Source organism: Zavarzinella sp., from assembly GCA_041399155.1.
In the GTDB taxonomy this organism is placed as follows: Bacteria; Planctomycetota; Planctomycetia; order Gemmatales; family Gemmataceae; genus JAWKTI01.
In genome coordinates this window covers 1,211,102-1,326,444 of record JAWKTI010000001.1, presented here as the reverse complement: position 1 = coordinate 1,326,444, position 115,343 = coordinate 1,211,102, and the positions used below count along the sequence as shown (strand labels likewise).

Here is a 115,343-nt window from a genome sequence, read left to right as displayed (position 1 = left end):
TTCAGAAGTAGAATCGAAACGCGATGTATTGGTTGGGAATCGAACAATCCCCTGGATGGTGAGTGGGTTAGAGCAGGAATACTGGCAATTACACCAATCGTCTGGTTTTATTGACTGTTCACACGCACAATGGGTGAAACTTTCTGGCAGGGACGCTGCTGCCTTTTTACATAATCTCAGCACCAATGACATCATGGGTTTATCGGATCAACATTGGTGCACCACGTTTTTTTGCGATCATCGTGCCAAAACATTATTTTTCTGTGAAGTTTATAAGAAAATTTCTAAAGAAGGTTCGATATTTGAACTGAAGATTGATGCTCCTTACGCACCAGAACTGTTTGCACATCTGGACAAGCACCTGATTTCGGAAGTCGTCACTATCGAAATGTTGAATCCACCTCGAGCTGTTTTTCTCATTTGTGGTGCCACCGCGGGGGCATGGATTGAAGAAAATCTCGGAGTTCCGGCAGAACAATTGCCTCAGCGCCAGATAATTGAATCCAAAATCGCCGACATTCCGGTATCTCTATGCACTGATTCCCGGCTGGGCTTTCCAGGTATCGCGATTCATGTCAGCGAAGAGTTTGCAGGCCAGCTGATTCAGTTGTTTCGAGACAACTTTCTTCCGCAAATTGGGTTGAAGTGCTACGATACCTGTCGTCTGGAAGCAGGAATGCCTAAGTTAGGCAAGGATTTTGACAATAACAGATTTGTTATGGAAATTGGGCGAGCCCTCGAAAGCGTCAGTTATTCCAAAGGCTGCTATCTTGGACAAGAGCCGATCGTTATGTCTCGGGACCGCACGGGATTTGTGAACCGCTCCTGGGTATTAATGAAAGCAATCTCATCAATTGAAATCCAACCACAATCGGAAGTGATTTCTGAAGAACTGGCGCCAATCGGAATAGTGACTTCGACTGCCTGGTCACCAGGGCTCGATGGATGGATTGTCGGTGCTTACCTGCGCAGAGGATTCCAGAATGCTGGAACCAATGTAAAAATAAGGTCAGGAGATTCGGAAATTGAAGCGAGCGTTCTGGGCACTGTGGCAGGGAATAAACGAATAACAATGTGATCAATCATCATCCTGGCTTTTCTTACGTAGATACAACAAGAGACCGATTAAGCCTCCCAAGACTACTACCATGATAATGATCCACATCACGAAGTTCTCTTGAATCCACGTCAGCATTTCATTTCTCCAAAAGAGATTAAATTAAACAACTTTGTGCTACGCTGTACATTACAACTTAGCAAACGAGTCTTCCCTGTATTACAAACTACAGTCATTGGCAACAAGCGTCTATGGTATGTGGTGGAAAACTTGTTCTTTTGCAGATTTTCACAGAACAAACCCAAAAATGATCCCGTTTTCATCATATTTTTTTCTAATTTTGAAAAGAAAAAGCTTTAAGATGTATGCGTCTCAAGGAAACAAACTGGGCACAAAATCGCCCATTTCAATGGATGATTCAATCGAGATATTACGCACGCGATTTCTGTAAGTTACTTTCCGCTAGTTAGTTACATCGAACCAACTTACTACAACTGGATGATTATTTTGATCTTGATCGAGGGGTAAATCTCGTTTATTCTCGAAAAATGATGCGAACCGTAATTGTCATCGTCTTCACAATCGTATTATCTGGGTGCAGTACAGCACCAATCGCCAATGTACTGGATTGGGCAGCACCCGGGCCTGCGCGTCCCGATCCATTTCAACCGGGAACAAACGGGCCTGCACCGCCCAAAATCCCACCAGTACCCTTTCCAAATGAAAATGGACCTGAACCACCCCGCCCGGGTGCTGATTTTGTACCCAGCAGTAATGGAGGTAACAAAGATATCAGTGTGCCACCTCCGCTAAGTGATGACCCGCCAGGTCCGGTTCCAGGTTGGAATGATCGCAACAAACCGCCCCCGACCCGTTAATTTTTCCAGTCTTATCAGTAGAATTTCAATTTGTGTTGTTTCGACAAGTTTTTCTCTCCGAGATTTGAAAATGAAACTGCGTCAATTGTTGAGCACTTTTTGTGTTGCACTGCTTGGGCTGAGTTCTGTTTCTTGCAGCAAGAATTCAGATTCTGCCAAAATAAAAGTCGCGATTATCACCAACAATCCAGAAGATTTCTGGAACATTTGTGAAGAAGGCGCCAAAACAGCCGCAGCCAAAGAAGGCGTTGAACTGATTTTCCGCCGGCCAGAAAGAGCTGATGTTGGAATACAGCGTGATATGGTGAACGATCTTGTTAATCAGGGAGTTTCCGGCATCGCGGTGAGCGTGATTAATCCTGTGGAGCAAGCTGAAAGTTTGCGACTCGTGGCAGATAAAGTGAATTTACTTACCATGGATAACGATGCCCCCAAAAGCAATCGAAAATGTTATGTGGGAACCGATAATTATGAAGCTGGTAAAGCTGTTGGGCGTCTGGTGACTGAAATTATGCCCGAAGGAGGCACAGTTGCCATTTTCGTGGGAGAAATTGCCCAGGCAAATGCTCAAGAGCGATTTCAAGGAACTTTAGACGGGATTACTGGCAAGAAAGGAACAAAACCCACAGAGCTGGGCAAATACAAACTTTACAAGAACGAAGCAATTACTGATGGGTCCAAACCTGCAGAAGCCCTGAATAACGCCAATAATGCACTGGCTATCCTGGCTGAAACCGAAAAAAATATCTGTATGGTCGGATTGTGGGCGTACAACGCCCCAAAATGCCTCGAAGCCGCCAAATCAAAAGGTTTGCAGGGCAAGATTAAAATTGTCAGCTTTGATGAATACGAACCCACCCTCGAAGGAATTAATGAAGGTCTCATTTATGCCACTGTGGTGCAGGATCCGTATTACTTTGGCTACCGATCAGTTGAAATCCTTGCTGCATTGGCACGCGGGGATGAATCCAAGCTGGCAAATGGACCGGTAGCCCACCGAATTGTGATGAAAACCGCCAGTAAAGACCCTGTTACAGGTGAACAACGTCTCAGTGTAAAGGAATTCCAGGACGATTTTGCCAAAAAGCTTGGGAAAACCAAGTAAATCAGGAGGCACCGATCACTTCGATCACCGCAACCGTCACGTTATCGTCCGCACCGGCAGCCATGGCAACACTTAACATGTAATTGGCCATTTTTTCCACCGTCCACGCTTCTGAAAGGATCGCTTCGAGCACAGAATCGTTTACAACACCAGTCAATCCATCACTACATATTAACAGGCGATCTCCTGGCTGGGTGGTAAATTGATGAATGTCTGGAAAAATCGCCGGTCTACCGCCGATGGCCTGTTCCAACTCCGAACGTCTCGGATGGTTCAATGCTTCTTCAACAGTCAATTGACCATTGATCAGCATCCGGTTGACGCGAGTCTGATCGGTGGTAATTAAAGTCAGTTTCCCATTCCGATAGTGATAGACTCTGCTGTCACCCACATGTCCCACAACGGCGATTTCGTTGTCAAGAATTAACGCTTCAAGCGTACACCCCATACCTGCGGAACCAGTGCTGTTACCCGTTGCCAACACTTCCATGTTGGTGGCTTCAATCAACGAATAGAGCTTTGTTGCATATTGTTCCTGAACGTGTTTGCCAGTGGGGATCTTCGAATCGGGAGCCACTAGTTTTGCGGTATTATTCTCTGAAGCAACGCTCGCAGCCAGAATGTCTTCAGGATTTGTCTGTTGCTCAGCAGCTCTACTGGTAATTCCTAAATCACGGGCAAGTTCAGTGCGGATTTTATCAACGGTAATGCGTGCAGCAACTTCCCCACTTGCCATCCCTCCCATGCCATCCGCCAGTACGACAATCGCGCGCTCTCTTTGGGTTGCATGACGATGAACCTGCTCGATCATGACTCCCACTGCATCTTCGTTGCCGGAACGCACCGTGCCAATGTTCGTTGCGGTAGCTATCGCAAAATGATGTCGACAGACTTCTAGCTCGCAAGTTTGCAATGCTTCGAGCAACTCCGAAAAACCGGTGGGATCGATTGACTTTTGTGCTGGCGTGGGAAAACGCCGTGGAATGGTTGGAAACAGACATTTCGTCATGATCCGCATCCATTCCGGCATCGTCATGGCAGTAGCGTTCAGCAATGGAACAAAAGAATCTTCCTGAATCATTTCGTGGATCGCATCCAGACCACACGAGAGTCTAGCAAAAAGCATGCCAAAAGCATAAATTCCGGCTCGAAAATCAGCTAATTGTGGAGATTCCAACAATTCAGGAGCCAATTCGATGACTTTTGGTGGTTGATAGCCTTCTGGAATCGGTAAAGGCACCAATGAAGACAAATCCCACCAAATCAGGCGTCCTGCTTGATCAACCAGAAACATCTCTGGTCGGAGAAGTGGGCATAACACTCCGACGCCAGCAAATTGTTGCAAAGTCCGAACGATAGCCATTAACCAGCGAAATTTGGTTGACCATGGCGTTATTGGTGCTGCCCATGCACGATCAAGCGGAGTACCTTCAGGAATTTGCTGTAAGAGGTATTGTGCGTGTGGGGACGTGTGGTGTTGGTGAATTGGCAGGCACAATTCTTTACCAGCTGTTTCGACAATTGCCTTTTCCCACTCAATACTCGGCCATGGTACGGGCGGAAGAAAGGATTTTGTCACCATTAAGGTGGCATCGGAAACAACCAGTGACCGGGTAGGAGTGTGGGGTGCCTGTAAACTGGCCTCAATCTCTTCGGTAGCAGAAAAATGCCCTGCCTGTTCAACAAGCATTAAATAGTGGCGATTATCACTATCTTCAGCCGGTTTCGTCACCATTCGAGCGGTGTGCCCGTTACTGCCCAGGTATGTTGCAATGATATGGTTGGTGTTTCCAAATGAAATCAGTTGATTCTGTTCGAATGTTTGACCTGGAACAGGGGTTTTCTCAAAAAACTGCTTGAGAAAATTACCAAAACTGGTGCTGACGTTTGTCGGGAGTGGTTTCGCCATAAATGAAAAACGTTCTGACTTAAGTGATTTTACCTAAAGAACTTAACTCAATTTACCCAATTTTACTTCGAGTACAAGGGTACCCAGGGTAATCTGATCTCCCACATGTAAGGCAATGGAACTACCCTGGGGTAACATTTCGCCGTTCACCAATGTTCCATTTAAACTGTTCAAGTCTTCGATTCGCAAATCGTTCCCCCGCCGAATGATCAAGGCGTGTCGACGTGAAATTAATACCTCTCCTGGCGTTTCGAAACCACTCAAGTCGATGTCAAACTGACTTCCACGCAACCGACCCAGATGAGTTGGACCGTCTGTCAGTTTGAACTCATGCTGGATCGTTTGTGGGGACACCAGGACAAGTTGGAAGTCCGCCACTTTAACGGTGGAGGGTTCATCTTCGTAATACTTAGTTACTTCTGCAGTGTCTTCGATTAGCGTGGGGCTGATTTGCCACGGCACGACCATTTCTATTTCCGTTTGATCTGGTGTATTCCCACTCATTGGTTCTTTTCACGTATGTCCAAATCTTGTTACAGTACGATAGAACATGCCTGACGGTTTTTACAAAAAAGCTATGAGTTAGCAGGAACTATACCAAGATAACAATAATTTTCGCATGTCACATGAAAAAGCGGTCGGAATTGTCGTTCGTTGCACCGATTGGAGTGAAACCAGTCGGATTGTCACCCTTTGGACAAGAGAATTTGGGAAGATTCAGGCAATTGCAAAAGGTGGGCGAAGACTGAAATCTAATTTTGAAGTTGCACTTGACCTGCTGAACATTTGCAGTATCGTCCTGATCCGAAACAGTGTTGGCAGACTGGATATTCTTACTGAAGCCCGCGTAGAACATCGCTTTACGCCACTTCGATCAGATCTGAACGCACTGAATGCGGGGTATTACATTGCAGAACTGCTGGGCGATGGAACACAGGAAAATGATCCCCACCCTGGCCTGTTTGAACTGGCAGTGCATGCGTTGGAGCAATTGAGGCTGAAACCAGCATGGAAAAGCGTTGTGGCACTCTTCGAGGTTGGTTGGTTGCACGAAATCGGCTACCAGCCCTGCCTTGATTGTTGTGTTGCGTGCAGGAAGCCATACCCAGGCCGAGGGAAGGCGCTTTACACTGTTTCCGGGGGTGGGCTGGTATGCCGAGATTGTTCTGGCACTCAACGACAGAGAATGGTACTTGCTGAGACTACGTTGCAGCAGTTAGTAACGCTGAATGCTGGAACGGCGGTAGAGCCAGACCAGAATGTGAGAGAAATATTAAATTTGACCGTGACTGAGATTCTGGGGCGACCGTCACGAGTTTGCAAATATTTGCCGATGTGACTTCACGGTAGGTTTCGACAAGGAGGTTGGGGGAATGCAAGGGTCGATCAAGCGTTGGACGCGAAACATTTTCCTGATAGCACTTCCATGGTTTTCTGGGTGCCTGTCTGCAAGCCCGGATCTTGCCAGCAATAAAAAAACGCCTTTCTGGAAAGATGAAACGGAAAAAAGCCCCATCGTGCAGGCTGGCAATTCAGAACCTGTTGCCACTCCCAATGTGGATCCTAATGATCCCATTGTTCAGGCAGATGCCCTCTTTGAACAAAAAGCATACAGCGAAGCATTAAAGAAATATGAAGCTGTTGCAGAAGATACTCGCAATCGACCGGAAATCGCTGAAAAAGCGCGATATTTCCAAGGTGAGTGCCTGCGGCTCGATGGTTACTTGCCAGATGCTGCGGCCACCTACCACCGATTGCTGCAGGACTTCCCCAGTGGGATCTATCGCACACAGGCAATTGGCAGAATGTTCCAGATTGCTGATGTGTGGCTCGACGATACCCGCCAGGAACTATTGCCTGAAGAAGAACGCAAGCCTAAAAGCGTCTACGACCGGATTGTGCCAGTGAACTTCGAACGCAACAAGCCATTCGTGAATACGGAAGGTGAAGCACTGAAAACACTGGAGAATGCGTACTTTGGTGATCCCACCGGGCCATATGCCGATAAAGCACTCTTCATGCTGGGGCGGGTCAACTTTTTACGTGGGCGATATAAAGAATCTGCACAATTTTTCCAGCAATTAGTCGAAACCCACGATAAAAGCCCACTACGGGATCAGGCACTGGAAATGGCAATCGTCGCGCGAAGTAATACTTCGCAGGGTGCAACTTACGATTCCGAAGATGTTCAGGAAGCAATGCGGTTAATCACCACCGCACGAAACACCAGTCCGGAAATGAACCGCACCCGTGGGGAATTTCTCGACAAACAGGCACTCATGGTGCGTTACCAACAGGCAGAAAAAGATTTTCAGATGGGTGAATTCTACCGCCGAAGTGGCCATCCAGGTGCAGCCTGGTGGTATTACGAGCTCGTACAACGCACTTACCCGGGAATCAAACCATTCAGTGATTTAGCAGTCGAACGACAGGCGGAGTTGAAAAAAGAAGTTGAAGACATGAAAAATCCTTCACTTTTGGGGCGTAGCCGCAGATTCTGGAAAGAATACGTGCTGGGCGAAACGATTCCTTCTCTGGATCGCACTACTGTACCTGAATTGAAACATCTGGAAGCGAGCCCGGAATCTCAACAACCAGCAACTCCCACGCCAAGCCAGGTAGTACCGAAAGAGATTCTACCTCGCTAAGTTGTTATCAAATAAGAGTTTACGAAAATGTCATCCTTGCACAATCGACGCACGTTTCTGGGTACTACGCTGGGTTTTGCCACCACATTGGTGTGCGGGTGTGCCTCGGATGGGCAATGGTCGCTCCTGGGATACAGTACGCGACCAAATTTCGATCCCAGCATTCAGTCGGTTTATATTCCTGTGTTCAAAAATCGGGCATTTGTGACAGGTCCTTATCGTGACCTGGAAATGCATCTGACTCGATTCGTTGGCGACGAAATCGAAAAGAAAACGCCAATGAAAGTGATTAGCGATCCTGACCGGGCCGACACAGAACTACAAGGGACAATTGCGCTACTTCAAAAACAGATTCTCAACGTCACTCCATTTAATGAAGCTCGTGAAGTTCAGTTGGTGGTAAGTGTGGAAATTGTCTGGCACGACCTCCGACCCGGTCGTGAAGGCCAAATTCTGACTAATCCGAAAACCAAAGAAGACACTACTATGGGGAATGTGGTTTTCGATCCGAATCACCCACCCAAGGAACGTTTGCCCGATGTGCCGATCCCTGTGGTGATTACAGATACTGGTCGGATCCTGCCTGAAGTGGGTGAAACCACCGCAACGGGTGTTGACATGGTACTCAAGCGACTGGCAAAAAAAATTGTCAATGCGATGGAAGAAAGCTGGTAGATTTCATCTGGGATGATCAGTTCAAACCATAGCGGGCATTTTTACCCAATTGCTCTTCAATTCGTAATAATTGGTTATACTTCGCAATCCGGTCGGTGCGGCTTGCAGACCCGGTTTTGATCTGTCCGGAGTTCGTGGCTACTGCAATATCTGCGATAGTCACATCTTCCGTTTCCCCACTACGGTGGCTGATCACTGTGCTGAAATCGCTACGTTTTGCGAGTTCTATAGCATCGAGCGTTTCCGTCAACGAGCCAATCTGGTTCACTTTCACGAGAATGCTGTTGCCACATTTATTGCGAATGCCTTGTTCCAAACGTTGGACATTGGTAACGAACAGATCATCGCCCACCAACTGAATTTTATCTCCTAAAGCTACGGTGAGCTTTTTCCAGCCATCCCAATCATCTTCGGAAAGGCCATCTTCAATCGATTTGATGGGCCATTTGGCACACAACTGCTTCCAGATATCAATCATTTCATCGGAAGACACCACGCGGTCTGGCTGACTTTTGAAAAAACAGTAGCCTTCGTGGCCTTTCTTTTTCGCTTCTTCATACAATTCGGTGCAGGCAGCATCCATCGCAAAAACAATGTCCCCACCCAGTTTGTAGCCAGCTTTCTCAACTGCGGTGGCAATTACTTCCAGTGCATCATCGGCAGTTGCCAGGTCGGGCGCAAAGCCACCTTCATCACCAACTGCGGTGTTCAGCCCTTTGCTGTGCAGCACTTTTTTCAGGTGGTGGAAAACTTCTGCCCCCATCCGCAGCCCGTCGCGGAAAGTAGCCGCACCGACGGGCATGATCATAAATTCCTGAAAATCGATCGTATTATCGGCATGCTTCCCTCCGTTGATGATGTTCATCATCGGTACGGGAAGTAATTTGGCGTTGGTGCCACCCAGGTAACGATACAATGGGAGCCCTGCCACTGATGCAGCTGCGTGGGCAACAGCCATCGAAGTGCCCAGAATGGCATTCGCACCAATATTAGATTTATTTGGTGTGCCATCGGCCCGGATCATGGCAGAATCAATTCCCAATTGATCAAAAACATCAAATCCCTGGATCACTGGTGCGATGTGCTGCCCCACATTTTTGGCTGCGGTCAGGGTGCCTTTGCCGAGATAGCGATTTTTGTCGTCATCACGCAACTCTACAGCTTCGTGGGCACCCGTGCTGGCACCACTGGGAACAGCGGCACGCCCAATCGTGCCATCATTCAAAATCACTTCCACTTCCACCGTGGGATTCCCACGACTATCCAGGATTTCGCGTCCCTTCACTTGGTGAATCGTACTCATTCTGCTCACAAGAGGTTATATAAACAACTAAATATATAAGTTTAAGAGAATATTAAACTTATTGTTGAACGTTGTTGGGATATGTGGCAGGGAATCGGGATTCAAGCGATCAGAAAAAAAAGCGGTCCTGGTGGAGCAAAAAATGGTACAAGTACCACTTCTCTCAACACCAGAACCGCGACCGGACAGGTAAGTTCCTCGAGGGAGCACGTCGGGGGCCGTGCTGATTCCCTGTCAGCAGAACAACTTCCAAGTTAACAAACTATCTTGCGATCGATTGATAACAAAGAGTGAACATCCTGTCGGTTATTTTGGTACTGTTATTATTCGGTGAAATCGTGAGAAAACTGCAAATAAAGTCTTGCGTCGGACAAGTATCGCTTCAAATCCTGACCGATTAATGACTTCGGCGGGATCTTACCGAATGTGGGAATAATTCTTCCTGAATCAGGTTTCCCGATTCATCAAAAGGAAGATGCATTTTTTGTCCTGTAATTACCTGATTTGGGTGTTTCCCCACTTCTTCCAATAAAGCCTGCGAAACATAATAATCTGCAACTTCCAGAGAATTGGGAATGATTGCCATGCGAATTTTCTCCCAAATTGGTTGCCAGCAGGTTTCCAGACCGACCCGGATACCATCCTGATCAGTGGGGAATGAAAACGGCACTTTTGCACGCCAGAGAAAGCAGGCTGTCAACACGTTGGTACGTGTAATGTTCGGGTCAATTGCATCTGCCAGCCGTTTGCTGATCAGATCAGCAATGCCGCACCCCACGCCATTGCCATGACTTTCTGGAGAAAGGTCCAGGGCACAAATCCGCGTAATGTGGGGTGGTGCAAGGTCCAGATCGGGTGCAGTTTCCACCAGAAATCGCCCCACTACGTTAGGATCGATCCCCGAACCCGAATAATTTTTGCCAATTTCGCCAATCACGAGCAGATCCAATTGCTCAAAAGGCAATTTTCCGATCTGTTGATGAGCGATTTTTAATAATTCAGGCTCTCGGGTCAATAAATCGTCACGATCCACTACTTCCAGATGGTGGGTTTCTTCGTGGGCGTTTTCGATTATCCCCAGACCGCCGAAATATTTGGTTTTTTCAAGGATCACATTCATTGATTCAGGGATCATGTCCCGTAGTGCTGTCGCACCATAAAGATGGATCTGTGCCGCACCCGCACGTTTACCAAAACCAATAACTGCCATTTTCATTAAACCGGATTCGTATTTCCCACGGTAGTCTGTGTGGGGCTTGATGCGGGCAATCGTCACCACGCCATCAGCTTGTAAAGCATTGCGATCCCAGTATACCGGTGCGTCCCAACTGTTGGTACCGATCACATCGACGTCCATATCGGTCAGGATGGGCACTTGCATCGATTCTTCCGTGATACCATAGTCTGCCAGTAGCGTACGCTGGCCTTCCGGGGTTGCTCCACCGTGCGAGCCCATCGCAGCCACAAGAAATGGTTTGGCACCCATTTCCTGCAAGGTGATGATCGTGGCCCGGGTGATTCGGGCAATATTGGAGATTCCCCGTGAGCCAACGCCCACAGCGATCCGCATTCCAGGTTGAATACGTGCAAATGAACGTGATTTTTTCCACGCTTCGCTCACTGCGGCTTCTAGATCCGTTATCGTGGTGTGGGGGAGATTCTGGTGAATCTGGTGTATTTCGGGAAACATATTCGTACTCATTGCTTGTGCAGCGGAATGTTATCTGGAATTGTTATGGATTTTTCGCAAGGCGTTGCTGTGCAATCCGATTCCCTGCTGTCAACCAGAATTATGAAAATTCCTTCACAATACCAATGCCTGCCTGCCGCTGGTAGTGGAGAATGGCGAACACTGTACTTTCATGATAAGATACCGTCGATCGGTTGCTGACAGATGGCACGCGCACATTTGCGTACAATGCAATCGGTGGTAACGGTGGCTTTGCCAACAGGTTGACCAATCATATTACTTTTGATGGCAGCTTCCGGTCGAGTTTCAAGAGCAGGAGGATAAAAATGCAAACTCAGGAATTCCTTAACTTGAAATACGAGCATACTCGACAACCGGAATGTTTTGGCCGAACGATAATTGCATTTCCATTGCACGGAATGCCAGCTATTACCTTACTGAATCGGGTCAAAGATGTTTGGAGTACAGTAGCGTCATGGGGCACATGGCGAGATGAAGAACTTGGTGAATGGCCTACTGATGATGAATGTGAAAAGATGCTCCCTGATTGGTTTCGAGCTGATTCAAAATTCAGCCTTCAAGCATGGATTAGTGACCTCCATGACAGAGATTGGATTTGGTTGTCGGGAAGTGTCCTGAACGAATTTGTAAAGATTGATTTAGATTCACAATCCCTACCAATTTCAACATGGATGCTGGAAGCTGTAATCGAATCATCGGATGGAATAATCTTTTTTCAAGACAGTTGGATTTCTGACAATTTTGCTATTGCATTGGTAGCTCAATGCAATTGGCGTCAATAAAAACGCACCACTCAATTTATTGTGCTTTGATTTTTTTCGGCCCCAATGCCAATGATCGATGTATACATCGCAATTTTCGTTCCGTATTAAATTGCAGACGCTCTCTACCATCTTCGCCCATCATAAACGCACTGCTCGGACGACACAATGGGTACAGTGCCATATTCCGTATGGCGCAACCGATTTCCGAAGAAATCCTAATTGTAATCAATCCGCACCAGCAAGGTGCCACCATCGGTAGACGCTGTACCACCTTGCAAGTATTAATTCGGCTCAGAAGAGCATGGGTGTTTTTCTGCTGCTTCATTTCCGTAAAACAGAAACAAATTCACCCCTTTTCCATTAGGATGCCATGTTACGCAGATTTCTAGTGCTGATCGCCTTTTGTGGGCTGGCAACTGCTACCGTTCAAGCAAAAAATCGTCACGTAGTAGTGCTGTACGCCGATGATTGGCGATTTGATACGCTGGGTGTGGCTGGCAATCCCGTTGTAAAAACACCGCACCTTGATGAGTTGGCTGCAAAAGGTGTGCGATTTACCCATAATTGCACCACCACTGCTATCTGTGGGGTCAGCCGAGCAACTCTGTTGACCGGCCAATGGATGTCGCGTCATGGTTGCCGTGCATTTACTAAATTCAACACGCCATTTTCCGAAACCTATCCAGGGATACTTCGTGCCAATGGCTACCATGTGGGGCATGTGGGCAAATGGCACAACGGCCCATTCCCGGCAAAAGAGTACGACTTTGGCAAATCCTATGCTGGCAGACATTGGTACATGATTGATGGCAAAAAAATCCATGTTACGCAACGAAATGAACAGGATTCGCTGGAATTTCTCCAAAAACGCCCCGCTGATAAGCCATTTTGTCTGACGGTTGCCTTTTTTGCTACCCATGCGGAAGATCCCAATCCGGAACAGTTTCTACCACAACCGCAAAGCATGAAACTATACGAAGATGTGACGATACCTGTGCCCAAGAACGCAACGGAAGAGTCCTGGAAACGCCTGCCTCCGTTCTTCACCAACAAGAATGAAGGTCGCGTGCGTTGGGGCTGGCGCTTTGATACACCCGAAAAGTATCAGAAAATGATGAAGAACTATTATCGGCTAGCCACCGAAGTTGACGCCACGTGCGGCAAAATTATCGCAGAACTAAAAAAACAACAAATTTATGATGATACTCTCATTATTTTCACCACCGATAACGGTTACTACCACGCGGAACATGGTCTTGCTGATAAGTGGTACCCGCACCAGGAAAGCATTCGCGTGCCACTGATTATCGCCGATCCACGAGCGAATCAGACCAAACATGGCATCACAAGTGCGGAATTTACCTTAAGCGTAGACTTGGCACCCAGTATTCTGTCCTACGTGGGTTTTCCCGCACCGAAAACGATGCAGGGGACCGACATTGCACCGCTTTATCTTTCAGAAAAGCCTCCAGCTTGGCGGCAGGAATTCTTCTACGAACATGGCACCATCAGCAATAAAGACAGAATCCCGTCTTCTGAAGCACTGGTGCGAAAAGATTGGAAATACATGTATTGGCCAGAATTTGAATATGAACAATTGTTTGATCTTCAGAATGATCCAATGGAAGAAAGTGATATGGCCAAATCTCCACGTGCGGCCAAACAACTGGCAGAGATGCGGAAGCGATTTCAGGAATTAAAAGCCGCAGCAAAATAGATTACACATCATCAAATGAGATATTCTCATATGTAATTGCGATTCTGTGTTACGCAGCTTCCAGTTTCGGTGTGTGCCATTCCAACAACATGCGCCACGGAAAAACGTGCTGGACTTTGGCACCTTCCCAGCCCGCCTGGCGTGCGTAATGCAGTAATTCTTCTGAAGTGAAAGCACCTGCCACGGAAACGGGGCCATCGAAATGAACAATTCGCGACCGAGACAAAAATCTGGGAATAATTTTTGCTGCCCACCAGCCGCACACGCAACGACGCAAGTCGTTAATCAGTATGGCTTTGCGGGCGATCTCCCGAAATCGCTGCAGCACCACGTGTAGCTCTTCTTCTTCCAGGTGGTGAATAAACAACGATGAAATTACAATATCGTAATTTTGCAATATTCCATCATTGATAATATTATGTTGAAACCAGTGGATTCCCTTGGCACCCGGTTTTTTTGCAGCCATATCCAGTGCCGTCTGGCTAATGTCCGTGGCACTGAATTTGATAGGTATTCCCAGGCGTTCGCATTTATTCTTCAGGCGAATTACGACATCACCCCCACCAGTGGCAATGTCCAGCAGTGTAAGTTGATGCCCGGGATGAGACTGGGCTATTTGCTGGATTGGTTTAAAAAGGATACCGGAACTGTTGCTGAACCAGTTGATCCGACTCAACCCACGCAGTGCCTGGTGGTGGTTACCCACCGGCACCTGGGGATCATCCATTAATTCGGCAACTTGTCGTCTGCGATCTAATTTAAACATGAAAACCATTGTAGAGTTTTGTTCATGCAAATTCTCGCACGAAGATATTGGAATAGCTTGCAGAGGCCGTCTAAAAATAAAAGCACTCTAACATTTAGCCGATCAATCCGCCGATGACACTACCCTTGACCAACTCGCGTGGCTGGTTCAGGTGGTTGTAAACGATCGTTTCAGGCTCAATCCCCACACTGTGGTAAATTGTGGCTAGCAGATCGGTGGGATGAACAGGGTTTTCCAGTGGAGCAGAGCCAGTTTTATCCGATTTTCCATGGACATAACCACGTTTGATGCCTGCACCTGCGATGACTGCAGTGTAGCAGTATGGCCAGTGGTCGCGACCATCATCCTGATTCTGGTTTCCGCTGGTGCTGACACCACGCTGAGGACTGCGTCCGAATTCACCGACCGCAACAACCAGGGTTTCGCTCAGTAAGCCACGTTCATCAAGATCGTCAATTAACGCTGCGAGGCCAGTATCCAGCATGGGGGCAGCTTTGTTTTTCATTCGACCTGAGAGGCCCGCATGGACATCCCACGAGTGATTGTCCGAATTGGCAACTTTGGGCCAATTAATTTCCACCACGCGGGTACCCGCTTCTACAAGCCGACGGGCCAGCAGACAGCACTGACCAAACGTATTTTTGCCATACCGATTATGCATCGCAGCGTTTTCTTTGGTCAAATCAAAAGCATCGCGAGTTTTCCCGGAAAGCACCAAGCCAAGAGCCTTGCCGTAATACTCTTTCAATTCAAACTTTTCGGTGGCTTTTTCCAGTTCGGGCATCCCTTTAACAATGGTATCCCGCAACGTCGCACGACGATTCAAACGAATTTCGTTCACATCAGGTCGTAATTCCAGATCCTCGGTGCGGATACGGCTCATCTTGGCCATATCGTTATCGTCGCCTGCTGGATACAGCGTGTAGGGATCGTATGCTTTCCCTAAGAAACCGGCTGTCCCACCTTTCCCAACCACGTTCGATTCCTGCAGTGGGCGGGGCATCATCACAAATGGAAGCACCGGTTCGGTGGGTGGCTTCAAGCGAATGATATTGCAGCCAAAGTTGGGAAAATCCTTTGGTGTGGGTGGCTCTAATTGGCCAGAAGGTGAAACTTTGTCTGTAGTGTAGCCAGTCAGCATCTGATAGATCGCTGCAGTATGGTTAAACAGCCCGACAGGCGTGTAACTCATGGATCGAATCAAGCTGAAGCGTTCAGTAGATTTTGCCAGTGTTGGAAGCAGTTCGGTAAACTGCACACCTGGTGTTTTTGTTGCAATCGGCTTGAAAACACTTTTATTCTTTTCAGGAACGTTATCTTTGGGATCCCACAAATCCAGATGGCTTGGTCCACCTTGCAGGTAAACAAGAATGACACTTTTTGCTTTGCCAAAGCCGGGCCCACCTTCGGATACTTTTTCGTTTGCAACACTTTTTGCCCGAAAGAGATCGGCCAGAGTAAACCCGAGCAGGCCCGAGCCGCCAATACGTAGAAGATCGCGGCGAGTGGTTCCATCACAAGTATCTTTTCCAGTAAGCCCTGGTACAACAAGCATTGAATGTCCCCAAATTGATCATGTGGCAGGATAATTAATTACACTTTACCAGCAGTTATTCTGGAACGCAACAGAATTCTGAAAAGTGCCACCAGAATTCCACACAGTCGTACAACTATCGTATTGTATAGCCCCCATCCACGACTAGCACTTCTCCTGTAACGTAGCTAGCGGCTTCACTACACAGGAACAAGGCTGGACCCACTAATTCTGATGGTTGTCCCCACCGATTCAGTGCGGTCATTGCCGCAAATTGCTGCTTTTCAACATCAGAAAGTAACGACATCGGCATGTCGGTCAGAAATGGGCCAGGTGCGATACAATTCACCGTGACATTGTGGGCACCTAAATCGAGTGCGCTTGCCTGTGCAAGTCCGATTAATGCCCGCTTGGTAGCGGAGTAAGCATTGCGACGATCTTTGGAAATGATCCCCATGATTGACGAAATGTGCACCACCCTGCCCCACTTGCGGGAACACATATCTGGAACGACAGCTCGTGTCAGTGCCATGATGGAAGAAAGATTGACTTCCACGATTCTATCCCACACATCGTCCGTAATTTCATCGATTGCCTGGGGTTGATTCATACCCGCATTGTTAATCAGGATATCCACGCGGCCCATTCGAGTGACTACTTCTTTACCAAGTGCGGCAATCTGAGAGCGATCACTGACATCGGTCTGCACCCATTCGACACGACGACCAGTATCAGCTGCAATTTCTTTGGCAGCGGATTGCAACTCAGCCACATTTCTGCTGGCAATCAACAGATCGGCACCCACTCGTGCGAGCCCAAGAGCCATTTCCCGCCCGAGGCCTTTGTTGCCACCTGTCACAAGTGCCACCCGACCACTTAAATCGAACAGTTTTTCAATACTTGCGTGCATGTTTCATTCCCATGATTGAGAGAGGTATCTGTTCTAAAAAACTTATCAAAGTGCCGCACAGATACCAACTGTCAAACATCGGTGCTGTTTTGACCCCTAAAGCAGGGGGTTTACAGCCATATTTTCTGTCTGCAACACGTACGGCATTGTTTGGTGAAAAGTAGAATCCCACTCGCACCAATCTGCCTATTATTTGAGCATCTGTGCACAATAATTAGGCAGAATTTGGATATACTTTCTAGTGGTGGGATCGAAAAACGGTACAAAACATACCAATTTTGTACTTTCGCACACTATTTGCAAAGAGTCTGGTTAGCAAAAGTTTAATCTCTAGGCAGTGCGTGCTACAATGCATGGGATTGTGCTGTAGATTGTTGACCAGTTTGTTCAATGGAGTTTTATGTCGGAACCGTTGCTGCCAGAGATTGTTGGTTCCAGTCCGGCAATGCGGGAGGTGTACCGAATGACTCGCCTGGCTGCACCCAGCGATGCCAGCGTTCTGTTGATTGGTGAGACAGGTACTGGGAAAGAACTGATCGCGAAAGCAATTCACAAACGTAGCAAACGGTCCAGTGGACCATACATTCGGGTCAATTGCGGGGCACTGCACGAAAATCTTCTGGAAAGTGAACTGTTTGGCCATATCAAAGGGTCATTTACGGGGGCAATCGAGAACAAAACGGGTAGATTCGAAGCTGCCCACGGCGGGACTATTTTTCTTGACGAAATTAACAGTATGTCACCCAAACTACAGGTAAAACTGCTTCGGGTGCTCCAGGAACAGGAATTTGAACGGGTTGGTGACACGAAAACCATCGCAGTAAATGTTCGCGTGGTTGCCGCAACCAACGAATCACTGGAAGATGAGATCGATCGTGGGCGATTTCGCGAAGATTTGTATTATCGCTTGAATGTAATACCAATCATGCTGCCGCCTTTGCGGGAACGTCCGGAAGATATCGCCTTGCTTGCAGATTTTTTCTACCAGCGTTTTCTGGAATCAACCCCACGTGCAGAACAGCTACCTGCGGACATTATTCGTGCCCTGCAAGCCCACGATTGGCCGGGTAACGTGCGGGAACTTGAAAATACTATCGAACGAATTGTAGTGCTGTCTGCCGACAAAGCCCCATCGCTGGACATGCTCCAGTTGAACCGGCCAAAATATTCACTCCGCACCAGAAAATCCAGATCGGGGCAGGATGTGTCTTCACAAGTGAACATGCTGATCCAGACAGCACTTCAGTCAGCCGGTACTGAATCAAAGGATCTGTACACTACAGTGGTGCGGGAAGTGGAACGTCAATTGCTGGAACAAGTGATGAATGCCAGCGACCACGTCAAGGTAGTGGCGGCAGATCGTCTGGGAATCAATCGAAATACATTGCACAAAAAGCTGGAAGAATACGGATTAAACAAATCAAGCAAGCAGGAACCCACTGAAGATGCAGAATGACGAATATGAAAGAAATTATGCAATTATTCCAGTCATAACCACTTGATTCGTAAGCACTTACAACGATCCAACACTTTTTTCCAAAAAAAATGCCAACAAATCCCTGATCGATGTGTTAAATTGTATATTAGTGATTATGTGCCACTATTTCTTGTGTACATTCCTACATAACGGAGCAATAAATGAGTTTATTATTAATATCTGACTATCCTTGGGACTTTTGATACCATTGGACGGTCTTTTCCAGACCATCGTAGAACGAAACGTGGGGCTGGTAGCCAAGCTCCTGTATCGTATTGGAAATATCAGCCAGCGAGTAGCGTACATCCCCGGTCCTCGGGTCTAAGTGCTTTGGCTGCAGCGATTTACCCAAAATCTGGTTCAATGCCTGCACCAAATCCAGCACCGTGGTACTGTTACCCGTACCCACATTAAAGACTTTGCCTGAGACACCAGGTGCCGTGGCTGCTTTGGTTAAGGCTTGCACAGCATTGCCCACATATGTGAAATCGCGGGATTGCAATCCATCACCATGGATGCCAGGAGCTTCCCCGCGCGACATTTTGTCGATAAATATGGCAATGACGCCGGAATAGGGCGAATCAGAACGCTGACGTGGGCCAAAAATGTTGAAAAAACGCAACCGAACGGTTTCAATTCCATAAGTTGCGGCAAAAGCCTGCATGTAGTACTCACCTGCCAGTTTTGCTGCAGCATATGGAGACAGCGTGCATGGTAACTGGTTTTCCTGCTGACCGTTGGCGGATGAACTACCGCCATACATGCTGGAACTGGCTGCGTAAACCACGCGCTGAACTCCAGCAAGGCGTGCCTGGTCCAGTACCATTACCGTTCCCGTGGCACAAGCAGCATGACTCACCATGGGGGCCTCAACACTACGTGCCACTGATGCGAGTGCACCCAGGTGAAAGACATAACGCACTCCGTGCATCGACTGCTTCACAGCAGATTCATCAAGAATCGAACCATGAATCAGTTGGATGTGTTCACGCACGTGGAACAGATTTTCGGCAAGTCCCGTGCTGAGATCGTCCAGAATTCGAACAGTGGCCCCTTGCTGGAAAAGTACATCAACCAGGTGGGAGCCAATAAATCCGGCACCACCGGTCACTAAACAGATATCGCCTTTCACGAATGTTCCTCGTACGCAAACGGATAGTGTACGAATTAGTGGGAACAGCAAGAGTGGATTGCAGAAGACAGCGAGTGCCTTGTGATCAAGGTGAATCGGTTGATCGTATAGAATTTTACTGGTAAACGAGTCGCATCCCGCGTAAACTGGATGCGTTCAGCGAAGGTGGTACGATGTTGCGTTTTAACAGATTACTTGGAATCAGTTTGGTGTTGGCATGTGTTGCTACCACCAACAGTGCAGAAAAACCGGTCAGTTATTACAACGATGTCCGGCCGATATTTCAAATTCACTGTAACGGCTGCCACCAGCCTGCAAAGCAGGGTGGTAGTTATCTGATGACGAGCTACCAGCAATTGTTTGATTCTGGAGACAGCGATCAACCGGGCATTGTGAAAAAAGATCCATCGAAAAGTCTGTTGGTTCAACTGTTACATGGCGTGAAAGGTAGAGCCCGAATGCCCAAAGGCCAGGCAGAATTACCCAAAGAACAAATCGAACTGATTACCCGCTGGGTAGCAGAAGGTGCTCTAGACGATACCCCCGCTGCGGCAAAACAACAGCTGATTGATGCTGACCACCCACCTAAATATCAATCGCTGCCAGTGATCACATCATTGGCTTTTTCACCAGATGGAGAATTACTGGCTGTCGCCGGACACCATGAGGTGTTGTTGCACAAAGCCGACGGCAGCCAACTGGTGGGCCGATTAATTGGCCTGTCGGAACGAATCCAGGCAGTTGCTTTTTCACCAGATGGTAAATACCTCGCTGTTTCTGGCGGAGATCCAGGCAGATTCGGCGAAATCCAGATTTGGGATGTTGCGAAACGCCAATTGCGTTCTTCGATTCCAGTAGGTTACGACACTGTCTATGGTGTCAGCTGGTCTCCAGATAGTGCAATCGTCGCATGTGGCTGTGCAGACAATACCCTGAGGGCATTTACCGTTGCTGATGGTAAGCAGGTACTCTTTCAGGGAGCCCACTCCGATTGGGTTCTTGGCACCGAATTTTCGCAGACCGGGAAGCACCTGATATCGATCAGCCGTGATCAATCGGTGAAATTGACAGAAGTTCAGACGAATCGATTTATCGACAATGTCACCAGCATTACACCTGGTGCACTGACGGGGGGTCTGCTGGCAGTTCAGCTACGACCCACAATTCGTCCGGATTTACTGGAAACCATGAAGGCCGTTGCTCTTTTTGGTTCGCAGACAAGCCGAATCAATGTTCCTTTGATGGGAATAAGAGATCATCAATTCAAACAAAAGATGGCGGTTGTTCCAAACGACGCACCTGGTCAACCTGCACAGGTTTATGACGAAATTCTTGTTGCTGGCTCTGATGGAAAAGCACGTCTTTATAAGATCCATCGTGAAGTGAAACGGCAGATTGGTGACGATGCCAACAAAATCAGAGAATTTCCTGCGTTGAATGGCCGGATATATGCGCTGGCGTTTGACCCACATGGGCAATACTTTGCCGCTGGCAGTAGCCTGGATGGGAAAGGAGAAATCAAGGTATTTGACGTGCGAACTGGGCAGACGAAATCTACATTTGAAAACGTAATTTCGCCTGTTTACACCCTAAGCTACCACCCTAATGGAAAATCCGTCGCATCTGCTGGGTTTGACGGGCTCGTTCGACTGCACGATCCCATGACTGGAAAATTGCAAAAATCGTTTGTTCCAGTACCAAAATAATGTCTTGTAACGACGAAATCATCAAGCGGATAGCAAAGAGAAATTATGGATACAATCAATTTTCCATGTTCGAACTGTGGCAATTTGATGGCAGTGGGGATTGCTCTGATAGGCAAAAATGTCCGATGCCCCCACTGTAAATCTGTCGTGAAAGCGCATGATCCGAAAGCTTCACCACCTGTGGCCGATGAGGTATTGACACCAGAAACTGATGAAGAGTTACCAAAGTTCCAACAGCCCACCGAGTCAACGGAAAGCATTTTTTCAGAACAAAGTTCTGGTGATGACTTTTTTGCTGATGAGCCACTGAAACCAGTAGTGCCACAGACCGAAAACATTCGAGGAAATTACTCTCTGGACGATACTGAGAACCAGCAACTAAAATTGCCCCCAAACACAGAACAAACAACAGAATTTGTTGCCAACGAAGAGCCAGAATTAGCTATAGAACCGACAAATCCGTTTGAAGATTTTTCTGATTCTGTAGCGAATGAGCAACCTAATGAGGCCCCAAAGCCAATTTCTGCACCAGCCCCACAAATAGTGGAACAGGCAGCACCTGAGCAGCACTTTCCTGCCCAACCGCAGACCTTCGACCTTTTCGGGCAATCGGAACTGGCAGCACCCCGCATCGAAGCATTGGATGAACCGCCTTCAGATGATGTCGAAGAAGAGGAAGCCGGTTCCAATTACCAGGCACGCACCCAAAAAGCCACTAAGGCAAAACCGGAAAAATCAAAAGCGGGTTCGGGCGGGTCTTCCGCATTTACGTGGATTTTGCTTGCATATGGCCTCCTCATGACAGGTGCTGCTGGTTTTTTTGGCTACAGCTACTTTTTAACGGATTCTACTCCCCACCCATTCGAAAATATTCCCGATGTTTATGGGCAATATCAAAAAGCAGACCCCAAACAGACGTCACTAGATTGGTTACCGCTGGATCGAAGACCAGTGGCAGAGCTTTCTGTGCCAGAAAAATTACAGGTGACGTTAGGTAATGAACTGACGGTAGGAGATTTGAAAATCGTACCACAGAAGATTGTTCGAGATAAGCTGGTTTGCGTTACAGAGACGAAAAAGAATCGAAATGAACGACCAGTCCCACCTGAGACTATCATACTGCAGCTGAACATTCAAAATTTATCCAAAGACCTTGCTTTTCACCCAGATGACCCGGCTTTTAATCGTGCAAAAAAAGATTCGCAACCTACGCCATTAACCAGCCTTTGGCATGAAAAACGCTCCTTCTGTGGTACGTTTGACTGGCCACACGCACCATCAGTTATAAATGAATATGCGGTGGGATATGAAAGTCGGAAAGATCCCCTGAAACCTGGCGAAGAGGCCACGTACTACGTACATGTTGCTCCCAAAGAATCTGTTTTGAATTACCTGAAACCGAAACCAAAAGACACCCAGCTCATTTGGAAAATTCAACTTCGAAAAGGTAAACTGACCTACCAAGATGAAGGGAACCAGGATCGTTCTATCTGGGCCACCACTGTCATCGGCGTTAAGTTTCAACTTTCCGACATTCAGTAAATTTCCAAGCGATCCACTTCGAGAAAATCTATGCGTTACCTCTCAATCGTCCTGGCTTTCCTCGCAATTACTGTTTCCAGCCTTACTGGACAGGAAAAGCAACAACCGAATATCGTTCTGATTAACATCGACGATCTTGGTTATGCAGATATCGGGCCGTTTGGCTCTAAAAAGAATCGTACACCAGCGTTGGATACGATGGCGAAAGAAGGCTGCAAACTAACATCGTTTTATGCAGCACCTGTATGTTCGCCTTCGCGGGCATCACTGATCACCGGATGTTATCCGAAACGGGTGCTACCCATTCCCCATGTACTTTTTCCTGGCAATGCCGTGGGGCTCTCTTCAAAAGAAATTTCAGTTGCAAAGCTGCTGAAAAGCAGGGGATATAAAACAGCAATTGTGGGCAAATGGCATCTGGGAGATCAACCGGAATTCATGCCCCAGCAACACGGCTTTGATCAGTATTTCGGCCTGCCCTACTCTAACGATATGGGCCCTGCAGAAGATGGGATTAAAAGTGATCTCGGAAAGCCGTTACCGAAACCGAAAGGTGCTGGTCAGCCGCCACTGCCACTGTTGAAAGATGGCAAAGTAGTCAAGCGGGTACTTCCCGATGATCAGCAATCATTGGTAGAACTTTACACAACAGAAGCAGTAAAATTTATTACTGATAACAAGGCACAACCATTTTTTCTGTATCTGCCCCACAGTGCGGTGCATTTTCCGATTTATCCTGGCAAAAAATGGGCAGGCCGTTCCCCACACGGTATTTATGCGGACTGGGTAGAAGAAGTGGATTGGAGCGTGGGCACAGTATTGGATGCAATTAAACAGGCGGGAATATCGGAAAATACGCTTGTGATCTTCACAAGCGATAACGGTGGCACGCCGCGAGCGGAAAATACACCATTACGTGGTAATAAAGGCAGCACCTGGGAAGGTGGGATGCGAGTTCCCACGATTGCCTGGTGGCCAAAAACCATTCCTGCAGGCACTTCGACGAATGCCATTACTGGAATGATCGACCTGTTACCCACCTTTGTGGCTCTTTCTGGTGGGACGGTTCCAGAGAAAATTCAGATCGATGGTGTTGATTTATCAGGACTCCTGAAAGATCCGAAACAAGGTAAAATGGCACGCACCGTGCAGTATTATTACCGCGGACTGGAATTACAGGCGATCAGACAGGGTGATTGGAAATTGCATTTACCACAGACAGTGCAAAAAAAGAAAAATACTCCTGGGAAGGATGCACAATCACCGATGCGGCTTTACAATCTGGCATCTGATATCAGCGAACAAAATGATATCATTGCTGATCATCCTGAGATCGTAGAGAAGATGGAGGCACTGATAAAAGTAATCGACAAAGACCTTGGAGTGAAAGGGATTGGGCCAGGGGTGCGGGAACTGGGCAAAGTGGAAAACCCGCGACCAATCATTGATCTCAATGGGAAAATTCGTCCTGAATTTGATCCAGCAAAGCAGCCTCGGAATTGAGATAGCTTTGAAGATCACTGCAACTGACATTGCGTATCGTTGCCAGGAGATGATAGAAATCTTTGTTTAGTTGAACACCAGAAAATGCTGCGCGAAATCACTGTCCAGAATCTTGCGTTAATTGAAGATGTCCACATCGAACTGGAACCGGGGTTCTGCGCCTGGACAGGTGAAACGGGTGCAGGGAAGTCGTTGTTACTGGGTGCATTGGGATTACTCCTGGGTGATCGTGGGCGAATCGATCTGATTCGAAGTGGGGCTGAAGAACTGAAAGTAACTGGAGTTTTTGAACTACGACATCACCGTTTGCTGCAGGCAATTGAAACAATTCTCGAGGAAACTTTGCAACCTGCAGAGTTGATCATTACACGAAAAGTAAGCAAATGGGGTAACAGCAAAGCCTACCTCAATCATGAGCCAGTAACTTTAAACCTGCTCAAAAAAGTGGGTGAATTGCTGGTAGATGTCCATGGCCAACGAGAGCACCACTCATTACTGGAGCCCACCTACCAGATTCAGTTATTGGATTCGTACGGCAATTTGCAGGAACTTCGCCTGGAATACGACCGCACTGCAGTCATGGTGCGGGATTTTCGAAAACAGATCGAGCAACAAAAGCAAGTTCAAGCGAATTCAGAACGTGAATTACAACTGCTGAATTTCGAAAAAGAAGAACTGGAAGCAGCAGCAATTAAGCCCAGAGAACTGCCGCAACTGGAAAGCGAATACCAGACACTGGCGAATTCGCAAAGCATTCAGGAATACTGCCACGAATTGCAGGCGATTCTTTACGACGATGATGGATCAGTGGTAGAGCGGTTTGGTCAACTGGAAAAATCAGCCCACCCATGGCAACATTTTTCTGATGATTTTGCCGACATTGTTCAACAATTGCATGCTCTTGCACTTCAAACCCGATCTGTTGTTGAATTGGCAAGAGCTGTTGGCGATCGATCAGAGCCAAATCCTGAACGAATGGCTGAGATAGAAGTTCGAATGGAACTGATCAAACGACTGGAGATCAAGTATCGGCGGCCTGCAGATCAACTGCCAGGTTACTTGCTGCAAGTACAACAAAAACTGGATTCCTTTGAACGAGCGACCGCAGATTCAAAAGAAATCGTACAACGATTAGCGGTAGCATTTGCAGATTTAGTGAAGCAGGCAGACCTGTTACGCACGCAACGAATTGCGGTGGGCAAAAAACTGATCAAAGCAACTGAAAAATACCTGCAAACTCTTGGTATGCCACAGGCAAAACTTTCGTGTAGTTTTCACAAAATCGATCTGGGCACCAATCCACTTGCAGGTCCGATACCTTCTGGTGGTGCGGATCAGATGGATTTTCTTCTGGCAGCAAATCCGGGTGAAGAGGCCCGCCCTCTGCGAAAAATTGCCTCAGGTGGGGAGATGTCCCGCACGATGCTGGCATTGAAGACCGTGTTGGCAGAACATGACATGGTTGGGACACTCGTATTTGATGAAATTGACGCGAATGTCGGGGGTCGATTAGGGGATATTGTTGGCCAGCGACTCGCAGCTCTTGGAAAAAGTCATCAGGTGATCTGTGTAACCCACCTTCCCCAGGTAGCCGCATATGCAACACATCAGTGGGGCATTCGCAAAACTATCCACGGCAAGAAAACGATTACCACGATTACGCAATTACGGAAAACACAGGACAGAATCGAAGAACTGGCTAGTATGCTGCGAGGCGAAGCAAAATCGGCTTCGACGAAAAAAGAAGCGAAAGAAATGTTGTTGCAGGCACAACAATTGTCTGATTAACAGTACAAACAAAACAAATACTCATTTCTCCACAATTGGATGAAGGTCATGGAACGGATTAAAATACGCACAGAACAACGGAATCAGTTTGTCGAAATTACCCGTCAGGTCCAGGAATGTGCGGGGCGAAGTGGGGTTACCAACGGAATTTGCGTGGTTTATTCCTTGCATACTACGGCAGGGATCACCATCAACGAAAATGCCGATCCAGATGTTGTTCATGACATGCTGCTTTTTCTGAATCGGACGATTCCCCAGCATCAGCCAGGATTTCAACATGCGGAAGAAAACAGCGATTCCCACTTGAAGACAAGTTTTGTTGGTTCAAGTGCCACAATCATCGTTGACGATGGTATGTTGGAATTGGGTCGTTGGCAGGGGATTTACCTTTGTGAGTTCGATGGCCCTCGAACGAGAGAAGTTTTGGTACAAACAATTGGTGGTTATACGTAATCCTTCATCATCGTTGCTTTGGTAAAAATTCGATATTTCCAAACCAGAAGCCCCAGTATCAAAAAACCCAGCAGCGAAATCCAGCGGATCATACCTGCTTCAAAAATAACCGTTCCATTGAAAATGATGAATACCATGAAGATTTCAATGCGACAGTGCATCGTTTTATTGCGCAGAGCATAATTCCAGGGCCAGAATTGCCACCAGATTGCATCCACCAGCCATATCAACGAAAATGCGTAAGAGACAAATACTCCATGGCCGAAGCCACTTACTTCCTGAACGTGTTCCCACGCTGCTGTGTGTGACCAATCATGGATTTGATCGAATGCTACCAGAACGTGGTACAGAAAAGCACCTGCTCCGCAAAAATAGATTGCACGAGCCCAACCTTTCACTTGCAGCAATGAACAGCCAACCGCAATAAACCAGAGAATTACGGCAATTCTGGCGGTCTGACGTGTGTGGAAATCTGCGGAATTCTGGACTGGCCACCAGACTGGGGAAAAAGCAGAAATAATTTCCACCACCACGAGCGCGACGACGCAGAACACCAACTTGCTGAGAGAATTCCTTAACATAACACCATGAACCGGGACACTCTTTCTTTCATAAGGATACATGTTTGATGAACCGACGCACGCGAATAGTTGCGACATTGGGACCTGCTACCGATCGTCCAGATATGCTTCGAAAAATGCTGAAGGCGGGGGTTAATGTTGCCAGAATAAATTTTTCTCATGGCAGTGCGGCAGAACATCTGGCACGAATTGAGTTATTACGTTCCGTTTCAGCCAGCCTGGGACTTCATGTGGCTGTGTTAGCTGATTTGCCAGGCCCGAAACTTCGTGTATTGACTGAACAACCACTTGAGTTGATTGAAGGTGAGGAACTGGTGATCGATATTCGCGACCAGCCAGAATTATCCTACCTTCGCATTACGGAACCAGAAATATTACGCGAAACCCAAACTGGGCACCGTGTTTTGCTGGATGATGGTCGCCTGCAACTGGAAGTCACAGCAAACGATGGACAATTTGTTCGTAGTCGCATTATTGTCGGTGGGGTTTTGCTGCCCAATAAAGGGCTTAACCTTCCGGATACCAAATTAACCATCCCGGCACTGACGGATCGAGACCGGCAGGCACTGGCAATCGCAGCCCAGGCACAAGTAGACTGGTTGGCATTGTCGTTTGTAAGAAATGCAGCAGCAGCCTCGGAACTTCGTGAAGAAGCCGCATTGCATTCAATGAATGTACCGATTTTAGCCAAAATGGAGCGTCCTGAAGCAATTGAAAATGCTGCAGCAATTATTGCCGCATTCGATGGAATCATGGTGGCGCGTGGGGATCTTGGTGTAGAAATCCCTCTGGAACGAGTTCCCACCGTGCAAAAACAACTTATTTCACTGGCAAGAATTGCGGGCAAACCAGTGGTTACGGCTACAGACATGCTCGATTCGATGCGTGATAACCCTCGGCCTACCCGTGCGGAAGCAAGCGATGTGGCAAATGCCATTTACGATGGCACTGATGCAATTATGCTTTCTGGCGAAACCGCTGTGGGAAAACATCCCCATCTGGCTGTCGAGTGCATGTCCCAGATTGCCATCGAAGCTGAAAAACATTTGAAAGACGGCGGCGATCCCGTTGCAAGTTTGAAATTGCAGGACCATTCGATTGATGATCATGTCACAGAGCTCGTAGTGACTCTGGCAGAAAGAGTAAAGGCTGATGCGATCATTACCCCCACCCTCAGTGGGAGAACAGCCCGCTTGTTGGCACGGCATCGACCCAATTGCACCGTCATTGCACCTGCACCCAGTGAGCAGATCTTGCGACAAATGGCGATTGTTTGGGGCCTTGAACCAGTTCTCATGGATTATTGCCGTCGGATTGGCGATGACCGCATCAGTGGTGCAGTAGAATCTGCTTTTGAAGCGGGAAAAATTGAAGCTGGCCAACTGGTAGTTGTTCTTGCTGGCCACCCTGTCGAAGGAGGGGAATACGTCCCCACGATTCGATTAACCCGCGTCAATCAGCGCGGGCAGGCAATCGAGCCAGAAGTGATTCCAGATAATTAAGAATCTATCACTAATTAGAATCCACTCACACTCTTTTACTCCCAACTACGTTCTCGTAATCTGTGAGTACAAGATATTTCTGGTTCATTTCCAAAGAGGATTTTCCATGCCACTTTTCGATTATCGGTGCGATAGTTGTTCCCATCAATTCGAAGTTCTCGTTCGAAATTCAAACAGTTCCGAAGAGATTCATTGTGAAGAATGTGGGAGTGAACAAGTTCACCGCCTATTGAGTTTACCTGCAGCTCCATTACAAGCCACGACAGGTGGTTCCGGCGGTCCCTGTGGTCAAGGTCCCCCATGTGGGGCACCCTGGTGCCAAAGACCGGGTTGAAGACTAGTCAATAATGAGAATATTTTTTTGATGCACCCAACCAGTTTCATTCAAGTTCGTTCGAACTTGTACCCACTCCCCACGCTGGTGAATAAGGGACATTTCGGCACCAATTTGCAAGTTGCCCTCATTGATTTTTGGGAATTCATCCCCATTGCCAGTGCGAAGCGGAATTTCACTTTTTACCACGACAGCAGGTGGTTCCCAATAGGCTTTAGCACGAATGAAAATATACTCATGCAGCAATATGGCAATTAAGTAACATATTCCCAGTCCAACCCAGGCACCAAACAAGATGGGGTTGCGACGGTACCACCATCTCCAGACCAGAAAAGCCATCGTGATTGGAATAACAAACTGCAACCAGCGCAAGCGGGGATACCACATCTGAAATACAATGAGTATTTCTTCATTTTTAACGGTATTGTTGGTACCAAGTCTACTTCGATAAGAACACAGTGCGGCCCACAATTCAGCTGAAAGTGGAAATTTTCTCAGGCCAGATCGATAGGCCCGAATCGCTTCTGCAGGTTGATTGAGCATGCGGTGTGAATCGCCCCAACGAAGTGCTACGTGGGTACTAGGTTTTTTGGAGAAAATTTCCGCATAGAATTGTGCGGCAACCTGAAAATGACCTTTCGCAACACAAGTTTGATGAGCGTTTTCTAATCCTTTGACAAAATTATCATCTGCAACCTGCAATTTTTCGTCAGCAAATGAAAAATTGGGTATCACTAACAGGCAGAAAAGCAGCTGCACCACAAACTCGCCAGGAAATAAGTTCTTCTTTTCCATGGTAGAAAATCAGGCATCATCGAAATTAAAATCGATGATATTTACTGGGATCATCTTAATTTCGCGGTGAATTCCGGAACGCGCTGGATTGCGGAAGTGCACCGGGAATGCTGGTTCAGGATGCTCTACGGAAGGTGGAGGAATCGTTCCTGGTGCTGGCGCTATCGCCACACGATACCACCCGCTGACAATATTGTCATTATTTACAGATTCCAGGGAATAACTTCCGTCCTCATGGATCACACTCTTACACGAAGGTCCGTTGGTACCACGGTCAGGATCAGGTGAAAATATGATCATTCCTCCTGCAAGTGGTTCACCACGGAAGTAAACCTTACCTTTAACTGCTACGGGTTCGTTGCTTCCCGCCCCGCAACCAAGGAGTGGACAGAAGACTACCAATCCCAGCAAACGAAGGATTTTGGATACTATTATGGTCATTGCGTTAATTCTGGAAACGTAAGAAAACCAGAGTAAATCGGTAAATTAGGTAAATAAGCTTTATCCCGAACTGCGTAAGAATTACAAAAGCGGAAAAAACATTGCAAGGGTTCGGATTGACGGCATTCTAACGATGGGGTATTCAGGGTTGATTAGCACGATAACAGCGGCTGCGGTAAAGTTGGTCGTTGTTGCCCCGCTATTCGGGCGGGTACCCAATACCGAAACAATTAGGAGAATGCAGGTGAAACGGATTTTCACTCAATTTGCCATGATGGCTGTCGTTTGTGCCGGAGTTTTGGTTAGCACCCAGGTGGTGACCGCCCAGGAAACACGATCACAAAAGATTTACATCGTCAATATCCCCAAAATCTTAAAAGAGTATAACAGAGCGGGCAACCTTGGCTTACAAGTTACCAAGGTCCGAGAAAGTTATGTCGTAAAGATGAATCCTTTACGAGAAAAACTTGCCGAAAAGAATGCCGAGTTTCAGAAGACAGTTGACCCAGAAAAGAAAAAGCTGATGCAACAGGAAGCTGTCCAGATCCAACGGGAATTAGAAGACCTGGAACGTCGTGCTCAAGCAGAACTGGCTGAAAATTCAGACAAAGTGATTGTTCAGATCTATCTGGAAGTCAAAGGTGCGATTACCGATATTGCCAAAGCCAATGGCATCGACATGATTATTGGGTACCCCGCATCATCCAATCCAGCCGATGAAAATCGCCCGGAAATTGCCCGACTGATGCTTCAGACACCTGCAATGATTCCGTTTTATCATGACCGAATGGACCTGACCGACATGGTAATTACGTTTTTGAACAAAAAATATCCTGAAGCAAAACCGGAACTGCCGAAAGTGTCTACTCCCACACCGGGTGCTAGTGGCGGGAAATAATTTAGATCTTAGGTAATTTGGGTAAACTTTTAATTTGGGTAAAGTCGATAATTCTGCGAGACAATCGCCTTTTCCCTTGGTACGATGAAAAATAATAAGTGATGGCATCCCTGCAAGCAATATTGTCGGAACAATCAGCACCAAATGGTGTGATGCCATCCCTAAAATCAGGTCGACGCCAGCGAACTCTGCAATCAGTTGCAAAGGTTGTTGGCGTTGGTATGGTTACTGGCGTGCCAACAACTCTCAGTCTGCTGCCCGCCCCGGAGCATACAGGATTGTTGTTTCGCAGGTCTGACCTGCCTGGTTTACCCACCATCCAGGCGCGGGTTTCCTCTGTTCTGGACACCACGCGCCGAACAACACTGGGAGTTGGACAAACTCGCGTAACACTGGTTGAGCACGTTCTTGCAGCTTTGGCTGGCCTACAAGTGGATAACTGCATCATCGAACTGAATGCGGAAGAACCACCTGGCCTGGATGGCTCCTCTGAAGGTTACGTACACGCCTTGTTGCAGGCTGGGGTGTCTGAACAGCAGACATTCAAGCCGTTACTGGAGTTGAACCACCCCATATCGGTACAGCAAAATGGTGCTTCGCTTACCTTGTATCCTCGTCAGGGAAAAGGGTTGGCTATCAGTTATCTGTTGGATTATGGCGTAGACTCGCCTATTACCGCCCAGTCTCACACGGAAGTGCTTACACCGGAATCGTTTCAGAAAGATATCGCTCACTGTCGAACATTTGTTCTCGAACGAGAGGCATTAGAATTACAACGACAGGGAGTCGGCAGACATTTGAAAGCTTCGGAATTGCTGGTATTTGGCGAACAAGGTTTGATCGACAATACCCTGCGATTTCCAAATGAACCCGCACGGCACAAGATTCTCGACATCGTTGGGGATCTGTCGCTATGTGGATTTGATATTTCTGGTCATGTGGTTGCCTATCGATCCGGCCACCCCATGAACATTGAACTGGCGAAAGCCTTAACGCGGATCGTAGACCATTAACTGTCCGGGGAACTGGCCATCAAGGAAGATGCGTTCTTCAGGTACGCTGCCGGAGATACTCAACTTATGACACAGATTCGTATGGCCGTAATCGGTGTAGGTCACCTGGGCAAGGAACACGCCCGAGTACTTTCATCGATGCCGGATGTCAAACTGGTTGGCGTGGTGGATGTTGATATTCAGCACGCTCGTGTGATTGCCGAACGTTGTTCAAATAAGGAAAACAGCGTTCAGGCGTTTGATAATCACGAGCCTCTCCTCGATCAAGTTGATGCAGTATCAATTGCGGCACCAACACTTTACCACCACAAAATCGCACGCGCTTTTTTAAAGAGGTCGGTTCCGGTATTGGTGGAAAAGCCGATTACTACAACTTTGGCCCAGGCACAGGAACTGGTTGAAATTGCACGCGCAAACGATACCCCACTGCAGGTGGGGCATATTGAACGCTACAACCCAGCTTTTCTTGAACTGATCCGACGCCCCATCACGCCAAAGCTGATCGAAAGTGAGAGACACGGCCCTTTTACGGGTAGATCAACCGATATTGGTGTGGTTCTGGATCTGATGATCCACGACCTGGATCTGATCCTCTCTTTAGTGCGTAGCCCTGCCACAAACGTTTATGCGGCTGGTATATCCGTGTTTGGAGGCCACGAAGACATCGTCAATGCCCGGATTAGCTTTGCAAATGGTTGTATGGCCAACATTACTGCCAGCCGGGTCAGTCCAGTTCCAAAGCGAAAACTACGCATCTGGGCTCCTGAAGGTTATGCGGGGATCGATTTTGTCGAGAAACGGCTGAATCTTGTGCAGCCTTCAGACGAAGTTCGTCGGCATGGCTTGAGCAATCTTCATCTGGACCGTTCGCGTCGTGAACAGTTGAAAGCCGATGTCTTTGGCAAGCACATGGAACACCTGGAGCTTTTTTGCGAAGCTCCCCACGATCAATTGACAGCCGAACTGTCTGACTTCGTCGCGTGCGTACGTGAAAATCGTGAAACACGTGTGACTGGTCAGGATGGACTGGATGCCCTTTCGCTTGCGGATCGAATTCTGGCAAGTGTGCAACGCCACCCCTGGAATGGTGTCGAAGATGGCCCTGTTGGTCCAAAAGAAATGCCCGCACCCAAAGGCAAATTGTTCGAAAGTGAATACGAAGAAGGTCGGGAAGCAGCCTGATCCTTCTCGAAGACATACCCCTTTTTCTGACTTTTCTTGAATTACCTCTCATTTATTTTCAATCACTTTTCATCTTCCAGCATTAACTTCACTGTTGGTTGTTCATGCAAGCATCATAATGTAAGTACGTTCAAAAAATGAGAGAAAAATGATGATCGAACATTCATCATCATTACATCTGAAATACATCAAATCTACACCACACTCTTCTAGTTTTTATTTTGTAGTTACTATTAGGGAGTGCAATGAGATACGTTTGTAGTTTGATGTTGTTGAGCACATTTTTATTGATTGGCTGTGGCGAAAAAACACCTACCATGCCACAAACTTTAACAGAAGAACAGCTTCGCGAACAGGCTGAAGCAGAAAAAAGGGTTCAAAACGAAGAATCGAACCGTCCTCAGGAAAGTCCCACAAAATCACCCGAACAGCGAGCGAACGAAGAAGAGATGCTTCGAGATCGTCGCTAACTTTTCATTATTTTTTAGTTACTAGACAAAACAAGGATCTGAAATGAACAAGAGAAATGGTTTTACACTGATCGAATTATTGGTGGTAATTGCCATCATCGCCATTCTGATTGGCTTATTGCTGCCTGCCGTGCAAAAAGTGCGGGAAGCAGCCAACCGTACACAATGCCAGAATAACCTGAAACAGATTGGGATTGCTGGTCATGCATTTCACGATGCCAACAGCTATTTCCCCCATGCAGGTTCTGATGGCCCAAACATCACCTGTTGTAATGCGACCACCCGTGTTGGCTGGAGCTGGGCATATTACCTGCTGCCTTACATTGAACAACAGAACGTTTACGATAATCCCAGCGATTCAATCGTGGCCGCCACCCCGATCAAAACCTATTTCTGCCCGTCTCGTCGTAGGCCTACCGCTTATTCGGGTACCACACGAAATGACTACGCCGGTAACGGCGGTAGCACCTTTGGCAACATCGGACGCGATGGGATGATGGTGCGTCAATGGTCTAGTACAAGCACTTCCAACCCTGTTGACCTTGCAGTGAATCAGTTTCGCAGGATGGCCGATGTCATTGACGGCACTTCCAACACAATTTATGTTGGTGAAAAACAAGTCCACCCGACAACACTCGGTACTGCTGGTGGCGATAACGAACGTTACAACAACGCTGGCTGGGATGAGTGCGTTGTCCGCTTTGGCTCCACGGACTGGGCAGGGAATCAAGGTGGCCTGCAAGCAGACTCCTTGCACCCGAATTCTTCTGCTGCAACCTTCTGGTCACGCAGGTTTGGATCTTCTCACACGGGTGGTGCCAATTTCGCTTTTGCTGATGGCTCTGTACGATTTATCCGTGGCAGCATTAATCCCACCGAATTCTTCCGTGCGTGTGTCATCAACGATGGCCAAGTGCTGACGTTAGATTAATTAATTTTTCTTCATCTTCGGAAGCGGCTTGGTTATTTCTTCCGGCCGTGCATTGCGATATTGTTCAAGTTGCCCAGCTAACTGCATTTTGATCGCTTTTTCAGCTGTGGTTAACTCATTGTCTTTGATTGCATTCTGCTCCAGCGGATCGGATTTCAGCCTAAAAAGCCTACCATCCTGATAAACTTTGTAGTCTTTCGTGCCCACAAACTCTACCTGGGCATTCTTGCCACCGTTCCGTGCGTACCAACAGTACCACCAGGTGCGGTCTTTTCCCGGCTTTCCAATTAACTGGTGTGCAAAACTCATCCCGTCGAGGCCTTCAGGAACTTTCAGCCCGGCAATTTCCAACATCGTGGGAAAGAAGTCGCAACTACAAACAATCTGATCCTGAACTCCCGACGCGATAACGCCTGGCCAGGATACGACGCACGGCACATGTGTTCCAGCGGCTGTGCCTTTTCCTTTGCCACCTTGATAGGGCTTGCCATTGAACATTGTCGTTATTGTCGGGTGGGTACCATTATCACCAATGAAGATGATCAGCGTGTTTTTTTCTTTGCCAGTCTCTTTGATTGATTTCACCAGATTACCCACCAATTTGTCCATGTAGGAAACCATGTATGAAAAGTTTTTCACATTTCGATTAACACTTTCTCCCACCGCTTTTGGATCCCACTTAGGCGAATCGGGGGTGGGTTGAAAAGGGTCATGGGTCAGTACCATTGGGTAATAGAGCATAAATGGTTTGTCTTTACTCGATCGAACGAAATCGCAGGCAAATTTATTGATCAGATCAGGGCCGTACTCGCCATTAGAAAAATCCAGTGCTTTTCCATTCCATTCGAGACCTGGATTAGCGTAACGTGGCGGTCTGCGGGTGTGTTGCCAAAGATAGGACTCTTCAAAACCCAGTTTTTGTGGAAGATCCTTCCCCTGCCCTAATTGCCACTTACCCGCAATCGCCGTGCGATAGCCATTTTTCTGAAAGTGGTGTGCAAACGTTGTCGATTTCGGATCTAAGTAGCCAAACTGTCGATAGTTACGCACGTTCCACAATCCGGTCATCAATTGCACTCTGGTAGGAGTACATAACGGTTGCACATGGCAATTCGTGTACCTGTTGCCACTTTTTGCCAGTTGATCCAGGTTCGGTGTTCGGTATTCACCACCATTCACACCTAAACATTCATACCCCAAGTCATCAGCCATGATCAGCACAATGTTTGGCTTTTCTGCATTCAGTGCAGGGTGACAAAAAAATAAAAGTACCAGCAACAAGCGGATTGACATCAATCGTTCTCGGATGAAATATATAGGGACGAGTTTAACATGCTACAAGCAACTTCGCAACCAGCCAGGAAGTGGGGTTGTATTTTTTACCACTTCGATTTATTCCAGCGGTTGCTGAAACCCGCATGGAAGCGGTTCCGGATGTATCCAATCCTGTTGAAATCGTTGCTTGTTGTGCTGCTCCTTGGCAGCACCGGTTGCCTGTCGTGGTGGAAACGCACGACGAAACAGGCCCCGCTGCCACAGGTGGAATTGCCACAACCAAAGACTTCGCAGGACTTTACATCGAATCCTTCTGGCAGTATGGACAATCCCGTCGCCATGATTCCCCCACCACCTGCCATGGATATCCCACGGTGGGACAGTAGAGCAGCCACAACTATTGTCAAAGGATCATCTGAAGATCAGAATGGATACGAAATTCGTGCGAAAGAACCTGAAAAGGTAGTTCAAACAGGTTTTGATGCAGGCAAGGTCAACCCACTTCGTGAAGAGCCCAATACTGTTTCTGTGGGTAAGGAAGTGCACACTTTGGTACAGCGGGCATCAGTCAGACACGAAAAGCTGGAAGCATATGAGACAATTCTCACAAGAAGAGAAGTGGTGCATGGCGAATCCCGACCAGAAGAAGTCATTCAATACCGCTACAGACGGACTCCAAAAAGTATTGCCATGAAGTGGATCGGGCTGGAATATCAAGGGCGGGAGTTGCTATTTTCAGAAAGTCCCAACGCCCAGGTACACCTGATGACGGGCAGAGGCGAAGGCTTGTTGATCCCTGCTGGCAAAAAAACACGGCTATCGCCAGATGATCCCCGAATTCAAAAGAATGCCCGGTATGATTTTCGCTTCAGTGCACTCGGGCGGACAATTGCGACGATGCAGGCAAAACTGTCTCGCGAGAATGCAGATCCCCAGTGGCAACAGAAATATCGTTATATCGGACCTGTCAGCCGTGTGGAACAGCGTCAGGGGTTGGTGGGTGTTGAAGAGCTGATTTTTCCGGGTGAAGAGCCATTATTGCCGCAGGGTGGGAAACGAACAATTCTCTTTGATCAACTTCAAGGAAGTGATTCCATCGATTTTCCTGTGCTGATTTATGCAGTTGATCGCAATGGAAGGGAAGTCGAATACTACTGGTTTAAAAATGTAAAACCGAGAAAGTTTGGTGATGAAGATTTCGATCCCATAGGTTTGGGACGTTCGAAATAGATTTGATGAAAGCTATTCCGATCAAACAGCAAAAGAATTACTTGCAATTTTTAATCAAAAGAAGTGATAATAGCGACGACTGGATTTGAACCAGTGACCCGACGCTTATGAAGCGTCTGCTCTAACCCCTGAGCTACGTCGCCAAGAAATATTTTCATACAGCCAGATGCCGTAATTGACAAGTGCTAAACCGCAAAGGTTCGCCAGAAAACGGACCATCGCATCCTCAAATTATTGTACAGGTGTTTATGCAGGGCATTACCCGAGATCGTACCAAAAAATATGCTTTTGATTGGCGGGAACCACCAGAATTACACGTAGCGCCTGGTGAGAAATTCTTCATTGAAACGTGGGATGCCAGCGGGGGCTATTTTCAGAGCGAATCGGATTTGGCGATTCCTGGCTTGCGACCTGGTTTTGACCGCACCCCGCCACTGGTGAATCCTATTGCAGGTCCAGTCTTTGTGGAAGGAGTCTCGTCAGGTGAGAATATCGCAGTCACCATTCATTCCATTGAAGTGGGTGATTTTTCATGGGTTGCTGTGGGGCCTGGCCGAGGGCCGCTGGGTGATTCGCAGAAATTTCCAGATTGCTCGAAATCCTACACCACAAAAATATTTCGCCATCAGAAAGGGCCCAGCGGAACTTATTCCGATGGCAGCCTGCCATTCAGCCCCACTATTTCGTGGCCGATCACGCCGTTTGTAGGCACAATCGGCGTCGCACCTGATCGAGAAGTGACGACCAGCAACGATGGACAGGGAGAATGGGGCGGGAATCTCGATGTGCGGGATGTAGCTGCGGGAAATCGAATCATACTACCAGTATTTCATGCTGGTGCCCTGCTCTCTCTGGGAGATGTTCATGCCAGCCAGGGTGATACCGAGTTCACAGGAACTGCAGCAGAGACTAACTCCAGAGTCGTGCTCTCTATTGAGAAATATCCAGGAACACGAGTTCCATTTATGCGGTTAGAAAAAGAAGCATCGATCGTCGCTTTATTTGCTTACCGACCTTTGGAAATTGCTGTCGAAAAGGCAACCTTGTTTCTGATAGAATGGTTAGTAAAGGATTATGGGTTCAGACCAGTTGATGCTTATTGTCTGGTAAGTACTTGTCCGGATTTTCGGATCAATGTTTACCAGATGTGTCGGATCGGCAAACTGAATTACGTTGCAGGTGCGGAAATCCCTAAACGCTACCTGACTGCGTAAACCCACCCGGAAAGGACATTTCCAACTAAATTTGTGAAAATGTTACCCATTTTGTGACAAGTTCATTTGCAATGGCACCGTTTTCGCAAATAAAATAACTGTGAAGTTTATTTGAGGGAATTATGAAACGCATTTTATTTTCCTTACTGGTGCTGGTACTCACCTCGGCCAGTTCTGTTCGTGGCGATGACATCAATACGATTTCGATACCCACACCACCTCCCGCAGTTCTGAATCGTCTGCCAGAATCGATTTCTGATCTGAAAGCATTTCAGGACCAGACCAGGATTATTCTGAAAAAAGTAATTCCTGCAACTGTCTGCCTGCAAGTAGGATCGGGTAGTGGCAGTGGGGTAATTGTTTCCAAAGATGGTTTAATTTTGACCGCAGCCCACGTCACTGGAGAGCCGGGAAAGAACATCACCATTGTGATGCCGGACGGTAAACGAGTCAAAGGTGTGTCGCTGGGGATTAATCGAAAGATCGATAGTGGCATGGCAAAAATAACCACTCCTGGCGAGTGGCCATTTATTGAACTGGCCGATCCCGATACAGTGAAAGTGGGTCAGTGGTGTATCGCTACGGGCCATCCAGGTGGCTACAGCAAAGGTCGCTCCCCAGTGGTACGTGTTGGAAGAATTGGAACAGTGAATAAGTTTATCGTTCAGACCGATTGCACACTTGTTGGTGGCGATTCGGGCGGACCGCTGTTCAACATGGAAGGAAAAATTATTGGTATCCACAGCCGGATTGGTGGTGGTATTGTCAATAACATCCATGTGCCATGTGGAACATTCAAAGAAACCTGGGATGAACTGGTTGCCGGCGACGCCATTGGTGAAGCACTGGCATGGTTAGGTGTTCGCAGCGGTGATTCGAAAGATAAATGTCTCCTGGGTGCAATTACTCCAGAATCGCCCGCAGAAAAAGCAGGCTTAAAACAAGGTGATGTTGTTCTAAAATTCGATGGCGCTGCCGTGAAACTCTACGAAGACATGATTAACCTCCTGAAAAAGAAACGACCCGGGCAATCTGCTAAGTTTCTGGTGTTACGTGAAGGCAAAGAGATTGAACTTACTGCCAAATTAGTCAAGCGCCCGGAATAACGAGTCTTTAACAAGTACTTTTTCGAACTTATAAATCAGGAGAGCAACCATGAAAAAAATCATCCTCATGGTGCTGATGGCTGGTTGGACAACCGCCTTATTTGCACAGTCCGATGGCCCACCAATTACGGTCAAATCGAACGATAAATTCATCGACCTTTTTCGGACCGTCGTCAAAGATCCATCTGTTTCCGTTTATCGTCTGCAGGTTGATGACAAAAATGTTGCCCTGGCAACTGCGGTAACCAAAGATGGTTATCTGGTTACCAAAGCCAGCGAACTTGGCGATGCGGTTAAATTAAATGTGATATCTGCCAAAGGTGAAAAACTTACCGGCCTGGTTACTGCCAAAGATGAAATTTATGACTTAGCATTAATCAAAATCAAAGCAAAAGACATTGTTCCCATTCAATTTGCCAAAAGTGAAGTGGGCCTGGTAGGCAATTGGGTTGCAGCTGTCAGTAATGGCGATAAACCGGCTGGCGTGGGTGTCATCAGCGTTGCCACCAGAGATCTACCCCCACCTTATGGGATGCGACGGACACCTACTGCAAACAGTGGTTTTCTGGGAATTCAGCTTAATGTTGAGGCACCGAATGCTCAAATTTCGAGCGTTACTCCTGATTCTGCCGCCGCCAAAGCGGGATTATTAGCTAACGACGTGATTTTGAAAGTAGATGCCACAAAAATTACCAATGGTGAGAGCCTTATTAATACGCTGCTCGGCACCAAAGCAGGGCAAACCATCGAGTTGACCATCGAACGCGAAACCAAAGTGCTGGTGTTGAAAGCAACCTTGGGTGCTCGACCTAAAGAATTGCTGCCGAAAGGGAAAAGCCGGGGTGATATCCAAAATTCAATGGGTAGCAAACTGAGTGAACGTCGAAATGGCTTTCCAATCATTCTGCAACACGACATTGTGATTGCTCCCGAAGATTGTGGTGGTCCGTTGGTAGATCTCGATGGCAACGTACTTGGAATCAACATCGCACGTGCCGGCAGGACGGAATCGTATGCCATTCCTTCTGAAACAGTGCAGAAATTGTTGCCTGATATGATCAAATCGAGTCAAACCACCTACGTAAACGAGGCTGTGGCTGAAGCTCAGGCAGCGGTAAAGGCAGCAGAAAATGCATTAAAAGATGCCGAATCTGCCCGCACTGCAGCCATGGAGAAATTAAAATCTGCTCAGAACTCGCTGGAAGAAGCGATGAAATTGAAAGCCAGTTTACCTTCAGGTGAAAAACAACCTACAGAAGATGGCCCGACACCCCGTCTCGTTCCAAAGAAGTAGTCCCCACCTCAAATTAGTGACTGACTAACTGTTTCCAAATTCTGTTCCGGGTATTTCACATACAGAAGAAATAATCCTGTAGCTGGCGCTGTGGGGCCCGCTTTATTTCGGTCCATACTGATGACTATTTCTTCCATGGCGTTCACCGGCCAGAATTTTCTGCCAATTCGAATCAATGTTCCTGCAATGGCACGCACCATGTTATAGAGAAAGCCATCCGCTTCCACCTCGATATGTACAAGATTATTAACTCGTTCCACCGCCACGTCGATAATGGTGCGTACGCTGCTGGTACGATTAGGCCAATTCGTTTCAAAACAACGAAAATCGTGCGTGCCAAGGATCGCCTTTAATGCTTTTCTCATTAATTCAATATCAAGAACAGTACGCACGCGGGTGCAGTGATTGCGAGTAAATGGGTTGCGGATATCCCCATCCTGGATGACATATCGGTAACGCTTCGATACTGCATCCTTGATTGCGTGAAAACTCAACGGCACTTCAACACAATCCCATACAACCACATCGTCCGGCAAGTTAAACCGGAATACTTTTAAGACGACCTCAGGCAATAGTTTAAGGGATGTCTGAAAATGCGCCACTTGACCAAGGGCATGCACTCCTGCATCAGTTCGCCCGCTTCCTACCATGTGGGGGCGGTGGCCGAGTAATTTAGTTATCGCCGTTTCTAATTGATCCTGAACCGTTCGGTGATCTGGCTGTGACTGCCAACCATGAAAATCTGTGCCATCGTAGCTGATTGATAACTTGTATTTATGCATTGAAATCAGGCGATATCAGCCCACAAGGCCCATCTGAATGAGTTTTTTGGCAATCTGCACAGCATTGCTGGCAGCACCTTTCCGCAGATTATCGGCTACGATCCAGAGATTCAGTGCATTGGGATTGCCTGGGTCATGTCGCACCCGGCCCACAAATGTGGCATCACTTCCGGTTGCCAGAAGTGGTTGAGGAAATTCGCCCCGCCATTCATCCAACAGCACCACACCTGGGGCAGCAGCCAAAATTTCCTTCGCTTTTTCCGCTGAGACAGGAGTAGAAAATTCAACATTGGCAGAAATACTGTGGCTGATTTTCACCGGCACCCGCACGCAGGTAGGTGAGATTTTCAGTTCGGGTTGATTTAGGATCTTACAGGTTTCTGCGATGACCTTGTTTTCCTCTTCGGTATATCCATTGGCATCCAAAGTCCAATCCAAGGTAATCACATTGCCCGCTAATTGTGCTTTATGAGACGTGGGAGCCGGCACTGGCTGGTTTTGAGCCCATGGTTCCACTTGAGCTTCAAAATCAGCCAAACCTTTCGCACCTTTCCCGGAAGAAGACTGATAAGTAGAAACTACCACCCGTTGGATTGGAGCGATCGCTCGCAGCGGATTTAAGGCAACCGTCAGTGGAATTGCAACGCAGTTCGGGTTAGCAATAATTCGCTTTGGGATATTTGCGAGTTCGTGGGAGTTTACTTCAGGCACCACCAATGGCACCTGGGGATCCATGCGCCAGGCAGAAGAATTATCGACAACAATTGCGCCTGCGGCGGCAGCAACAGGGCTGAATTCTTTGCTGACCGAACTGGGGGTGCTGGAAAGTACCAGATTGACATCGCGAAACTTTTCTGGTGAAATCGGTTCGATATGATATGTTTTGCCATTCCATTCGATCGATTTACCTGCACTTCGAGCAGAAGCAAGAAATATGATCGATTCAAATGGAATCTGGTATTCCAGAATAACGGAACGTATCAGTTCACCCACTGCACCAGTTGCACCCACCACCGCCAATCGGACTGCCACGTGAAATCCTCTAATTTTGAAAACTAACCAATTTTTATAGAGAATAATTCTAAACGTGCGATGTTCAGGTGGGGGAACAAAATTTAGGGAATCCTGCGAAAATAAGTAATTCCCAGAGTAACAGTCACCATTGCTGCCTGTAATCCAATGACCAACGGAACGCTGAGAGTATCTGCAATCGGTGCAAACAGAAGATTCCCAACCGGTACACCGGCACTCATCACGGATGCCCACCAGCCCATCACCCTCCCACGGTGGTGCTGGTCAACGCTCAAATGAACGGCAGATTGTCCTGTTGAAAAAAACAGAATCATCCCGAATCCCAGAATCATACACCCGAAACAGGCGAGCACCATCGTTTTGGAAAAACAGAGCCAAAGCAGACCAAAAGCAACAAAAACCAAACCAATCTGCAGAATCTTTCGGCGGCGGGCCTCATTTCCGAAGGATGCAGTTACCAGTGCGGCAACAAGTGCCCCTACTCCGACGCAACTGAGTAGTTGAGAATACAGTTCCTGCCCACCCTGGAGCACACGGTCTGCATATGCGGGCAGTAATGCAAGAATCGGCCAGCCAGAAACAGCTACCAGGCCAGCAACTACAATCAACCACTTGATCTGGGTGGGGATGACACCGGCTGCGACAGGAAATTCACGGTTATCAACCAAAGGAGGTGCTTCATGAGAAAATCTCATTAATGAAATTGCAAGCAGTACCGCCAGATAACTGGCAAAATTGAAGACAAAACAGGCACTGAAACCGATAGTGGTGATCAGGATTCCCGCAATTGCAGGCCCCAGAGCACGCGAGGCATTGAACATCAGCGAATTGAGCGAGATGGCGTTAATCAGATCGTCGCGATGAACCAGACGTGGGACCAATGCCAGTCTGGTCGGTAAATCGACCGCTTGCGCAACCCCATGAATCAACATCGCCACCAGCATCATTTGGACAGTCAACAGATTTTGCAGGTAACAAATCAGTAACAACAATGCCACTGCGGCAAAAATGATCTGCGTAATCGCAATCACAAGGCGTTGAGGAAAGCGATCGGCAATTTTGCCACCCAGAACCCCAAATAGCACAGTGGGACCAATCTGGGCAATAATCAAGAAGCCGGACCATCGTGCAAGGTGGGTCTGTTCGTACGCCAGAGACATCAGAGCGGTCATCTGGGTCCACGAACCAATCAGCGACAGAGTTTGCCCAGCAAAATATAGACGATAATTCGAATGTTTGAACGATCGAAAGGTTCGCATGATGTTAACATAGGAAAGATGGCATCAGCCAATGTCAGTAAGGAACCAGAATGGTGACCCAGAACTGGGTAGCATTGTCAATCGACTGAAATGCGCGGGCAACATCCAGCTTCAGTGTGCCACGTTCCAGAAAACTGAAAAACTCGACATTAAATTGAAAACTGAGGCCTGCAGCATGGGCGACTGGCCCCATTGAATGACCATCGACATAAATGTCGCCAATATCGTAAAACGGTGCCACATAAATACTTTCGACACGCACCACATTGTCTACGATATTCCAGTTCAGTCGGGGCACCACTGGCAGTCGCACTTCTACACTGCCTAACCACATACTGCTGCCTTGCCGTTCCGAGTTGTCGTAACCGCGAAACAGGACATTCCCACCTAACGAAAAAAATCGCCCATTCTGAGGGAATGCTACGCCGCCAAAAACTTTTGCAGCGACTTTCACATCTTCCCACCAGGAAATACCATCAAATGGTGACACCACCACGTTTGCCTGACCCCACGCCAGTCCAGAAACACGATTTTCACCGAATAGCGGTAATCCCATCGCAACATTGCCATCAATGGAGTAGCCATCGTCGGGGTTCCAGTAGGGCATCAATGTTTCTTTGCGGTAATGCAGCCCCACTGTGGTCAATGGGTCCACCGCTACACCCGACATATTTGGATTCCGAGGTGGAGGAAGAAAATCGTTCTGATAAGCGGCATAAATATCGACAAACTCCCGTGGGTACAGGTAAAGACTGGATGTCTGTTCGATGTTTTGACGAAGCCACACAGCTGCACGATCCGGCCGAAATTCTTCACGAGCAAGAAATCTTGTTAAGGATTTTTCAGCAAAAAAGCCAATTTCACTTTTCGGCCAAGGCTGGTGGAGCAACTGGCCATCTACGCCAATTGCTAAATCACCAAAATTCGGGCGATAACCAGTATAGATTCCACCTTTGAACTCTTCCAGCTTATAGGCACTGCCACGCACCCCCACAACGGAAGAACGAGTAAACCAACTTTCGCCGTAGGGAGTGCCAAATAACCATGGACCGTAAATCAGATTCCATTTGTCATAATCATTTGTTAAAGCACTTTCATCAAGAAACGTTGTAATCGGCCGTGGGCGATTTGCAACGGGGGTGTGCCAGCGATTATTCACAGGATCGGCATCTGGCACAATGAGATCAGGATCCACCATGATCTGGGCCGGCTTTTGTGGCAGTTCCAACTCAATGCGAACCCGTTTCTTGTCCAGAAATTCAATACCAGGTTGCTTAACTTCTTCACCAACGACAGCTTGCCCGCTTCCATCAGAAAATGTTCGATACTGCTGGGGAATACGAATTGGCACTTTGAGGGGATATGTTTCGTCATCAAAACTAATTCCAAGAATCGTATCTTCCGTAATTTCAGCACGTTGCGACAATTCCACTGTCACTGTTACTGGTCCATTTTCCGGTTGATCTGCTGCCTGATTCACTTGAACCTGGTCGACCGCCCAGTCGGTAACACCGGCCGTAGTCAGCCATTCAGCGAAGAAATTCTTCCACGATCTTCCAGTGTATTCCTCGAGCTCTTTTTGGAACTGAGCAACTGTAATCGTCTGAAAGTAGTACTTTTTGTAAATCCGCCGCAACAATTCATTAAATGCCATTTTGCCGATTCGTTCTTCAATCATCATCATGATTTTTGAACCACGATCATAGACTGAGGCAAACAGCCCCACCACGTTGCCGTATTTTTCCATCTGCTGCACCGCAGGCTGCAACCCACCATTACGGTGGACGTTGTAAAACTGGGTATAACGGTAGTTTTCCCGTTTAATTCCTGGCAGAAAGAAGATTTCCTGTGGATAATTCAACAGTTCGTTGTTTTTCCCTTCGAGTTCATCAAGAAAGCGGTGCGCAAGAAAAGTCACCATCGCTTCATCCATGAATGTTTCCCGATAACCATCCGTACCGATGACGTTGTAGAACCACTGGTGGCAGGTTTCGTGAGAAATCAGGTATTGCACATACTTTTCTGCAAGCTTGGGCATGGTAAACACCCGCTCATCAATCATAATCAGACCACAGCACTCATTACCATTCCAGCCAAAAAAAGTTTCTGCAATGGTCAGTTCTGCATAGGGATAGGGACCGATCCAACGTGCATAAGCCTCCAGGGCTTTTGCCGCCTGACCAACCAATACATTTGCGTAATGTTCGTGTTCTGGGAATGCAAGGCACTTCACTACTACCTTTTTGCCTGCGTTGTCGGCTTCCGTGCGGAATTCCTGATAACGTGCGGAAGTCATGAAGGAAAAGTCGCGTGCTACCACCGGCCCAATCGAAACCAGCTTGCCATCAACTGTACTCACTTCGTTGGCGATCGAGCCAGTGCAAGCGACTTTTTCATTTTCTGGCAACTGAATTTGAACCGTGAATTCGCCCGCTTCGTTATAAAAAGGTTGGTGCCAAGGAATAAATGGCGTGGGGGCCCAACCACCTTCTTCCAGATATTTTGCTACGACTGGATGCCAGTTACTGAGATAGGTAACTCCATCCCATTGTCCCCAACGCCCTTTCTTCTGTGGCAATTCGATCTGATATTCTAACGACAAAATGACTGTCTGCCCATCGGGCAGTGGCTCATCCAGTGCCACCATGAGTGCAGTAGCGAGTTGCTCATTCCACTGGTGCTTTAGCTCTTTACGAGTGGTCTGATCGTCAACCACATTGATTCGTTCAACTTTGCTTAATTGGAATGCAGGCTCTTTGAAAATTGCTTCTTTGCCAGGCACCCGAACAATTTCCAGCAACCTACCAAACTGTCGATACGCCTCTTCCGATTTTGGTGGGGCAAAATGAGAATGCACATTGAAAACAATTTCAGAAAGTGGCTTTCCTGTGCGATTTGTCCATGAAACCTGTTGAGCAACGTAGGCGCGGTGCCCAGCAACGTCCAGGTTGATTGCCAACTGGTATTTTGGTAACCATTTGGGTGGTTGCAAATCCGCGCCTGAAATTGGCAACGTCGCAAATAAACAGACTATGCCAACGATTCGCATGCATCCACCTGAAGCTTCCCTCTGATAAAATCGGTAATAGCCGAAAAAATCATTACTGAAGAGGCCAATTAATTGGAAAATTCGTCCTAATTGGCAAAAATAGGTATACCAGTGAAGCGGAAACAGCTGCACGCAGACATTCTTTTGATTGTTTAACTATATTCCTCTACAAATGTCAGATTTTCTAACTACTCAGGGAACCGGTAAAATTCTCAAACCTCCCCCACTCGCTGAAAGAATGAAATGGCTCTCATCTTTGCGAAATTCACTCCTGCAAGAACACCACCAGCTTACAACGTGCATCGAACGCGAGTTGAATCGGCATCCCGTGGAAGTTCTGGCAACAGATATCCTTCCATCAATCGGTGCGATCCATTTTCTGGAGAAAAATGCTACGAAACTATTGCGGGATAAGAAGTTAGGTCGCGGCCCGCTTTGGTTGATGGGCACACGCACCACAATTTGCAGGCGACCGTGGGGAACAGTTGGCATCATTGGCACCTGGAATTACCCCATTTTTCTGAATCTGGTACCAATTCTTCAGGCACTGGTGGCAGGAAATCGAGTTCTGTGGAAACCTTCAGAACAGGCACCTGAAACCGCCAAAATGCTGATGGAATTTCTGTTGCAGGTGGGGATTTCAGAGCAAATGCTAACTATGTTTCCCGCGACAAGGGAAGCTGGGAAGACTTTGCTGGATCAAGAACTGGATTATCTGGTATTCACTGGTTCCCACCATGTGGGTAAATTAATTGCAAGGGAACTCGCACCTCGGCTCATCCCTTCCACTTTGGAATTATCGGGGTGCGATTGTCTGATCATCATGCCCGATGCCGACATCCCAATGGTTGTACAAGCAATTCGGTATAGCATGCTGCTCAATCACAGCCAGACCTGCATCGCCATCCGCAGGGTGCTGGTTCCCAGTAATCTGTTCGAACCGTTTCAGAAAGCAATTCAAGAAGAAATGCAAAATTTGCCAATATGTCATTTGCAAACGATGGAACAGGCTACAAAGATTAAAGATTTATTAGAGAATGCTCACACCCAAGGTGGGGAGATATTTCCTGGATACGTAGAATCAGACCCGCAAGAGGTACGTCCCAGCCTGATATTTCATGCCACACCAAAAATGCAGGTTTGTCAAGAACCTGCATTTGGCCCGGTGGCAGCGATCCTGAAATATGAACAACTTGAAGATATCCCCGGACTATTTCACGCAACCAGTTACAATTTAAGCACTTGCGTATTTTCTGCGCATCCGGAAGCTGAGAACAATCAAGCAATTGTGAGCCAATTGCAGACTGGAACAGTGATTTACAACGATGTCATCAATGCCACAGCCCACCCTGCGACACCATTTCCCGCTCGAGGTGCCAGTGGCTGGGGGGTGACCCAGGGTCCGGAAGGTCTGTTGGCCATGACTACTCCGCAAGTAACCGTGAAGGTAAAAGGAAAATTTCGCCCCCACTACGATCTTGATCGGTCCGAAGCCACTAGTATGATCCTAAATGGCATGTTGCAATGGAGTTACGCTCGTGGGCTATTTGCAAGAGTGCGTGGACTGGTGCGTCTCATTCGTGGCGTCTTACAAATGAAACCAAAGAAAAAATGACACAGAAGGGGAAAACCGCTACTTAAACACTTTGCAAATGTCATCCTGCTGCTGAACAGAACTATGAAAATTTTGGAAGTGATTCCGCTTGCCCTGCCTGAAATCCACCTGATCCGTTTCGCTCGATTCCGCGACCACCGTGGGTATTTCACGGAAAATATGAAGGCCAGCGATCTGGTTAATCAAGCCCCCCTCGAAATACTCCGCGGCTACCAGTTCCCACAAATTAATGAGAGTTTTTCACTGGCAGGCACCGTACGTGGGCTCCATTTTCAATGGAATCCATTTCAAGGGAAATTAGTTCGACCAATTTTTGGTCACTTGCTTGATTTTATTCTGGATATCAGACTCAATTCACCCAATTTCGGCAAAATCATCGGCTGTGATATGCCAAACAGTCCCGAACGAGATTATTCCGAGTGGATCTGGATTCCACCCGGATTTGCCCACGGTGCACTGTTTCCACAGGATTCGATGATCGAATATCTTTGTACCAGTGAATATAGTCCTGGGTGTGAAGGCTGCATCAGCCCACTTGCCAATGATCTTGATTGGACTTGGTGCGAGCCTGCGTTGCATTCGATTTATCAGGAAGTTTGCCACACTTCGGACAAACTGACGGAAAAAGACCGCAATGGCTGGACGTTGCAGCAATGGACCACGCAAAGCACTGCCCAGCAATTTACCTATCCGATGCCACCCACCACGTGTTAAGAGGTCTGGATGGATACTGATGTCGTTGTCGTTGGGGCGGGTATTGTAGGTCTGGCAACAGCTCTACACCTTTCCGTGGGTAATGGCTTGCAGGTTCATGTGATTGAAGCAGAACCACAAATCGCGCAGCACCAGACGGGACACAACAGCGGGGTAATTCATGCCGGGGTCTACTACAAACCTGGATCCGAAAAGGCATTGAATAGCGCCACGGGTCGGGAATTGATGTACCGATTCTGTCGTAACTTTGCCATTCCGCATGAACAATGTGGCAAACTGATTGTCGCCACCCATGAGCAGGAGCTTGCCGCACTGGAAATGCTTTATCAACGAACTCAGGCAAATGGTCTGAAACTGGTACGGCGCCTCAATCCGCAGCAAATTCTGGAAATTGAGCCATCTGTTTCAGGTATCGCTGGCCTCCACGTGGGGGAAACCGGAATTGTTGATTATCGTCTAGTAACAGATACTTTTGCAGATCTGATCAAGCAGAAAAACGGCTCTATTCAACTCAATACTACATTTATGGCCGCAGATAGCACCCCACTGGGTTTGCAGGTGGAAACTAACCGGGGAAAAATCTCTACGAAATATCTGGTAAACTGTGCGGGATTATTTTCTGATCGCGTGGCACAGAAATGTGGCGTGCAACCGGGCGTCCGGATCGTTCCATTTCGGGGCGAGTATTACGAACTAGCCCCCCGTGCACGTCACTTTGTGAAGAATTTGATTTACCCAGTGCCTGATCCCAAACTGCCCTTCCTGGGTGTGCATTTTACCCGGCGAATATCTGGAGAAATTGAAGCTGGACCAAATGCTGTGCTGGCTTTTGCCCGCAAAGGCTATCGCAAACAGAATTTCTCTGCCAGCGATATGTGGGATTTGCTGCGATATCGGGGATTCTGGAAAATGGCCGCAAAAAACTGGCACACAGGTATCCCAGAGTTAGTTCGATCATTCAGCCAGCGTTTGTTTGTCCGTGCCTTACAGAAACTTGTGCCTGCCGTTCGTTATCATGATATCATTCCCGCAGGTGCTGGTGTCCGCGCTCAGGCGGTCGATGATGAAGGAAAATTAATCGATGATTTTCGAATCATCAACGGCAAGAAGATGACCCACGTTCTGAATGCGCCATCTCCCGCAGCAACAGCATCGATCAGTATCGGTGCCACTATCGCAAAACAAGTATGCCGAGAAATGGGGTTATCATTTCAGGAATTGCCGATTTTGTAAATGTACCTGCTTTGTAGGCTAATTGGTAATCCCCTTGGTAATTCCCATAAAGACGTTTTCCAGATTCACATCTTCTTCTTTGAACATCTGTAACGTAAATTTTTCAGCGATCAATGCTGTGGGAATCTCAAACCCTTCCTTCACCCCTTCTTTCAGAATGGTTTTGATGATGGAACCATCTTTGATCAGTTCAACAGATTCTACAAATGCCATTCCAGAAATCACTTTCGCCGCTCGTTCGTTATTCTGGGCACCCACCGATATCAGGTAGATTAACTTGGGCCGCACCTGAGCAATAGCGCTTTCCACATCGCCATTGAACAGCAGTTTCCCACGTTCAATAATGCCGATTTTATTACAGATATCGGAAAGTTCCGGCAGAATATGGCTGGAAACCATGATGGTTTTCTTCATGTTCCGCAGTTCTTTCAGTAGTTCACGCATCTCGATCCGGGCACGTGGGTCCAGACCGCTCGCAGGCTCATCCAACAGCAACACCTGTGGTTCGTGCAGTAACACACGGGCCAATCCCAACCGTTGAGTCATCCCACGCGAAAGACTGGTAACCAGAGCGTCTTTTTTGTACCCAAGATCAACCAGATCCAGTACCTCATTCACCTTGGCGCGTCTGCCGGGCCCCTGGATGCGGTAAGCTGCCGCAAAAAACTCCAGATACTCCGTTACTTTCATATCATCGTAGACACCGAAGAAATCTGGCATGTACCCAATCGCTCGGCGGATCTCTTTCGAAGAATTGTAAATGGAATACCCACAAACAGTGGCTTCACCCCAACTGGGGTTCAGTAGCGTTGCCAGGATTCGCATCGTGGTGGTTTTGCCCGCACCGTTGGGACCAATAAAGCCATAGACATCTCCTGGTTCCAGACGCAAAGTCAATCGTTCCAGAGCAAACAAATCACCATATTTTTTTGTTAAGTCGTTGGTTTCAATCATTTGTGGTTACTCGGCCGTTTGTTGCGTTCGTGGTTGAATTGGAATAAACACACGAATGTACGTTTCCTGTCGAACTTCTGGTGGCTCTGCGACCACTCTCAATGCTCCATTCTGCATTTCGCGAAGTACCACTCGGGATGGTGCATCGGCAGAGAGCAAATTGTCGGTTTCCTGCAGCAGCTGATTTGGGATTCGCAGCACCAACACCGCCGATTCCTTGTGGTTCTTGCCGATCCGCCAGGATTGATCCAAATGTCGAAGATTGGCATTTCTGATCCGCTCTTCCCACTTGGAAGTCCTGCTTTTGGAAGCATCAGCAAACAATACCGACCAAAGCCGGTTGCTGGGGTCCATCGGGGTCACTTTTCGATTCAACAATCCATTGTCGTTGGGATTGGACCCCTGGCGTACTTTACTTGCTAATTCGGGATAACGATCAACCGAATTCAGCCATACTCTTACCTGGTTTGTCGAACTTCCATTAAGCACGATCTGTTGTGGGACCCCGAATGGTAACGAACTCAGATCGTAAACCACATCATTCCAGAGCAACGCAACTTCGGAATACTGATGAGTTGGTAAATTGCTGGTGATGCTACCTGCAATTACATTTGGATCCGCGGTATGGTGAAGATCTGCTGTGATGAGTGGTTTATTGCTGTCTATTCGGCCATTCCAGCGGCTTGTAAAGCCTTTTGTCGACCAGACCTGGATAGGCACATCGCGCAATTCATCCGCGTAAACTTTGGTGGAGGCTCCATTTTCTTGATAGTCGCCCACATGGTAGTAGTACTCATTGGCTAAGATACCGTTCCCAGCACCACTTCGGCTGGTCTGGGCAAACCAATTGATATTGGTACTCAGTTGTTGCTCGGTATCTGGTAATACCCACTGGAACTGGTTTGTCTGACCATTATTTGGCTCGGTGGTAATTGAATAATTATTTTTGACTGGACTGTAGAGTGTAAACCAGGTCTGGCCTTCAACTCGCTGATGAACCAGATCGATATCTACCAGATCGATCTTATTAATCCGAAGCTGATCACCTTTGTTGGTGCGGGCCACTAGATAAACAGTGGCGCTGATAACCACTACCAACAAAGGCATGGTAATCCAGGTGATCTCCATACGCTTGAATAATCGCCTCAGAATCAGATACTCAACAGGACCCATCAACAAAATGAACAGGAAAATCAGACCAGCTACCCAACTGAATGAAATCGTGGGAATCTTTTCGAAATAATCCAGATTGGTATTGAGTGAAGCAGCATCAAAATTAAAATTATCTGAGAAGGCACCAGATGTTTCCGCCACGTCAGGCATTAAGACACCGCCTTCCTGAACCACGTTCTCCCATACTTTCTGACGTTCAGATTCTTTGCAGGCAGTAAAGGCTTCTCCATCAAGATCAAAACCGATAACCGAAACTTTACCAGAGCCGAAACTTCCCTGATAGGCATACTTCTGGCTGCTATCGTTGAGCGAAACAATCAATGGCGAGACCAAAGCGCTCTTTTTTATACCAAGTTCAACAATGCCAAATTGCTTCCCAGGTGTCTGCAGGAAACCTTGTCGCTGAAAGCCAGTAGAGTTTTCCCAGTTCAACGAAAGCGTATTGACCATCTTTCTGGTGGTGGGATTGATCGTTACTGGTAACATCCCCACCAATTCAGGAATCTGAAACAACCTTTCCGGGTGGGAGCCAACGGAAAGGACTACTTTACCCCCACGTGCCACCCATTCGGCGAGTGCCTGTCGACGTAAAGTATGTTCAGGCAAGGCAATTTTCTGCCAGAAATCAGCATTACTGCCCGTACCAACTACCAACACGTCAAACGCATCGTAACCGAACCAGCGATCCGGAAGTTGCCCCACTTCGGTGAGTGAGGCAGTAGCCACCCAGCCATTGCGGGACCGGACTGTTTCCGTAGTACTTTCGCCAGAAGTCGGGAAAACAACATCCGCAGCACTGAAGCCAATGGTACCCACAATGTAACGGAAATTCGGCTGAGGGCTGGCAGAAATTTTCATGCCAGAGCCAAAATTGGTGCCACTATTTTTGCCCGTGACGCTTGCTGTAACACTGACTTGTTCTCCACCAGGCTTCAGGTAGGCCAGTCTGGTCAGCTCATTTGCTGAAATTACCTGCCCTTTCGTCATTGGTGGCAGCTCAATGGTGCCATAAGTTAATGCTTCCTCACCATCAATTGTTCCAACAGTGATCAGAATCGGCTCTTCCGTATCTCGCAGACAGGTGATGTCAACCGAGACGGGGGCCCATTGTCCAATACGAAAAACCATTCCTGTGGGAGAATTCCCTGATTGAAAGCCAATTCTCAGATTCGTTAACTGAACGCGTTCCCGAAACTGCCCCCAACTGATCTGTGGAGAAAGGCAGAAGAAAAAGAAGGCAGCGATTCCAATGAATAAACGAGTATTTATCAAGGTTTTTCTCCGGAACCACATACGCACGGAATTGTTTGGCAGGCTGGGCACCCTTGACCATATTTTGCAGTAATTGCAGCCTGCAGATCAACTTCGGCGATGTTTGCCAGAGTTGCCAGCCACGCAAACACATCTGCAAATTCGGCAGCAACAGATTCCCGTGGGTGGTTCCCACGCAAAGCTTCGGCGAGTTCGCCGATTTCTTCCATCAGCCACATGAATGTCCCACTAACCCCACGTGCATGGTCTTTGTGACCGAAGGTATCTTCAATTAACCGCTGAAATTCGACAATCTTCATGTAGGACTGTTCTGCAAAAACAGAATTTTATGGTGCTGTGCAGCAATTGGCCCAGAAAAGCTGCCTATTGCAAGTGAATCGTGAAACTACGTCTGAAACTGGCTATTAGTTCACACCGAAACCTGTGGTTGGACATGGGTTCTCGCCTGAAACGAATTGCTATTGCAAACTTTACAACTCTTTCGGTACAATCCTTTGGATAGGAAGTTGCCAAATGAATTGGTAACGTTTTCCGGACGGGAAGGAACCCAATGCCGGCAGCACTGCTACAACCATCAATCGATCTTCGCCCCGGCCAATCGCTGACTGTGGCCACCCCTCACGTTACGGTGGGGATCATCAACTACTGTCAATGGCGGCATGTGGGACAACTGTTGAACCAACTGGGTGCCTGCGAAGATGCGGAATTGCTGGTGTTGGATAATGCCTCCCCTCCACCAGATGAGAAAATCCTCATCGATATCGAGCCAACTAACGCCACAGTTTACCAAAGCAGCGTCAACGGTGGCTACGCCTGGGCTGCCAATCAGATCATTCAACGATCCAACAGTAACTGGGTGCTGCTGTTAAACCCAGACACAGAAGTTACGCCGGGATTTATCGATTCACTCGTTCAGTTATGCAAAGAATTGGAATCAGAATCGAATATTGGCATCGTTGGTCTGCAACTTCGGGATTTCGATGGCAAAGTGCAGCCATCTACAGGAAACTTTCCCACGCTTGGCAGTCTCATCTCACGAATGGTGCTGCCAAGGCATTTGCGTAAAGGAAATCGCATCAGCAGTGGCAATCGAACCCCTACCAACTGGGTTTCGGGGTGTGGGATGCTGATCCGCAAAGAATGTTGGCAATCAGTCGGCGGCTGCGATGATCGCTTTTTTCTGTATTACGAAGACACCGATTTCTGCAAACGTGCCAGCGAGTATGGGTGGGATATTTGCTATGAACCAGGACTGGCAGTATATCACCTGAAACCACTGCACCGTCGACCTGTTCCTCCACCTTTGCGTTTGATCGTGCGTCATGGCTTGATCCGATATGCCAGCAAACATTGGTGGGTGATCAGTTTCTGGATGCTGCTGGCCATTATCTGGGCAGAATCGACGGTACGTTATGTGCGAGCCAGCTTGAAATTTCAGCCACTAGCAGGCTATTTTCGTTTAATGGGAAAACTCACCAATCTGTTCTTTGTGGGTGATCAGCTCCAAATCGAACAGTTGATTAAAAAATCTTCATTAGAATTGGCTCAGTGTCCCGGTCGGGAGGATTGTTGAGTGGTTCCTCTCAGTGTGGTGATTCCCTCATATCGACGTGCCGATCTTTTGCAGGACTGCCTGGAAAGTGTCTGCTCTTACGCACCCCACGGAACTGAGATCATCGTTGTGGATGACGGCTCTAAAAATGGCATCATTTCCAGTGTTGCAAAGATGTTTGCGTCGGTTCAAGTTGTGCGTAACGCGGTCTCACTTGGATTTTGTGGTGCGGTGAATCGGGGCATTAGTGCAGCACAAGGCACAATTATCGAACTATTAAACGACGATACGATTGTCACCCCAGGGTGGGCTGATTCTGCTCTGTCAGAATTCACTGATCCTGCAATTGGCTGTGTCGCACCGCTTGTTTTGATTCGTGGGAACTCGAGGCAGGATCGAGTTCAGATCGACAGTGCTGGTGATCACTACCACCTGGGCGGTTTTGCTCGTAAGCGCTTTCATCGCAAGTTACTGAAAGAAAAGAACTTACAACGGGAAATTGTTTTTGGCGCCAGTGCATCATCTGCGTTTTACCGTGCGGATCTGTTACGTCTGGTGGGGGGATTTCCAGAGTTATTTCAGGCCTACTTTGAAGATGTTGATGTGTCGTGGCGAATTCGCAATGCTGGATGGAAAACGCTCTTTACCCCACACAGCGTGGTATGGCACCATGTCCATGGCAGTTATCAGGAACGCCCTGAACTGGTAGAACAACAATCGCGGAATGAAGAGCGAGTCTGGTGGCGCAATGTGCCGAACAAACGTCGCCATGCGTTGGCACACTTGATGACGCTGGCTGGAAAATCATTCCGACGATTGTCCGAAGGAAATTTCCGCCCGTTCCTGCGTGGCCGAATGCAGGCCTGGCGTGAATTGATCTGTAACACCAGTTTCGACAACTAATTCCCACAGCAATGTGGTAAACCATGTATTCTCCGCAAACCCGTTCCAATACTGCTCTTGCAATAATTCTGATTGCGTCGGTAACCATTATCCGCCTGCTTTACCTGTACCTCTGGTGCCCATACGACATGGCACCAGACGAGGCACATTATTGGGATTGGTCGCGTCATCTCGACTGGAGTTATTACAGCAAAGGACCCCTCATCGCCTGGATCATTCGTGCAGCCATCGAATTTTTTCAATTAGTAAATATCCAAACTGCCAGTTTGATGCCAGTTATCCGCACCCCTGCAGTGCTGTTGGGTGCGATGACCCTGTGGGGCATTTACCTGTTGGTAAGAAATACCACAAACGATGCCAGACTGGCTTTGATTGGTGTTGGTGTAAGCCTGACACTGCCACCATTTCACATGGCCTCAATTATCATGACCATCGATTCTCCCTACCTTTGCTGCTGGACCTGGGCAACTGTCTGTGGTTGGGATGCTGTGCAGACGGGTCGTTATCGATCCTACATTGGGGCTGGCATTTTTCTGTGCTTGGGAATTCTGGCGAAATACACAATGTTTTTGTGGTTGGTTTCGTTTGGAATATTTCTGATCCTTACTCCACAGTACCGTGGGATTCTTTTTTCGCGAAAATTATGGTTACTGGTTGCAATCGGCGGGCTCAGTGGGTTGCCAATTCTCTGGTGGAACAGCCAACACGATTGGGTTTCATTCAAACATGTAGCAGTTCAGGCCGCAGGAGATACGCAGAAAACAAAAACGAGTTTTCGCTGGTATGGCCCATTCGTTTATTTTGGCACCCAGATGGGCGTGATGCTGGTTTATTGGTTCGCCATGTGGTTGATTGGCATCTGGCGTGCAAGAACCGTGCACAGAAATTTGGTCAGCCAGCAATATCTGATCTGGCTATCCGTTCCAACATTTCTGGTATTTGGAATTGCCAGTTTCCGTTCGGCTGGGCAGGTGAATTGGCCCGCAGCCACCTACATATCGGGTATCGTGCTGGCTTTCATATCGTTGCCATACGTGCTGAATCTTTCTCCACGGTGGCTGAGGATACTGTTCCGAATCGATCTGTTACTGGTACTGGCATTAGGCGGCATTGGAAGCATTCTGTTATATAACACAAAACTCATACACCCCATCTTGATGCCTTGGGTGCCGGTAGATTCCGCAATAAACCCCACGCCCATCCGAAAGTTCGATCCTGCCTGCCGATTAAAGGGCTGGCATGGCCTTGCCCAGCAAGTAGATATCATTCGTGAGGATATTCTCACACAAACTGGGGAACCACCACTGATTGCTGGTACCAACTGGACCATTCCAGGCCAGTTGGGGATTTATTGTTCAGAACACCCCACGGTTTATAGCGTGGGGATTCCTTTTGGAGATCGGCATAGCCAGTACGATCATTGGATGCCAAATCCGATTGCCAATCCCGAACAATTCGCAGGAAAAACTTTCATTATTGTGGGCATTGGTGTACTGGAACCAATACTGAAAACAGCTTTTGATAGCGTTGAAAAGCCTGTCGTTTACGAATACATGGAATCGGGTCGTCGCGTGGTTGTCTGGCAGATTTACGTCTGTAAAGGTTATCGGCGCTTCCCAAAACTGAAATCCGACAAATACTAATTCATTAATTAGAATTAATTCATTTTTACTTCCTTCTTGTTTGCTTTGGTTAGTAACAGCACGAAAAAGTTGTTTGACCCTCGTCCAGTCGTCCATGATAATGAAAGTTCTTGTTTTGCCAGAGGTTCACCATGCTGCGTTTTATCGTCGTTACCACTTTCGTTAGTTTTGGGTGGTGTTTCAGCACATCAGCACAAGAACCAATGATCCGTGGGAAAACAATTTCCGAGTGGATAGTAGAGCTGAAAGAGGGAAAAACACCTAACCAGAGACTTGTTGCGGCGATCATTCTGGCACTGGACGAAAAGAAAGATGCCAAAGTATTAGAGGCTTTCCAGGTATCGCTTGCCAACGAAACAACACCTGTAGTTCGCCTGCGAGTGGTAGGATTAGTGAAAAACTTCAAGCAGGAACATATCCAGAAACTGGTCGCACCCTTAGCAGATACGATGCTTACAGACAAATCGCCTGAAGTTCGGGCAATGGCTGCTGAGGCATTAGGCAAAGGTGGGGAAAAAGCCCAGCCCGCGCTGCCTTCCTTAATCAAAGCACTTGATGATCCCGAAGCCAAAGTACGTGCGGCTGCTGCGACTTCTTTAGGTCAGGTGGGGGTCAGTGCGGTCAGTATTCTGCCAAACTTGAATGCTTTGTTGAAAGATAAAGATCCCACCGTTCGCCTGGCTGCTGCATTTACTCTGGGTCGACTTGGTAATGGAGCAATCCCATCCGTTGGCAATTTAGGTGAAGTCTTGCTAAACGATGCTGAGAAAAATGTGCGAAAAGAAGCAGCCCGTTCCATTATGCTGTTAGGTCGTATGGCAAACTCTGCAGTCCCCACACTTGCGAAGGCTTTGTTGAAGGATGAATCTGTGGAAGTCCGTACGCAGATTGTACTTGCGCTAGAAAAGATGGGTTCTGATGTACTGCCTGCGGTGCCGGCACTTTTGGAGACCATCGAGAAAGATGCTGATCGCACGGTACGTGCGTTTGCAGTGCATTCTCTCGCACGCAGTCTGGGAGCTGATTTGAATAATCACCTGGATTTTCTCGGAGAAAGGCTGGTAAAAGATACCGAAGGTGAAGTGCGGCTTGCGATCGTCTCTGAACTGGGTGCATTGGGTCCAGCAGCAGAATCCGCTTTGCCAGACATCCGCAAGGCAGAATCGGACCTTCAATTGAATGTTCGTGAGGCAGCAAAATTAGCCATTCGCAGGATCACCATGCCGATACCAAAAGAAGAACCAAAGCCGGATCCTGAAAAATGATGAAATAACTTTCACATTTTGTGGCAGGCACCAACCATTTCAGACCATGCATGATAACCCAGCGATGCAATACAATCAGGCAGATTGTGCACAAATGTTGAGCAGTGCTGGGGTTGGTAAAAATTCGATGTTCCCACCTGAACTGCGGATGCACCTGCCAAACCGTACTCCATAATATCGTCGATACTGGCTATTCCACCTACAGCAATAATCGGTATCACGTTCGCACGTGCGACTTCCCAAACCAACTTTAAAATGATTGGCTTGATTGCCGGACCACTTAACCCACCAGTTTTGTTGCCCAAAACTGGCTTTTTCTGCCGCCAGTTGATCGCCATTGCAGGAAAAGTATTCGCAATTGAAACCGCATCCGCACCACCATCCGCTACGGCACGGCTGATTTCAACAATGTTTGCCACCAAAGGGGATAACTTGGCAATGAGTGGGATCTCAGTCACTGCACGGCATTCTTCGACAATTGTCCTTGCCAGCAAAGGATTTACGGCAAAATCAATCCCCCCACTGACATTGGGACAGGAGAGGTTGAGCTCTAAGGCAGTAATCCCAGAATATCCTGATAGTCGCTTACACATCAGAACGAATTCATTTTGTGTTTTGCCAGCGATATTTACCACAATAGCAGTGGGGAGATTTAAAAGATAAGGCAGATGGTTCTCCAGAAAATACTCAAGGCCGTCGTTATCCAGCCCAATAGCGTTCAGCAGCCCACTCGGGGTTTCTAAAGTACGTGGAGGTGGGTTGCCAATCCGAGGTTCTACAGTAATTGTTTTGGGAATGATCCCGCCTAACTGCGAAAAATCGACCGTACCTTCCAGCTCTTTGGCATAACCAAATGTGCCGGAAGCTGTTAAAATGGGGTTGTTGAAGGCAATACGCCCCAGCCTGGTATCGAGAGCAATCATCATTGTTTTTCGCAGTGCCGACCGTGGGAACCTTCGGCGTGCCTCTTGGCTTCAGAAATGGTTATGGTAAGACAATTTTATGGCAGGAATAGATCTGAAGTCGTTGTGCATCATCGGGTGCTGGCTCGTTTTTGGTTCGAACCAGAACATATCTGCCCAGCCACCAGCACCTTTGCAAAAGCTCCAGCAATCAGTCAGGCAGATTGTAGAGAAATCTCAACCGGCAATCGCGACTGTCCTGGTTTCTCGTTCGAAAGCATATACCCGATATGACCAGGGACCTTCTACCGCCGAACCTGGAAAACTCGGCGGCTTTCAACTACCAGCAGATTTTGCCACAAAGTTAGAAATTGAAAAAAGATCGTTGATTAAACTGGATTTGTCCCACCCACTGAACATTCCAGAAAACTACGGTGGGGGTATTCTGCTGGATGATTCTGGCCTGGTACTGACTACCTACCACGTAATTGAAGGTGCGACAAGGTTATACGTCCAGTTCAGTGAGACAATCGGCGGTAGTTACGCAGATATTTACGCGGCAGACAAGCGAGCCGATCTGGCTGTGCTGAAACTGCTGCACCCGCCCAAAAATCTCCAGTCCATCAAGCTATCCAGTGCCACCGAATTTTCCAAAGGTGATCTGATTATTTCGCTCTGCTCCCCTGTCCGGCCCAATTTCCGCCAACTTGGGCCGGATGTCACGTGGGGAATCATTAGCAATCTGCGGAAACGCACCTCCGGACCGGTAGATGAAATTAAGCGAAATAAGCCGCTGGCTCAGTACGACACTCTCATTCAAACAGACTTCAGAACGAACACCACCTGTTCAGGTGGGGCAATTTTCGACCTGAACGGGAAACTGATTGCGATATCCACCGCCCAGCCAGGTGAACCGGTGGATTTCCAACCTTCTTATGCCATCCCACTGAACCGCAATACGAAACGCATTGTTGACGTGCTGTTACAGGGAAAAGAAGTGGAATACGGTTTTTTAGGTGTGTCAATAAACGTAGAAGACCGACGCCAGCAACTTCGAAATGGGATTCTGGTAAGTGATTGCCTGCCGAACACACCCGCTTATCGTGCAGGTATTCGAGGCGGGGAATGGATAACAACCATCGATCGCGAACCTATTCGAGATCATGACGATCTTTTTTTGAACATTGGCGCAGCCCTTGCTGGAAATGTGGTAACCATTGAAACCAGCACGATTCGGGGGACAAAGAGAACTGTCGAAGTACGCCTGACGAAAGCAGGCCACCGTGAGCCATTTATCGCCCAGAATCGTCCCCATCCGGTATTTGGGATGTTGATCGACTACGCCAGCATCCTGAACATTAATTCCAATTTACCAGAGGGAGTGGTGCTGAAAGAAGTTGTGCCCGACAGCCCTGCTGCAAAGAAATTCCAGGGACTGATGGAACAGCAACAGGTAGTGATCATCGAGGTCAATGGCAAATCAATCAAACAGCCCAGTGATTTCTATCAGGCATGCCGTGAACAGGAAAAATTAGAAATCACCATCATTTCTGCAACGAACAATTGGGCTGCAACGCGGCAAACCATATCATTGCCTTAAGATTAGTGACCACAATTGACTGCTGTAGTCAATTATTTATTTCGATTCTGGAATCTTCGGAAATCACAATGCTGCTTTGTCATAATGTTTATTTCAGTTTGCTGGAACGCAGTCCGGAGAACGTCGCTGCGCTGATTCAAGCCTGCGAGAAATATCTGACCATTCAACCGGGTATCGTTGCATTTTTCTGCGGTGGGTTGGATCATGATTTACGACGCGAAGTGAACGATCTTGATTTTGATGTGGCCTTGCACATCGTCTTTCTTGACCGTGCCGCACACGATGCCTACCAGGTTGACCCAACCCATAATCAGTTCATCAGCGAAAATAAAGCAACCTGGAAAAAAGTTAGAGTTTTTGATTCTCTGGTCCGACAAATGAAGCCTACAGCATCTTTAACCGTTGAATGAGAATTACCCATGGCAGGGCGACCGCATATGTTCGATATGATGATGATCCCACCCGGAACGAATATTCCTTCCGTGGTAAACATGATCGTGGAAATTCCGAAAGGCAAACGGAATAAGTTTGAACTGGATAAGAACACGGGAATGATCAAACTGGATCGTTATCTGTATTCATCTTCGGTTTATCCTGGTGATTACGGCTTTATCCCCCAGACACTTGCAGCCGATGGTGACCCATTGGACATTCTGGTGATGGTTAATGAACCCACCTTCAGCGGCTGCCTGATCGAAGCCCGTGTGGTGGGGATGTTTCGCATGAAAGATAAGGGTTTTGATGACTTTAAAGTGCTTGGGGTACCCAATGCTGACCCGCTTTTTGGTCACGTGAAAGTACTGGAAGATGTCCCACCTCACTTTCTGCGTGAAGTGGAGCACTTTTTTGGCACCTACAAGCAACTTGAAGGCGCCATTACTGAGTCTCTTGGTTGGGATGGTGCCGCTGAAGCAACACGCGAAGTTCGAAGCTCTGTCGAGCGTTTTCGCTCTTCACTGGGCAATGTCATCTCCTCAGAATAACGCCTGCTTTCTGCTGGATCACCCATTGCCTATCTGTTATGATGGTGAAGTGAGAACCCACCGAAATCAAGCATGAGATTTTCTTCATTTTACCTGTTATTTCTTGCCGGATCTGCAATCGGTGCTGATTCACCGTCATTCATCAATGAAGTAATGCCGGTACTCAGCCGTTCAGGTTGCAATATGGGTGCTTGCCACGGCAATCTGAATGGCAAAGGTGGGTTCAAATTATCACTGCGTGGTGAAGACTCGGCTTTTGATCACGAACGTCTGACGCGGGAACATTTCGGCCGACGAATTAACATCTTTCAACCGGAAACCAGCATTATTCTTCAAAAAGCAGTGGGGCTGATTGCTCACGAAGGTGGGCCTCGCTTTTCTGTAGAATCTCCTGAGTATCAGATTTTGGCCGACTGGATTCGACACGGTGCCACATTCGATTCAAAATCAGCACCGAAAATTGTGGCTTTGGATGTCCGTCCGCGGCTCATCATCAAGTTCGAAGCCGATCAGGAAATGCCTCAATTATTGGTCACAGGCAGGTTTTCTGATGGGACAGTACGCAATCTAACGCACCTGTGCAACTACGATCTTGCCGAAGAAGGGATTGTTGCAGTTGCTCAGGATGGGAAATTGCAGCGACTCTCTTTGGGAGAAACCACAATTGCTGTCCGCTTTCAACAGTTTCAGTTACCAATTGTTGTCGCCATTGCACCGAACCGTACGGATTATCAACCCCCTGCAGCAAATCCTCCCCACCCTATTGATGCCTTGATTCAGCAACAGCTCCACCTGAGACGGATCACGCCTGCTCCTTTGGCTGATGATGCCATTTTCTTACGTCGGAGTTATCTCGATTTACTGGGTATATTGCCAACACCATCTGAAGCAAAAGCTTTTCTGGAACAGAAGGATACGGAAAAACGCACCAAGTTAATCGATGAATTGCTGAAAAGACCGGAACTTGCCCACCATTGGGCACAAAAATGGTCTGATCTGTTACGGAACGAAGAAAAAGCGCTTGATGCCAAAGGGGTTAAAGTTTTTTACGAATGGATCCGTTCTCAGATTGCAGGCGATCAGCCTTTGAATGAGTTCGCTGCTGCTATCGTTTCAGCGCGGGGCAGCAGTTATCAGCGTCCAGAAACAAACCTGTACCGCTCACTTCGCGATCCCTACTCTCGTGCTGAAGCAGTAGCACAAGTATTTCTTGGAGTACGTATTGGCTGTGCCAAATGTCATAATCATCCATTTGATCAGTGGACTCAGCAGGATTACCACCAGTTTGCCGCTACTTTCAGTCAGATTGACTACCGAGTACTCTCGAATAATCGCAAAGATCAGCTTGATCAGCATGAATTTTCTGGCGAACAGCAGATTTTTGTCAATCTGAAATTATCGATGCCGAATCCAAAAGGTGGTTTAAGCCTTCAACCTCGGTTGCTGGGTGAAATGGAAGCACTTGCAGCAAACAGTGATTATCTGGGCCAATTGGGCAATTGGCTTTCTAATCCTCAGAATCAGTTTTTTGCCCGCGCCCAGGCCAACAGAATCTGGTACCATTTGTTCGGCAAAGGACTTGTTGAACCGAATGATGATTTTCGCGCATCGAACCCGCCAGTCAATGAACCCTTACTGAATTTTCTGGCCACAGAGTTTCGCAAACATCATTTTCGATTGAAACCAATCCTACGTCTAATCATGACATCAGATGCTTACCAGCGTCGCTCCAGTGAAGAAACGGAACATGCAGATGAGCGACATTTTTCTCGCATGATGGTGCGGCCATTTCAGGCAGAAGTTCTCCACGATGCGGTCGCCCAAATGCTCGGCACCAAACCTAAAATTGCTGGTTATCCGGTAGGTATGCGTGCAGGTGAGTTACCCGCCTTACCTGCGGTAGCGCGGGGTAAAACTGCTGATGCCAGCAGTCGATTCCTGAAAACCTTCGGGAAACCGGAGCGGCTTTTGACCTGTGATTGTGAACGGAATGATGACCCAGGGGTACTGCAATCTTTTCAATTGCTCAACGGTGATTTGCTGCAAAGCCTGCTGACCGAACCAGATAATCGCTTAGCAGGCTACTTACCTGTCAGCTCACCATCACAAATTGCCGCTTCTATTGAAGATCTTTACTGGTGGGGCTTCACCCGCAGGCCATCTCATGCAGAACTGAACAAGTTGGTTGACTATGTTCTACGCAGCACAGATCGACGGGCTGCATTTGAAGATATTGCCTGGAGTATGATCAACGCGAAAGAGTTTTTGTTAAAACGTTGAAAAGGGATCGAACATGCGCCATTTTCTGAATCGCCGAAGGCTATTGCAGGTTTCCTGTGCGTCAGTTGCGGGACTGGCAATACCTTCAATTGCCCAGAGTGCGTCGAAAATTGCAGCCGCCAAACATGTGATCTATCTGCATCAGTTTGGTGGGCCCAGTTCGCACGAAGCATTTGATATGAAACCCGATGCTCCCGAAGAGATACGAGGTAGTTTCAAGCCAATTGCCTCTCGTGTTCCCGGCATGCAGGTGTGCGAACTTCTTCCCGATGTCGCAAAAATTGCCCACCACCTGACGGTAATTCGATGCATGCAGCACCGGATGAAAAACCACAACTCAGCCACCTATTACAGTTTGACAGGTTTCCCTCCTCCTGTGGATGATATCAGGCTGCGCGATACCCTCGAACTATTCCCCGCCTTCGGAAGTGTGGTAGACCGTTTCGCGCCTGCCAGCAACGGTATGCCCACCTTTGTATCGTTTCCATATACCTTGCGGGACGGCTCGGTAACACCGGGACAGCACGCCAGTTTCCTGGGAAAGTCTCACAATCCCTTTTTCTTTACAAATGATCCAAATAGTGCCGAGTTTCGCCTGCCGGAACTGACACTGCCTGACAGTATTTCGCTCGAGCGACTGAATAATCGCAAGCAATTGGTGGACATGATTGATCGGCAAACGAATCTCATGGAACAGACTGCGATTGCTCGTGGGCTGGATGAGTCGTTTCACAAAGCACTGTCAATGTTGAGCACAAATAAGTTTCGACAAGCGTTCGACCTGAATGCTGAAAGTAAAAAGACTCGCGACCGCTATGGACGCACCACCTATGGCCAGAGTTGCCTGCTGGCCCGCCGACTCATTGAAGCGGGAGCCAAGTTTATCAATGTGTATCTCTCCAGTTCTATTGGTGGCACCAGAAACGGCTGGGATCAGCACGGGTTTCGAGGTCAACCAGCAGATCCGGTGCTGAAAGAATGGCTGCTGCCTATCACAAATCAAACTTTATCGGCATTGATCTCCGATCTACATGAACGTGGATTATTGAAAGATACCCTTGTGCTGTGGATGGGCGAATTCGGTCGTTCACCCAAGATCAACCCCGCTGCAGGTCGAGATCACTGGCCGCAATGCTATACCGCTGTCATGGCCGGAGGTGGCATTAAAGGGGGACATATATACGGCGCATCGGATAAAATTGGAGCATATCCTACAGTGGGGCAAGCAAGGCCTGAAGATATTTCTGCAACAATCTATCATCAGTTAGGGATTGATCCCGAAACGGAAATGCGGGACAGCCTGAATCGTCCCATCCCCATATCACGTGGCAATGTGATCAACGAACTGATCGCTTAATTCACACAGTAAACAGTTGGATTGTCCCACTGCCTCCTGCTGCCAGCAGACGACCATCACCAGGAGACCAGCTCAAGTGTGAAACCAACTCAGGAAAGGGCTGTTGTGCAACCAGCTTCCCCTGCTGGTGGGGGTACCACAAGCCAATGACACCCTGTTCATCCCCAGATGCCACTAATGGTGCGCGATACTGTGCTGCCAAGGCGGAAACCATTGATTGGTGGAGGTCACCCAAAACAGGATTTTTTCCGGCAGGGCCATCACCACTGCAGTCCCACATGACTACTTTATCCCCACCATCAGTGATGAGAAATTTACTATCCGGACTCCAGACGGTGCGGGTAACTTTGGTCATGTATCCAGTCATTTCCAGCGATTTGCCATCTTTCACAAACCAGAAATGCACACTGCTATCCTGTCCACCACCAGCCAATAGTTTGCCATCCGGCGACCAACCCAGCGACAAGATGGAATTGGCCCATGGGAAAGGTTTGCCTACAGGTTCCCCAGTGGGCGAGAAAAACAGAATCCCGCCATAACTGGCCATGGCGAGTTTCTTTGCACTGTAGGGCTCTACCACAACAGCAGATATCGTGGCTGGTGCATCATGTTCGATTATCAGTTTGCCATCCCGTTGCCAGAATTGCAGATATTTGCCTGAACTGGTGACCAGAATCTTCCCTTTCGCAGACCAGCACACCTGCGTGACCCAGCTCGATTTGGTTTTGAATTCCTGAACGAGTTCTCCAGTTTGGGTATTCCAGATTCGTGCTTTCCCATCCTGACCAGCACTTGCCAACAATGCCTCTGTGGGGTGCCATGCAAGGGCCATCGTACCAAACTGGTGCCCCGCCAACCGGTGCACTAGCTTGCCACGATTTACATCAAAGAGGCTGATCGGCCCGCTAACTTCCGCACAAGCAACCGATAAGCCATTCGCAGACCAGCAGGAATCGATAATATGATCGCTCAAGGTCGCCTCCCACCGCAGAGTGGGATTGGGCGAACCAGTTAGTTTTACCACGTATCACCTCACTTCATTATTTCAAATCGATACAAAAGCATGAATAGTTAATTTCAGTCAAGTCAACGATGAAATCCACCTTGCCCGCCCACCTGATCGAATTGCTGGACAACAGTTTGCATGGTCTCGAAAATCACGATCATTCGGGCGAACTTCGCCATTTCGCGAAAACGCTTTATCAGGCAGCATATCAGTTTCGCTTCCAATATCGTACTGCCGACGATAATCGGCTGGAACATGAACTCATCGTATTAGAGAATGCCATTCGCATCGGCCTGAAGGTGGGAGCGAATCTGGAATCCCCCACGCCACGAACGGTGGGCGATTTCCAGGTGCTGATCATCAGTGCGTTGTTACATGATTTACGCTTTATCCGCCGTATTACAGAGCAAGATCTCAGATACGTCAAAGAACACGGATCAGATTCCGAATATCAGAAGTTGGTTATGGAACGCTCGCAACAACGTCTCTCCCACATGCGTGGGAGTGCGGCTGATGCAAAAATCGTGCTGAAAACACTCGCATACCCATTAGAACAACAGGTCATTCGCCAAAGCATCGGCTACATCCACCTGCACGATTTGTGGAAAACAGGGGTGCCCTACCCCCTTGCCAGCGATGGCTTAGCTGTTTGTTTTTTTGAAGCGGATGCATTGTGGCCTCTTCACCCACATTACGGACCTTTGGCCGACCTTGAACGCCAGGGAATTCCCGCACCTGATTTCGACCAACTACGACAGCAAGCAATTGAAAACTACCACTTACAACTGTGTGCGGGCCGAAAATTGTTTGAGCACACTGCTGAACAATTCCAGGACGACAAAACAATCATCAGAACGTCAGAGGGCCAACGAATCCTGCGCGAATATTGCACATACTGGGGCATTATTTAACTTGACAGCTATATAACTAACAATCTATTAAATCACAAGTGCTTATTTTTCAAGAGTAAGCGAACAATTGCAAAAGCAGGTCGACTCACACTTTGCGCTACTCTGTGCTGTTGAAGTACGCTTTTTGAACCAGATTACTGCTGTGCTACCAATTCAAGTCAGATTCGGTGTACAAAGTAAAGCCTCTTTCCACCAACACGTTGGTGGCTGTTTCATGGTCGTCCACATGGATGGCCAGCGCAGTGCCTTCTTCCGGTCCCACACCAATCAGTAGTGGGTAAACATAGTGGATGCTCAACTCTCGGGAAAGCAACGCTTTGCAGATGGTTGCCAGCGGCTGACTGGTCGCGGGTAATTTCACCACCAGCAAATCGCTTTCGGTGAACATCATCCCTGCTTTTTCAAAAATTTCGATCGCACGTTCTGGATCACTCAGTACCAGGCGAATGATGGCACAATCTGCGGAGTCAACCACAGTCAGGGATACAATTTTAACCGTGGTGCTCTCAAAACGCCGCACCAGGTCCATCATTGCCCCAATGCGGTTGGCCATAAAAACATTAAATTGTCGGACGCTCGGCCAGTCTCGCCCACGGGCAACGTTCACGTCCGGACCGTAACTATCACCAAAACTCATGTATCGTTCTCATTCGCTTTCATGCATTTTCCTAGAAAGGGGCAATTCCATCAACTGCCAAATCAAAAGAATGCCACATTTTTTCAGAATCAACCACAAATGAACTTTTTAAAACGAATTACTGTCAGTCAGCTTTCTGACAATTCCAACAATGCGGGGTGGTATGATGGCGAATACAGAATTGAAACAGGTGGTCCTCTATCAGCACGGCATTGGTTGCTTCGTGCGACAAGCTGCTGTAACCGATGATCAGACATTACAACTCCCGTGCCGCACCGTTGATTTGTCCGATATTCTGAAATCGTTGACGGTGGTAGACTTTCACGGTGGGACAATTCGCGAGATTTCTTACGATTCCAGCCGACGTACCGAAGAGCTGTTAAACCAGTTTCCTTTCCATGTATCCCGTACCAATGCAATTAAAGAACTACTGCCCCAGCTCCAAGGCACGCGGATTCTCGTGATGCAAGCTGGCATGCCATCGGTGGACGGGATTTTACTGGGTGTTGATCAGAGTCAGGTACTTTCGGGCGAAAATAAAGTCAATGTTACTGAAATTTCACTACTGACCGATGATGGCTTGCTTCACCTGTATGACCTGCAAAGTTGCGAAATTTGCATCACAGATGCTGGTTTAAAGGAGAAACTGCAGCAATATCTTGGATTATTGGAGGCAGCCCGAAGCAAAGACACAGCCAGAATCTCAATTTTCGCCAGCGGCAGAGGGGATCGAAAACTGCAGATCAGTTACCAGATGGCGGCCCCCACCTGGAAAGCGACTTATCGCGTGCTGTTGCATCCAGTTAATCCCCCACTGCTGCAGGGGTGGGGAATCGTCGATAACACTTTTGATGAAAACTGGGACAATATTCAACTGACGCTTGTCTCCGGTTTACCAATTACTTTTACCCACGATCTGGTGACGCCTAGATACATTGAGCGGCCAGACATACCCGTTGAAAATTCAACTGGAATCAAACCACCCGTGCTGGAACAGGGCTTTGATCGGCAGTCCGTTGTAGGGAAGGCTCGGAAAATGGCTCGTGTAATTCTTGCCGGCCCTGGGGCTGCATCCCAAATGGATGAACTCACAGCAGAACTCACAGCAGAGAGTAGTGTCGAAGTCAATGTTGAGAACCAACAATCAGGAGATCTGTTTGAATATCAGATTGTCGATCCAGTGACGATTCCAAAGCACCAATCTGCGTTGGTGCCGATCCTGAAGCAATCATTTGATGGTGAATCGGTGCTGTTCTACCAAAAAAATGCTTCCAATAAACATCCCATGCGGTGCGTGCGTTTACACAACACCACCGGGTTCGATCTGGAAGGTGGGCCGATCACCATCTATCGGGAAGGCCAGTATGCAGGGGAGGCAATGCTACCTCGCATGAAGAAAAATGACAGTCGCCTGGTTGCCTACGCAGTAGAACTAGGGATCACGATCACCGATCAACTAGGCAGCACCAAAGATAAGATCCAACAGATACGCGTCAGACATGGGGTGATTCATGTTACCACCATCAATACTTCGCTGGTGAATTACACGATGCGTTGTCAAGCAGATGCAGAACAGAAAATGATTCTGGAACATCCCAAACCAGGTAAAAAATGGAAATTATCTGATCCGGCAGCCGCATTCGAAGAAACCGAAAATGCGTGGCGTTTTCAACTGACCACCCCTGCCCTGGGCGATTTCAGCTTCAGTGTGCAGTGTTATCAACCAGTTGTACAGCAATATCAGATTGCGAAACTCGACGAAAAACAAATCTGGTCCTGGCTTGGAACCAATGTGTGCGATGAAGACACAACTTCGAAATTGAAAGCCGTTTTCAAGCTTCGCTCTGAAATCGCCACATTCAATTTGGAAAAAAAACAAATCGAAGCTGAAAAAGAATCTATTGTTGCTCAACAGCAATGCCTGCGTGAAAACCTGAAAGTAGTGGGTGAAAAAGCATCCGAAAATGTCCTACGACAGCGATATATTTCTACACTGATGACCCAGGAAGATCGATTATTAGAAATTGCCCAGCAAACCATTGCATTTGATGCAAAAATCGCAGATCAGAATCAACGTCTCGAAAATTTAATGAATGACTTATCATTTTTCCATACCACGAATTAAGTAAATCGATTTCACTCACCAGATTCATCCAATAATCGTGCAGTGAAAGAAAAATTTCGTTACAATCTGGTCATTGACAACGATACCTGAGTGAATGAAGAATAACCCACCTGAAGTTGATTTTGCAGAATTGCTGCGGGCGAACCAGAGCCGTATTTATGGGTTCATCCACTCATTAGTGCGAAATCTGGACGATACGGACGATCTGTTCCAGCAGACTTCCGTCGTGCTTTGGAACAAATTTGCCCAGTATGATCCCACCCGCAGTTTTTTTGCCTGGGCTTGTGGGATTGCCCGCTTTGAAATTAATAATTTTTTAAGAAGTCGCAGTCGGCAGAAATTGTACTTCACAGACGACCTGAACCTGCTGTTGATGCAGATGGCAGATACGTTTACTGTGGCTGAAACAGATGCACGTCAGGACGCACTGCAATTTTGCATGCAAAAACTGCGTCATGGAGATCGGGAAATCATTCAGGAATGTTACAGCGGGGCAAAAAATATTCACTCCGCTGCAGAAAAGCGTGGCCGCTCGAAACACAGTATTCACAATAGTTTACGTCGGATTCGGCGGGCCCTGATGGAATGTATTGAACGTACCCTCGCCATGCAAACACGAACCGGGGGAAACGCATGAACGAACCGTTTGATTGGAAAGATCTGATCGATTTGTATCTGGATGATTCCATCAGTCCGGAACAGTTTAATTATCTTCAGAACGTACTGGCACATGACCTTGCGGCACGTGCCTGGTTTGTGCAGTACACCCAGATGGACTGGGATCTGACCATGCATGTTCGCAGTCAGGCGATGGCAGAGCGGGCTCTGGCACATTTGCCACAGCAACGCACCCCGGTAAAGAAAACACGCTGGTTTCGGATCGGCACCATCGTCGTCTGCCTGCTACTACTCGGATTATTACTGGGCAGGCAAATTGCAATATGGCAATATCGCGATACAGATAAAGAACAAGTGGCATGGCTTGTTAACGCACAGAACTGCCAATGGCAAGGTGGGGAACCACCTGCAGGTATTTTTGTGGTGGGTACCGAATTACAACTAGAAAGTGGGCTGGCGGAGATTCACTTTAAGTCCGGTGCCAATGTGATTCTCAATGGCCCTGCCCACCTGGTATTTGGGACGGGAAATTCCGCCACCTTACATCGCGGAAAATTAAGTGCCCAGGTGCCTCCATCCGCCCACGGCTTCACGATTTTTTCTCCACAAGGAGAAGTTATTGACCTGGGTACAGAGTTCGGCATCACCGTGGATGACCAGGGTGCTACTGCGGTTTATGTCTTTGAAGGAAAAATTAAAACTGGCAAGCCAGGCGGTTATCAGGAAATTCACCAACACGTGGGAGCTCGCCTGAACGATGGCACTACTACTGTGGATGAATCGTTGCTACTCAAGGATTCGCTGGTGCGGCAAATTCGGATTCCCAGCGTTAAAAAGCCCACGACCACACGCTTTGATTTTCGCACGTCGATTGCTGATTCGTTGCAGGATCGAACGGGAAATGGCATTGGTTTGACGCACCGTTTGCCGGGTACTGGTGAAAAATTACCCCAAAAAGATCCCAACTTATTGTTGAATCCGAAAACAGGCCTGGAACTGACGACGACGAAAAGCGATATCAACCATCAGGCGGGGATGCCCACCGGTGAATATTTTGGAATCCCATTGAAGGGACTGAATTTTCAACCCAACGATAATTTTGAGATTCTGGCAGAATTTCCAGACATTCCCGCCCTCCCCCGCGTGGGTCAATTTGGACTGTACGCAGGCACCCGTAGTGATTGTGTGATAAGAGGTGGTCTGATTCGACGCTCCAACGGCGAATATACCCAGAATCTGGTGAACAACTTTGGTGGAAAAGATGAGAATTCCAACTTCATCGGAGTTTCTGCACCGGGTGATTCCACAAGGATGATTTTGCGACGGATTCATGGAAAATACAGCATGACTGTTGAAAACTTAACTACGGGCAATGCTACCACCTTAAGCATTAAGCATCCAGACTTTCTGGATAATACTACCGATTTACATGTGGGCATCTTTGGGGCAAATACCCAAAGTGATCAGCCCAAATTAGTTACCATTCGCCTGGTTCAGGTTACTGTCTGGGCAGAAACCGAATCCCAACTGGAAGGAAAATGAATAAAAACTCATTAATTGCCGCTCTCTTGTGGTGCGGAATGCTCACCCCATTGTTAGGGGTGCGTCTGGCACCCGCACAAGAGGAACCGTTCACAGAAGAAGCGATCCGTTTCTTTACGAAAGAAGTGCAGCCAATTCTGCAAAAGCATTGCTACCAGTGCCATGGCGAAAAACAAAGCAAAAGTAATTTTTCGCTGATGAAGCGCCAGGCAATTTTAAAAGGTGGAGACTACGGCAAAGGCGTCGATCTGGAAAAACCAGAAAACAGCCTGCTGCTGAATGCGATTCACTGGAAAGATGGCCTGGAAATGCCGCCTGCAGGAAAAATGAAGCCCACAGAAATTGAAACTCTCACCAAATGGGTGAAAGCTGGGCTGCCCATGGTGGATGGCAAAGTGGCTGAAGACCACAGCAAAGTTCAGGGGGGAGTCGTTACAGATGAGGCCCGCAAATACTGGGCTTTTCAGCCTGTGAAAGAACCAGCAATTCCGATGGTTTCCAAACCAGATTGGGTTAAAAACCCGATTGATGCGTTTATTCTGGCAAAACTGGATCAGAAAGGAATCGCACCAAACCAACCTGCCGAACGGTTAGCTTTGGTGCGTCGAGCTTATTATGATCTGATCGGCTTGCCACCTACGCCAGAACAGGTTGAGGCTTTTCTGGCAGATCAGTCCGAAAATTCTTTTGAAAAACTCATTGACCAGTTGTTGGATTCCCACCACTACGGCGAAAAGTGGGCCCGTCATTGGCTCGATGTGGTTCGATTTGCCGAGACCAACGGATACGAACGCGACAGTGACAAACCATTTGCCTGGCGCTATCGCGATTACGTCATTGATTCGTTTAACCAGGATGTGCCTTACAATCAGTTTATTCTTGAGCAGTTAGCAGGCGATGAATTACCAAATCGCACTGCACGTTCGATTGTTGCGACTGGCTACTACCGTTTAGGAATCTGGGATGATGAGCCTGCTGATCGGTTGTTAGCGCGCTATGACGAACTGGATGACTGGGTAGCCACCACTTCACAGGCTTTTCTCGGCCTGACGATGAATTGTGCCCGCTGTCATGAACATAAGATCGATCCGTTCCCACATGCGGACTACTACAAGCTGGTAGCGTTCTTTCAGGATATTAAACGGTACGATCATAATAAAGACCCGAGAAATGCAGGTACTTTTGCAGATATTACCCCACCTGGAGATGAACAAACGAAAGCCGAAGCTGCCCGAAAACGCCAGATTGAAATCGTGGAACTGGAAAAGAAAATTCTGCCATTGGCTGAAAAAGCAATCAAAAAGATGTCTGCTGCTGACCAACGTGCCAGTGAAGGAGCTGAGCGGCCAGCCATTATTCGAAAAGTCCCCATGTTCCTCGATCCGGAAGATCGGCGGGTGTATACTACTTTACGTCGACGGGTGGCTGAACTCGAAAAAGCACCTACCGAAGGTCAGCAGTTAGCTTTGGCTGTCAACAATAGCAATCTGAATCCCCCCACAACTCACGTGTTGTTGCGTGGCAGCCCGCAGGCTCCCGCAGATATGGTGGAACCAGGTTTTCCAGCAATTCTTGCGAACGAACTGCCGAAGATTCCGAAGCCCGTAGAAGGTGCGAAGTCCAGCGGCAGACGGCTGGTGCTGGCTAAATGGATCGCCTCAAAAGATAACGTTCTGACAGCACGAGTATTTGTCAACCGTTTGTGGCAGCACCATTTTGGTCGTGGTCTGGTGGCCAGCACCAATGATTTTGGACGATTTGGAACTGGTTGCAGTCATCCGGAATTGCTGGACTGGTTAGCAAGCGACTTCATGAAAGGCGACTGGAAAATCAAGCGGATGCACAAACTGCTGATGTTGTCCAGCACTTACCAGCAGTCTGCAGTAGCACAGGCAGCAGCATTGAAAGCTGATCCTGCGAATGAACTATTTGGCAGATTTTCCATGCGTCGCCTGACTGCAGAAGAAGTTCGAGATTCGATCCTGCATGTTAGTGGGCAGCTCAACTTACAGGCAGGTGGACCAAGTGTGTACCCGAAAATCCCACGAGAAGTCCTGGCTGGCCAATCGGTGCCAGGTGCCGGCTGGCACACTTCATCCAAAGAACAGGGTAATCGACGCAGTGTCTATGTCTTTGTCAAACGTTCGCTGCAAGTACCAATTTTGATCCAGCACGATCAGGCGGATACCGACAGTAGCTGCCCGGTGCGGTATGTCACGACAGTGCCTACTCAGGCACTTGGGATGCTCAACGGCGAATTTACTCGTGAAGCTGCGGAACAACTTGCAAACCGAATTGCTGCAAGTCATAAAACTGTGGACGAGCAAATTCAGATGATTATCCAACTGACAACATGTCGCAAACCATCCAAAGAAGAAGTTCAGAAGGATCGCAATTTCATCGAGCACCTGCAAAAAGCATTTTCGCTGAACAGCGAAGCAGCGCTGGTGCAATATTGTCTGTTGGCACTGAACACCAATGAATTTATTTACGTGGATTAATTATCAAAAACTGCCCCACGGAGAATCGATATGAAAAAGAAGCAATTTTGTGGTCGAACCAGACGTGAATTCGTCTGGGAAGCGGGTGCCGGTTTTGGTTCTGTCGCCCTGGCAGGCTTAATGGGCAACGAAGCCACCGCCAAAGAAGCGTATCAATCGCCTTTAGCAGCGAAGAAACCAATGTTTCATGCGAAAGCGAAAAGTGTAATCTTTTTGTTTATGTACGGTGGCCCCAGCCATGTGGATACCTTTGATTACAAGCCGAAACTTTACCCACTCGATGGAAAGACTATTGAAGTAAAAACCTTCGGACGTGGGGGGCACCGCAACCAGGGGCGGGTGGTTGGCCCAAAATGGAAGTTCAAACAATATGGCCAGACAGGAAAATGGGTCAGTGATCTGTTCCCACATGTTGCTACATGCGTAGATGATATTTCCTTTATCCACAGCATGTACGCAGACTCCCCCATTCATGGTTCTGCCATGCTCATGATGAACAGTGGGAGAATCCTCAGTGGTAATCCCTGTCTCGGATCGTGGGTGAATTATGGATTAGGAACGGAAAATCAGAACCTGCCCGGCTTTGTAGTCATGCTCGACAACAAAGGTGGGCCGATCAGTGGCCCAAAAAACTGGTCGAGTGGCTACATGCCTGCCACTTACCAGGGCACCGTACTGCGTGCCACTGAAAACCCCATTCTGGACCTGAAACCCTCATCCAACATCCCACCAGCCGCCCAAAGGGCGTTGCTGGATCGATTGCGGGAGAAAAATGAAGCCCACTTGCAGTCGGGACGTGCCGATAACAGCGAACTTCAAGCACGAATAGCCAGTTACGAACTAGCTTACAATATGCAGAAATCCGCTCCGGAAGTGGTCGATTTTTCGAAGGAAACGAAAGAAACGCTTGACTTATATGGCATTGATGGCAGCCGCACGGAAGATTTTGGGCGAAAATGCCTGCTTGCCCGCCGTCTCGTGGAACGTGGGGTCCGATTTGTCCAGATTTACTCTGGTGGGGCCCACAATGATGATAACTGGGATGCCCACTCCGACATGGTGGAAAATCACACGAAGCATGCCGGTAATACTGATAAGGCAATTGCTGGTCTTCTGAAAGATTTGAAGCGAACGGGTATGTTGGACAGCACACTCGTGGTATGGGGTGGGGAATTTGGCCGTCAACCCACTGCAGAATACGCCAAAGGAACTGGTAGAGACCACAATGCCTATGGCTTTACCATGTGGATGGCAGGTGGTGGGATTAAACCAGGTGTTTCTGTGGGAGAAACCGACGAACTGGGCAGTGCCGCCATCAGCGAACGCACTCATGTGAAGCAGCTTCATGCCACCATTCTCCACCAGATGGGTCTCGATCCGAACAAATTAAGCTATTTCTATGGTGGACTCGATCAAAAACTGGTCGGCGTCGAAGGTGCTGAGCCAATCAAAAAGTTAATATGAGCAAATTTTCATAATCCCCCTGCTCTCCCACTGTTTATTGAACATCAAGCCAGCCACGAATCATCAATCAATCACAATTTCCAGCTTTGCAAGACTTCTTTGCCAACCCATGCCTCAGTTCAACACGAACGGAATATAATTGATTTTGATAGTGTCTTTTTCGCCCGCATGATCCGTAAGTGAAGTAATGTCCGATAATTTCGATCAATTCAACCCACAAACTGCCGAAGAATTTTGTCAGCGGGGTGTCGCCAGAATGGAATCCCAGTCCTGGAAAGATGCCATTGATGACTTTACTGAGGCAATCAAACTGAAACCGGACGTGGCAGCCGGCTACCGCCTGCGTGCGATTGCATTTGTAGAACACGGGTCTGTCCCACGGGCGATTGCCGATCTGGATATGGCAGTCCGTCTCAAACCAGATGATGTGGATGCACTTTACGACCGAGCCCAGTTTTTTCTACGACAAAAACAATATTCCGAGGCGATTGCTGACTGCAACCGTGCGATATCGCTTGATGAGGGACGTGGAGACCTCTTTGCATTGCGTGGCCGCGTACACGAATCACGCGGTGCATGTGAATTGGCAGATCTCGATTTCAGCAAAGCTATCCAGCTTAATCCGGAAGGTGAGTTCCAATATCGCGTCTGGCGTGGTGATGTCCGGATGAAGAAGGATGATGTAATTGATGCTGTGGACGATTACACTCAGGCAATTGCCATCCGACCTGACGAAACTTACCCATGGATGCGGCGCGCGACTGCCAACTGGCTATTAGGGCAATACCAGCAAGCCTTGAACGATTTCAGCACCGGAATCGAAAAAGACCCCGAATCAGTGAAACTGCACAACGGCCGTGGGCTGGTGTATCAATCGATGAAAGATTACTCATCAGCTTTGGCCGATTTTCAGATTTCCTATCGCCTGCAACCGGAAAATGGCTCCACCCAGGAGTATCTTGCGGAATGTTATTGGCACCTCGGGCAACATGCAGAAGCGTTTCAGGCGATTGATCGAGCGATTGAAATACACGGAAATTCTGCCCACCTTTTCAATATCCGTGCAACTTTTCACTATTACATGCACGATTATGCCAAAGCAGTGCGGGACCACACTGCCGCCTTGAAGTGTGACCCGAATAGTGCTGTGACTTTCAACTATCTGGGCTGGATCTGGAGTACCGTGCCTGATCGGGTATTTCGCAACGGGCGACGTGCGGTGGAATGTGCCACACGTGCGTGCGAATTGACGGAGTTTCTTACTGCCACTTACCTGGACACACTGGCCGCAGCCAATGCAGAAATCGGTAATTTCGTAGAAGCTGAAAAATGGGCAGAGCGTGCCGTGGAATTAGCTGAAAAACCGGAAGAACGGACGTTATACAAGCAACATGCTGACCTGTTTTTTGAACGGCACCCACTACGGGTAACTCCAGAATTTCATTCCTGAATCACCATATAAAAACATTACAATATTGCAATCTTTCAATTGAGAATAATTTTAGGATTAATGAGTATTATCGATTGGATTCAACGACAGCTCCCACCGGTGCTGTTCCGGACAGAAGTTCTGTTATCCATTGGAATTGGAAGCTTTCTTTTCGCCATGATCAGCCTGTTTCTGGTGGGCTGGCTATTGGTGCGGATTCCTGCGGATTACTTTGTTTCCAAAGACACGGATAAAACCCAAACATACTCATGGCGATTCATTCTGTTGGCGATCATCAAAAATATTGCTGGTACCATTTTGATCTTGTTGGGAATCCTACTTTCGTTGCCTGGTGTACCGGGCCAGGGAATCCTTACTATTTTAATAGGGATTACATTAATGAGTTTTCGCGGGAAACGCCGCATGCAACTTTGGATTCTCCGCAGACGGGGCGTTGTCAGCACGATTAACCGTTTACGGCATCGTTCTGGAAGACAACCATTAATCCTGCCTGAACCTGCTCAATCATCCTCTGCGTCATAGAATAGTATTTTGAAGATTTCCTGGTTAGACAATGCAGACGATATTTGAAGGTCGATGTCTGGTGTTGGGTGATAACGTTGATACGGACCAGATCATCCCGGCAGAATTCCTTACATACAATCCGGCGATTCCTGAAGAATACCGCATGTTCGGCAAATTCGCCCTTTCCGGTGTGCCATCTGCACAAATGGGACTGCCAAAAGGACATACACCTTTCCATACAGCAGATGAGTACATTTCTGATTTTCAGATTATTGTCGCTGGAAAAAACTTTGGCTGCGGGTCTTCTCGCGAACACGCACCGATTGCGTTAGCCGCAGCGGGGATTTCGCTGGTGATTGCTGAGTTTTACGCACGGATTTTATACCGCAACAGTGTTAACGGTGGGTATCTGGTTCCTTGTGAATCAACCACTCGATTGATTGATCAGATTTGCACAGGCGACCAGCTTCAGGTCGATCTGGAACAAAATCTGGTGACAAATCTGACCACCAAAGATACCTGGTCTTTGCAGCCGCTTGGCGATGTGGTGCCGATTATTGAAGCGGGTGGAATTTTTGAATACGCACGCCGCGTCGGGATGTTAAAGTAATCGACCGAAGTCCTTTGCAAATGCAAACTTATCCCGAAAACCGCCTGCGACTTCTCCAGGATTCAAAGCCCGATCAGTTGCTGATCCACGAAATTTACCGCAGCATCCAGGGAGAATCTCATTACGCTGGTTGGCCGTGCGTGTTTGTGCGTACCAGTGTCTGTGGTCAACGCTGTACGTGGTGCGATACCCCCCACGCCTTTACCCAGGGTGAGTGGATTCCCATCGCAGATATTATTACGAAAGTGGCCAGTTTTCAGACCCGATTGGTGGAACTGACCGGTGGGGAACCACTTCTGCAGCACGGAACTATTGAATTAATGTCAGAATTGTGCAGACTGGATTACAAAGTATTACTGGAAACAGGTGGTGCAGAATCTCTGGAACATGTTCCACCTGGGGTTCATGTGATCATGGATTTGAAATGCCCAGATAGTGGGGAAGCCGAACGTAACTACTGGCCGAATCTGGACTTACTGAAAAAGACCGACGAAATTAAGTTTGTTATTGCCAGTGTGGAAGACTTCACCTGGACAATCAAACAAATAACAGAAAATAATCTGCATACCCGCTTTCAAGTCCTGGTAAGTGCAGTATTTGGCAAAGTTACCCTTGCAGATCTCGCCACGTGGGTGTTAGACAGCGGCTTGCCAATTCGGATGCAGTTACAGATGCATAAGTTTATCTGGGACCCCCAGGCACGTGGGGTGTGAACGCTCAAACTTCGTTAACATTCAAGCAGCAGTTTGATTTTTTCGGCTGGAGTGATGCTTTTGTGAAAAATGGCAGTACCTGCCACAAAAACTGTCGCACCCGCGTCGAAACATTGCCGAATGGAACGGGTATCGATCCCGCCATCCACTTCCAGTTCACATGTTGGATTAGAATCCGCAATTAATTTCGACAATTTTTCTAACCGTGGGATACTTTCCGGAATGAATGCCTGCCCACCAAAACCAGGCCAGACAGTCATGCATAGTGCCAGATCGAGGTGTGCTAAAAATGGTTCCAGTACGGAAACATCGGTTCCCGGATTGATGGCCATGCCCACTTTCAAGCCACGTTCGCGGATTTTTTCAATCAATGATCGTGGGTCCTGCACCACTTCCTGGTGAAAAATAATAGTATCTGAACCAGCTTTAGCAAACAACTCCAGAAATTTCTCCGGTTCTGTAACCATCAAATGAACTTCCAGAGGTTTTTGAGTGACCGGACGAAGAGCATCCACCACCAACGGCCCCATGCTGAGGTTCGGCACAAAATGGCCATCCATCACATCCACATGGATACGGCCACAGCCTGCCTGGTCTACCGCCTGCACATGATCACCAAGGTAGGCAAAATCTGCCGCAAGTATTGAAGGAGCAAGTTGTTCGACAAGAATTGGTTTCAACAGAACATCTCCAAAAACTTAGACCATGCCCCACAGTCTGCGCAAGGCCCATTCACCTACCAGAATTGCTGTGAAAATTACCAGCACTAACGGTAGGAACCATTTTTGTTGATCGCGCCGCCAGTCGGGATACGATTTGGGCTTCGGTGTTGCGACCGTGGGAGGATTCGCAATCAAAGTTTCGAGAAAATTGCTCAATCGATCGGCACGCCGCACTGCATCCAGAGCTGACCCATTGGCAGAATTTTCCAGTTTTAGCAGAAAATCAGGATTGGCAGCAGGTCGAATCAACTCGTCTGAAATATCCGGATAAACCACATAGCGGGCAGAGCCATCATCCGCAATTTTTTCACCTTTGGGATCCAGACCTTCGCCCCACGCCACCACCGTGAATTCACCAACATCTTGTACTTTTAACTGCACTTTTCCCCCACCTCGTGGGTCGGGATCTGGTTTCTGAGCTGCATCACGATTGGCATTCTCACCAGGCTTTAATATTTGGAAACGAAAATCAGGGTTTTTGATCTCATCCCCCTGTTTGTCTTTCAAACTGATGCGAATAATTTGCTGCCCACCTTGAACAATTCGTCGGTATTCTGGTCGCACCAGCAGGTTCCCTTCCAATTCGTCCTGGTGGGCCAGCCAGAGGACAGTCTGCTTCCAGAATCGTTCGTGTAGTTCCGCGGGACGTTTGCGTTGTTGCGGATCTGGGCCAGGTTGAGTCCAGTAATACGTATCTGATGCACCAAAGGCGAGTACCCGCCCATTGTTACCAATTTCCTGGCTGACCAGCAGTGGGGCACCATTCGTTGCGTTATTGGCGCGGATCAGCACCTTGCCACCTGCTTTGACCTGACCCAAATCAGAATACCCCCGCAGTTTCAGGTATTCCGTATTAAGAAGTTCCCACGAAGTGCGGTTTTTTTGCCCATCCAGTTCCAGACGAGTGATATATTCCATCCAGCCATCTTCCGTAGGATAAACAGCGGTGGTTTCAGAAATCAGTGCGGGTGCGAATGCCGGCAGAATCACAGGCAGGATTTCAGCAATGGGGGTGGATTTCCAGCCATTTGCACCGGGAATGCCTGCGGTTCCGGCGAAACTGTATGCCCCACCGGTCATCATGAATCCAAGCCCTTTTTCCAGCACCATTTCCTTCAATTCGTTCAGAATGGTGGGACGGACGGCTGTAAGCATTTCCGGTGCCACATCACCGATAATCACCACATCATAATTCTGGGATTGAATATCAAAGGCAGTATTTTCCTGTATTGTGCCTTGGGCTGTCGTTGAACGAATCGCTTCCACGTAATCGATCCGAGTGTCAGAAGCTAGCGCTCGTCGAATATGCTTTAATTCCCACCCGCTTTTGGCAATCACCAAAACCCGAACGCCTTCTTTGGTAACGGTCAAAAACGTATCGATTCGATCATTCTGGTCTGTAACCTGGTTAAGTGGCGGATCCACCAGTTCAAGGCTGACTTTCACTTCCCCAGGCTTTTCTGGTGCCTTGGTTGTGAACTCGATTTCATTATCGACCGCATTCGGCAGAGGAAATTCTTCAGTTGCTTTGATTTCTCCATCAATCAGCATGCGGACTTTGATCTTGGAGCCCTCAAACCCCTGGGCATTAATTTTACCTTTAATCTTCAACTCAGATTTAATGGGGACTGGTGAAGGATCCGGACTAATTGAAGTCAGGGCAACATCTTTTTCTTTCGATGTCGTGCTGGATTGTCCCACAGCGAAGGTGTATATTGGGCAGCCAATTCCGCGCCATCGTAATGCTTCCTGTAATGCAGGCTTTGTACCATTATCTGCACCATCGCTCAGCACAATCATCCCACGCAACAGTGGTTCTGATTGGTGCTTGATGTATAGCTGATCCAGCATTGTCGCAAAATCAGTTGCTTTGCCATTCGGTACCACCTGGGCATCATACGTGCCGGTGTTGGGGCTGAAATCCTTGTTGAAATGGTAAACGTAGACGGTTACCTGCTGATCATTTTTCAATTGATTGAATAGTTCTTCCGATTTACTGAGGGCTTGTTGAACGGTTTCCCATCGAGTCGAGTTGGGTTCGTCCTTGATGGTCATACTTTCTGAAGAATCGAGCACAACAATCAAGGTGGAGGGCAATTTGGGAATTTCAGTGATTGAGGCGGCAGGCCTTAACGCAACAAGAATTGCCACCACAAGTGCCATTAACCTTAGGGTGACCAGCATTGTGATTCGTCGAGGCGTCGATTGTCCGGAACCTCGGTAAGTCCAGATGGTGAGGCCGACCAGAATGGCAGCAACAACACCCAAGCCAATGTAGCCATACTGATCCGCTTCAGTAAAAGGTCGCCACGCGGGATTAGTTGCAATCTTCCAGACGGTGGTTGGCTCCATTATTTCCCCCCACCTTCTGCCGTTCGCTTGCGATAAAAGCGATTCGAAAGAAAGTTTTCAAATGCCAGAAACAGCAACAAAGCAATCATCAGCAGCGGGAACAGTTCAATCGGCTGGCTGACTTTGCCGCGAAGAGAATCGTCGAGGGATAATTCCCGATCTGCAGAAACCAGCGATTCCTCACCCATGATTTCGGTAATTAATCCAGACTCCAGTCTCTCCAGATTCGTTTCGTTGGGAGGAATATTAATGCTGAATCCCTCGCGAAATTTGCGATCTTCCGATTCGACTCGAAAGTGGCCCTGATAACCCGTACGATCTGGAGACAATCGAAAATAGGGATCGCTGGAAGATTTGCGAAAGACTGCCGCAGTCGTATCAACACCTGGGCCTGAAAGGTAATATGCCTGATCTGTGCCATCAGTTGGCCAGGGCAGAAGGACATTCTGGCCACCGTAAAAGTTAAAACTGCGGTCCTGCTGATCTCCCAACATCGAACTTACCGTTTCGTTCACCAGCACCAGATAAAACCAACTGGTGGCGTAGTTGTGGGGTGCATCACTGCCAATACCCATCGGGGTAGTAAACTGAATGAGTGTCCCGCGTGGGCCGATTGTTCTTTCAAGAATGGCGGGTGATCTCAAGTCAGGCATCGCCGCATCATTGTAAGTAACAATTACTCGATCAGGATTAGGTGCATTCAACTTCCAATAACCCCGTGTTGCGGGTGGTAAGTTATCAAAAAAATCTGAAGTTTCTTTCACTTTTCGAAATAGTGTCAGCATCGGACGTTGGGGGCTCATCGCTGCCCAGGCCCAGGAGATTGCTGGTTGATCCACAGCAATCTGTTCCCAGAAATCGTATCGCGCTGCCAGAACTTCCATTGCTGCATCGGTGCGGTAGTTGATCGGATTCATGGTGCTGTTACCTGGTACCAGAATCACTTGCCCACCATTATTCAGATAGCCGTTTAAGTTTCTCCAAAGCTCGTCGGTGGGGGCATCCAACGCCATTAATGTCACAAGTTCGTAACTTGCCAGATTTACGTTGCCAGTGGCAAATTCAGCCGTGGTAGCCACCTCAGCCTGGTACCAGCCCAGCGATTCCAGTGCGGTAATCCAGGCAAAGGCTTGTGCACGGCGAACGTCGCCCACGGCAAGGGAGCCTGTCAATAACTGGTGGACGGGATCATCAATCAGCACCAGAATCTTTCGGGCCTCCCGCACACGAAAGGAAATAAACCTTTCGTTATCGCTGTTGAGGGCATCTGATGTCACCAAAGAAACACCCGCTTCGTGCAGTCCAGGTGGAAGGTCGCGTGCCACGAAGGATAATGTCGTGGAACCACCCGCATCCAGAGTTATGGGCAACCGCTGCAGTTCGTTACCATCGACAACAAACTTCACAATATTATTAACTGGTTGTCCTGTCGACTGAAGCACCACATCGATAACTGCTGGTTGGTTTGTAGACAGAAGCTGCGGCTGCATATGAAAACTACTGATCTGACAATTGACTGGTTTTTCAACCCCCACATCGATCCAGAGGTGAAAAATGTCCGGTTGTTTAGCCTTGGCCTTCAAATCGAGCAGGGTTTGCTTTTGTTCGTTATCCCATGCAGATCTGGTTGTGTCGGAAAAGACTGCTAGTAAGCGGGGAAGGTTTTCTGTTTGCGAATCTGCTTTCAGTGATGTTTTACTGTAAAAGAGATAGGCTGATTCCAATGATTGGCTGATGGTCCGGCTATTTGCTGTGGTGCGTTTGATCGCACGAATCCGATCTCGGGCATCCTCGACCGTGTTGCTCCAGGTGGGCTCCACTCGATCCGCACTGTCAATCACAGCAACTTTGCTGCCTGCAGGGACATCATCCAGCAATTCAAGTGCTCGTCCACGCGCTTCGTCCAGACAGGTCCAGGGTCCGTCTGCCGGTTCTTCGAGCATTTTTAATTGGTTCTGTCGCTGTTCCGTCAGGCCAGTTCGTTCGGAAAGCACGTATCCCATGCTGGCACTGGTGTCGATGACGATAACGATTGCTGCAGGTTGACTGCCGCGTAGATTAAACCCCTTGCTGACAATTTTAGGTTGAAACAAAGAAAGACAGATTAATGCGATCAAACCGATACGCAGTAACAGCAAAAGCAAATGTCGCAATCGGATTTTTCGCTGATTGATTCGCTGTTTTTGCTTCAGGAATCGGAATGCAGGAAACAGGAGGCGTTTTGGTTCCTGCTTCATGATTAAATGGAGCAGAACTGGAACGCCAACCAACGCTGCTCCAGTTAACAAAATCGGCAATCCCGTGATGGCAAACAGCATTCAGGATCAGTCACATTACCTGGAGTTGGGAAACCTGCACCGCCAGTGTCATTCTATGCCTGGGTGCGGAATTGTTCCAATGGGCTGGGGTAACTATCTGGGTAATTACTGAAAAATGGGGCACGAACAGAGAAACAAGCAATTAGTATTCGCCGTCTGGGATACCATCGGCAATGGTGCCCAGCTTTTGCCAGGTGATCTGGGTGATCCCGTTCGAGATGAAACGAACAGAACCATCACCCATCAGCACGTTAACGCCACCCGTGTGCCGGCTGCGAGCAAAATTCCAGCGACCAGCTAATCCTCCAGCAAAACCATTTTCACATGGCAATCTTGGAGTGGTAGTCGATTTGCATGAATATACGCGGTCTGGCACGGCTGTGTTCGGAACCTGGAATGACGAAAAGCCAAAAGCGCCGTGAGGTGCTCCACCCCAGACACCACCTAATTCGCCCCATGCACCAACACCATTCGCGCGAACGACCCCTTCTGATGCTGCCAAGCAGTTCGACAGGCCGTCCGTCACACCAGAAAATGGCATGCGAGAATCAACGAAAAACATACCACCTGCATTTACATTGTTGCCAGTATCTACTTGGCTAGGAACACCGTTTGTCCAAAGAACTCCACCTGCGGAAACGCCATAATTGGCTTGAAACGCAACGGTTCCACCATTGGCACCACGTCCGGGTGCACCACCGTCCGATGGACAGGTAAAGGTGGGAGATCACGGTGTTGGAAATCACATTGTTCATCTGATGGATGTATTCTGTACCATCTGCCTGATAAAGGTTGTACAGGTTTTCCTGTTCCATGTAAGGCAAAATTTGTTGGAACCAACATTCGCGACGATGATCAAAACCTGTGGCCGTGGTTGTACTGCGACGTGAATAAGGTCCTGTTTCCGCAACCCAGCCTGATGGCAATCTTCCGTACACTCCTTCATGGTTGTGGAACGCGGTACCTAGTTGCTTCAAGTTGTTACTGCATTTCGAGCGATTGGCTGCTTCACGTACTTTTTGTACAGCAGGCAACAGCAAACCAATCAGAATTGCGATGATGGCAATCACCACCAACAATTCAATTAATGTAAATCCTTTCCGACGCTGACTCATGTAGTTTCCCCTAATTCTTCTCAGTGATCTTTACTGAATAATTCCGGACGACATAAGACTATACTGCAGACTTCGTACCAATTAGACATTTATCATCGTTTACTAATGAAAATAGACAAAAATTTGTTAAGAATTGGTTCGCAACTATCCATTAGCGACAAAAAACAGGCACGAGTGCCTATTTTTTAAGCAATTGAAGCAGCGATAAGTGACAAAAATTCCACATATACACTGCGATAACAGTGCATGTGCTTCATAAAATGTACAGTGCGGGAGGAAAATAAGCGAAAATGTGCTTTAGCTGGCAGCAGGAACGGCTCGTTCATCCATCACATTGACGCGACGGCTATTCTGATCGAACATTACAAACCCATCGGTCAGTGCAAACAGGGTGTCGTCTTTGGCTCGCTTCACGTTCTTCCCCGGGTGGAATTTAGTTCCGCATTGACGAACAATGATGCTTCCTGCAGTGACAAACTCACCACCGTAAGCCTTAATACCTCGTCGCTGTGCGTTTGAATCGCGACCGTTTTTCGAAGACCCCTGACCTTTCTTATGTGCCATTGAGCAAGCTCCCAATTAATAATTGAACAGTGTAGTATACATACAGTTGTCTGTTCGTCGACTACTTTTTACCAAATTACTTACCAGCTTTCAAATCGAACTGCTGTGCCTGGATAATGCGTCCATCAACATCATCCTGCACCAGAACAATTGCTTTCAGGTTCACCAGATCCATTGGGCGATCTGGATTAGGAAACGGCCTGCTAAAATTGGTCAGATAATCTTCCAGTTCGGTTTTAATTTCGCTGATTTTGCCAGTGAAATCACCATTGAAAGTATCGCCAGTAACGGACTTTCCTTCGACTCCACCAAGTGCTGCACGCACCACTTGATGGTGGAAGCGAAGTTGATTGCCACCGACGTACCGGATCGATTCTTCTACAACCAACACGCGGATTTTCAGTTCTTTGCTCAGTCCTTTCAACCCTTTGATGTTCACATTTACAGCAATGTCATCGCCTTTCAGGCTGGAAGTTCCGGTAATCTCTACCGTGGTGCTTTCTTCCAGAATTTCATCAATGACTTCTTTGTACTGGTTGAACTTACCTTGAGATTGGGCCATACCACCACCACCAGCCGCAGCAATTCGACCATTGAAGATCGTAGTGGGGGTACCACGCACGCCTTGTGGGAAGAGTTTGCGGTAGTATGCCCAGCGACCTTCGCTGGTGGGGTTAGTTAACGGATCAGGTCCAGGGATATGCATGTGGTACTGAATCAGAACCAGATCCTGGTGTTTGTATGCCTTTTCCAACGCATCAAAACCAACGTCTGCTGCAACGCACGGCGGGCATTGTGCACCCGTGAACAGCTCCATTACTGCTACTTTGTTGGCATCTTTTGCCTGACGACCAGCATACATTGCAGGTTTAAATGGGGGTACTTTTTCCTTGTACTCATCATCCAGTTTCTTTTCAATGGCCACTAGTTTATCTGTAGTCTTGGCAGCATCCGCTTTTTTACCGGCTGCAGTTTGTGCTTTCGCCAATGACTTGTACAGACGAGCCTGAACATTCAGATCGTCTTTGTCTGTCAGTTCTGCTGCAGCCGTAGTTAATAATCCCAGCGCAGCTTCTTCGTAGCCTTTCATCCCCACCACTTTTTCAGCAATGGTGGCCTGGTATCGTTTTGAAAATACGGAACCATACGATTTCGCATCAGCCAAAAGCAAGTTCATCCAACTGGTAACATCCTGGATCGAAGCTTTGCTGGTAGGCGCCAACGTCAGCAATTCGTCTGCTGCGATGGCAGCGTACGGAGAATCAGCATGTTTTGCAATCGTTTCGGTGAGGAATTTGCTTCCTTCGCTTTTTTGCTTTTGTTGAGCATCTGCAAGATCTTTGGTAGCTTTCTCTTTTTCTTCTTCTGTGGTTGCAGTGCGTTGTGCCTGCAGTGCACGTACAACATCTGAGGCGAGCTTTCGGTACTCTGCATATTCCTTGGGTGGTTCTGGCGGTGTGACACGAGCTTCCACTTTATCTGACATCGTGGCTTTTAAGAAACCTTTGAAAGACAAGCGGTCATCTCCGAAGAACCCTTTCACTTCATTGGGGCTTTTCGGATTTACTATGCCATCAAAGCGAATTGTCAGACCTTGACCTTTGAGCACGATCGAAATGTCTTGATCTTTCACGGTGAAGCTATCGAATGTCGCTGGAAAGCCCACACGGGAATCCACTACTTCTGCGGTTGTTTTGCCATCTTTGGTGGTAGTTTTGATCACGCAAACTGCGTTCAGATTCAATGGGCTGGCACCATAAGAAAGTTGCCAATTCCCATCAGGTAATGTTGCATCTGCGGCTGAAAGGCAACTTGCCCCAATTACCGCGATGAAGGTCGCATAAATACGACTTCTCATGAAGATTCTCCCAGTTGAGGTAAACACTAGTGACGAAGTAAGGATTATTTGCTAACTGACGTTTTCCAAGACTCACCGATTCAATTTCAGCAAAAACAACCACTTCCATGGGCTTGGCTGCAAATCAAACCTAACAAATGAGTAAAATATAATACTTGGATGCGCAGAGTGAAATTTTGCTCTAATTTTTGTTTTTGTGCAAACGAACTGTTGACAGCGCGCTTGATATGATATTATGTTCATTGTGTACATAATTTTACTTAATTGGAGTGGCAAAATCGATTTTATTGCTGTAAACCGGACAAAAAGAATCTCTTGCCTAAGTTAAAACCAATGCAAAATTGCTTTCAATTGACCAAAGTGGTGAAGATGTACCGATTCATTCCGTTCAGCTTATTTCTGTGGGGGCTTGCTTTACCCATTTCGTTTGGACAGGATAAACAGGCCGATTCCCGCCTTCTGCGATTCCCCACGATCCACCAGGATACGGTGGTTTTCATGCAGGCTGGTAACCTGTATTCGGTGTCTGCCAATGGTGGTGTCGCAAGACAACTGACCAGTCATGAAGGGTACGAAATGTTCCCTCGGTTTTCCCCAGATGGCAAGTGGCTTGCGTTCACTGGACAATACGATGGTAACACCGAAGTGTATGTAATGCCCGCTGAAGGGGGCACGCCAAAACGCCTGACATTCTCTGCCACATTGGGACGAGATGATATCGCCGACCGGATGGGCCCAAATAACATCGTTATCGGTTGGAAAAACAATAGTAAGGAGATCGTGTTTCGATCTCGCATGACCTCGTTCAACGATTTCATTGGCCAGTTGTACACGGTTAGTCTGGAAGGAGGCCTGCCAAAGCAACTCCCACTGCCACGTGGGGGATTCGCCAGTTTCTCGGCAGACGATACCAAGATGGTTTACAACCGCGTCTTTCGCGAATTCCGCACATGGAAACGCTATCGCGGCGGGATGGCAGATGAAGTCTGGCTGCACGATTTCAAAGCAAAAACGACAGTGCAATTAACGGATCATCCTGCCCAGGACATCATTCCGATGTGGCACGAGCAAAAGGTTTACTTCATTTCGGATCGCGAAGAAAAAAACAAACGCTTTAACCTATACAGTTACGATTTAAGCACCAAACAAACTAAACAACTGACTCAGTTCCAGGAATTTGATATCAAATTCCCTTCCTTGGGAGCTGGGGGAATTGTTTTTGAAAATGGCGGCTGGATCTACAAGTTCGATCTGAAAACAGAACAAGCTACAAAGATTTCGATTCGCATTATCAACGATGGTGGGCTGGCGCGTGGCGGATTGCTGGATGTTTCCGGTGAAGTCAACAGTTTTGAGATTTCTCCCGATGGTAAGCGTGCGTTGTTCTCTGCCCACGGTGAGCTATTTACGGTGCCAAGTGGCCCTGGTCGCACGCGGGCACTTTCACAGACTTCCGGCGTCCACGAACGGAACCCGAAATGGTCCCCGGATGGAAAAACAATCGCCTACATTTCTGATGCTTCAGGTGAAGATGAGATTTATCTGGTGCCCCATGATGGGTCCTCAACGCCCACCCAACTGACCACAAATGCAGACACTTACAAGTACGAACTTTATTGGTCGCCCGATGGCACCAAGGTAGCCTGGTCGGATAAAAAACTTCGCCTGCAATATGTGGATGTGAAGACAAAGCAGGTCACCGTGGTGCACCAGGCCAAGGCGTGGGAAATCCGCGACTACACATGGTCTCCCGATTCTAAATGGATTGCCTTTGCCCAGGAAGAAGAGAAAACCATGTCCAAGGTTTATCTGTATGCACTGGACACCAAAAAGCTGATTGAAGCCACCGATGGCTGGTTCGCTTCAAGTAATCCCTGTTTCAGTCGCGATGGAAAATTCCTGTTTTTCAGTTCTGCCCGCGATTTCAACCCGATTTATAGTGCCACTGAATGGAACCACGCTTATGCAGACATGGAAAAAATCTATGTGATTCCATTGGCAAAAGCCACGCCTAATCCTTTGAAGCCACTGACGGATGAAGAGCGTGCTGTAGAAGCAAAACCTGATACTCCTGTTACCGTCGTGGTAGATGAAAATGGTTTGCAGCAACGCACATTGGTGTTGCCGGTGGCATCTGCCAATTACAGTAATCTGCAGTTCGCTGGGGATATGCTCTTTTACAATCGTGGTGGATTGAAGGCACCCGGTGGCTTTTTTGCATTCGATATGAAGAGCCGCAAAGAACTTTCTCTCGGCAAATCTGCGGGGTACGAGATTTCTGCCGATGGCAAAAAGATGCTGGTTTCCCGCGATGGTAAGTATGGCATTATTGACCTTCCGAAGGGGAATATCGAGTTTTCCCCACTCTCCCTTACTGGGATGAAGGTCAAGATCAATCGACTGGACGAGTGGAAGCAGATTTACCACGAGTGCTGGCGGCAGATGCGTGACTTTTTCTATGATCCCGGGATGCACGGTGTAGATTGGCTGGCAGTCAGGAAAAAGTATGAAGTGATGTTGCCATATATCCAGCACCGCAACGATTTAACCTACTTAATTGGTGAAATGATCAGCGAACTGAACGTGGGCCATGCCTACGTTGGTGGTGGTCAGGTGCCCACTGTAGAACGAATCAAGATGGGTCTTCTGGGTGCACAATTATCCCAGGATAAATCGGGCTACTACAAGATTGACAAAATTATGCCGGGTGCTGCGTGGGATAAAAAGTTGCGGTCCCCACTCGCAGAACCAGGTGTGGATATTTCTGCAGGCCAATACATTGTTCAGGTCAACGGTACACCCACCAACGAAGTAAGCAATATCTACGAATTGCTGATCAATACTGCGGAGACACCCGTAACTCTGCACATCAACGATACTCCGGTGATCAAAGGTGCACGCACCGTTGTGGTGACACCAATTGCCGATGAGGCAGCACTCTATTACCACGAGTGGGTGCAGGGTAACATCAAGAAAGTAAATGAAGCATCGAAGGGCGAAATCGGCTACATTCATGTGCCTGACATGCTGGCAAATGGTTTGAATGAGTTCATGAAGCACTATTACCCACAGTTGGGCAAAAAAGCCCTGCTCATCGACATGCGTGGTAATGGCGGTGGCAACGTTTCGCCAATGCTGATTGAGAGGCTTCGTCGCCAGATTGCCATGGTGGGCATGTCTCGAAATACAGTCCCACAGATTAATCCTGAAGGCACCTTTTATGGTCCGATGGCTTGTTTGCTGAATGAATTCAGCCGCTTCCGATGGTGATTTATTCCCATACCGCTTCAAACACCACAAACTGGGGACACTCATTGGTAAGCGATCCTGGGGCGGTGTTGTTGGGATCCGAGGGACGTTACCATTGATTGATGGTGGCACATTAAACCGACCAGAATTCAGCCGTGTCGATGTGGCTGGCAAAGAATGGATTATTGAAGGTTACGGCGTTGATCCTGATATCGTGCAGGATAACGATCCAGCAAAAGAATTTTCAGGCACCGATGAGCAACTTCTGAAGGGTGTGGAAGTACTTCTTGAAAAACTAAAGACCGAACGCAAAGACCTGCCGAAGTTGCCTCCATTCCCCAAACGATAAATTTTCTCTTGCACTTGCCCATGCCCCTTGTTGTAACATTTGAAGGAAAAGCGCATGAAACCTCTCCATTCTGCACTGCTGTTACTTCTTTTATCCTTTGGTGTAGTTGCCCAGGAGCCTGCACGTCCCAACGTTCTGGTTTTTCTGGTAGATGACTTAGGCCAGCGCGACCTTGGGTGCTACGGCAGCACATTTTACGAAACGCCCAACATCGACCGCCTGGCAAAAAGCGGCATGCTCTTTTCAGATGCTTACGCGGCATGCCCTGTATGTTCTCCCACAAGAGCCAGTTTGATGACTGGTTTGTGGCCCCAGCGCACCGGGATTACCGATTATATCAATTCAGGTGGTGGAAATCAGCCGAAGCAATGGAATCGCAACACTGTTCTGTTGCCTGCACCCTATAACGATCGCTTGTCCTTAGATAGCCCTACGTTAGCAAAGGTGCTGAAGCGAACTGGTTACGCCACATTTTTTGCGGGCAAATGGCATCTGGGGCCAGAAGGATTTTGGCCAGAAAATCAGGGATTCGATGTGAATCAAGGTGGTGTTGATCGTGGTGGACCATACGGCGGGAAGAAATACTTTTCCCCGTATGGAAACCCAAGATTGACTGATGGCCCGGAAGGAGAACATCTGCCGGACCGTCTGGCAACAGAAACGAACAAATTTATTGAGCAACACGCGAAAAAACCGTTCTTCGCCTATTTATCCTTTTATTCTGTTCATACACCGTTGATGGCCCGCGATGATTTGCGGCAGAAGTATGAACTGAAAAGAAAACAGATGCAGCTCCAGCCAAGGTGGGGACGGGACCAGTTTCGCGATGTGCGACTGGTGCAGGAACACGCGATATATGCCGCGATGGTAGAAGCAATGGATGCAGCTGTGGGGAAAGTGCTGACAAAACTGGAAGAATTGAAACTCACAGACAATACTTTGATTCTGTTTACAAGTGATAATGGTGGATTATCGACCAGTGAAGGTTGGCCTACCTCCAATGTACCGTGGCGTGCTGGGAAAGGCTGGTTGTATGAAGGTGGCATTCGTGAACCACTGATTATCAGTTGGCCTGGCAAGATACAGAAAAAATCGACATCGGCATTTCCGGTCAGTAGCCCCGATGTGATGCCTACCATTCTTGAAGCTACGGGTGCCAAGCCACTGGAAAAACAGGTATTGGATGGTGTCAGTCTCTTGCCACTGTTTTCTGGAAAAGAATTGACCAGTCGACCAATCTTTTGGCATTACCCCCACTACGGCAACCAGGGTGGAGCGCCTGGAGCAGCCATTCGACAGGATCAGTGGAAATTGATCGAGTGGTTCGAAGATCGACGCACTGAATTGTACGATTTGCAGAATGATCCCAGTGAAACGATCAATCTGGCTAACAAGCATCCTGATATTGCAGCGGATCTGCAGAAGAAATTACATCAGTGGCAGTTACAGGTTGATGCCAAATTGCCCACAATCAATCCGAAGTACGATTTGGCGAAACAGAATGGACGGATTGCATATCGAAAATGATGGTTCTATTGTTGTGGCTGGCTAGAAATTACGGTTATCAGGAGGCATATCGAATTAAGGAATCTGACAATGCGTGACGATCTGGTGGTGGCTATCACAGGTGCCAGTGGCAGTATTTATGGTATCCGTTTACTGGAAGTGCTGTTGAATGCTGGCAAAACGGTTCATCTGGTGCTTAGCCCCGCAGCCACGGAAGTAATTGATCGAGAAGTGGGTCTGAAGATCAATTTAAAGGCATTTGATGTGCAGACAATTTTTAAGCACTTGAAGATTGATGTGGATTCCAGCAGATTACAATACCACCATTTTCAGAACTTTCAGGCAGGGATTGCCAGTGGATCTTTTTTGACAGGTGGGATGGTGATCGCCCCGTGCAGTATGGGTACCGTTGCTGCGGTGGCACATGGTATTTCTCAAAACCTGATCCATCGTTCCGCGGATGTGCATTTGAAAGAACGCCGGAAGCTGATCGTTGTTCCCAGAGAAACCCCCTTGGGCCTGGTGCAATTAAAAAATATGACGTCACTTGCCGAGGCAGGTGCGATCCTGATGCCTGCCATGCCAGGTTTTTACACCCTGCCTCGCACGATTGATGATCTGGTTAACTTTGTAGTCGGTAGAATATGCGATCAGTTGGAAGTTCCGCACCAATTATTGAATCGCTGGGGTACAGCAAGCGAAATTGAGCATGAATAACACACCACGACAGGAAGTGCTGGAGATATTTTCCGCTGCAGTTGCCCGCGTTCAGCCGTACCAGTTGGTAACAGAGTTTCTTAAACACGATTTATCTTTTCAGCAGAAGCTGGCAAAATCAAAAAGAGTTCTGGTTGTAGGTGGGGGAAAAGCAGGTGTCGGGATGGCTCATGCCACCGCTGATTTCTTTGCGGATAAACATATTGAATGTATCGGTATTGTGAACATACCAGGCAATTTGGCAACCAGATCTGGCAATATCATTCTGCATCCGGGTCGCCCAGAAGGGAGCAATTTCCCCACTGCTGCTGGTGTGGCTGGCGCAGAGCAGATGATCCAGTTATTTCAAGATGCCCAACCAGGGGATCTGGGTATCTGTCTGCTTTCAGGTGGTGGTTCTGCATTGTTGCCCGCACCCCACGGTGCCACACTGGAACAGAAGCTGCAACTTACAAAAGCATTGCAACAATCTGGCTGCACCATTCAGGAAATGAATGCAGTACGCAAGCACTTTTCCAGGATCAAAGGGGGAAGACTTGCCCAGGCATTTCGAGGGGACATTTTTTTCAGTCTGGTAATTTCGGACGTGGTGGGTGACCCTCTCGATGTGATTGCTTCCGGTCCCACTGCTGCGGATAATACCACATTTGCAGATGCAATTGCTGTAATCAAACGTTACCGATTGTGGGAATTGTTGCCTCCTGACATGCAGGAACATCTCCGAGCAGGAGAGCAAGGGAAAATCCCTGAAACCCTCAAGACAGACCCACCAGATGGTTTACATAAGATCCTGGGGAGTAATCACTTTGCACTCGGTGCTGCTGCCATGAAGGCGGAAGTGATGGGTTATCGTGTGCTGAATCTGGGTTCGTATTTTGAAGGCGAAGCAGAACATGTTGCACGTACGGTCGCCGCAGTGGTGAAAAGTGTGCTGAAACATGTGGTGCCGGTTGCCCCACCGTGTTGCATTCTGTTTGGGGGCGAGACAACGGTTACTTTGCCTCCAAATCATGGCAAAGGTGGGCGAAATCAGGAATTGTGCCTTCACCTGCTATCGCATTTCAACAATGAAGAATGGCATCGGTTGACGATCCTGTGCGCGGGTACGGATGGCGAAGATGGCCCCACAGATGCAGCGGGTGCGGTTGCAGATCTCACTGTTTTTCAGACTGCACACCAGTTACATCTAAAGATCAATCAATTCCAAGCTGAGCATGATGCTTACCACTTTTGGGAACAAACCGAAGGTTTAGTAAAAACCGGTTTAACAGGCACTAATGTGATGGATATTGGAGTGGTGCTGATACAGGCTTAATCGTTATTTTTCATTTTTTCGAAGCAGTAAACAACGACCAGCTATTTGATTTGCGGAAATACTGTTCTACGCCATTGCGTACTTCTGTGACTTTGATCGGGTGGGGCTTGCCAGTGAATGAAATCTCACGGACAGCTGCAATCGACATCTGGCCTTCCTCCACAACAAAAATTGCTCTTTTGTCGTCTTTTTCCATCGCCTGAGTGGCGTATTCATAGCCACCCATGATTTCCGATTTGCCATTGTTTCCCGTATAAAACCACGTTCCTTTCCCTTCGCTTTTAGTTCCCAGAATCCACATCGTGCCACCATCGTTCCGTACCAGTGATCCCTGATCCTCACCTTCCGCATTCAAATGTCTCGCCCAGAGTGACTGATTTTTCCCTATGCGAATTTTGCAGGGACAATCGGTGACAAAAATATCCCCTTTGCCACTTCCAACAATGGTCGCACCGCAACTTTCTACCACCATCGTGGATTTTTTAGAACGATTTTCCAGAGTTGGTGGCAGACCACCAAATGAGTCCAGGTGCTGGAATTTGACAATCGGAGCAGATTCATCAACTATCCATTTGCCTCCCAGCACTCGCCCAAAACCAAGTCCAATAATGTGCCTTACGGAACCGTGAACACGGATTTCACCTTTCACGGTAAACCAGTTCGGTTCTGGTCCCACAGCACCGCGGAGGTATACTACTGTTTGCTGGTTCTGTGCTGCAGAATCGATTGCTTTCTGGATTGCTGCTGTGTCATCTTCACGATCTGAATTGTTCGCACCAAAATCATTGGCACATACCCAATTTTTCGGATTCGTTTCCCACGCGAAGATTGGTTCCGCTTTGATTGGCAAGTTCAATGAATGATCATCACTGTCTGCAAACAGTTTTGTAATCCCGTGGGATGAGTATTCTTTCACTATTTTGCCTGACACATTACCTGCGGAAGTGCTGCTTTCGATTGCCTGTTGATAGCCAGATTGTTCGATGTTTCTGGCGAACAGGATTCCACGATTGCGAATGGCTGCCTCTTGGGAATTGGTGGTTGCAAATTTACCATTGATGATGGACACCACTCCCGACCACCAATGCCAGTCGTTGGGATAATCGACAAACAGTGCCTGAGGTGTGTTGATTACTTCCAGATCTTCAATGGCCATCACATTGGCCACCACTGTAATACCTGTTTTTCTGCAATTTGAAATGCGGATTCTGGAAAGTGTCTGACCATACATCCAGGCCGAAGCAATTCCTACATCAAAGCCGTCGATGGTGACATCCTGAATCAGATTGGGACCGCTTTCTCCTACAAATGAGGCGTTAATACCATTTTTGCCAGTACCAATGATTTTTACATTCTGAATCATGCCTGTATTGGTGGCCATATAGCGGATGCCATCGGTCTGTGGGTTGTTGCCCACGTCGATGGTCAAGTTTCTGATGTTCCGCATGAACCAATTGGCAGAAGTTTTCCCTTCATCGGTGGGGTGAGTGCGAATCACCGAAGTGCAGTTTTTGGCACCATCGATCAGGCGGATTATCACACCGTCGCGGCTTTCGCCATACATCCACGGCCCCAAACCGGAACCATTCTGGTTCCGATTAACCACGAGAGTTTGGGAAATTCGATACGTGCCATCGGGCAAATACAGAATCCGAGTACCTTTACCCGCACGTGTGCAAGTCTGGTCGAGGGCATTTTGCAGTGCGGCGGTGTCGTCTGTGATTCCATCCCTTTCGCACCCAGATCCCGCACATTGACAACTGATTGATCCGCAGGAAATACCACCCTGGGATATTCGTGGGGCTTGGCGGATAAATTTGTCAGCCATGTCAATGTCAGTAGTGCAGAAATTTTCCACATGGTTTTGTGCTCCAGAAGTACTTCAATTGCAATGCCATTTCTAGGTAGAAAGCGCACAATAAAATTGGAAATTGAAAATTATTCTTGTTCTTCAAAAGGGTCTGACTTGGGAATTTGAAATTCTTTCGAGCTGTATTGACCTTGAAACGACGTGAGTTCTGAATCTGAATAAACCTTAATCTTTTCAAGCATTTTATCGTACATTTTCTGCCGTGAGGTGATCACACGGCCTTTCGGATTCACCTTGACGGGTGCCCGATAGCAATAGAAATAACCGGTTTTGTCCCCAGCATCATACGATGTATTGTCGATAGGAACTGTTTTTTCCAACCCACTGACTTCCTGCAGGTGGTAGCCGCTGACAATGACCCGCCGAACGACACCTTTTGGTGCTACGATCTCCCACTTCACTGAATCGTAGGCTGAAAGTACCAGAATGATTGGTGCTTTGGAATCCTGAATTTTGACGATTACTTTTTTGCTGTCTCGATCAAGCGAGCTATAGACCCCAATTCCATGAACTTGTGGGGGGAGTTTTTTTACAGGTATTTTTGGTGCTGCTGTGGAATATCCAGTCGCCACCAGGAGCACAGGAATGATCCATTTCATCGGTCGCTCTCATATTTATTCATAATTTATCGTGCGTGTCCGTTATTTTGACAACACACAGTTAGTGTTATAATAGTGCATTATCTGAACCTACCTACCTCACTCTCCGATGAAAAAATTGCTCTACGCTGCGGTGCCCACCATCTTAATTACAAATTGCTTATATAGCCAAGAGATTACTGATGCTCAGCGAAAGTATCTGGTAACTTTGGTGACCAAAATGCAGGGTACTGTGGAGATTGTTGAAGATGAACATTCCCCTGCGTCAGTGGCAGTGACTTTTGACAAATTGAACGATCTGCAACTGTCACAACTGAAGAAATCCCCTGCCCTATATTCGTTAACGGTGAACGATGCTTCGATGATTTCTGATCGTGCCATGCCTTACCTGGCAACCTGCACCGAATTGGTCAAACTGAAATTACACGCAGCAAAATTAACCAGCAACAGCATGCCACAGATCGCCAAATTAACAAAATTGCGTTACTTGTATCTGGCAGAAAGTAAAATCAGCGATCTTGGTGTCAGCCATTTGAAGTCGCTGGAAAATCTGGAAGAAATTGATCTTACGAGCACCCTGATTACCGATAAAGCAGGCCCCTTTCTAGCAGAATTCCCAGCCTTAAAGACAATTTCTGTGAACACGACTGCTTTTGGCGACCGTGGGGTGGGTGCTTTGCAAACCCTGAAAAAGCTTGAAAAATTGAACGCTATCAACACGCGGGTTACCAACGATGGGGCGCAGGCACTGGAAAAAGAAGTTCCCACTGTGCGCATTAGGCGTTAATTCTTGCTTGCCAAATCATTTCACTTCCGCACACTGAATGGTGGAAGTGTCTGCACAACTGGTGTTGGCCATAGTCTTCAAAACTATTGAAGGGTCTGAATAAGGCTCTTTGTGGGTTCGATTCCCATCCACTTCCGTGTTATAAATTACATCAAATTTATATAATTTAAATCAAATATAACTGATCAGCTTTGTATTTTTCTGAAAATAATTACACAAAAATTCAAAAAATAGGGAACAAAAATTCACTTATTGCGTCATTAATATGTACTGAACAATCACCGCACCTGGCGTGCTGGTTGATTCTTCCTTTTTGGTATTGTTACCAGAAATTGGTGGTCTTTTGCTAACCATCACTTTCCTCCTTTCTAAAATTTCTGTCATTACAAAAGGTGGGTAGCACGGAATGACTTCAAGTGAACAAAAACGAGTGGAATTACTGGGAACTTTTCAGCATGCAATCCAGTTTGCCTGCCAGCAGGCAAATCGAATCCTGGAACAGTATCCCGGTTATACCCCCATGTATACTGTGGGTGGGCGTTGGAATCTGGAGGGGGAACGCTGGACCCATTGGTGCGAAGGATTTTTTCCAGGCATCCTCTGGCTGCTTTACAAGCAAACCCAGGATGAACGCTGGCGAAAGCCTGCCGAAGACCTGTCTGCTGCCTTGCTCCCCAGACGTTTCGACAGAAAGGTGCATGATTTAGGATTTCTGTTTTTTTCAACATATGCTCGTTGGCAACGCCTTGACCCCACACACGACAAACGGCAAGTGCTGATCGATGCGGGTAGAACGATGGCACTTCGTCGTGAAAAAGGCGGGTATTTGCAATCGTTTGTCGCACCACAATCGCTTTTTATCGACATCATGATGAACATCGGCATTGTGATGTGGGCTGCACGTGAGACAAATGATTCCGTATTGCATGAGATCGCGTTAGAACATTGTCGCACCACAGCACGAACTATCGTTCGTCCTGATGGCAGTACCGCCCACGAGGGGATTTTTGATCTGGATTCTGGACTTTTTCTGGAAGAAACCACCCACCAGGGGTATGGTGCGAAATCAGCCTGGACCCGTGGGCTGGCATGGTCGCTTTACGGTTTCACCGCAGCACATCGGCTGACAGGTCAGGCAGAGTTTTTGATTGTTGCACAGAAATGTGCTGATTACTACCTGAAGCGTGCCGCATCAACCGCCATGGTTCCGTGGTGGGACTTTGACATTCCCGAGGATGGCCCACGAATCTGGGATAGTTCCGCAGGTGCGATTGCCGCAAGTGGTCTGCTGGATCTTGCAGAGGCAATTACCAACCCACAAGATCAGGAGCGATACCGTGAAGCTGCCTACGTAGCATTAGAAACTTTATGTGAACCTGAATTCCTGGCTTATCAGGACCCTGCGTGGGAAGGAATTTTAAAGCACGGTGTCTACCACTACCACAAAGGCCTGGGTGTGGATGAATCGGTTGCCTGGGGCGAACACTTTTTTGTCGAAGCACTGGTGAAAGCAATCGCTGGTAAATCTGATGCGGCCTGGTGATTTGCAAACAAAGGCTTTGAATTGTTGCCTGAACGGTTTTGGTAGTTCTTACAATAGCGTTATTGGTTGCCCGTTTTCTGCTTTGGAGCGATTATTTATGAAGAGTTTTCGGTCTTATTTTGTATTACCGATTCTACTTGCCACTGCTGCAGTGGCAGCGGCCCAGGATCAGCCGAAGAAGTACACCACTGTCGAAGGGATTACTGAATATCGTATGAGCAATGGCTTGCGGGTACTGTTGGTGCCAGATGCATCCCGCCCGCTCGTAACGGTAAACTTAACCATCTTCTGTGGTAGCCGGCATGAAGGTTATGGCGAAACCGGTATGGCCCACTTGTTAGAGCATATGGTTTTCAAAGGAACCCCCACGTTTCCCGATGTGCCCAAAGCACTTCGGGATCATGGTGCCAAGTTTAATGGCACCACCTGGGTTGATCGCACCAACTATTACGAAACGATGCCTTCCAGCGATGAAAACCTGGAGTTCGGTATTCGTCTGGAAGCAGATCGCATGATCAACAGTTACATCAAGCGGGAAGATCTGCTATCTGAAATGACGGTAGTTCGAAACGAGTTTGAACGTGGCGAAAACGATCCCAACAACATTCTCAGCCAGCGAATGATGGCCACCGCCTATGAGTGGCACAATTATGGTAAATCAACAATTGGCAACCGCTCGGACATCGAGCGGGTTCCAGTCGATAATCTGCGTGAGTTTTACAAGCGATTTTATCAACCAGACAACGCCATGCTGGTAATTGCCGGTAAGTACGATGAAGCGAAAGCACTGGGCTATGTTCAAAAGTATTTCGGTGCGATCAAAAAGCCCACACGCAAATTGAACAATACTTACACAGAAGAGCCAGCACAGGATGGCGAGCGCCTGGTTACCCTACGTCGCGTAGGTACTACAGGTGCTCTTGGCGTGATTTATCACATTCCTGCGGGATCACATGAAGAATTCCCAGCAGTAGCAATTATGGAAGATTGTCTTACGAATGCACCTTCGGGCCGTTTGTACAAGGCATTGGTTGAAACCAAAAAAGTAAGTTCTTTGTCTGGAACGGCCTTCCCATGGCACGATCCCGGTGTGATAGAAATTAATGCCAAAGTTGACAAAGCGGAAGATATTGCACCTGCAAAAGAGGTGATGCTGACCACTTTGGAAAATCTGATCGAGAAGCCAATTACCGAAGAAGAAGTCACTCGTTCCAAGCAACGCTTTGCGAATTTTAATGAACGGCTCCTTGCATCCAGCGACGACTTTGCAATTCAACTCAGCGAGTGGGCATCTGCAGGTGATTGGCGCCTGTTTTTTGTCTATCGAGATCGCATTGAAAAAGTGACTGCTGCCCAGGTGAATGAAGCTGCCAAAAAATATCTGGTTCGTACCAACCGCACTGTGGGGGAATATTTACCTGCGAAAAAAGCTGAGCGAGCCGCAATCCCCACAGCAACCGAAGTAGCCAAAATTGTTGAAGGCTATCAGGGTCGAAAGGCTGTTGCATCGGGCGAAGTATTTGACCCAACACCGGAGAATATTGAACAACGCACCGTTCGAGGAAACTTAGGCGGGATCAAAACTGTTTACCTCACCAAAAAAACTCGTGGGGAAGTTGCAGAAATCACCCTGAATCTGCGATTTGGCAATGCCCAATCACTCAACGGTAAAAACATGGCTGCGGATATGCTGGGCAACATGATGTCACGTGGCACCAGGAAGCGTACTCGGCAGGAATTCAATGATGAACTGAATAAACTCAGTGCCAGCGCACGGTTTTCCAGCCAGCTTGGTGTGTTATCGGTGCGTGTCAAAGCCAAGCGGGAAAACATCCCCGCTGTGTTAAAATTGGTTGGCGAAGCACTCCGTGAGCCAGCATTCAAGAAAGAAGAGTTCGATCTCTTAAAGCTAAGTTCTTTGGAATCTACTAAATCTCAATTAACAGATCCAGGTCGCCTGGCATTCACTCAATTGATGAAGGAATTGATGCCCTATCCCAAAGACGATGTGCGTTACATCCCCACCTTGGCGGAAACCGTAGAAAGGATTGAAGCCACCACACTGGATCAGGTGGTAGATCTTTATGAGAAGCAACTCAGTGGCATGTATGGCGAACTGGCAGCCGTTGGTGATTTCGATGCGAAAGAACTAGAAGCAAGTTTGAAACCGTATCTGGAAAACTGGAAGACGGAAGTGACCTTTGCACGCATTCCACGCGAGGCGAAAACGGTAGAGAAAGGGAAGTTAATTACCATCGAAACCCCCGATAAAGAAAATGCCTTTTACTTCGCAGGGATTGGCTTTGCGAAGAAGGATTCGGATGAAGATTACCCCGCCATGGTGGTTGGTAACTATCTGTTTGGAGCCGCACCATTGGCATCTCGATTGAGCAACCGAGTGCGTGGGGAAGAGGGTTTGTCATACGGTATTCAATCAATGTACGTTGCCGATACGATTGACGAGCGGGCATTTTTCCAGATCTTTGCCATTACCAATCCCAAGAATATTTCAAAAGTGAATCAGGCAATATCTGAAGAAATTAACAAGGTGCGCAAGGATGGATTAAGTCTGGAAGAATTGAATGCGGGTAAAAAAGCCTACATTGATCAGATGAAAGTAGAGCGTTCCGATGACAGTTCTCTTTCCAGTAAATTGGCATCTTATTTGTATACAGGGCGTACTTTTGAGCACGATGCCAAGTTAACAAACAAGATCAACCAACTGGAGATCGACCAGGTGAACAAAGCGTTGAATGAAGTTGTTGATCCGAAGAAACTAATCATCATCAATTCTGGTGACTTCCAGAAGAAGTAATAGATTTCACCCGGACGATCAAAGCCCCATTGCATTGACGACAAGGACTAAGTTAATGGGGGCATTGAATAAGAAAGTGCTGCACAAATTGCACGGTGAACTGCTTACTTAACTTCGAGTAATTCAACTTCGAAAATCAAGGTGGCGTTTGGTGGAATGGCACCAGGAACACCGTTTTTGCCGTAAGCCAGATCCGGTGGGATGGTCAATTTTCGCTTGCCACCCACTTTCATTCCTTTCACGCCCTGATCCCAGCCCTTGATCACTCGGCCAGCACCAAGTGGGAAACTGAAAGGCGATTTGCGGTCGAGGCTGCTGTCAAATTTCTTGCCATTGGTCAAGGTGCCCGTGTAGTGGACTACAACAGTCTTGCCAGTTTCAGCTTCTTTCCCTTCGCCCACTTTCAGGTCTTCAATTTTCAGTTCGGTAACCGCGCCTTCTTCTTTTTTCTCTTCAAATGGCATTTCAATACTCGTTGGTTTGAACCAGTTTTCCTTGGCCTCTGGGATTTCTTGTTTGGCAGTGGGCAACGAGGCAACTTTGTCACCCGCACTCAAATTGTACCCAACAATTCCCAAAGCACTCAGGCTGCACACTATTAGTGCACCTTGTAAAATCATACGCATTATAGACCTCTTGGTTAGTGTCACTGCTGAAAGATACCGCTTTCTACGGCATTTCTTACGTTGTTTTCAGCTCTACTGTTCACCGATATTCTATACAAAGTATCCCGAAAGTGCTTCTTTTGGCAACCGTCGTTCGTTTTTGAGGTAACATCATCTAATCTGACTCGCAACCCAAATCAAAACAATAGCCAGCATGATTCCTGCCCGGATTGTCCAGCCTATGGTTCGCACCCAATTAGTGCGTAATAATCGCCAATGATCCTTCTCAGACCAGTGTTTCCTTAACCGTTCATGAAGAGGGATCTGGACAAAAAACGTCGCACTCCAAATCAGGAAAAGTGTCAACAGGGCTGCCATCAAAAGGCTTCGAGTGAGCATTTTCTGTTGAACAAATAAGAGCGAAATCGACCCCACGGCTTCAGCCAGCATGAGAGGTGCTACCAACCATGTGGTGCGTTGTTGGTGCTGTTCTTCAAAAATTGGAAATCTGCCTGGTTCGATCATCCGAAACAACGGGTAATGTACCAACTGGACAAACCAGATTACCCCTGCCATCATCCAGGTGGCTGCTGCAGTGATTAATGCCAGTATTCCGAAAGTCATTTGAATTTAAGATTCCTTGTTTTCAGCTTGTTCACTGTTTCGCAACAACGAAAGTCGGGTTTGTTCATGGCGATAACGAAACATCGCAGCCATTTTTCTTCGCACGAGCCAGCCAAAAAGAAAATCACTCAATTGGCCCAGTGGCAACGCATAAGTTACTTCATCTCTCAGAATGCTTTCGGATCTGCTCAACTCAATCATTCGGTGACGATGATGCCAGTAAGCAAACGGACCTGTTACCTGCTGATCCACAAATTCGTGCGGTGGATCATAACTGATATGTTCTGCAACCCAGCGCAGGCGGAAGGGACCTATCTTTTGCTCCAGGATTGCTGTAGAACCCGGCAAGAGCGATGCGGGTGCGGAAACCACCTTCACTTTTTCCCAGGGTGGGATCAAGTTGGCCAGCATTTCTGGCTGATGCAGTTCAAATAACTGTTCACGTGTCCCGGGCATGGGACTTTCCCAGACAAACTTTCGAATGGATGCTGGGTCGGGAGGGGTTGCCCAGGCTGCTTTCCAAATAATCAGACTAAAGGGAATCCACCAGATGAGATCGTTGGTGATGATGTTTAGTCCGAATTCGACAGGAAAACCACCCTGAAATATTGAAAAGGCAAAGCCAATCGGGCCGAATATCTTCCCAAGCAATCCCACCAACACGATTGGCCAGTGCCGAAAAGGATTGCCTGCAGCAATCAGATAGCCGATCCCATACACACCGACGATCATGCCCACGCACTGCCAGATTTGTGGGTAACGCATCCTTTCAGCACCCGCAACATCAAAGAAGAAATGTGGAAAAAGGACCGTAAAAGCCCCCCAAACCAGATTGTAAACACCTGCAAATTGCAGAGTTCGTCTGGCCCATTTCGGTATCACTGTGGTGGGCAACTCTTCAACTTGCAACATTCTCACACTCCACTCTTAATCGATGGAGTATTAATAATCGCTGCAAGAAACGGAAACCCAGTAATTACTTGTTATCCTGCAAAACTTGGGTAACAAAATCAAAAAATCGTAATCTGTACCCAATTTCTGATCAACAGGTAGTGTTTTTATTTCTTTGGAATCGCAGGTACCAATGCATCTAACTGTGCATCAAAAAATGCGTCGCTTGAACCATCGGTATTGTTAATCTGCACGGCGATAATGTTTTTTCCTTTTACAAACACATTTTCAGGCACATTGACCGTGCGGTTCCAGTATTCCGGTTCGTGATCTTCGTTGTCTTCATCGACTTTCTTGCCATTGATCCATACCACTGCCGAATTATCAGAAGCAACCTTCAGTTCAAATTTAACTCCCGGTTTTAAGATTTTATCATCCAGCTCAAATGTTCTTCGGATAAAGAATGGCTTGCCCGTAATGGTTATGTTGGTGCCTTTCTTTGCAGCAATCGCATCTTCTCCATAGCCCAGGGGTGCTTTGGCAGCCTTCCAGTTATTGTCCTTAAAATCAAGTTTCATCCAATCGGTTCCTTTTACCTCAGCTGCGTCGATATATCGCCAACCATCAGAGCTGGCAGCAATGGTTCCCACACCTAAAGGAGGTGGTGGTGGGCCAAGGTCGCGCGTAGTTACTGAAAGTGCCAGGTTTTCAGTAACAAATCCAGCATCAGTGGGGTCATCTTCAATCAGTCGAACTCGAACAGAAGCAGTACGCACCACTTCTTTCATGCCCACAGTGGCCTTACCTCGCACCTGAATGGGAAAGTGCTGGTTATTTCGACTTTCAGGGATTTTGAGTGAAACGAAAACACTGTTTTCGCCGGGATTGATCATACCTGGAGTTACAGTGATGTCGTTGGGCAATCCTGTAATCGATATTGCAACGGGACTTTCGAAACTGTCCTGACGTTGAATGCTGACAAGGATCCCACCTTCTCCAGGCTTGGAAAAGAGTGTGGGGCTTTCCACAGTCAGGCTGAAATCGGGCATTGGGGGACGAATGACCAATCGGTATTGAAACTTTGGCGAATTGCATCGACGTGGTATTAAATCACTTACTTTCAGAATATATTCCCCACTTTCCGGTGGGACAAATTCCACCACTGGGTCGGTGCGATCTGCCAGATTGTCTGGATTTTGTGCCAGAATCTTGCCTGCTTTGTCCTGCACAGCCAGAACAAGATCCCCTTTACTTCCCAATGCACGACAGTTGCTTTCGATGATCAACTTCTTATCTTTTTCTGCCTGAAAGCGGAAGTAATCGACATCGCCTCGGCTTGGAAATCTTCCATGCAATACTGTGGGAACGGTAATCGGCATTGCTTCAGCGGCGGTATCATTTGGTTCATTTTCGTTGATGTTCGGCAGGTCACTGGCGAATAACGTTGCATTTCCCACGGTTGCGGGTTGATCCAGACGAAATGCGACGATCTTTTCTGATTGAGCAGGTACCTGCCAGGGTTGGCGAACCACTGAGATAGCGGTGTCGGCAGTGTTCGCTGCTGCGGGATTTTTTAATCCTACTTCCAGGTCTGTTTGTTTGCCACGCTGGCCACCTGCGGGATAAACATAATCAATAATGGCTTTTTTAGTTACTGTAATTCGGTAATTTCTGCCAGCTTTTTCACCCGCACCTAGTGTCCATACCTGGGCGTAGTACGTGCCATCTGCAGCTGCGGTGAAATCGGCGTAAGGATCGCCACGGTAATAGGTTGTGCCAAGTGACAACGGCTTACCATCTTTATCAATCACTGCGACTGCCATCACATCTGCTACGCCGAAAATTCGGGATTGCAGCATCACAAACTGTCGATCCCCTTTCTTTGCGGTAAATTGATATGTATCCACATCCTTGGAATCATTCACATTTCCGTTGACACCACCTTCCAGTGGGATGGGGTTTGCTTTGTCAAGAGCATCGTTCGGTTCTACCTCCAGTGCTTCTTCCACGTTCCCCACAGCCAAAAAACGTGGGGCACTGGCACCACGCTCGGCAAACAATCGCCATTCATACAACCCACTGGGAACATTAGCGGCAACATTGATTTCCGCTTTTACCGTGGTGGTAGATGCAGCTTCTGGCAGTATTTTGGCCGTAATTCCAGGATGTTCGCACCAGAAGCCGGTGGCACCATCCAATCGAGAACCACCAATTTCCGCTTTCACCACCGAACCGGATTTTACGCTGGCAGGAAAAATCCCGTTCACGGAAGTGGTCACAATTTCTTTCTTGGCGGTCTCTTTCCCTTTCATCTGTGGGCGTACAGTGGGGGTAAACTGAACCAGGATCACCAGTAGCAGAGTGAGTGTAATCAATCGACCGCACCAACGCCATTGGTTGATGGATCGGTGAACTGACCTGCCTGAGATCGAATAAAGGCTGTTTGTTTCTTGTAGTTCCATGAATGTGGTACTCCCAAGGTTGTAAGTAACCGCACCATTGTAAACGGTTAGTTCAGGAAATGCCAGGCAAGAGATGTTCTTCTATCTTTGGTGGCCAGGCAAAGTTCTGCTTCATCGAATCAATTGATTCGCCAATAATTGGAATTTCTTCGGCTTTGATTCTGCCAAGCTTTTTGAATGCTCCGAGTGCCAGTGAAGGCAATCTTTCCGGTGGTAACCCCATCAACCGGCAGCAGGTCGCATCAACTGCAACCAGGTCCAGACCCATAATCATTGCACCAAGTGCCTTTGCTTCACCTGCCAGCGGGCCATCACCTTCCATACCCACAATACCATCAACAATGGCCATGTGGGGTGTCTGTGTCAGGGCAATGTCAATAATGCTGTTGGCAATCCCACGCCAATGAAGTTCGTTTTTCGGCCAGCCATAACAAATGCCCGGTAATGTACCAAACAGGTTCTTCAATGACAGTGTTGCACCTGCCCAATGGTGCGTTTTTAACTTGGGAAGAGAGATAAATACATCTGCGGTGTGTATCGTTTTGGTAAGAAACAAATATTCCAGGCCAGTAGTACGTCCCAGGTTGACCACCTTGACAGGTTCATCGTGGTTCAGGTCTACAAATCGAACTTTTTCTTCCCGCAGTACCGCACCCAGTCCACTTTCTTCCACCAGAAATTCCACATTTCGCCAGTGCCCCGGCCCTTCAGCCACGATAATTTCTGCTGCACCTTCCTGCTTGCACATCTGGATGACTGCCCGCACAAAGTTCGGGTGGGTGTTAATCACCTGTGCTTTGCGAAACTCTACCAGGTTTGGCTTCAGTACAACTCGCTTCCCCTGCAAGGGAAGGTGCTGGCGAAAATGGCCAAACTGTGCCACCAGCTTTGCCGTAAGATCTTCGCTGTAATCGTTGGCACGTTGAATCGAAACATCACTGCAAGCAGGCAACTGTTTCAGTGCTGCTAATCCATTCAACATAAAGCCGCGGAACTTTGATTTGATCCGTTGTCCAAGACCCATTTTCGGTGGGGGCTGTTTTTCTGCGGGTGGCAGTGTGACATTATCCAGTGGATAAGCCTGCCGTTCAAGCGACGTCAGTTCAAATACATTCTGCCGATCACAATTCAGCCCCAGCCAGGTAATGGCATGTCTGGGGATACTGACAGGTCGGCCATCTGCAGTTTGTTGCGTATAGGACTGACGTAGTTGCTCATCAATTCGATTCAGTGCCTGTGGAATGAAATCAAATTCCCGGTAACAATCCAATGCGATTTTGGCCCAGCCAAGGTGCTCCAGGTCAGTCGCACCCTTGGTGGCTTCTATCAGGTATTTCAAGGCCGATTCCACCATTGGGTGCTGATAGCCTTGCAAAGCCAGGAGCATCATTGCAGTGGGACCGGGGATTGGTTCGGTCATTTTGCCCAGAATCTGGCGATTTCCGTAATTGATACCTCCATCCGGAAATGCTCGATCCAGCAACAATCGTATCCCTTCTAGAACACGGAGATCCTGACCGTAGCCCGCTTTTCTTAACGCAAACACTGCCCAGGCGGTAGGTTCTGCCCAGGAAAAAGTACCTAACGCCCAGGGCCAGCCCACTTTCTGTGGGTCAATATCCATCATGCTGGCCACTTCCGGGTCCGCTGGAATGACTTGCCCACGGATAAACAACAATCGATTGATGATTGGAAGTAACTGTTCCATCGACGAATGTAATGCTGCTTTCGTCAGCAGCACCAGCGACGTAGGCCAAGTAGCTGCGGGTCGGCCACGTTGTAGAAGGTAAGTGCCTTTCCCATCGCTGTTCGCATCCAGTGCGGCAATTGCCCGATGAACTCTTTCCTGCTCATTGCCAACTGCTGCCAGAACTAATGTGGCAAAACAGGTTGGTTCGAAATGAATCTGTTGTCCGGGAATATAGCCCCAGCCACCTGTGGGCAATTCCGCTTTTCGAATCGTATCCAACGGTAAGTTCTTATCCATCGTTTCGTCCTTTATTTTTAATACTTCTGGCTCAACCTACCTGGCTTGGTGGCACCGCACCAAGGCCTATACCATCCAACACGCTGGTATCCATTGTGCCGCTGGTAATGTGAAATATCCCAGGGAATTTCTCCAGCCATGGCTTGTTGGCTGCTGGCACAAACTGACGTGAATTCGCTTCAATTGCGGAAACTGCCGGAATGTGGGCGGCGATGCTTGCAGAATGAATTAATGATGCTCCAGGGCAGGTTAAGTCCTGCACGCACAGAAACATATTGTATTTTTTCGCTGCTGCAGCCATCAGTAACGACTGTGATTGTCCTTTGCAGGCTTTTAAAGCGACGCCTGTATAACCCATTTCGCGCGCCAGCAGCAGCGTTTCCAGGTCAAGCAACGATTCATCAATGACGACCGGTTTCCGCTTGGCTGCAGCGTGCATAGTATTGCCACGATCGTTATGCAGATCCCGTCGTGTGGGCTGTTCTACGTACTGAACCCTGTCGTAAGCCAGCGGTGCCACTTGAACCAGTTGATCCATTAATGAAATCAAATATTCCACATTTTCGCACCGCTCATTAAAATCGAGCGAATAAAACCAGCTAGAGATCCCACGTGCAGATTGTGCAATCGTGGCAACGCGATCAATCGCCACGATTCGTTGGAGATCCCAGTTCAGGTCGTCTCCATTCAGCTTAATTTTCAAGTGGGCTAAACCATCTCTGGGAATCCATTCTGCAAGCGTTTCTGGCAATCCATCGCCCACGGGCGCCACTACATCGCCCTGTTCCAGCGGATCTAATGCACCTACCAGGTGGTAGAGAGGCATTTGAGGCTTTGCTTTCGTGGTGACATACTGCTCAATATATTCTCCCTGAAAATCTTCCCCAAGGTATTGGCCCAGGTCCGCAGTCATCCAGTTGGATGAATAAGTAGAAAAACAATTTTTCTGGTAGCACTTCCCATAGGCATCGTGCAGTGCCGCATCGAATGGGCTGGCACACACCAGGGTGCATAACCTTGGAATTGGTTCGGCCAATTGATGAGTCACGGAATAGGCCAGTGCGACTTCAAAAAACTGGTGTTCCAAAGCCATCGTGATTTCGACAGGATGACCATATTCTGAATGCTGTGCATAGATCGTGGCAAGTTTTTCTACCAATCCCTGCATTGCCTGAAGTGTCTGTTCTGCAGACAGCACTTTGCTGGGAAACGACCAGATGTTTCCCAAAGGCATCGAACCAAACCCTTTGGAACGCACCCCACTGCGATTTTCCGTGGTACACTCAACATCGAGAATTGTAACGCGATCTGATGCCACCCCACCGAACTTGATTGGTGTGCGGTACAGATAGGTGGCAAAAGAATAGTGCACGTCGACAATACGGACATCAGTATTTTTCATCTTCTCGCCTCTGTTTGCGTTCTTTTTACGAATCGCCCCCCACATGAAGAGTTGTGGGTAGCAAAAGTATGGGACAGCCACAAGGATCCCACAATCTAGTACACTACTATAACGTAGTATGATGTAAAAAGTTTCACATATTTTCCAAATGGTGGAAAAAAGTCGGAAATGGCTGATAACGAAACCGTTCTATAACTATGCAATTATTGATTGGCTGCTGATTTCGTTTTTGTTCACACCATGCCTGTGATACACTGCAATTGAATGTATTTTCTTGGGGAAAAGCATGCTGAAATTCAGATTCGTCATTTTCTGCGCGATTATTTTCGCACCAGCAACAGGATTTGCCGAGGGCCCACCTGCATGGAAAGAAGCTGCCCAACGTGGGTTAAAGCTGGGCACACGAGGTGCAGACAGTTATCCACAATTCCGGTCGTGCTTTTCCTGCCACCACCAGACTCTTTCGATCATGATGCTTTCTGAAGCCGACGAGGCGGGGATTACCTTTTCCAAAAAAACACTGAAAGAACAGGCAGAAATTACCCGCAAGCATTTCAGCAATTTAGCTGAACTGAATAAACAATCCAAAAAACTGGGTGGGCACAATTCCACATTGGTTTACGGCATCTGGACGTTTTGGATGTTGGAAGAGCCTGACAGCCCCACTACGGCAGAAATGGTAAAATATTTGTTACAGCACCAATCGTCGCAGGGTCATTGGACTGTTCCAACGGGAAGACCACCCATCCAGGAATCCGCGTTGGCTGCCACCACGATGGCGGTGTACGGTATCACGCTGTACCAAACGACAGAACAAGAGGCGCATGCTAAAAAAGCCATCGTAAAAGCCCGCACCTGGATTGAGAAAGCACCTCTGAAAACCAATGAAGACTATGTCTGGCGACTATGGGATTACGTGCACAATACCGACGATGAAAAAGGTTTGAACGATCTGCAGCAGAAACTGATTGCACGCCAGCATAAAGACGGCGGGTGGAGTCAATTGGATTCCATGGAAAGCGATGCGTATGCCACGGGTCAGGTAGTATCAATGCTGCTCGACAGCGGGCTTGCGCCAGAGGATAAATCGGTCGCACGTGGGATCGAATATTTGCTGAAAACACAGCACGAAGATGGTTCCTGGTTTGTTGCCACCCGTGCCAAGCCAGTCCAACGATTTTTTGACAACGGCGACCCCCACGGCGTAAATCAGTTTATTTCAATTTCAGCCACATACTGGGCCACCACCGCTTTAATGCGTGCTTATAGACAAGCGAAATAAGCATCCAATTTCATATAAAATTACTCCTGGCGATTGAGTTTCTTGGTCCCCTCTCTCGATTAAAGGAGTAACTTAATGGCTAAGTTTGCCGTGGTATTACCTGCAGCAGGACAATCAAGCCGGTTTGCTGGCAAGGAAAAGAAGCCGTTCACACAATTGGATGGGCGTGCTGTCTGGATTCGTTCTGTTGAGGCATTCGTCAACCGTCCTGATGTCGTCCAGATTATTCTGGTGATTTCACCTGAAGATCGGGAGTTATTCACGTCCCGCTTTGCAGCGAATGTCATGTTTATGAACATTCATTTGGTGGATGGTGGAAAAGAACGGTTCGAATCAATTGCGAACGGGTTGGCAAAACTGGATCCAGAAGTGGAATTTGTAGCGGTTCATGATGCCGTTCGCCCATGTGTTCCTGCAGCTTTGATTGATCAGGTTTTTGCGATGGCAGAAAAAACAGGTGCTGCGTTGCCAGGCTTACCGATCAATGAAACAATCAAAGAAGTAAATCAACAACAGCTGATTACCAAAACGGTTGCACGGGAACAGTTGTGGGCTGTGCAAACTCCCCAGGTGTTTCGTAAAGAATTGTTGCTAGAGGCTTATGCAAATCGTGGGAATATTTCAGGCAAGATTACGGATGATGCCCAATTGGTAGAAGCACTTGGACAGCCGGTCACAGTGGTACCTGGATCACATTACAATATCAAAATAACCACCAAAGCCGATTTGAACCTGGCCGGGTGGTATATCAAAGCAAAAGAAGCTGAAGATAAGCCCAAAGTCATTCGGGCATTCGACGATGAACGCTTTAGTTGAAAATCTGGTACGTGCAAGTTACTTCAGCACGATTTTCAGGTTGCCCGCGTTGCTCTCCTGCAGGTCTACTTCAATTGTTGTTGTTTCCAGATCAGCATAAACAGGTGGAATGGTTGGCCGCACTGTACCTTCTTCTGGCATCGGTGCCAATACACCAGGTTCGCTTTCTACAACATTCGAAACAACCACTGTGACCTTATATTTACCCACTGGTGCACCATTTTTGCTGCCATAGGTCTTCAGGGTAAAATTACCCTGATCGTCAGTAATTCCCGTAGAAACGTGGGAACCACCTTCTGCATGAAACGTCACCGTAGCTTTAGCAACAGGTCGATTGTTGTATTCCACCTTTCCAGTGACGGGGATGGTATCTTTTTGTGGTGGGGTTTCTGCTTTTTTGTCGCAAGCGCAGATAAACGCGAGAATTGCGACACAAACAGATAATCGGGATATTTTTCTCATGGAGATTATGTTCTCAAACTATTTTCGGGGAGGAAGACTGTGATGATGCACTTAATTGTCTGTAACAGTTTCGCCGCCATCCATGCTGCCTAAGGCACCCAGCACACCAAAAGGACTGAAACCAGTAATACCACTGGCACTGGCACCGGGATTGCCCACGTCGATGGAATCACGAATGAAACGAACAGAACCATCCATCATCACCGCATTTACCCCGCCGGTATGGCGACTGCTGGCAGAATAAAATCCCGGCTGTGCATCGTGGTTGTTCCAGGCACAGGAAGGGCCATTAATACGAATATTGGTAGTAAATCCAGAGAAACCACCCCCACCATCAGCCCAGCGACGACCTGCCCAGCCGGAAAATTCACTTGTATATCGACGATTCACCGTATCGTACAGAGCCAAACAGGCTGCTGGAGTGGTCATATTGCCTGCATTTCTTCCGGTTGCTGTAATATCGTTCTGACCTGTGGCAATGAGCCGTTCCGCCATGGAAATCGTGTTACTGGTGCCGTCTGTAATATTGGCAAACTTGTACTTGGTCTGATATCCGTGGGGACCACGGGGACCGTTGGTGGAACGAAACGTATTTACCTGATCGCCACTATTAAAGACATAATTGCCACGACGCACACCA

General features: G+C 47.8%; 94 protein-coding genes, 2 tRNA genes and 2 pseudogenes (2 of these 98 running past the window's edge). 57 read left to right on the top strand and 41 right to left on the bottom strand.

What is annotated here, in order from left to right:
- The 3 genes from R3B84_05590 to R3B84_05580 form a co-directional block, all read left to right on the top strand.
- Positions 1–1,078, top strand: the 3' portion of a protein-coding gene (locus tag R3B84_05590; protein MEZ6140026.1) for a glycine cleavage T C-terminal barrel domain-containing protein. It extends 17 nt beyond the left edge of the window; 1,078 of the gene's 1,095 nt are visible here — the last part of the coding sequence; its start codon lies off the left edge, out of view; it ends in the stop codon at positions 1,076–1,078.
- Between the two features lie 527 nt (positions 1,079–1,605).
- Positions 1,606–1,935, top strand: coding sequence for a hypothetical protein (locus R3B84_05585; protein MEZ6140025.1), 330 nt, complete (start codon positions 1,606–1,608; stop codon positions 1,933–1,935).
- Positions 1,936–2,005: 70 nt separating this feature from the next.
- Positions 2,006–3,040, top strand: coding sequence for a substrate-binding domain-containing protein (locus R3B84_05580; protein ID MEZ6140024.1), 1,035 nt, complete (start codon positions 2,006–2,008; stop codon positions 3,038–3,040).
- A gap of 1 nt (position 3,041) precedes the next feature.
- Here the strand turns inward: R3B84_05580 and R3B84_05575 are convergent, their stop codons facing one another.
- Positions 3,042–4,949, bottom strand: a complete 1,908-nt coding sequence (locus R3B84_05575) for a protein phosphatase 2C domain-containing protein (protein ID MEZ6140023.1) — start codon at positions 4,947–4,949, stop codon at positions 3,042–3,044.
- Positions 4,950–4,991: 42 nt separating this feature from the next.
- Entirely contained in the window at positions 4,992–5,453 is a 462-nt protein-coding gene (locus R3B84_05570) for an FHA domain-containing protein (protein ID MEZ6140022.1), read from the bottom strand.
- A gap of 115 nt (positions 5,454–5,568) precedes the next feature.
- Between R3B84_05570 and recO the strand changes: the two genes are divergently transcribed.
- From recO to lptE, 3 genes are read left to right on the top strand one after another with little or no spacing between them, the layout of a single operon-like run.
- Positions 5,569–6,288, top strand: coding sequence for a DNA repair protein RecO (gene recO / locus R3B84_05565; GenBank protein ID MEZ6140021.1), 720 nt, complete (start codon positions 5,569–5,571; stop codon positions 6,286–6,288).
- A gap of 34 nt (positions 6,289–6,322) precedes the next feature.
- On the top strand, positions 6,323–7,597 hold the full coding sequence (locus R3B84_05560) for a tetratricopeptide repeat protein (GenBank protein ID MEZ6140020.1): 1,275 nt from the start codon (positions 6,323–6,325) through the stop codon (positions 7,595–7,597).
- A gap of 27 nt (positions 7,598–7,624) precedes the next feature.
- On the top strand, positions 7,625–8,272 hold the full coding sequence (gene lptE / locus R3B84_05555; GenBank protein MEZ6140019.1) for an LPS assembly lipoprotein LptE: 648 nt from the start codon (positions 7,625–7,627) through the stop codon (positions 8,270–8,272).
- A 16-nt stretch (positions 8,273–8,288) separates the two neighbouring features.
- On the opposite strand, the gene eno is transcribed toward lptE, so the two are convergent.
- Positions 8,289–9,575, bottom strand: coding sequence for a phosphopyruvate hydratase (eno, locus tag R3B84_05550; GenBank protein MEZ6140018.1), 1,287 nt, complete (start codon positions 9,573–9,575; stop codon positions 8,289–8,291).
- Between the two features lie 397 nt (positions 9,576–9,972).
- Complete coding sequence (locus R3B84_05545; protein ID MEZ6140017.1) at positions 9,973–11,265, bottom strand: hypothetical protein; 1,293 nt, start codon at positions 11,263–11,265, stop codon at positions 9,973–9,975.
- Between the two features lie 326 nt (positions 11,266–11,591).
- Between R3B84_05545 and R3B84_05540 the strand changes: the two genes are divergently transcribed.
- Together R3B84_05540 and R3B84_05535 are read left to right on the top strand one after the other, a co-directional pair.
- Positions 11,592–12,068: a hypothetical protein gene (locus R3B84_05540; GenBank protein MEZ6140016.1), complete on the top strand. Its 477-nt coding sequence runs from the start codon at positions 11,592–11,594 to the stop codon at positions 12,066–12,068.
- A gap of 352 nt (positions 12,069–12,420) precedes the next feature.
- Positions 12,421–13,767 (top strand): sulfatase, encoded by a 1,347-nt coding sequence (locus R3B84_05535; protein MEZ6140015.1) that lies wholly within the window; start codon positions 12,421–12,423, stop codon positions 13,765–13,767.
- A gap of 49 nt (positions 13,768–13,816) precedes the next feature.
- Here R3B84_05535 and R3B84_05530 read toward each other — a convergent pair whose 3' ends face one another.
- The 3 genes from R3B84_05530 to R3B84_05520 form a co-directional block, all read right to left on the bottom strand.
- Entirely contained in the window at positions 13,817–14,533 is a 717-nt protein-coding gene (locus R3B84_05530; GenBank protein MEZ6140014.1) for a methyltransferase, read from the bottom strand.
- A gap of 94 nt (positions 14,534–14,627) precedes the next feature.
- On the bottom strand, positions 14,628–16,088 hold the full coding sequence (locus R3B84_05525; GenBank protein ID MEZ6140013.1) for a DUF1501 domain-containing protein: 1,461 nt from the start codon (positions 16,086–16,088) through the stop codon (positions 14,628–14,630).
- Between the two features lie 115 nt (positions 16,089–16,203).
- Positions 16,204–16,977, bottom strand: a complete 774-nt coding sequence (locus R3B84_05520) for an SDR family NAD(P)-dependent oxidoreductase (GenBank protein MEZ6140012.1) — start codon at positions 16,975–16,977, stop codon at positions 16,204–16,206.
- Between the two features lie 400 nt (positions 16,978–17,377).
- Here R3B84_05520 and R3B84_05515 point away from each other — a divergent pair, with 400 nt between their 5' ends.
- Positions 17,378–18,433, top strand: coding sequence for a sigma-54 dependent transcriptional regulator (locus R3B84_05515; GenBank protein MEZ6140011.1), 1,056 nt, complete (start codon positions 17,378–17,380; stop codon positions 18,431–18,433).
- Positions 18,434–18,638: 205 nt separating this feature from the next.
- Here R3B84_05515 and R3B84_05510 read toward each other — a convergent pair whose 3' ends face one another.
- Entirely contained in the window at positions 18,639–19,586 is a 948-nt protein-coding gene (locus R3B84_05510) for an NAD-dependent epimerase/dehydratase family protein (protein ID MEZ6140010.1), read from the bottom strand.
- Between the two features lie 173 nt (positions 19,587–19,759).
- On the opposite strand from R3B84_05510, the gene R3B84_05505 reads away from it, so the two are divergent.
- From R3B84_05505 to R3B84_05485, 5 genes are all read left to right on the top strand, one after another.
- Positions 19,760–21,292, top strand: a complete 1,533-nt coding sequence (locus R3B84_05505; protein MEZ6140009.1) for a c-type cytochrome domain-containing protein — start codon at positions 19,760–19,762, stop codon at positions 21,290–21,292.
- Positions 21,293–21,337: 45 nt separating this feature from the next.
- A complete protein-coding gene (locus R3B84_05500) occupies positions 21,338–22,834 on the top strand; it encodes a hypothetical protein (protein ID MEZ6140008.1) in 1,497 nt (498 codons plus the stop codon).
- Between the two features lie 30 nt (positions 22,835–22,864).
- Positions 22,865–24,337, top strand: a complete 1,473-nt coding sequence (locus tag R3B84_05495; GenBank protein MEZ6140007.1) for a sulfatase — start codon at positions 22,865–22,867, stop codon at positions 24,335–24,337.
- A gap of 84 nt (positions 24,338–24,421) precedes the next feature.
- A complete protein-coding gene (recN, locus tag R3B84_05490; GenBank protein MEZ6140006.1) occupies positions 24,422–26,125 on the top strand; it encodes a DNA repair protein RecN in 1,704 nt (567 codons plus the stop codon).
- 48 nt (positions 26,126–26,173) lie between these two features.
- Positions 26,174–26,578: a secondary thiamine-phosphate synthase enzyme YjbQ gene (locus R3B84_05485; protein ID MEZ6140005.1), complete on the top strand. Its 405-nt coding sequence runs from the start codon at positions 26,174–26,176 to the stop codon at positions 26,576–26,578.
- Here R3B84_05485 and R3B84_05480 read toward each other — a convergent pair.
- The gene (locus R3B84_05480) at positions 26,569–27,159 is read right to left on the bottom strand and encodes a hypothetical protein (protein MEZ6140004.1); all 591 of its coding nucleotides are present in this window, start codon (positions 27,157–27,159) and stop codon (positions 26,569–26,571) included. The two genes, R3B84_05485 and R3B84_05480, sit on opposite strands and share 10 nt — an antisense overlap.
- A 47-nt stretch (positions 27,160–27,206) precedes the next feature.
- Here R3B84_05480 and pyk point away from each other — a divergent pair, with 47 nt between their 5' ends.
- Positions 27,207–28,661 carry a pyruvate kinase gene (gene pyk / locus R3B84_05475; GenBank protein ID MEZ6140003.1) on the top strand — a complete coding sequence of 485 codons (1,455 nt, stop codon included), beginning with the start codon at positions 27,207–27,209 and terminating at the stop codon, positions 28,659–28,661.
- 337 nt (positions 28,662–28,998) lie between these two features.
- Here pyk and R3B84_05470 read toward each other — a convergent pair whose 3' ends face one another.
- Positions 28,999–29,790 (bottom strand): hypothetical protein, encoded by a 792-nt coding sequence (locus R3B84_05470; GenBank protein MEZ6140002.1) that lies wholly within the window; start codon positions 29,788–29,790, stop codon positions 28,999–29,001.
- 9 nt (positions 29,791–29,799) lie between these two features.
- Positions 29,800–30,090, bottom strand: coding sequence for a hypothetical protein (locus tag R3B84_05465; protein MEZ6140001.1), 291 nt, complete (start codon positions 30,088–30,090; stop codon positions 29,800–29,802).
- A gap of 385 nt (positions 30,091–30,475) precedes the next feature.
- Between R3B84_05465 and R3B84_05460 the strand changes: the two genes are divergently transcribed.
- The 5 genes from R3B84_05460 (at position 30,476) to R3B84_05440 (ending at position 34,725) form a co-directional block, all read left to right on the top strand.
- The gene (locus R3B84_05460; protein ID MEZ6140000.1) at positions 30,476–31,129 is read left to right on the top strand and encodes an OmpH family outer membrane protein; all 654 of its coding nucleotides are present in this window, start codon (positions 30,476–30,478) and stop codon (positions 31,127–31,129) included.
- Between the two features lie 101 nt (positions 31,130–31,230).
- The gene (gene lpxC, locus R3B84_05455; GenBank protein ID MEZ6139999.1) at positions 31,231–32,142 is read left to right on the top strand and encodes a UDP-3-O-acyl-N-acetylglucosamine deacetylase; all 912 of its coding nucleotides are present in this window, start codon (positions 31,231–31,233) and stop codon (positions 32,140–32,142) included.
- 66 nt (positions 32,143–32,208) lie between these two features.
- Positions 32,209–33,324, top strand: a complete 1,116-nt coding sequence (locus R3B84_05450) for a Gfo/Idh/MocA family oxidoreductase (protein MEZ6139998.1) — start codon at positions 32,209–32,211, stop codon at positions 33,322–33,324.
- Between the two features lie 245 nt (positions 33,325–33,569).
- Positions 33,570–33,794 (top strand): hypothetical protein, encoded by a 225-nt coding sequence (locus R3B84_05445; protein MEZ6139997.1) that lies wholly within the window; start codon positions 33,570–33,572, stop codon positions 33,792–33,794.
- A gap of 43 nt (positions 33,795–33,837) precedes the next feature.
- Positions 33,838–34,725, top strand: coding sequence for a DUF1559 domain-containing protein (locus R3B84_05440; GenBank protein ID MEZ6139996.1), 888 nt, complete (start codon positions 33,838–33,840; stop codon positions 34,723–34,725).
- On the opposite strand, the gene R3B84_05435 is transcribed toward R3B84_05440, so the two are convergent.
- Positions 34,726–36,018 (bottom strand): sulfatase-like hydrolase/transferase, encoded by a 1,293-nt coding sequence (locus R3B84_05435; GenBank protein MEZ6139995.1) that lies wholly within the window; start codon positions 36,016–36,018, stop codon positions 34,726–34,728.
- 39 nt (positions 36,019–36,057) lie between these two features.
- Between R3B84_05435 and R3B84_05430 the strand changes: the two genes are divergently transcribed.
- Positions 36,058–37,230: a DUF1571 domain-containing protein gene (locus R3B84_05430; GenBank protein MEZ6139994.1), complete on the top strand. Its 1,173-nt coding sequence runs from the start codon at positions 36,058–36,060 to the stop codon at positions 37,228–37,230.
- A 70-nt stretch (positions 37,231–37,300) separates the two neighbouring features.
- Here the strand turns inward: R3B84_05430 and R3B84_05425 are convergent.
- A tRNA-Met gene (locus R3B84_05425) sits at positions 37,301–37,373 on the bottom strand.
- A gap of 105 nt (positions 37,374–37,478) precedes the next feature.
- Between R3B84_05425 and R3B84_05420 the strand changes: the two genes are divergently transcribed.
- The 3 genes from R3B84_05420 (at position 37,479) to R3B84_05410 (ending at position 40,844) form a co-directional block, all read left to right on the top strand.
- Entirely contained in the window at positions 37,479–38,444 is a 966-nt protein-coding gene (locus R3B84_05420; GenBank protein MEZ6139993.1) for an acetamidase/formamidase family protein, read from the top strand.
- A gap of 122 nt (positions 38,445–38,566) precedes the next feature.
- The gene (locus R3B84_05415) at positions 38,567–39,550 is read left to right on the top strand and encodes a trypsin-like peptidase domain-containing protein (protein ID MEZ6139992.1); all 984 of its coding nucleotides are present in this window, start codon (positions 38,567–38,569) and stop codon (positions 39,548–39,550) included.
- 49 nt (positions 39,551–39,599) lie between these two features.
- Positions 39,600–40,844 carry a PDZ domain-containing protein gene (locus R3B84_05410; protein MEZ6139991.1) on the top strand — a complete coding sequence of 415 codons (1,245 nt, stop codon included), beginning with the start codon at positions 39,600–39,602 and terminating at the stop codon, positions 40,842–40,844.
- Positions 40,845–40,852: 8 nt separating this feature from the next.
- Here R3B84_05410 and truA read toward each other — a convergent pair whose 3' ends face one another.
- The 4 genes from truA to R3B84_05390 all read right to left on the bottom strand — a co-directional run bounded on the left by truA (position 40,853) and on the right by R3B84_05390 (position 46,966).
- Complete coding sequence (gene truA / locus R3B84_05405; protein ID MEZ6139990.1) at positions 40,853–41,626, bottom strand: tRNA pseudouridine(38-40) synthase TruA; 774 nt, start codon at positions 41,624–41,626, stop codon at positions 40,853–40,855.
- A gap of 15 nt (positions 41,627–41,641) precedes the next feature.
- On the bottom strand, positions 41,642–42,658 hold the full coding sequence (locus tag R3B84_05400) for an aspartate-semialdehyde dehydrogenase (GenBank protein MEZ6139989.1): 1,017 nt from the start codon (positions 42,656–42,658) through the stop codon (positions 41,642–41,644).
- A gap of 83 nt (positions 42,659–42,741) precedes the next feature.
- Positions 42,742–43,917 (bottom strand): MFS transporter, encoded by a 1,176-nt coding sequence (locus R3B84_05395; GenBank protein MEZ6139988.1) that lies wholly within the window; start codon positions 43,915–43,917, stop codon positions 42,742–42,744.
- A 34-nt stretch (positions 43,918–43,951) separates the two neighbouring features.
- Complete coding sequence (locus R3B84_05390) at positions 43,952–46,966, bottom strand: M1 family aminopeptidase (protein MEZ6139987.1); 3,015 nt, start codon at positions 46,964–46,966, stop codon at positions 43,952–43,954.
- Positions 46,967–47,138: 172 nt separating this feature from the next.
- On the opposite strand from R3B84_05390, the gene R3B84_05385 reads away from it, so the two are divergent.
- From R3B84_05385 to lhgO, 3 genes are all read left to right on the top strand, one after another.
- Positions 47,139–48,581 (top strand): aldehyde dehydrogenase family protein, encoded by a 1,443-nt coding sequence (locus R3B84_05385; protein ID MEZ6139986.1) that lies wholly within the window; start codon positions 47,139–47,141, stop codon positions 48,579–48,581.
- Between the two features lie 63 nt (positions 48,582–48,644).
- Entirely contained in the window at positions 48,645–49,295 is a 651-nt protein-coding gene (locus R3B84_05380) for a dTDP-4-dehydrorhamnose 3,5-epimerase family protein (GenBank protein MEZ6139985.1), read from the top strand.
- A 9-nt stretch (positions 49,296–49,304) separates the two neighbouring features.
- Entirely contained in the window at positions 49,305–50,528 is a 1,224-nt protein-coding gene (gene lhgO, locus R3B84_05375; protein ID MEZ6139984.1) for an L-2-hydroxyglutarate oxidase, read from the top strand.
- Between the two features lie 18 nt (positions 50,529–50,546).
- On the opposite strand, the gene R3B84_05370 is transcribed toward lhgO, so the two are convergent.
- The 3 genes from R3B84_05370 to R3B84_05360 are packed head-to-tail and all read right to left on the bottom strand — an operon-like array spanning position 50,547 to position 54,226.
- Entirely contained in the window at positions 50,547–51,482 is a 936-nt protein-coding gene (locus tag R3B84_05370; GenBank protein ID MEZ6139983.1) for an ABC transporter ATP-binding protein, read from the bottom strand.
- 6 nt (positions 51,483–51,488) lie between these two features.
- A complete protein-coding gene (locus R3B84_05365; GenBank protein ID MEZ6139982.1) occupies positions 51,489–53,927 on the bottom strand; it encodes a hypothetical protein in 2,439 nt (812 codons plus the stop codon).
- The gene (locus R3B84_05360) at positions 53,924–54,226 is read right to left on the bottom strand and encodes a MazG nucleotide pyrophosphohydrolase domain-containing protein (protein ID MEZ6139981.1); all 303 of its coding nucleotides are present in this window, start codon (positions 54,224–54,226) and stop codon (positions 53,924–53,926) included. The genes R3B84_05365 and R3B84_05360 overlap by 4 nt, the downstream gene beginning before the upstream one ends.
- Before the next feature lie 251 nt (positions 54,227–54,477).
- Between R3B84_05360 and R3B84_05355 the strand changes: the two genes are divergently transcribed.
- From R3B84_05355 to R3B84_05340, 4 genes are all read left to right on the top strand, one after another.
- On the top strand, positions 54,478–55,500 hold the full coding sequence (locus R3B84_05355) for a glycosyltransferase family 2 protein (protein ID MEZ6139980.1): 1,023 nt from the start codon (positions 54,478–54,480) through the stop codon (positions 55,498–55,500).
- Positions 55,501–56,382 carry a glycosyltransferase family 2 protein gene (locus R3B84_05350; GenBank protein ID MEZ6139979.1) on the top strand — a complete coding sequence of 294 codons (882 nt, stop codon included), beginning with the start codon at positions 55,501–55,503 and terminating at the stop codon, positions 56,380–56,382.
- A 23-nt stretch (positions 56,383–56,405) separates the two neighbouring features.
- Entirely contained in the window at positions 56,406–58,025 is a 1,620-nt protein-coding gene (locus R3B84_05345) for a glycosyltransferase family 39 protein (GenBank protein MEZ6139978.1), read from the top strand.
- A gap of 131 nt (positions 58,026–58,156) precedes the next feature.
- Positions 58,157–59,290, top strand: coding sequence for a HEAT repeat domain-containing protein (locus R3B84_05340; GenBank protein ID MEZ6139977.1), 1,134 nt, complete (start codon positions 58,157–58,159; stop codon positions 59,288–59,290).
- An 11-nt stretch (positions 59,291–59,301) separates the two neighbouring features.
- Here the strand turns inward: R3B84_05340 and R3B84_05335 are convergent, their stop codons facing one another.
- Positions 59,302–60,216 carry a dihydroorotate dehydrogenase gene (locus R3B84_05335; protein ID MEZ6139976.1) on the bottom strand — a complete coding sequence of 305 codons (915 nt, stop codon included), beginning with the start codon at positions 60,214–60,216 and terminating at the stop codon, positions 59,302–59,304.
- 76 nt (positions 60,217–60,292) lie between these two features.
- On the opposite strand from R3B84_05335, the gene R3B84_05330 reads away from it, so the two are divergent.
- The 5 genes from R3B84_05330 to R3B84_05310 all read left to right on the top strand — a co-directional run bounded on the left by R3B84_05330 (position 60,293) and on the right by R3B84_05310 (position 66,412).
- The gene (locus R3B84_05330) at positions 60,293–61,792 is read left to right on the top strand and encodes a trypsin-like peptidase domain-containing protein (GenBank protein ID MEZ6139975.1); all 1,500 of its coding nucleotides are present in this window, start codon (positions 60,293–60,295) and stop codon (positions 61,790–61,792) included.
- A gap of 68 nt (positions 61,793–61,860) precedes the next feature.
- On the top strand, positions 61,861–62,202 hold the full coding sequence (locus R3B84_05325; protein MEZ6139974.1) for a Dabb family protein: 342 nt from the start codon (positions 61,861–61,863) through the stop codon (positions 62,200–62,202).
- Between the two features lie 9 nt (positions 62,203–62,211).
- Positions 62,212–62,775, top strand: coding sequence for an inorganic diphosphatase (locus tag R3B84_05320; GenBank protein MEZ6139973.1), 564 nt, complete (start codon positions 62,212–62,214; stop codon positions 62,773–62,775).
- Positions 62,776–62,847: 72 nt separating this feature from the next.
- A complete protein-coding gene (locus R3B84_05315) occupies positions 62,848–65,055 on the top strand; it encodes a DUF1549 and DUF1553 domain-containing protein (GenBank protein ID MEZ6139972.1) in 2,208 nt (735 codons plus the stop codon).
- Positions 65,056–65,068: 13 nt separating this feature from the next.
- Complete coding sequence (locus R3B84_05310; protein ID MEZ6139971.1) at positions 65,069–66,412, top strand: DUF1501 domain-containing protein; 1,344 nt, start codon at positions 65,069–65,071, stop codon at positions 66,410–66,412.
- Between the two features lies 1 nt (position 66,413).
- Here the strand turns inward: R3B84_05310 and R3B84_05305 are convergent, their stop codons facing one another.
- Positions 66,414–67,385, bottom strand: a complete 972-nt coding sequence (locus tag R3B84_05305; protein MEZ6139970.1) for a WD40 repeat domain-containing protein — start codon at positions 67,383–67,385, stop codon at positions 66,414–66,416.
- 119 nt (positions 67,386–67,504) lie between these two features.
- Between R3B84_05305 and R3B84_05300 the strand changes: the two genes are divergently transcribed.
- The gene (locus R3B84_05300; GenBank protein ID MEZ6139969.1) at positions 67,505–68,329 is read left to right on the top strand and encodes a hypothetical protein; all 825 of its coding nucleotides are present in this window, start codon (positions 67,505–67,507) and stop codon (positions 68,327–68,329) included.
- 145 nt (positions 68,330–68,474) lie between these two features.
- On the opposite strand, the gene R3B84_05295 is transcribed toward R3B84_05300, so the two are convergent.
- Complete coding sequence (locus R3B84_05295; GenBank protein ID MEZ6139968.1) at positions 68,475–68,966, bottom strand: acetolactate synthase; 492 nt, start codon at positions 68,964–68,966, stop codon at positions 68,475–68,477.
- A gap of 163 nt (positions 68,967–69,129) precedes the next feature.
- On the opposite strand from R3B84_05295, the gene R3B84_05290 reads away from it, so the two are divergent.
- The 9 genes from R3B84_05290 (at position 69,130) to R3B84_05250 (ending at position 80,493) form a co-directional block, all read left to right on the top strand.
- Positions 69,130–71,091 carry a hypothetical protein gene (locus tag R3B84_05290; GenBank protein MEZ6139967.1) on the top strand — a complete coding sequence of 654 codons (1,962 nt, stop codon included), beginning with the start codon at positions 69,130–69,132 and terminating at the stop codon, positions 71,089–71,091.
- Positions 71,092–71,185: 94 nt separating this feature from the next.
- The gene (locus R3B84_05285) at positions 71,186–71,728 is read left to right on the top strand and encodes a sigma-70 family RNA polymerase sigma factor (protein MEZ6139966.1); all 543 of its coding nucleotides are present in this window, start codon (positions 71,186–71,188) and stop codon (positions 71,726–71,728) included.
- Complete coding sequence (locus R3B84_05280) at positions 71,725–73,251, top strand: FecR domain-containing protein (protein ID MEZ6139965.1); 1,527 nt, start codon at positions 71,725–71,727, stop codon at positions 73,249–73,251. The genes R3B84_05285 and R3B84_05280 overlap by 4 nt, the downstream gene beginning before the upstream one ends.
- A complete protein-coding gene (locus R3B84_05275; protein ID MEZ6139964.1) occupies positions 73,248–75,752 on the top strand; it encodes a PSD1 and planctomycete cytochrome C domain-containing protein in 2,505 nt (834 codons plus the stop codon). Before R3B84_05280 ends, R3B84_05275 begins: the two co-directional genes overlap by 4 nt.
- 30 nt (positions 75,753–75,782) lie before the next feature.
- Positions 75,783–77,216: a DUF1501 domain-containing protein gene (locus R3B84_05270; protein MEZ6139963.1), complete on the top strand. Its 1,434-nt coding sequence runs from the start codon at positions 75,783–75,785 to the stop codon at positions 77,214–77,216.
- Positions 77,217–77,403: 187 nt separating this feature from the next.
- Positions 77,404–78,666: a tetratricopeptide repeat protein gene (locus R3B84_05265; GenBank protein MEZ6139962.1), complete on the top strand. Its 1,263-nt coding sequence runs from the start codon at positions 77,404–77,406 to the stop codon at positions 78,664–78,666.
- 60 nt (positions 78,667–78,726) lie between these two features.
- A complete protein-coding gene (locus R3B84_05260; GenBank protein ID MEZ6139961.1) occupies positions 78,727–79,188 on the top strand; it encodes a hypothetical protein in 462 nt (153 codons plus the stop codon).
- A gap of 31 nt (positions 79,189–79,219) precedes the next feature.
- Positions 79,220–79,780 (top strand): 3-isopropylmalate dehydratase, encoded by a 561-nt coding sequence (locus R3B84_05255; GenBank protein MEZ6139960.1) that lies wholly within the window; start codon positions 79,220–79,222, stop codon positions 79,778–79,780.
- A gap of 20 nt (positions 79,781–79,800) precedes the next feature.
- Positions 79,801–80,493, top strand: a complete 693-nt coding sequence (locus tag R3B84_05250) for a radical SAM protein (protein ID MEZ6139959.1) — start codon at positions 79,801–79,803, stop codon at positions 80,491–80,493.
- Between the two features lie 14 nt (positions 80,494–80,507).
- Here the strand turns inward: R3B84_05250 and rpe are convergent, their stop codons facing one another.
- The 8 genes and pseudogenes from rpe to R3B84_05210 all read right to left on the bottom strand — a co-directional run bounded on the left by rpe (position 80,508) and on the right by R3B84_05210 (position 89,422).
- On the bottom strand, positions 80,508–81,173 hold the full coding sequence (gene rpe / locus R3B84_05245; GenBank protein ID MEZ6139958.1) for a ribulose-phosphate 3-epimerase: 666 nt from the start codon (positions 81,171–81,173) through the stop codon (positions 80,508–80,510).
- A gap of 18 nt (positions 81,174–81,191) precedes the next feature.
- A complete protein-coding gene (locus R3B84_05240) occupies positions 81,192–83,567 on the bottom strand; it encodes a glutamine amidotransferase (protein ID MEZ6139957.1) in 2,376 nt (791 codons plus the stop codon).
- A complete protein-coding gene (locus R3B84_05235) occupies positions 83,567–85,885 on the bottom strand; it encodes a BatA domain-containing protein (GenBank protein ID MEZ6139956.1) in 2,319 nt (772 codons plus the stop codon). Before R3B84_05235 ends, R3B84_05240 begins: the two co-directional genes overlap by 1 nt.
- A gap of 142 nt (positions 85,886–86,027) precedes the next feature.
- A complete protein-coding gene (locus R3B84_05230) occupies positions 86,028–86,135 on the bottom strand; it encodes a hypothetical protein (protein ID MEZ6139955.1) in 108 nt (35 codons plus the stop codon).
- A gap of 18 nt (positions 86,136–86,153) precedes the next feature.
- Positions 86,154–86,549: pseudogene (locus R3B84_05225) on the bottom strand (DUF1559 domain-containing protein).
- A 112-nt stretch (positions 86,550–86,661) separates the two neighbouring features.
- Positions 86,662–87,000: pseudogene (locus tag R3B84_05220) on the bottom strand (DUF1559 domain-containing protein).
- Between the two features lie 297 nt (positions 87,001–87,297).
- Positions 87,298–87,564 carry a 50S ribosomal protein L27 gene (gene rpmA, locus R3B84_05215; GenBank protein MEZ6139954.1) on the bottom strand — a complete coding sequence of 89 codons (267 nt, stop codon included), beginning with the start codon at positions 87,562–87,564 and terminating at the stop codon, positions 87,298–87,300.
- A gap of 76 nt (positions 87,565–87,640) precedes the next feature.
- Positions 87,641–89,422 carry a hypothetical protein gene (locus R3B84_05210; protein MEZ6139953.1) on the bottom strand — a complete coding sequence of 594 codons (1,782 nt, stop codon included), beginning with the start codon at positions 89,420–89,422 and terminating at the stop codon, positions 87,641–87,643.
- Positions 89,423–89,791: 369 nt separating this feature from the next.
- Here R3B84_05210 and R3B84_05205 point away from each other — a divergent pair, with 369 nt between their 5' ends.
- From R3B84_05205 to R3B84_05185, 5 genes are all read left to right on the top strand, one after another.
- Entirely contained in the window at positions 89,792–92,692 is a 2,901-nt protein-coding gene (locus R3B84_05205) for a PDZ domain-containing protein (GenBank protein ID MEZ6139952.1), read from the top strand.
- Positions 92,667–93,020 (top strand): S41 family peptidase, encoded by a 354-nt coding sequence (locus tag R3B84_05200; protein ID MEZ6139951.1) that lies wholly within the window; start codon positions 92,667–92,669, stop codon positions 93,018–93,020. The genes R3B84_05205 and R3B84_05200 overlap by 26 nt, the downstream gene beginning before the upstream one ends.
- Before the next feature lie 54 nt (positions 93,021–93,074).
- Entirely contained in the window at positions 93,075–94,547 is a 1,473-nt protein-coding gene (locus R3B84_05195) for a sulfatase (GenBank protein ID MEZ6139950.1), read from the top strand.
- A gap of 69 nt (positions 94,548–94,616) precedes the next feature.
- The gene (locus R3B84_05190) at positions 94,617–95,243 is read left to right on the top strand and encodes a flavin prenyltransferase UbiX (protein ID MEZ6139949.1); all 627 of its coding nucleotides are present in this window, start codon (positions 94,617–94,619) and stop codon (positions 95,241–95,243) included.
- Complete coding sequence (locus tag R3B84_05185) at positions 95,236–96,558, top strand: DUF4147 domain-containing protein (protein MEZ6139948.1); 1,323 nt, start codon at positions 95,236–95,238, stop codon at positions 96,556–96,558. Before R3B84_05190 ends, R3B84_05185 begins: the two co-directional genes overlap by 8 nt.
- A gap of 10 nt (positions 96,559–96,568) precedes the next feature.
- Here R3B84_05185 and R3B84_05180 read toward each other — a convergent pair whose 3' ends face one another.
- Together R3B84_05180 and R3B84_05175 are read right to left on the bottom strand one after the other, a co-directional pair.
- Positions 96,569–98,386, bottom strand: a complete 1,818-nt coding sequence (locus R3B84_05180) for a glycosyl hydrolase family 28-related protein (protein ID MEZ6139947.1) — start codon at positions 98,384–98,386, stop codon at positions 96,569–96,571.
- A 110-nt stretch (positions 98,387–98,496) separates the two neighbouring features.
- The gene (locus R3B84_05175) at positions 98,497–99,027 is read right to left on the bottom strand and encodes a hypothetical protein (protein MEZ6139946.1); all 531 of its coding nucleotides are present in this window, start codon (positions 99,025–99,027) and stop codon (positions 98,497–98,499) included.
- A 109-nt stretch (positions 99,028–99,136) separates the two neighbouring features.
- Here R3B84_05175 and R3B84_05170 point away from each other — a divergent pair, with 109 nt between their 5' ends.
- The 4 genes from R3B84_05170 (at position 99,137) to R3B84_05155 (ending at position 104,172) form a co-directional block, all read left to right on the top strand.
- Positions 99,137–99,814, top strand: coding sequence for a hypothetical protein (locus R3B84_05170; GenBank protein MEZ6139945.1), 678 nt, complete (start codon positions 99,137–99,139; stop codon positions 99,812–99,814).
- 42 nt (positions 99,815–99,856) lie between these two features.
- Positions 99,857–99,951, top strand: a tRNA-Sec gene (locus tag R3B84_05165).
- 269 nt (positions 99,952–100,220) lie between these two features.
- Positions 100,221–101,357, top strand: a complete 1,137-nt coding sequence (locus R3B84_05160) for a glycoside hydrolase family 88 protein (GenBank protein ID MEZ6139944.1) — start codon at positions 100,221–100,223, stop codon at positions 101,355–101,357.
- 97 nt (positions 101,358–101,454) lie between these two features.
- Complete coding sequence (locus R3B84_05155; protein MEZ6139943.1) at positions 101,455–104,172, top strand: pitrilysin family protein; 2,718 nt, start codon at positions 101,455–101,457, stop codon at positions 104,170–104,172.
- Positions 104,173–104,276: 104 nt separating this feature from the next.
- Here R3B84_05155 and R3B84_05150 read toward each other — a convergent pair whose 3' ends face one another.
- The 6 genes from R3B84_05150 to R3B84_05125 all read right to left on the bottom strand — a co-directional run bounded on the left by R3B84_05150 (position 104,277) and on the right by R3B84_05125 (position 112,143).
- On the bottom strand, positions 104,277–104,798 hold the full coding sequence (locus R3B84_05150) for an FKBP-type peptidyl-prolyl cis-trans isomerase (GenBank protein ID MEZ6139942.1): 522 nt from the start codon (positions 104,796–104,798) through the stop codon (positions 104,277–104,279).
- A 150-nt stretch (positions 104,799–104,948) separates the two neighbouring features.
- On the bottom strand, positions 104,949–105,401 hold the full coding sequence (locus tag R3B84_05145; protein MEZ6139941.1) for a hypothetical protein: 453 nt from the start codon (positions 105,399–105,401) through the stop codon (positions 104,949–104,951).
- A gap of 6 nt (positions 105,402–105,407) precedes the next feature.
- Positions 105,408–106,313, bottom strand: coding sequence for an SRPBCC family protein (locus R3B84_05140; GenBank protein MEZ6139940.1), 906 nt, complete (start codon positions 106,311–106,313; stop codon positions 105,408–105,410).
- Between the two features lie 146 nt (positions 106,314–106,459).
- Positions 106,460–108,754: a PPC domain-containing protein gene (locus R3B84_05135; protein MEZ6139939.1), complete on the bottom strand. Its 2,295-nt coding sequence runs from the start codon at positions 108,752–108,754 to the stop codon at positions 106,460–106,462.
- Positions 108,755–108,806: 52 nt separating this feature from the next.
- Positions 108,807–110,741 carry a DUF362 domain-containing protein gene (locus tag R3B84_05130; protein ID MEZ6139938.1) on the bottom strand — a complete coding sequence of 645 codons (1,935 nt, stop codon included), beginning with the start codon at positions 110,739–110,741 and terminating at the stop codon, positions 108,807–108,809.
- A 31-nt stretch (positions 110,742–110,772) separates the two neighbouring features.
- Complete coding sequence (locus R3B84_05125) at positions 110,773–112,143, bottom strand: enolase C-terminal domain-like protein (GenBank protein ID MEZ6139937.1); 1,371 nt, start codon at positions 112,141–112,143, stop codon at positions 110,773–110,775.
- Between the two features lie 286 nt (positions 112,144–112,429).
- Here R3B84_05125 and R3B84_05120 point away from each other — a divergent pair, with 286 nt between their 5' ends.
- Both R3B84_05120 and ispD read left to right on the top strand, forming a co-directional pair.
- Positions 112,430–113,425, top strand: a complete 996-nt coding sequence (locus R3B84_05120; protein MEZ6139936.1) for a prenyltransferase/squalene oxidase repeat-containing protein — start codon at positions 112,430–112,432, stop codon at positions 113,423–113,425.
- Positions 113,426–113,500: 75 nt separating this feature from the next.
- Positions 113,501–114,241 carry a 2-C-methyl-D-erythritol 4-phosphate cytidylyltransferase gene (gene ispD / locus R3B84_05115; GenBank protein ID MEZ6139935.1) on the top strand — a complete coding sequence of 247 codons (741 nt, stop codon included), beginning with the start codon at positions 113,501–113,503 and terminating at the stop codon, positions 114,239–114,241.
- A gap of 18 nt (positions 114,242–114,259) precedes the next feature.
- Here the strand turns inward: ispD and R3B84_05110 are convergent, their stop codons facing one another.
- Positions 114,260–114,703 carry a carboxypeptidase-like regulatory domain-containing protein gene (locus tag R3B84_05110; protein MEZ6139934.1) on the bottom strand — a complete coding sequence of 148 codons (444 nt, stop codon included), beginning with the start codon at positions 114,701–114,703 and terminating at the stop codon, positions 114,260–114,262.
- A gap of 51 nt (positions 114,704–114,754) precedes the next feature.
- Positions 114,755–115,343, bottom strand: the 3' portion of a protein-coding gene (locus R3B84_05105; GenBank protein ID MEZ6139933.1) for a DUF1559 domain-containing protein. The gene runs 482 nt beyond the window's last position; the window shows 589 of its 1,071 coding nt (coding positions 483–1,071); its start codon lies beyond the right edge, outside the window; its stop codon occupies positions 114,755–114,757.

Excerpts from the sequence above, each read along its gene's own strand:
- R3B84_05260 (MEZ6139961.1), top strand. The coding sequence starts at position 78,727 with ATGAGTATTATCGATTGGATTCAACGACAGCTCCCACCGGTGCTGTTC.
- R3B84_05530 (MEZ6140014.1), bottom strand. The coding sequence starts at position 14,533 with ATGTTTAAATTAGATCGCAGACGACAAGTTGCCGAATTAATGGATGAT.
- R3B84_05570 (MEZ6140022.1), bottom strand. The coding sequence starts at position 5,453 with ATGAGTGGGAATACACCAGATCAAACGGAAATAGAAATGGTCGTGCCG.
- R3B84_05580 (MEZ6140024.1), top strand. The coding sequence starts at position 2,006 with ATGAAACTGCGTCAATTGTTGAGCACTTTTTGTGTTGCACTGCTTGGG.
- R3B84_05310 (MEZ6139971.1), top strand. The coding sequence starts at position 65,069 with ATGCGCCATTTTCTGAATCGCCGAAGGCTATTGCAGGTTTCCTGTGCG.
- R3B84_05255 (MEZ6139960.1), top strand. The coding sequence starts at position 79,220 with ATGCAGACGATATTTGAAGGTCGATGTCTGGTGTTGGGTGATAACGTT.
- R3B84_05210 (MEZ6139953.1), bottom strand. The coding sequence starts at position 89,422 with ATGAGAAGTCGTATTTATGCGACCTTCATCGCGGTAATTGGGGCAAGT.
- R3B84_05470 (MEZ6140002.1), bottom strand. The coding sequence starts at position 29,790 with ATGGAAAAGAAGAACTTATTTCCTGGCGAGTTTGTGGTGCAGCTGCTT.
- R3B84_05265 (MEZ6139962.1), top strand. The coding sequence starts at position 77,404 with ATGTCCGATAATTTCGATCAATTCAACCCACAAACTGCCGAAGAATTT.
- R3B84_05495 (MEZ6140007.1), top strand. The coding sequence starts at position 22,865 with ATGCGTTACCTCTCAATCGTCCTGGCTTTCCTCGCAATTACTGTTTCC.
- R3B84_05390 (MEZ6139987.1), bottom strand. The coding sequence starts at position 46,966 with ATGCGAATCGTTGGCATAGTCTGTTTATTTGCGACGTTGCCAATTTCA.
- R3B84_05515 (MEZ6140011.1), top strand. The coding sequence starts at position 17,378 with ATGTCGGAACCGTTGCTGCCAGAGATTGTTGGTTCCAGTCCGGCAATG.
- R3B84_05135 (MEZ6139939.1), bottom strand. The coding sequence starts at position 108,754 with ATGGAACTACAAGAAACAAACAGCCTTTATTCGATCTCAGGCAGGTCA.
- pyk (MEZ6140003.1), top strand. The coding sequence starts at position 27,207 with ATGAACCGACGCACGCGAATAGTTGCGACATTGGGACCTGCTACCGAT.
- lhgO (MEZ6139984.1), top strand. The coding sequence starts at position 49,305 with ATGGATACTGATGTCGTTGTCGTTGGGGCGGGTATTGTAGGTCTGGCA.
- R3B84_05325 (MEZ6139974.1), top strand. The coding sequence starts at position 61,861 with ATGCTGCTTTGTCATAATGTTTATTTCAGTTTGCTGGAACGCAGTCCG.
- R3B84_05280 (MEZ6139965.1), top strand. The coding sequence starts at position 71,725 with ATGAACGAACCGTTTGATTGGAAAGATCTGATCGATTTGTATCTGGAT.
- R3B84_05395 (MEZ6139988.1), bottom strand. The coding sequence starts at position 43,917 with ATGCGAACCTTTCGATCGTTCAAACATTCGAATTATCGTCTATATTTT.
- R3B84_05140 (MEZ6139940.1), bottom strand. The coding sequence starts at position 106,313 with ATGTTGCAAGTTGAAGAGTTGCCCACCACAGTGATACCGAAATGGGCC.
- R3B84_05320 (MEZ6139973.1), top strand. The coding sequence starts at position 62,212 with ATGGCAGGGCGACCGCATATGTTCGATATGATGATGATCCCACCCGGA.
- R3B84_05545 (MEZ6140017.1), bottom strand. The coding sequence starts at position 11,265 with ATGTTTCCCGAAATACACCAGATTCACCAGAATCTCCCCCACACCACG.
- R3B84_05540 (MEZ6140016.1), top strand. The coding sequence starts at position 11,592 with ATGCAAACTCAGGAATTCCTTAACTTGAAATACGAGCATACTCGACAA.
- rpmA (MEZ6139954.1), bottom strand. The coding sequence starts at position 87,564 with ATGGCACATAAGAAAGGTCAGGGGTCTTCGAAAAACGGTCGCGATTCA.
- R3B84_05190 (MEZ6139949.1), top strand. The coding sequence starts at position 94,617 with ATGCGTGACGATCTGGTGGTGGCTATCACAGGTGCCAGTGGCAGTATT.
- R3B84_05370 (MEZ6139983.1), bottom strand. The coding sequence starts at position 51,482 with ATGATTGAAACCAACGACTTAACAAAAAAATATGGTGATTTGTTTGCT.
- R3B84_05335 (MEZ6139976.1), bottom strand. The coding sequence starts at position 60,216 with ATGATGATTGCTCTCGATACCAGGCTGGGGCGTATTGCCTTCAACAAC.
- R3B84_05145 (MEZ6139941.1), bottom strand. The coding sequence starts at position 105,401 with ATGACTTTCGGAATACTGGCATTAATCACTGCAGCAGCCACCTGGATG.
- R3B84_05285 (MEZ6139966.1), top strand. The coding sequence starts at position 71,186 with ATGAAGAATAACCCACCTGAAGTTGATTTTGCAGAATTGCTGCGGGCG.
- lptE (MEZ6140019.1), top strand. The coding sequence starts at position 7,625 with ATGTCATCCTTGCACAATCGACGCACGTTTCTGGGTACTACGCTGGGT.
- recN (MEZ6140006.1), top strand. The coding sequence starts at position 24,422 with ATGCTGCGCGAAATCACTGTCCAGAATCTTGCGTTAATTGAAGATGTC.
- R3B84_05275 (MEZ6139964.1), top strand. The coding sequence starts at position 73,248 with ATGAATAAAAACTCATTAATTGCCGCTCTCTTGTGGTGCGGAATGCTC.
- R3B84_05445 (MEZ6139997.1), top strand. The coding sequence starts at position 33,570 with ATGAGATACGTTTGTAGTTTGATGTTGTTGAGCACATTTTTATTGATT.
- R3B84_05200 (MEZ6139951.1), top strand. The coding sequence starts at position 92,667 with ATGAATTCAGCCGCTTCCGATGGTGATTTATTCCCATACCGCTTCAAA.
- R3B84_05355 (MEZ6139980.1), top strand. The coding sequence starts at position 54,478 with ATGCCGGCAGCACTGCTACAACCATCAATCGATCTTCGCCCCGGCCAA.
- R3B84_05180 (MEZ6139947.1), bottom strand. The coding sequence starts at position 98,386 with ATGGCTGACAAATTTATCCGCCAAGCCCCACGAATATCCCAGGGTGGT.
- R3B84_05160 (MEZ6139944.1), top strand. The coding sequence starts at position 100,221 with ATGACTTCAAGTGAACAAAAACGAGTGGAATTACTGGGAACTTTTCAG.
- R3B84_05575 (MEZ6140023.1), bottom strand. The coding sequence starts at position 4,949 with ATGGCGAAACCACTCCCGACAAACGTCAGCACCAGTTTTGGTAATTTT.
- R3B84_05315 (MEZ6139972.1), top strand. The coding sequence starts at position 62,848 with ATGAGATTTTCTTCATTTTACCTGTTATTTCTTGCCGGATCTGCAATC.
- R3B84_05525 (MEZ6140013.1), bottom strand. The coding sequence starts at position 16,088 with ATGCTTGTTGTACCAGGGCTTACTGGAAAAGATACTTGTGATGGAACC.
- R3B84_05195 (MEZ6139950.1), top strand. The coding sequence starts at position 93,075 with ATGAAACCTCTCCATTCTGCACTGCTGTTACTTCTTTTATCCTTTGGT.
- lpxC (MEZ6139999.1), top strand. The coding sequence starts at position 31,231 with ATGGCATCCCTGCAAGCAATATTGTCGGAACAATCAGCACCAAATGGT.
- R3B84_05410 (MEZ6139991.1), top strand. The coding sequence starts at position 39,600 with ATGAAAAAAATCATCCTCATGGTGCTGATGGCTGGTTGGACAACCGCC.
- R3B84_05450 (MEZ6139998.1), top strand. The coding sequence starts at position 32,209 with ATGACACAGATTCGTATGGCCGTAATCGGTGTAGGTCACCTGGGCAAG.
- R3B84_05175 (MEZ6139946.1), bottom strand. The coding sequence starts at position 99,027 with ATGAAATGGATCATTCCTGTGCTCCTGGTGGCGACTGGATATTCCACA.
- recO (MEZ6140021.1), top strand. The coding sequence starts at position 5,569 with ATGTCACATGAAAAAGCGGTCGGAATTGTCGTTCGTTGCACCGATTGG.
- R3B84_05585 (MEZ6140025.1), top strand. The coding sequence starts at position 1,606 with ATGATGCGAACCGTAATTGTCATCGTCTTCACAATCGTATTATCTGGG.
- R3B84_05240 (MEZ6139957.1), bottom strand. The coding sequence starts at position 83,567 with ATGGAGCCAACCACCGTCTGGAAGATTGCAACTAATCCCGCGTGGCGA.
- R3B84_05330 (MEZ6139975.1), top strand. The coding sequence starts at position 60,293 with ATGGCAGGAATAGATCTGAAGTCGTTGTGCATCATCGGGTGCTGGCTC.
- R3B84_05560 (MEZ6140020.1), top strand. The coding sequence starts at position 6,323 with ATGCAAGGGTCGATCAAGCGTTGGACGCGAAACATTTTCCTGATAGCA.
- R3B84_05360 (MEZ6139981.1), bottom strand. The coding sequence starts at position 54,226 with ATGAAGATTGTCGAATTTCAGCGGTTAATTGAAGATACCTTCGGTCAC.
- R3B84_05435 (MEZ6139995.1), bottom strand. The coding sequence starts at position 36,018 with ATGTCAATCCGCTTGTTGCTGGTACTTTTATTTTTTTGTCACCCTGCA.
- R3B84_05185 (MEZ6139948.1), top strand. The coding sequence starts at position 95,236 with ATGAATAACACACCACGACAGGAAGTGCTGGAGATATTTTCCGCTGCA.
- R3B84_05235 (MEZ6139956.1), bottom strand. The coding sequence starts at position 85,885 with ATGCTGTTTGCCATCACGGGATTGCCGATTTTGTTAACTGGAGCAGCG.
- R3B84_05505 (MEZ6140009.1), top strand. The coding sequence starts at position 19,760 with ATGTTGCGTTTTAACAGATTACTTGGAATCAGTTTGGTGTTGGCATGT.
- R3B84_05340 (MEZ6139977.1), top strand. The coding sequence starts at position 58,157 with ATGCTGCGTTTTATCGTCGTTACCACTTTCGTTAGTTTTGGGTGGTGT.
- R3B84_05420 (MEZ6139993.1), top strand. The coding sequence starts at position 37,479 with ATGCAGGGCATTACCCGAGATCGTACCAAAAAATATGCTTTTGATTGG.
- R3B84_05440 (MEZ6139996.1), top strand. The coding sequence starts at position 33,838 with ATGAACAAGAGAAATGGTTTTACACTGATCGAATTATTGGTGGTAATT.
- R3B84_05485 (MEZ6140005.1), top strand. The coding sequence starts at position 26,174 with ATGGAACGGATTAAAATACGCACAGAACAACGGAATCAGTTTGTCGAA.
- R3B84_05480 (MEZ6140004.1), bottom strand. The coding sequence starts at position 27,159 with ATGTTAAGGAATTCTCTCAGCAAGTTGGTGTTCTGCGTCGTCGCGCTC.
- R3B84_05500 (MEZ6140008.1), top strand. The coding sequence starts at position 21,338 with ATGGATACAATCAATTTTCCATGTTCGAACTGTGGCAATTTGATGGCA.
- R3B84_05295 (MEZ6139968.1), bottom strand. The coding sequence starts at position 68,966 with ATGAGTTTTGGTGATAGTTACGGTCCGGACGTGAACGTTGCCCGTGGG.
- R3B84_05430 (MEZ6139994.1), top strand. The coding sequence starts at position 36,058 with ATGCTACAAGCAACTTCGCAACCAGCCAGGAAGTGGGGTTGTATTTTT.
- R3B84_05170 (MEZ6139945.1), top strand. The coding sequence starts at position 99,137 with ATGAAAAAATTGCTCTACGCTGCGGTGCCCACCATCTTAATTACAAAT.
- R3B84_05150 (MEZ6139942.1), bottom strand. The coding sequence starts at position 104,798 with ATGCGTATGATTTTACAAGGTGCACTAATAGTGTGCAGCCTGAGTGCT.
- R3B84_05300 (MEZ6139969.1), top strand. The coding sequence starts at position 67,505 with ATGAAATCCACCTTGCCCGCCCACCTGATCGAATTGCTGGACAACAGT.
- R3B84_05345 (MEZ6139978.1), top strand. The coding sequence starts at position 56,406 with ATGTATTCTCCGCAAACCCGTTCCAATACTGCTCTTGCAATAATTCTG.
- R3B84_05205 (MEZ6139952.1), top strand. The coding sequence starts at position 89,792 with ATGTACCGATTCATTCCGTTCAGCTTATTTCTGTGGGGGCTTGCTTTA.
- truA (MEZ6139990.1), bottom strand. The coding sequence starts at position 41,626 with ATGCATAAATACAAGTTATCAATCAGCTACGATGGCACAGATTTTCAT.
- ispD (MEZ6139935.1), top strand. The coding sequence starts at position 113,501 with ATGGCTAAGTTTGCCGTGGTATTACCTGCAGCAGGACAATCAAGCCGG.
- eno (MEZ6140018.1), bottom strand. The coding sequence starts at position 9,575 with ATGAGTACGATTCACCAAGTGAAGGGACGCGAAATCCTGGATAGTCGT.
- R3B84_05535 (MEZ6140015.1), top strand. The coding sequence starts at position 12,421 with ATGTTACGCAGATTTCTAGTGCTGATCGCCTTTTGTGGGCTGGCAACT.
- R3B84_05380 (MEZ6139985.1), top strand. The coding sequence starts at position 48,645 with ATGAAAATTTTGGAAGTGATTCCGCTTGCCCTGCCTGAAATCCACCTG.
- R3B84_05120 (MEZ6139936.1), top strand. The coding sequence starts at position 112,430 with ATGCTGAAATTCAGATTCGTCATTTTCTGCGCGATTATTTTCGCACCA.
- R3B84_05290 (MEZ6139967.1), top strand. The coding sequence starts at position 69,130 with ATGATGGCGAATACAGAATTGAAACAGGTGGTCCTCTATCAGCACGGC.
- R3B84_05520 (MEZ6140012.1), bottom strand. The coding sequence starts at position 16,977 with ATGCACGCAAGTATTGAAAAACTGTTCGATTTAAGTGGTCGGGTGGCA.
- R3B84_05155 (MEZ6139943.1), top strand. The coding sequence starts at position 101,455 with ATGAAGAGTTTTCGGTCTTATTTTGTATTACCGATTCTACTTGCCACT.
- R3B84_05385 (MEZ6139986.1), top strand. The coding sequence starts at position 47,139 with ATGTCAGATTTTCTAACTACTCAGGGAACCGGTAAAATTCTCAAACCT.
- R3B84_05110 (MEZ6139934.1), bottom strand. The coding sequence starts at position 114,703 with ATGAGAAAAATATCCCGATTATCTGTTTGTGTCGCAATTCTCGCGTTT.
- R3B84_05250 (MEZ6139959.1), top strand. The coding sequence starts at position 79,801 with ATGCAAACTTATCCCGAAAACCGCCTGCGACTTCTCCAGGATTCAAAG.
- R3B84_05130 (MEZ6139938.1), bottom strand. The coding sequence starts at position 110,741 with ATGGATAAGAACTTACCGTTGGATACGATTCGAAAAGCGGAATTGCCC.
- R3B84_05415 (MEZ6139992.1), top strand. The coding sequence starts at position 38,567 with ATGAAACGCATTTTATTTTCCTTACTGGTGCTGGTACTCACCTCGGCC.
- R3B84_05465 (MEZ6140001.1), bottom strand. The coding sequence starts at position 30,090 with ATGATCATATTTTCACCTGATCCTGACCGTGGTACCAACGGACCTTCG.
- R3B84_05270 (MEZ6139963.1), top strand. The coding sequence starts at position 75,783 with ATGAAAAAGAAGCAATTTTGTGGTCGAACCAGACGTGAATTCGTCTGG.
- R3B84_05125 (MEZ6139937.1), bottom strand. The coding sequence starts at position 112,143 with ATGAAAAATACTGATGTCCGTATTGTCGACGTGCACTATTCTTTTGCC.